Origin of the sequence: Microbacterium telephonicum (assembly GCF_003651225.1) — a bacterium.
Classification (GTDB): Bacteria; Actinomycetota; Actinomycetes; order Actinomycetales; family Microbacteriaceae; genus Microbacterium; species Microbacterium telephonicum.
In genome coordinates this window covers 1-115,343 of the sequence record NZ_RCDB01000002.1, presented here as the reverse complement: position 1 = coordinate 115,343, position 115,343 = coordinate 1, and the positions used below count along the sequence as shown (strand labels likewise).

96 protein-coding genes, 1 tRNA gene, 1 rRNA gene and 1 pseudogene (1 of these 99 running past the window's edge) are annotated in these 115,343 nt (G+C 71.9%); 48 read left to right on the top strand and 51 right to left on the bottom strand.

Annotated features, from left to right (window positions below; genetic code table 11):
- Together pth and C7474_RS05510 are read right to left on the bottom strand one after the other, a co-directional pair.
- Positions 1 to 159: the 5' portion of an aminoacyl-tRNA hydrolase gene (gene pth / locus C7474_RS05515; protein WP_121057998.1), read on the bottom strand. The gene continues 426 nt to the left of window position 1, outside the view; 159 of the gene's 585 nt are visible here — the first part of the coding sequence; the start codon lies at positions 157 to 159; the stop codon falls past the left edge of the window.
- A gap of 81 nt (positions 160 to 240) precedes the next feature.
- The gene (locus C7474_RS05510) at positions 241 to 867 is read right to left on the bottom strand and encodes a 50S ribosomal protein L25/general stress protein Ctc (RefSeq protein ID WP_121057997.1); all 627 of its coding nucleotides are present in this window, start codon (positions 865 to 867) and stop codon (positions 241 to 243) included.
- Between the two features lie 214 nt (positions 868 to 1,081).
- Between C7474_RS05510 and C7474_RS15385 the strand changes: the two genes are divergently transcribed.
- Complete coding sequence (locus tag C7474_RS15385) at positions 1,082 to 1,204, top strand: hypothetical protein (RefSeq protein ID WP_277870589.1); 123 nt, start codon at positions 1,082 to 1,084, stop codon at positions 1,202 to 1,204.
- On the opposite strand, the gene C7474_RS05505 is transcribed toward C7474_RS15385, so the two are convergent.
- Complete coding sequence (locus C7474_RS05505) at positions 1,189 to 1,677, bottom strand: gluconokinase (RefSeq protein WP_241965132.1); 489 nt, start codon at positions 1,675 to 1,677, stop codon at positions 1,189 to 1,191. The two genes, C7474_RS15385 and C7474_RS05505, sit on opposite strands and share 16 nt — an antisense overlap.
- 100 nt (positions 1,678 to 1,777) lie before the next feature.
- Here C7474_RS05505 and gndA point away from each other — a divergent pair, with 100 nt between their 5' ends.
- Positions 1,778 to 3,244 carry an NADP-dependent phosphogluconate dehydrogenase gene (gene gndA / locus C7474_RS05500; RefSeq protein ID WP_277870588.1) on the top strand — a complete coding sequence of 489 codons (1,467 nt, stop codon included), beginning with the start codon at positions 1,778 to 1,780 and terminating at the stop codon, positions 3,242 to 3,244.
- Entirely contained in the window at positions 3,199 to 3,687 is a 489-nt protein-coding gene (locus C7474_RS05495; RefSeq protein ID WP_121057996.1) for a VanZ family protein, read from the top strand. The genes gndA and C7474_RS05495 overlap by 46 nt, the downstream gene beginning before the upstream one ends.
- A gap of 167 nt (positions 3,688 to 3,854) precedes the next feature.
- Here the strand turns inward: C7474_RS05495 and C7474_RS05490 are convergent, their stop codons facing one another.
- On the bottom strand, positions 3,855 to 4,586 hold the full coding sequence (locus C7474_RS05490; RefSeq protein WP_121059245.1) for an ABC transporter ATP-binding protein: 732 nt from the start codon (positions 4,584 to 4,586) through the stop codon (positions 3,855 to 3,857).
- Positions 4,587 to 4,654: 68 nt separating this feature from the next.
- Positions 4,655 to 6,181 (bottom strand): ABC transporter permease, encoded by a 1,527-nt coding sequence (locus C7474_RS05485; RefSeq protein WP_121057995.1) that lies wholly within the window; start codon positions 6,179 to 6,181, stop codon positions 4,655 to 4,657.
- 178 nt (positions 6,182 to 6,359) lie between these two features.
- Between C7474_RS05485 and C7474_RS05480 the strand changes: the two genes are divergently transcribed.
- A complete protein-coding gene (locus C7474_RS05480; RefSeq protein WP_121057994.1) occupies positions 6,360 to 7,088 on the top strand; it encodes a response regulator transcription factor in 729 nt (242 codons plus the stop codon).
- Complete coding sequence (locus C7474_RS05475; RefSeq protein ID WP_241965131.1) at positions 7,088 to 8,647, top strand: sensor histidine kinase; 1,560 nt, start codon at positions 7,088 to 7,090, stop codon at positions 8,645 to 8,647. The genes C7474_RS05480 and C7474_RS05475 overlap by 1 nt, the downstream gene beginning before the upstream one ends.
- A 434-nt stretch (positions 8,648 to 9,081) precedes the next feature.
- On the opposite strand, the gene C7474_RS05470 is transcribed toward C7474_RS05475, so the two are convergent.
- The 9 genes from C7474_RS05470 to C7474_RS15380 all read right to left on the bottom strand — a co-directional run bounded on the left by C7474_RS05470 (position 9,082) and on the right by C7474_RS15380 (position 22,071).
- Positions 9,082 to 10,632, bottom strand: a complete 1,551-nt coding sequence (locus tag C7474_RS05470; RefSeq protein WP_121059241.1) for an FAD-dependent oxidoreductase — start codon at positions 10,630 to 10,632, stop codon at positions 9,082 to 9,084.
- Between the two features lie 13 nt (positions 10,633 to 10,645).
- The gene (locus tag C7474_RS05465; protein WP_121057993.1) at positions 10,646 to 11,560 is read right to left on the bottom strand and encodes an FAD:protein FMN transferase; all 915 of its coding nucleotides are present in this window, start codon (positions 11,558 to 11,560) and stop codon (positions 10,646 to 10,648) included.
- Positions 11,560 to 12,054, bottom strand: a complete 495-nt coding sequence (locus C7474_RS05460; RefSeq protein WP_121057992.1) for a hypothetical protein — start codon at positions 12,052 to 12,054, stop codon at positions 11,560 to 11,562. The genes C7474_RS05465 and C7474_RS05460 overlap by 1 nt, the downstream gene beginning before the upstream one ends.
- Positions 12,055 to 12,146: 92 nt before the next feature.
- On the bottom strand, positions 12,147 to 14,834 hold the full coding sequence (locus tag C7474_RS05455; RefSeq protein ID WP_121057991.1) for an HAD-IC family P-type ATPase: 2,688 nt from the start codon (positions 14,832 to 14,834) through the stop codon (positions 12,147 to 12,149).
- Positions 14,835 to 14,893: 59 nt separating this feature from the next.
- Positions 14,894 to 15,742, bottom strand: a complete 849-nt coding sequence (locus C7474_RS05450; RefSeq protein ID WP_121057990.1) for an aldo/keto reductase — start codon at positions 15,740 to 15,742, stop codon at positions 14,894 to 14,896.
- A 52-nt stretch (positions 15,743 to 15,794) separates the two neighbouring features.
- Positions 15,795 to 16,817 carry a ribose-phosphate diphosphokinase gene (locus C7474_RS05445; RefSeq protein ID WP_121057989.1) on the bottom strand — a complete coding sequence of 341 codons (1,023 nt, stop codon included), beginning with the start codon at positions 16,815 to 16,817 and terminating at the stop codon, positions 15,795 to 15,797.
- Complete coding sequence (glmU, locus tag C7474_RS05440; RefSeq protein ID WP_121057988.1) at positions 16,801 to 18,264, bottom strand: bifunctional UDP-N-acetylglucosamine diphosphorylase/glucosamine-1-phosphate N-acetyltransferase GlmU; 1,464 nt, start codon at positions 18,262 to 18,264, stop codon at positions 16,801 to 16,803. Before glmU ends, C7474_RS05445 begins: the two co-directional genes overlap by 17 nt.
- Before the next feature lies 1 nt (position 18,265).
- Positions 18,266 to 18,337, bottom strand: a tRNA-Gln gene (locus C7474_RS05435).
- A gap of 125 nt (positions 18,338 to 18,462) precedes the next feature.
- Positions 18,463 to 22,071, bottom strand: a complete 3,609-nt coding sequence (locus C7474_RS15380; protein WP_121057987.1) for a glycosyl hydrolase 53 family protein — start codon at positions 22,069 to 22,071, stop codon at positions 18,463 to 18,465.
- A 200-nt stretch (positions 22,072 to 22,271) separates the two neighbouring features.
- Here C7474_RS15380 and C7474_RS05425 point away from each other — a divergent pair, with 200 nt between their 5' ends.
- A complete protein-coding gene (locus C7474_RS05425) occupies positions 22,272 to 22,769 on the top strand; it encodes a MarR family winged helix-turn-helix transcriptional regulator (RefSeq protein WP_121057986.1) in 498 nt (165 codons plus the stop codon).
- 24 nt (positions 22,770 to 22,793) lie between these two features.
- Here the strand turns inward: C7474_RS05425 and C7474_RS05420 are convergent, their stop codons facing one another.
- From C7474_RS05420 to rsmA, 5 genes are all read right to left on the bottom strand, one after another.
- A complete protein-coding gene (locus C7474_RS05420; protein WP_121057985.1) occupies positions 22,794 to 24,593 on the bottom strand; it encodes an ABC-F family ATP-binding cassette domain-containing protein in 1,800 nt (599 codons plus the stop codon).
- Positions 24,594 to 24,826: 233 nt separating this feature from the next.
- Positions 24,827 to 26,155, bottom strand: coding sequence for a GNAT family N-acetyltransferase (locus C7474_RS05415; RefSeq protein ID WP_121057984.1), 1,329 nt, complete (start codon positions 26,153 to 26,155; stop codon positions 24,827 to 24,829).
- A 64-nt stretch (positions 26,156 to 26,219) separates the two neighbouring features.
- Entirely contained in the window at positions 26,220 to 27,155 is a 936-nt protein-coding gene (locus C7474_RS05410; protein ID WP_241965130.1) for a 4-(cytidine 5'-diphospho)-2-C-methyl-D-erythritol kinase, read from the bottom strand.
- Positions 27,152 to 28,219: an aldo/keto reductase gene (locus C7474_RS05405; RefSeq protein ID WP_121057982.1), complete on the bottom strand. Its 1,068-nt coding sequence runs from the start codon at positions 28,217 to 28,219 to the stop codon at positions 27,152 to 27,154. The genes C7474_RS05410 and C7474_RS05405 overlap by 4 nt, the downstream gene beginning before the upstream one ends.
- A gap of 52 nt (positions 28,220 to 28,271) precedes the next feature.
- A complete protein-coding gene (gene rsmA / locus C7474_RS05400) occupies positions 28,272 to 29,126 on the bottom strand; it encodes a 16S rRNA (adenine(1518)-N(6)/adenine(1519)-N(6))-dimethyltransferase RsmA (RefSeq protein WP_121057981.1) in 855 nt (284 codons plus the stop codon).
- Between the two features lie 109 nt (positions 29,127 to 29,235).
- On the opposite strand from rsmA, the gene C7474_RS05395 reads away from it, so the two are divergent.
- The 4 genes from C7474_RS05395 (at position 29,236) to C7474_RS05380 (ending at position 34,407) form a co-directional block, all read left to right on the top strand.
- Positions 29,236 to 29,694: an Hsp20/alpha crystallin family protein gene (locus C7474_RS05395; RefSeq protein ID WP_121057980.1), complete on the top strand. Its 459-nt coding sequence runs from the start codon at positions 29,236 to 29,238 to the stop codon at positions 29,692 to 29,694.
- Between the two features lie 254 nt (positions 29,695 to 29,948).
- Complete coding sequence (locus tag C7474_RS05390; protein WP_241965129.1) at positions 29,949 to 31,670, top strand: glycosyltransferase family 2 protein; 1,722 nt, start codon at positions 29,949 to 29,951, stop codon at positions 31,668 to 31,670.
- Positions 31,667 to 32,386 (top strand): RND family efflux transporter, encoded by a 720-nt coding sequence (locus C7474_RS05385; protein ID WP_121057978.1) that lies wholly within the window; start codon positions 31,667 to 31,669, stop codon positions 32,384 to 32,386. The genes C7474_RS05390 and C7474_RS05385 overlap by 4 nt, the downstream gene beginning before the upstream one ends.
- A complete protein-coding gene (locus tag C7474_RS05380; RefSeq protein WP_121057977.1) occupies positions 32,383 to 34,407 on the top strand; it encodes a glycosyl hydrolase in 2,025 nt (674 codons plus the stop codon). Before C7474_RS05385 ends, C7474_RS05380 begins: the two co-directional genes overlap by 4 nt.
- Positions 34,408 to 34,523: 116 nt before the next feature.
- Here C7474_RS05380 and hemL read toward each other — a convergent pair whose 3' ends face one another.
- From hemL to hemE, 8 genes are read right to left on the bottom strand one after another with little or no spacing between them, the layout of a single operon-like run.
- Positions 34,524 to 35,837 carry a glutamate-1-semialdehyde 2,1-aminomutase gene (gene hemL / locus C7474_RS05375; protein WP_121057976.1) on the bottom strand — a complete coding sequence of 438 codons (1,314 nt, stop codon included), beginning with the start codon at positions 35,835 to 35,837 and terminating at the stop codon, positions 34,524 to 34,526.
- Positions 35,834 to 36,829 carry a porphobilinogen synthase gene (gene hemB / locus C7474_RS05370; RefSeq protein ID WP_121057975.1) on the bottom strand — a complete coding sequence of 332 codons (996 nt, stop codon included), beginning with the start codon at positions 36,827 to 36,829 and terminating at the stop codon, positions 35,834 to 35,836. The genes hemL and hemB overlap by 4 nt, the downstream gene beginning before the upstream one ends.
- Positions 36,826 to 37,650 (bottom strand): uroporphyrinogen-III synthase, encoded by an 825-nt coding sequence (locus tag C7474_RS05365; protein WP_121057974.1) that lies wholly within the window; start codon positions 37,648 to 37,650, stop codon positions 36,826 to 36,828. Before C7474_RS05365 ends, hemB begins: the two co-directional genes overlap by 4 nt.
- On the bottom strand, positions 37,647 to 38,594 hold the full coding sequence (hemC, locus tag C7474_RS05360; RefSeq protein WP_241965128.1) for a hydroxymethylbilane synthase: 948 nt from the start codon (positions 38,592 to 38,594) through the stop codon (positions 37,647 to 37,649). The genes C7474_RS05365 and hemC overlap by 4 nt, the downstream gene beginning before the upstream one ends.
- Positions 38,591 to 39,832 (bottom strand): ferrochelatase, encoded by a 1,242-nt coding sequence (locus tag C7474_RS05355; protein WP_121057972.1) that lies wholly within the window; start codon positions 39,830 to 39,832, stop codon positions 38,591 to 38,593. Before C7474_RS05355 ends, hemC begins: the two co-directional genes overlap by 4 nt.
- Entirely contained in the window at positions 39,832 to 40,563 is a 732-nt protein-coding gene (hemQ, locus tag C7474_RS05350; protein ID WP_121057971.1) for a hydrogen peroxide-dependent heme synthase, read from the bottom strand. Before hemQ ends, C7474_RS05355 begins: the two co-directional genes overlap by 1 nt.
- Positions 40,560 to 41,951 (bottom strand): protoporphyrinogen/coproporphyrinogen oxidase, encoded by a 1,392-nt coding sequence (locus C7474_RS05345; RefSeq protein ID WP_241965127.1) that lies wholly within the window; start codon positions 41,949 to 41,951, stop codon positions 40,560 to 40,562. Before C7474_RS05345 ends, hemQ begins: the two co-directional genes overlap by 4 nt.
- Positions 41,948 to 43,078 carry a uroporphyrinogen decarboxylase gene (hemE, locus tag C7474_RS05340; protein WP_422385787.1) on the bottom strand — a complete coding sequence of 377 codons (1,131 nt, stop codon included), beginning with the start codon at positions 43,076 to 43,078 and terminating at the stop codon, positions 41,948 to 41,950. Before hemE ends, C7474_RS05345 begins: the two co-directional genes overlap by 4 nt.
- A 126-nt stretch (positions 43,079 to 43,204) precedes the next feature.
- On the opposite strand from hemE, the gene C7474_RS05335 reads away from it, so the two are divergent.
- Both C7474_RS05335 and C7474_RS05330 read left to right on the top strand, forming a co-directional pair.
- Positions 43,205 to 44,449: a glutamyl-tRNA reductase gene (locus C7474_RS05335; protein ID WP_121057968.1), complete on the top strand. Its 1,245-nt coding sequence runs from the start codon at positions 43,205 to 43,207 to the stop codon at positions 44,447 to 44,449.
- Complete coding sequence (locus tag C7474_RS05330; RefSeq protein ID WP_121057967.1) at positions 44,446 to 45,414, top strand: LacI family DNA-binding transcriptional regulator; 969 nt, start codon at positions 44,446 to 44,448, stop codon at positions 45,412 to 45,414. The genes C7474_RS05335 and C7474_RS05330 overlap by 4 nt, the downstream gene beginning before the upstream one ends.
- A 46-nt stretch (positions 45,415 to 45,460) precedes the next feature.
- On the opposite strand, the gene C7474_RS05325 is transcribed toward C7474_RS05330, so the two are convergent.
- The 5 genes from C7474_RS05325 to C7474_RS05305 form a co-directional block, all read right to left on the bottom strand.
- The gene (locus C7474_RS05325; protein WP_121057966.1) at positions 45,461 to 45,673 is read right to left on the bottom strand and encodes a PIN domain-containing protein; all 213 of its coding nucleotides are present in this window, start codon (positions 45,671 to 45,673) and stop codon (positions 45,461 to 45,463) included.
- 61 nt (positions 45,674 to 45,734) lie between these two features.
- Positions 45,735 to 45,992 carry a type II toxin-antitoxin system prevent-host-death family antitoxin gene (locus tag C7474_RS05320; RefSeq protein ID WP_121057965.1) on the bottom strand — a complete coding sequence of 86 codons (258 nt, stop codon included), beginning with the start codon at positions 45,990 to 45,992 and terminating at the stop codon, positions 45,735 to 45,737.
- A 62-nt stretch (positions 45,993 to 46,054) separates the two neighbouring features.
- The gene (locus tag C7474_RS05315; protein ID WP_121057964.1) at positions 46,055 to 46,936 is read right to left on the bottom strand and encodes a TatD family hydrolase; all 882 of its coding nucleotides are present in this window, start codon (positions 46,934 to 46,936) and stop codon (positions 46,055 to 46,057) included.
- Between the two features lie 97 nt (positions 46,937 to 47,033).
- On the bottom strand, positions 47,034 to 48,608 hold the full coding sequence (metG, locus tag C7474_RS05310; RefSeq protein ID WP_121057963.1) for a methionine--tRNA ligase: 1,575 nt from the start codon (positions 48,606 to 48,608) through the stop codon (positions 47,034 to 47,036).
- A gap of 48 nt (positions 48,609 to 48,656) precedes the next feature.
- A complete protein-coding gene (locus tag C7474_RS05305) occupies positions 48,657 to 49,670 on the bottom strand; it encodes a LacI family DNA-binding transcriptional regulator (RefSeq protein WP_241965125.1) in 1,014 nt (337 codons plus the stop codon).
- A 184-nt stretch (positions 49,671 to 49,854) separates the two neighbouring features.
- Between C7474_RS05305 and C7474_RS05300 the strand changes: the two genes are divergently transcribed.
- The 4 genes from C7474_RS05300 to C7474_RS05285 all read left to right on the top strand — a co-directional run bounded on the left by C7474_RS05300 (position 49,855) and on the right by C7474_RS05285 (position 55,806).
- The gene (locus C7474_RS05300; RefSeq protein WP_121057962.1) at positions 49,855 to 51,879 is read left to right on the top strand and encodes a beta-galactosidase; all 2,025 of its coding nucleotides are present in this window, start codon (positions 49,855 to 49,857) and stop codon (positions 51,877 to 51,879) included.
- 72 nt (positions 51,880 to 51,951) lie between these two features.
- Positions 51,952 to 53,184, top strand: coding sequence for a sugar ABC transporter substrate-binding protein (locus tag C7474_RS05295; protein ID WP_121057961.1), 1,233 nt, complete (start codon positions 51,952 to 51,954; stop codon positions 53,182 to 53,184).
- Positions 53,185 to 53,260: 76 nt separating this feature from the next.
- Positions 53,261 to 54,883 (top strand): ABC transporter permease subunit, encoded by a 1,623-nt coding sequence (locus tag C7474_RS05290; RefSeq protein WP_121057960.1) that lies wholly within the window; start codon positions 53,261 to 53,263, stop codon positions 54,881 to 54,883.
- Positions 54,883 to 55,806 (top strand): sugar ABC transporter permease, encoded by a 924-nt coding sequence (locus tag C7474_RS05285; protein WP_121057959.1) that lies wholly within the window; start codon positions 54,883 to 54,885, stop codon positions 55,804 to 55,806. The genes C7474_RS05290 and C7474_RS05285 overlap by 1 nt, the downstream gene beginning before the upstream one ends.
- Before the next feature lie 179 nt (positions 55,807 to 55,985).
- Here the strand turns inward: C7474_RS05285 and rsmI are convergent, their stop codons facing one another.
- Positions 55,986 to 56,804 carry a 16S rRNA (cytidine(1402)-2'-O)-methyltransferase gene (gene rsmI, locus C7474_RS05280; RefSeq protein WP_121057958.1) on the bottom strand — a complete coding sequence of 273 codons (819 nt, stop codon included), beginning with the start codon at positions 56,802 to 56,804 and terminating at the stop codon, positions 55,986 to 55,988.
- Positions 56,805 to 56,860: 56 nt separating this feature from the next.
- On the opposite strand from rsmI, the gene C7474_RS05275 reads away from it, so the two are divergent.
- The 18 genes from C7474_RS05275 (at position 56,861) to C7474_RS05195 (ending at position 85,519) form a co-directional block, all read left to right on the top strand.
- On the top strand, positions 56,861 to 58,471 hold the full coding sequence (locus C7474_RS05275; RefSeq protein ID WP_121057957.1) for a dolichyl-phosphate-mannose--protein mannosyltransferase: 1,611 nt from the start codon (positions 56,861 to 56,863) through the stop codon (positions 58,469 to 58,471).
- A 73-nt stretch (positions 58,472 to 58,544) separates the two neighbouring features.
- Positions 58,545 to 58,970, top strand: coding sequence for a hypothetical protein (locus tag C7474_RS05270; protein WP_121057956.1), 426 nt, complete (start codon positions 58,545 to 58,547; stop codon positions 58,968 to 58,970).
- A complete protein-coding gene (locus tag C7474_RS05265; RefSeq protein ID WP_121057955.1) occupies positions 58,970 to 60,583 on the top strand; it encodes an EI24 domain-containing protein in 1,614 nt (537 codons plus the stop codon). The genes C7474_RS05270 and C7474_RS05265 overlap by 1 nt, the downstream gene beginning before the upstream one ends.
- On the top strand, positions 60,583 to 61,056 hold the full coding sequence (locus C7474_RS05260; protein WP_121057954.1) for a hypothetical protein: 474 nt from the start codon (positions 60,583 to 60,585) through the stop codon (positions 61,054 to 61,056). Before C7474_RS05265 ends, C7474_RS05260 begins: the two co-directional genes overlap by 1 nt.
- Positions 61,053 to 61,703 carry a hypothetical protein gene (locus tag C7474_RS05255; protein ID WP_121057953.1) on the top strand — a complete coding sequence of 217 codons (651 nt, stop codon included), beginning with the start codon at positions 61,053 to 61,055 and terminating at the stop codon, positions 61,701 to 61,703. The genes C7474_RS05260 and C7474_RS05255 overlap by 4 nt, the downstream gene beginning before the upstream one ends.
- Before the next feature lie 93 nt (positions 61,704 to 61,796).
- Positions 61,797 to 62,939 (top strand): serine/threonine-protein kinase, encoded by a 1,143-nt coding sequence (locus C7474_RS05250; RefSeq protein ID WP_241965124.1) that lies wholly within the window; start codon positions 61,797 to 61,799, stop codon positions 62,937 to 62,939.
- Positions 62,939 to 68,902 (top strand): Ig-like domain-containing protein, encoded by a 5,964-nt coding sequence (locus C7474_RS15000; RefSeq protein WP_158597304.1) that lies wholly within the window; start codon positions 62,939 to 62,941, stop codon positions 68,900 to 68,902. The genes C7474_RS05250 and C7474_RS15000 overlap by 1 nt, the downstream gene beginning before the upstream one ends.
- Before the next feature lie 61 nt (positions 68,903 to 68,963).
- Positions 68,964 to 69,929, top strand: a complete 966-nt coding sequence (locus C7474_RS05245) for an AAA family ATPase (protein ID WP_121057951.1) — start codon at positions 68,964 to 68,966, stop codon at positions 69,927 to 69,929.
- A gap of 7 nt (positions 69,930 to 69,936) precedes the next feature.
- Positions 69,937 to 71,319: a DUF58 domain-containing protein gene (locus C7474_RS05240; RefSeq protein ID WP_241965123.1), complete on the top strand. Its 1,383-nt coding sequence runs from the start codon at positions 69,937 to 69,939 to the stop codon at positions 71,317 to 71,319.
- Positions 71,316 to 73,832: a transglutaminase domain-containing protein gene (locus C7474_RS15255; RefSeq protein ID WP_121057950.1), complete on the top strand. Its 2,517-nt coding sequence runs from the start codon at positions 71,316 to 71,318 to the stop codon at positions 73,830 to 73,832. Before C7474_RS05240 ends, C7474_RS15255 begins: the two co-directional genes overlap by 4 nt.
- The gene (locus tag C7474_RS15250; protein WP_121057949.1) at positions 73,829 to 74,653 is read left to right on the top strand and encodes a PP2C family protein-serine/threonine phosphatase; all 825 of its coding nucleotides are present in this window, start codon (positions 73,829 to 73,831) and stop codon (positions 74,651 to 74,653) included. Before C7474_RS15255 ends, C7474_RS15250 begins: the two co-directional genes overlap by 4 nt.
- On the top strand, positions 74,653 to 75,303 hold the full coding sequence (locus C7474_RS05225; protein ID WP_121057948.1) for a hypothetical protein: 651 nt from the start codon (positions 74,653 to 74,655) through the stop codon (positions 75,301 to 75,303). The genes C7474_RS15250 and C7474_RS05225 overlap by 1 nt, the downstream gene beginning before the upstream one ends.
- Positions 75,304 to 75,310: 7 nt before the next feature.
- Entirely contained in the window at positions 75,311 to 79,234 is a 3,924-nt protein-coding gene (gene hrpA / locus C7474_RS05220) for an ATP-dependent RNA helicase HrpA (RefSeq protein ID WP_121057947.1), read from the top strand.
- A 21-nt stretch (positions 79,235 to 79,255) separates the two neighbouring features.
- A complete protein-coding gene (locus C7474_RS05215) occupies positions 79,256 to 80,197 on the top strand; it encodes a quinone oxidoreductase family protein (RefSeq protein WP_121057946.1) in 942 nt (313 codons plus the stop codon).
- A 66-nt stretch (positions 80,198 to 80,263) separates the two neighbouring features.
- Positions 80,264 to 81,331: a LacI family DNA-binding transcriptional regulator gene (locus tag C7474_RS05210; protein WP_121057945.1), complete on the top strand. Its 1,068-nt coding sequence runs from the start codon at positions 80,264 to 80,266 to the stop codon at positions 81,329 to 81,331.
- A gap of 157 nt (positions 81,332 to 81,488) precedes the next feature.
- Positions 81,489 to 83,009, top strand: coding sequence for a multiple monosaccharide ABC transporter ATP-binding protein (gene mmsA, locus C7474_RS05205; RefSeq protein ID WP_121057944.1), 1,521 nt, complete (start codon positions 81,489 to 81,491; stop codon positions 83,007 to 83,009).
- Entirely contained in the window at positions 83,006 to 84,346 is a 1,341-nt protein-coding gene (gene mmsB, locus C7474_RS05200; RefSeq protein ID WP_121057943.1) for a multiple monosaccharide ABC transporter permease, read from the top strand. The genes mmsA and mmsB overlap by 4 nt, the downstream gene beginning before the upstream one ends.
- A 51-nt stretch (positions 84,347 to 84,397) precedes the next feature.
- Positions 84,398 to 85,519 carry a substrate-binding domain-containing protein gene (locus C7474_RS05195; protein WP_121057942.1) on the top strand — a complete coding sequence of 374 codons (1,122 nt, stop codon included), beginning with the start codon at positions 84,398 to 84,400 and terminating at the stop codon, positions 85,517 to 85,519.
- 62 nt (positions 85,520 to 85,581) lie between these two features.
- Here C7474_RS05195 and C7474_RS05190 read toward each other — a convergent pair whose 3' ends face one another.
- Positions 85,582 to 86,922 carry a M20/M25/M40 family metallo-hydrolase gene (locus tag C7474_RS05190; RefSeq protein ID WP_121057941.1) on the bottom strand — a complete coding sequence of 447 codons (1,341 nt, stop codon included), beginning with the start codon at positions 86,920 to 86,922 and terminating at the stop codon, positions 85,582 to 85,584.
- A gap of 544 nt (positions 86,923 to 87,466) precedes the next feature.
- Between C7474_RS05190 and C7474_RS05185 the strand changes: the two genes are divergently transcribed.
- Positions 87,467 to 88,447: a Gfo/Idh/MocA family protein gene (locus C7474_RS05185; protein WP_121057940.1), complete on the top strand. Its 981-nt coding sequence runs from the start codon at positions 87,467 to 87,469 to the stop codon at positions 88,445 to 88,447.
- Positions 88,448 to 88,469: 22 nt separating this feature from the next.
- Here the strand turns inward: C7474_RS05185 and C7474_RS05180 are convergent, their stop codons facing one another.
- Together C7474_RS05180 and C7474_RS05175 are read right to left on the bottom strand one after the other, a co-directional pair.
- Positions 88,470 to 88,856, bottom strand: a complete 387-nt coding sequence (locus tag C7474_RS05180) for a DoxX family protein (RefSeq protein WP_121057939.1) — start codon at positions 88,854 to 88,856, stop codon at positions 88,470 to 88,472.
- A 46-nt stretch (positions 88,857 to 88,902) separates the two neighbouring features.
- Positions 88,903 to 90,474, bottom strand: coding sequence for a CitMHS family transporter (locus C7474_RS05175; RefSeq protein ID WP_121057938.1), 1,572 nt, complete (start codon positions 90,472 to 90,474; stop codon positions 88,903 to 88,905).
- Positions 90,475 to 90,645: 171 nt separating this feature from the next.
- On the opposite strand from C7474_RS05175, the gene C7474_RS05170 reads away from it, so the two are divergent.
- Genes C7474_RS05170 through C7474_RS05155 form a run of 4 tightly spaced genes read left to right on the top strand, consistent with a single transcriptional unit; the run spans position 90,646 to position 95,425 of the window.
- Positions 90,646 to 92,307: a sensor histidine kinase gene (locus tag C7474_RS05170; RefSeq protein WP_121057937.1), complete on the top strand. Its 1,662-nt coding sequence runs from the start codon at positions 90,646 to 90,648 to the stop codon at positions 92,305 to 92,307.
- Positions 92,304 to 92,993: a response regulator gene (locus C7474_RS05165; RefSeq protein ID WP_121057936.1), complete on the top strand. Its 690-nt coding sequence runs from the start codon at positions 92,304 to 92,306 to the stop codon at positions 92,991 to 92,993. The genes C7474_RS05170 and C7474_RS05165 overlap by 4 nt, the downstream gene beginning before the upstream one ends.
- A 57-nt stretch (positions 92,994 to 93,050) precedes the next feature.
- The gene (locus C7474_RS05160; protein ID WP_121059235.1) at positions 93,051 to 94,313 is read left to right on the top strand and encodes a DUF4921 family protein; all 1,263 of its coding nucleotides are present in this window, start codon (positions 93,051 to 93,053) and stop codon (positions 94,311 to 94,313) included.
- The gene (locus tag C7474_RS05155; protein ID WP_121057935.1) at positions 94,310 to 95,425 is read left to right on the top strand and encodes a class I SAM-dependent methyltransferase; all 1,116 of its coding nucleotides are present in this window, start codon (positions 94,310 to 94,312) and stop codon (positions 95,423 to 95,425) included. Before C7474_RS05160 ends, C7474_RS05155 begins: the two co-directional genes overlap by 4 nt.
- Here the strand turns inward: C7474_RS05155 and C7474_RS05150 are convergent.
- Genes C7474_RS05150 through C7474_RS05140 form a run of 3 tightly spaced genes read right to left on the bottom strand, consistent with a single transcriptional unit; the run spans position 95,397 to position 96,818 of the window.
- Positions 95,397 to 95,843 carry a DoxX family protein gene (locus C7474_RS05150; protein WP_241965121.1) on the bottom strand — a complete coding sequence of 149 codons (447 nt, stop codon included), beginning with the start codon at positions 95,841 to 95,843 and terminating at the stop codon, positions 95,397 to 95,399. The genes C7474_RS05155 and C7474_RS05150 overlap by 29 nt on opposite strands.
- A 43-nt stretch (positions 95,844 to 95,886) precedes the next feature.
- On the bottom strand, positions 95,887 to 96,351 hold the full coding sequence (locus C7474_RS05145) for a DUF3817 domain-containing protein (protein ID WP_121057934.1): 465 nt from the start codon (positions 96,349 to 96,351) through the stop codon (positions 95,887 to 95,889).
- Positions 96,352 to 96,407: 56 nt separating this feature from the next.
- Positions 96,408 to 96,818, bottom strand: coding sequence for a MarR family winged helix-turn-helix transcriptional regulator (locus C7474_RS05140; RefSeq protein ID WP_121057933.1), 411 nt, complete (start codon positions 96,816 to 96,818; stop codon positions 96,408 to 96,410).
- Between the two features lie 50 nt (positions 96,819 to 96,868).
- Here C7474_RS05140 and C7474_RS05135 point away from each other — a divergent pair.
- Positions 96,869 to 97,090 (top strand): annotated as a pseudogene (locus C7474_RS05135) (VOC family protein); the annotation flags it as partial.
- A gap of 25 nt (positions 97,091 to 97,115) precedes the next feature.
- Here the strand turns inward: C7474_RS05135 and C7474_RS05130 are convergent.
- The 5 genes from C7474_RS05130 to nrdH all read right to left on the bottom strand — a co-directional run bounded on the left by C7474_RS05130 (position 97,116) and on the right by nrdH (position 102,084).
- On the bottom strand, positions 97,116 to 98,168 hold the full coding sequence (locus tag C7474_RS05130) for an NAD(P)-dependent alcohol dehydrogenase (RefSeq protein ID WP_121057932.1): 1,053 nt from the start codon (positions 98,166 to 98,168) through the stop codon (positions 97,116 to 97,118).
- Between the two features lie 28 nt (positions 98,169 to 98,196).
- Positions 98,197 to 99,177, bottom strand: coding sequence for a class 1b ribonucleoside-diphosphate reductase subunit beta (gene nrdF, locus C7474_RS05125; protein WP_121057931.1), 981 nt, complete (start codon positions 99,175 to 99,177; stop codon positions 98,197 to 98,199).
- A gap of 33 nt (positions 99,178 to 99,210) precedes the next feature.
- Complete coding sequence (gene nrdE, locus C7474_RS05120) at positions 99,211 to 101,367, bottom strand: class 1b ribonucleoside-diphosphate reductase subunit alpha (RefSeq protein WP_121057930.1); 2,157 nt, start codon at positions 101,365 to 101,367, stop codon at positions 99,211 to 99,213.
- Positions 101,349 to 101,780, bottom strand: coding sequence for a class Ib ribonucleoside-diphosphate reductase assembly flavoprotein NrdI (nrdI, locus tag C7474_RS05115; RefSeq protein WP_121057929.1), 432 nt, complete (start codon positions 101,778 to 101,780; stop codon positions 101,349 to 101,351). Before nrdI ends, nrdE begins: the two co-directional genes overlap by 19 nt.
- Before the next feature lie 70 nt (positions 101,781 to 101,850).
- Positions 101,851 to 102,084, bottom strand: coding sequence for a glutaredoxin-like protein NrdH (nrdH, locus tag C7474_RS05110; protein ID WP_121057928.1), 234 nt, complete (start codon positions 102,082 to 102,084; stop codon positions 101,851 to 101,853).
- A gap of 418 nt (positions 102,085 to 102,502) precedes the next feature.
- Between nrdH and C7474_RS05105 the strand changes: the two genes are divergently transcribed.
- Positions 102,503 to 103,708 carry an MFS transporter gene (locus C7474_RS05105; RefSeq protein WP_121057927.1) on the top strand — a complete coding sequence of 402 codons (1,206 nt, stop codon included), beginning with the start codon at positions 102,503 to 102,505 and terminating at the stop codon, positions 103,706 to 103,708.
- Between the two features lie 17 nt (positions 103,709 to 103,725).
- Positions 103,726 to 104,481, top strand: a complete 756-nt coding sequence (locus C7474_RS05100; RefSeq protein WP_121057926.1) for an alpha/beta fold hydrolase — start codon at positions 103,726 to 103,728, stop codon at positions 104,479 to 104,481.
- A gap of 6 nt (positions 104,482 to 104,487) precedes the next feature.
- Here the strand turns inward: C7474_RS05100 and C7474_RS05095 are convergent, their stop codons facing one another.
- Positions 104,488 to 104,892, bottom strand: coding sequence for a pilus assembly protein CpaE (locus C7474_RS05095; protein WP_121057925.1), 405 nt, complete (start codon positions 104,890 to 104,892; stop codon positions 104,488 to 104,490).
- A gap of 47 nt (positions 104,893 to 104,939) precedes the next feature.
- Between C7474_RS05095 and C7474_RS05090 the strand changes: the two genes are divergently transcribed.
- A complete protein-coding gene (locus tag C7474_RS05090; RefSeq protein WP_121057924.1) occupies positions 104,940 to 106,097 on the top strand; it encodes an acyl-CoA dehydrogenase family protein in 1,158 nt (385 codons plus the stop codon).
- 23 nt (positions 106,098 to 106,120) lie between these two features.
- Here the strand turns inward: C7474_RS05090 and C7474_RS05085 are convergent, their stop codons facing one another.
- On the bottom strand, positions 106,121 to 106,393 hold the full coding sequence (locus C7474_RS05085; protein ID WP_121057923.1) for a metal-sensitive transcriptional regulator: 273 nt from the start codon (positions 106,391 to 106,393) through the stop codon (positions 106,121 to 106,123).
- Between the two features lie 35 nt (positions 106,394 to 106,428).
- Between C7474_RS05085 and C7474_RS05080 the strand changes: the two genes are divergently transcribed.
- The 4 genes from C7474_RS05080 to C7474_RS05065 are packed head-to-tail and all read left to right on the top strand — an operon-like array spanning position 106,429 to position 109,445.
- Entirely contained in the window at positions 106,429 to 107,700 is a 1,272-nt protein-coding gene (locus C7474_RS05080; protein WP_121057922.1) for a DUF445 domain-containing protein, read from the top strand.
- 28 nt (positions 107,701 to 107,728) lie between these two features.
- Positions 107,729 to 108,073, top strand: a complete 345-nt coding sequence (locus C7474_RS05075) for a gamma-glutamylcyclotransferase family protein (protein WP_121057921.1) — start codon at positions 107,729 to 107,731, stop codon at positions 108,071 to 108,073.
- Positions 108,073 to 108,978, top strand: coding sequence for an arginase family protein (locus C7474_RS05070; protein ID WP_121057920.1), 906 nt, complete (start codon positions 108,073 to 108,075; stop codon positions 108,976 to 108,978). The genes C7474_RS05075 and C7474_RS05070 overlap by 1 nt, the downstream gene beginning before the upstream one ends.
- Positions 108,975 to 109,445 carry a SixA phosphatase family protein gene (locus tag C7474_RS05065; RefSeq protein ID WP_121057919.1) on the top strand — a complete coding sequence of 157 codons (471 nt, stop codon included), beginning with the start codon at positions 108,975 to 108,977 and terminating at the stop codon, positions 109,443 to 109,445. Before C7474_RS05070 ends, C7474_RS05065 begins: the two co-directional genes overlap by 4 nt.
- 16 nt (positions 109,446 to 109,461) lie before the next feature.
- Here C7474_RS05065 and hutI read toward each other — a convergent pair whose 3' ends face one another.
- From hutI to hutH, 3 genes are read right to left on the bottom strand one after another with little or no spacing between them, the layout of a single operon-like run.
- Entirely contained in the window at positions 109,462 to 110,619 is a 1,158-nt protein-coding gene (gene hutI, locus C7474_RS05060; protein ID WP_121057918.1) for an imidazolonepropionase, read from the bottom strand.
- Positions 110,616 to 112,310, bottom strand: coding sequence for a urocanate hydratase (hutU, locus tag C7474_RS05055; protein ID WP_121057917.1), 1,695 nt, complete (start codon positions 112,308 to 112,310; stop codon positions 110,616 to 110,618). Before hutU ends, hutI begins: the two co-directional genes overlap by 4 nt.
- Complete coding sequence (hutH, locus tag C7474_RS05050) at positions 112,307 to 113,860, bottom strand: histidine ammonia-lyase (RefSeq protein WP_121057916.1); 1,554 nt, start codon at positions 113,858 to 113,860, stop codon at positions 112,307 to 112,309. Before hutH ends, hutU begins: the two co-directional genes overlap by 4 nt.
- A gap of 52 nt (positions 113,861 to 113,912) precedes the next feature.
- Here hutH and C7474_RS05045 point away from each other — a divergent pair, with 52 nt between their 5' ends.
- Positions 113,913 to 114,692: an IclR family transcriptional regulator gene (locus C7474_RS05045; protein ID WP_121057915.1), complete on the top strand. Its 780-nt coding sequence runs from the start codon at positions 113,913 to 113,915 to the stop codon at positions 114,690 to 114,692.
- A 4-nt stretch (positions 114,693 to 114,696) separates the two neighbouring features.
- Here the strand turns inward: C7474_RS05045 and C7474_RS05040 are convergent, their stop codons facing one another.
- Positions 114,697 to 115,173, bottom strand: a complete 477-nt coding sequence (locus C7474_RS05040) for a YbaK/EbsC family protein (protein ID WP_121057914.1) — start codon at positions 115,171 to 115,173, stop codon at positions 114,697 to 114,699.
- A gap of 81 nt (positions 115,174 to 115,254) precedes the next feature.
- Positions 115,255 to 115,343, bottom strand: a 5S ribosomal RNA gene (gene rrf / locus C7474_RS05035); the annotation flags it as partial.

Below are 115,343 nucleotides of genomic sequence, written 5' to 3'. Positions count from 1 at the left end.
CCACGTCTCGGCGACCCGCGCGTTCGCCTTGTGCGCGCGCAGGGTCTCGCCGCGTCGCGCCGCGAGCTCGTCGATCACCATCTGCCCGATGTTGTGACGGGTCGCCTCGTAGCGCGGGCCGGGATTGCCGAGCCCCACGATGAGCCAGGTGCCTGCCATGCTGTCCTCTCTCGACGGGCCGGACGGACGGAGCCCGCCACGCCGACGTGCGGCGGTGACGGGCTCCGGAAGGGATGCGCCTTACTCGGCGGCGGCCTCTTCGGACTGCTCCTCGGCGACGGCCTCGTCGGCGGCCTCGATCTCGTCGGCCTCCGCGATGGTCGCGGCCGGGACGGCGATCGCGACGATGAGGGTCTCGCCCTCGGTCACGAGCGCGGCGCCCTTGGGCAGCTTCAGGTCGGCGGCGGTCACGTGCGTGCCGTCCTCCAGGCCCTCGACGTCGACCTCGACGTGCTGCGGGATGTGGGTGGCCTCGACCTCGAGCGACACGGTCGCGTTGTCGAGGTTGGCGATGGTGCCGGCGGCCGGCTCACCGATGACGACGACGGGGACGTCGACCTGGACCTTCTCGCCCTTCTTCACGACGAGCAGGTCGATGTGCTCGATGATCTGGTGCACCGGGTCCTTCTGCACGTCCTTGACGAGCGTGAGCTGCTGCTTGCCGTCGACCTCGAGCTCGAGCACCGCGTTGGCGCGGCGGATGAGCAGCGAGACCTGGTGGCCCGGCAGCGCGACGTGCACCGGGTCGGTGCCGTGGCCGTAGATGACGGCGGGGATCTGGCCGGCGGCGCGCAGGCGACGCGCGAAGCCCTTGCCGAAGTTCTCGCGGGTTTCGGCGATGACCTTGGTGTCGGTCTCGGTCGACATGATGTTCTCCTTCGGGCGGTGCGCCCTTGATGTGGGGTCTGTGGATTCGACTCGAACGCACGCGCGTGAGGAGGCCACGTGGACAAGCCACCGGGCTATCACCGCGTCGATCACGGATCGCGCCGGAGCGCGTCCCTCGCCGAAGTCGTCACCACTCTACCAGCGCCGCCGGTAGCATGAAGACTCCCCATCGACCCGCACCGGAGGAGACCCCATGGACTACGGCTGGATGTCGCACGCGCTGCTCTGGCTGATCGGCCTCATGTCGGTGGGTTCGGCCCTCGCCGCGTTCGGCGCGCTGTTCGCGCTGGGCCGCGAAAACTACCGCAAGGACTGAGTCAACAGTCCCGAGATCCGCGACACGACCGACTCCAGGTCGGCGTCGTTGGCGACACGGATGCCGACCTCGTCGGTCGCGAGCGGCTCGAGCGTCGCCAGCTGCGAGTCGAGCAGGCTCGCCGGCATGAAGTGGTCCCGCCGGCCCATCCGCGTGCGCAGCTGCGCCTCCGGCACGACGAGTTCGACGAACGCGACCCCCCCGACACCCGCGCGGATGCCGTCGCGGTAGACGCGGCGCAGCGCCGAGCAGGCCACGACCATCGACGTCTCCTGCGCGAGCACGGCGGCCACCGCGGCCAGCCACGGCTCGCGATCGGCATCCGTCAGAGGGTGTCCGGCCGCCATCTTGGCGACGTTGGCCCGCGGATGCAGGTCGTCGCCGTCGACGAAGCGCGACCGCATCCGGGCGGCCAGCGCGGCGCCCACGAGCGACTTGCCGGATCCGCTGGGCCCCATGACGACGATGCGCATGACGGCATCCTGTCATGGCCGGTGCGTCACACCCGGTCACGCACGCCGCGGCGAGACTAGGCTGGAGTCGACCCCTCTGCTGATCGTCAAGGAGCTCTCTGTGCCCGAAACCGCACCGGCCCAGCCCACCGCCAACATCGGAGTCGTCGGGTTGGCGGTGATGGGATCGAACCTCGCCCGCAACCTCGCCAGCCGCGAGGGCAACACGGTCGCCGTGTACAACCGGTCGCGCTCCAAGACCGACGAGCTGCTCGCCGAGCACCCCGAGGCCGAGTTCGTTCCGGGCTTCTCGTACGAGGAGTTCGCCGCGAACCTGCAGAAGCCGCGCACCGCGATCATCATGGTCAAGGCGGGCCGCCCCACGGATGCGGTCATCGAGTCGCTCATGGAGGTCTTCGAGCCCGGCGACATCATCATCGACGGCGGCAACAGCCTGTTCACCGACACCATCCGCCGCGAGAAGGCGGTGCGCGAGGCCGGGTTCAACTTCGTCGGCATGGGCGTCTCCGGCGGCGAGGAGGGCGCGCTCAACGGCCCGTCGCTCATGCCGGGCGGTCCCGACGAGGCGTGGGTCACGCTGGGCCCGATCCTCAAGAGCATCGCCGCGGTCGCGGAGGGCGAGCCGTGCGTCACGCACATCGGCCACGACGGCGCCGGGCACTTCGTGAAGATGGTGCACAACGGCATCGAGTACGCCGACATGCAGCTCATCGCCGAGGCCTACGACCTGATCCGCCGCGGCACCGGCAAGAGCCCCGCCGAGATCGCCGACATCTTCGCCGAGTGGAACCGCGGCGAGCTGGAGAGCTACCTCATCGAGATCACCGCCGAGGTGCTGCGTCAGACCGACGCCGCCACCGGCAAGCCGCTCGTGGACGTCATCCTCGACCAGGCCGGCGCCAAGGGCACCGGCGCATGGACGGTGCAGACGGCCCTCGACCTGGGTGTGCCGGTCTCCGGCATCGCCGAGGCCACTTTCGCCCGCTCGCTTTCGAGCCACCCCGAGCAGCGCGCGGTCTCGGGGGGTCTCCCCGGCCCCACCGAGGACGCGTTCACCGTCGAGGACGCCGACGCGTTCGTCGAGCAGGTGCGCCTCGCGCTGTACGCGTCGAAGATCGTCGCGTACTCGCAGGGCTTCGACGAGATCCGTGCCGGCGCCGCCCAGTACGGCTGGACGATCGACCTCGGCGCCGTCTCGAAGATCTGGCGCGGCGGCTGCATCATCCGCGCCCAGTTCCTCAACCGCATCGCCGACGCCTACGACGCCGACGCCACCCTGCCGGTGCTGCTGACCGCGCCGTACTTCGTCGAGGCCCTCGGTCGCGCGCAGGATGCCTGGCGCCACATCGTGCAGGTCTCCGCCGGCGCCGGCATCCCCGCACCCGCGTTCAGCTCGTCGCTGGCGTACTACGACGGCCTGCGCGCCGAGCGACTGCCCGCCGCCCTCATCCAGGGGCAGCGCGATTTCTTCGGCGCCCACACCTACAAGCGCATCGACAAGCCCGGCACCTTCCACACGCTGTGGTCGGGCGACCGCACCGAGATCGAGGCCGAGGACACGCACTGACCTCGCCTTCCGCACCGGCCCGTGGCCGCGTCGGGCGCATCGCGCTCGTCGCGGCCACGGTCGTCTACGCCCTGGTCCTGGCCTCGCAGACCCTCGGACCGCAGCCCGAGACGGCCGGCGGGGTGCTGAGTGCGCTGACCGACTGGTTCGCGCAGTGGCCGGCATCCGCGTGGCTGACGTATCCGGTGCTGGAGTTCACGGCGAACGTCGTACTGTTCCTGCCGGTCGGCATCCTGTGGGTGCTCTGGCGCGGCGGGCGGGGCTGGGCCTGGGCGGCGGCGATCGGCCTCGCCGTGAGCACCGCGATCGAGACGACGCAGGGTCTGCTGCTGCCGGACCGCTTCGCCGACGTGCGCGACCTCGTCTCGAACACGCTCGGCGCGCTGCTGGGCGCCGCCGTGCTCGCCGTGCTGCTGCGCCGTGCGCGCCGACGCGCGGGGTAAGGGCGGCCCGGCCTCGAGGGCGCCGACGGCGAGCGGCACTGACCGCGAGACCGCATCGGCTCGCCGAGACCGCGGGGTGACCCCCAGGTCTCGGCGAGCAGATGAGGTCTCGGCGACAGCGCGGCGCGGCGCGGCGCGGCGTCCCAGCATGGCGCCCCGCGCGGGGCTCAGCGGGTGATGTCGCGGAGCGTGCCCTTGTCCAGGCGCAGGCGGCGGCGCGCGCGGCGGGCGACGGCGGAGTCGTGGGTGACCACGACGAGCGTCAGCCCCTCCGCGTTCAGCTGCTCGAGCACCACGAGGATCTCGTCGCGCATGTGCTCGTCGAGGTTGCCGGTGGGCTCATCGGCCAGCAGCACGCGGGGCCGCTTCGCGATCGCGCGGGCGATCGCGACGCGCTGCTGCTGACCGCCCGACAGCTCCCCCGGCCGGTGGTCGGCGCGGTCGGCGAGTCCCACGCGCTCCAGCGCCTCGCCCACCCGCTGCTCCCGCTCGGCCCGGTCGAGGCCGAGCGGCTCCAGTCCCATGTCGACGTTCTCGGCCGCCGTCAGCGTCGGGATCAGGTTGAAGCCCTGGAAGACGAACCCGATCTCCCGCGCCCGTACCTGCTCGAGCTGCGCGCCGGATGCCGTCGCCAGGTCGGTCTCGCCGATCATGACGTGGCCGGCGGTCGGGGTGTCGAGTGCGCCGAGCAGCTGCAGCAGCGTCGACTTGCCGCCGCCGGTCGGGCCCTGGATCGTGACGAAGTCGCCCTGGGCGATCTCGACGTCGACGCCGGTGAGCGCCTTCACGACGCGAGCCTTCTGCTGGTAGGTCTTCACGACGCCGGCGAGCCGGTAGGCCGGACGGTCCGGCGTCGTCAGCGCGGCGGCATCCGCGGGGCTCGGGTCTGTCAGTGTCATCGCGTTCTCCTCGGTGGTCGTGTCGTACCGCACGGCGGATGCCGGTGCGGCGGGGTGCGGGACCGCGCTCATGCGACGGCCCGCAGGGCTTCGGCGGGACTCAGTCGCGCGGCACGCCAGCCGCCGAAGGCTCCGGCGACGAGGCCCGCGGCGACGGCGAGCACGAGCGCGATCAGCACGATCCACAGCGACAGCGGGGCGTGCAGCACGATGTCGGTGCCGGTCTGCGCGAGGTCGCCGAAGCCGCCTCCGCCCATCCCGCCGGGGCCGCCTTCGCCACCGCCGCGCATGCCCTCGCCCATCGTCGTGGCCGGGGCGGACGAGATCGTCGGCGCGATGAGGTTCACGACCCAGACACCGACGACACCGAGCACGACGCCCAGGGCGCCGCCGATGAGCGCCTGCACGACCGACTCGCCGGCGACCTGACCCACGACGCGCCGGTTGGACCAACCGATCGCCTTCAGGGTGCCCAACTCCCGCGTGCGGCGCGAGATACCGGAGATCGTGAACAGCACGGCGAGGGCGACCGCGACGGCGAGCACGATGATCGACAGCCAGGTGCCGAGGCTCGTGATGAGGGAGCTCGCGCTGGAGAGCGACCCCGACACCGTCGAGGCCAGGTCGGACTGCGAGCTGACGGTGGCGTCCGGCAGCTCCGTCTCGAGCGAGGCCTGCACCGCGGTGATCGCATCCGACGAGCTCGCCTGCACGTAGACGGTGGAGACCACGTCACCGGCGCCCGAGATCTCCTGGGCGACGTCGAGCGGGATGTACACGTTCGCGGCGGTGTCGGCATCCGACGAGGTCGACGACACGATGCCCACGACCTCGACGCTCTGTCCGCCGACGTCGATCGTGTCGCCGACGGCCAGTTCGGCGCTCGCGGCGTACGACGCGTCGAGCACGGCGACGTACGCACCGGCATCGGCCTCGTCGAGCGCGCGGCCGTCGGTCACCTCGACCGACGACATCGGTCCGACGGCGCTCTGCGCGGGATCGATGCCGAGCACGGTGAACGAGTCGACGTCGAACGAGCCGCCGCCGAAGCCGCCGCCCCCGCCCTGCGCCTGTCCGTCGGACGGCGGCATGGCGCCCGCGTCGGAGTCGGTACCGTCGGTGCCGTCGGTGCCGTCGGTCGTGGCGCCGTCGTCGGGGCGCTGCGGCAGCTCCCCCGAGAACGTCGTGTTCGTCAGGCTCAGGGCCCCGGATGCCGCGGCGACCCCGTCGACGGCCGTCACGGTGTCGAGGGTCGAGGCGTCCAGCGTGCCACGCCGGAAGTCGGTCATCAGCCGCGACTGGCTGAGCGAGGTGGTGCCGTCGTCGGAGGTCTGTCCGCCGTCCTGGCCGAACTCGAACTGCGGGCCGCCGCCCTGGCCCCCGGCCTCGCCGGGCTCGGCCTGCGCACCCGTCACGGTGAGGTCGGTGCCGACGCCGTAGACCGAGGAGAGGGCCTCGGACTGCGCGTCGCGCACTCCCGCCGACAACGCGTTGACGACGATGACGAGCGCGATCGCGATCGCCAGTCCGACGGCGACGATCACCGTCTGCTTGGTGCGCCCCGACAGTTCGCGGCGCAGATATGTCCAGTACATGGGTCTGTGGGTCTCCTTCTCGGGCGCAGCGCGCCGCAACAGTGCCGACGGTACGTACGGCCCTCATGCGCCCTCGATGCGGAGGTTGTGAACGGCGTATGAGACGGCATCCGCGGTTCATAGGATTCGGGCGCGCAGGCCATAGGCGACGCATAGGTAAGTGAGCACAATGGAAGACATGAGCGCACCCGCACCCCTCCACCGCCCCGACGGCTCCGCCCTGCGCGTTCTGGTCGTCGACGACGAGCAGATGCTCACCGACCTGCTGTCGATGGCGCTGCGGATGGAGGGCTGGGAGGTGCGCACCGCCGGTTCCGGTTTCGAGGCGCTCAGCGAGACGCGGGAGTTCGACCCCGATGCGCTCGTGCTCGACATCATGATGCCCGACCTCGACGGCATGGCCGTGCTGCAGCGCCTGCGCCAGTCGGGCAACGACGTGCCCGTGCTCTTCCTCACCGCGAAGGATGCCGTCGCCGACCGTGTCGCCGGGCTCACCGCCGGCGGCGACGACTACGTGACCAAGCCGTTCAGCCTCGAAGAGGTCGTGGCGCGCCTGCGCGGTCTCATGCGCCGTGCCGGCACCGCGACCGCCGGCGGCGCCGACCCGATCCTGCGCGTGGGCGACCTGAGCCTCAACGAGGACTCCCACGAGGTCGAGCGCGCCGGCGACGAGATCGAGCTGACGGCGACCGAGTTCGAGCTGCTGCGCTTCCTCATGCGCAACCAGCGTCGCGTCGTCTCGAAGGCGCAGATCCTCGACCGCGTGTGGAACTACGACTTCGGCGGCCGCTCCAGCGTCGTCGAGCTGTACATCTCGTACCTGCGCAAGAAGATCGACGCCGGCCGCGACGAGCCCCTCATCCACACCGTGCGCGGCGTCGGCTACATGATCAAAGCGCCGCAGTGATGACGGCGGCGACCGAGCCGGCATCGGCGACGCCGCAGCCGCGTCGTCCCCGGGTGCGCTGGAGCCTGCAGACCCGGCTGATGACAGCGATCATCGGCATGGTGGCGCTCATCCTGGCGGCGGCGGCGTTCGCCACCAGCGCGATCCTCGGCGGCATCCTGCAGCAGGATCTCGACAACTCGCTGCGCGAGCCCACCACCACGGCGGCCCAGCAGCTGGCCCATCCCTTCCCGCCGACGGCGACCACGCCGACGGCCGTCGAGGTGCTCGACGCGACGCGCACCGAGCCCGGATTCCTCTTCCTCTATCGCGGGCAGGAGGGGCTCGACGGCGCCTACGTCGACCAGCAGAACGAGGTGCACGCGCTCACACCGGCACAGCTGTCCGAGCTGAGCTCCCTGACCACGCGCGACGCGTTCACCACCGTCGACATCGACGGGCTCGGCGCTTACCGGCTCGGCTTCTACAACGCGGGCGGCACGTTCGTCGTCGGCGGACTGCCGCTGACGAAGGTCAGCGCCACGATCACGCAGATCATCTCGACGACGCTGCTCGTGACCCTCGCCGGGCTCATGGCCCTCGCCGGGGCGATCGCGCTCATCATCCGCCGGTCGCTGCGACCGCTGCGCGCCGTCGCCGACACCGCGACGCGGGTCGCCGCGATCCCGCTCGCCGAGGGCGCCGTCTCGATCACCGAGCGCGTGCCGGATGCCGACACCGACGACCACACCGAGATCGGGCGCGTCGGTCTGGCGCTGAACACCCTCCTCGACCACGTGGACACGTCACTGGCCGCCCGTCAGCGCAACGAGGACCGGATGCGGGCGTTCGTCGCCGATGCGAGCCACGAGCTGCGCACGCCGCTCGCCTCGATCCGCGGGTACTCCGAGCTGTCGCTGCGCGGCATCCGGCAGCAGCGCGAGCGCGCGGGCGGTGCGGACGGCGCGGGTGGCGCAGCGCGTGTGGTCGACCCGGTCGCCGAGGTCACCCAGTCGTCGCTGGAGCGCATCCAGGCCCAGTCGCTGCGGATGACGACCCTCGTCGAGGATCTGCTGCTGCTGGCGCGGCTCGACGAGGGCACCGAGCTCGTGTACGGCGCCGTCGACCTCACCCGGCTCTCGATCGACGCGGTCGCCGACGCGCAGGTCGCCGGTCCCGACCACGAGTGGGAGCTCGCCGTGGGCGACGATCCCGTCGTCGTCGCCGGCGATACCGGACGCCTGCAGCAGGTGGCTGTGAACCTGCTCGCCAACGCGCGCGTGCACACGCCCGCCGGAACCCACGTGACCGCGAGCGTCGGCGTGGAGGACGGCGCCGCCGTGCTGCGCGTGCACGACGACGGCCCCGGCATCGATCCCGACGTCGCGGACGTGCTGTTCGAGCGCTTCGCCCGTGCGGACTCGTCGCGCGCCCGCAAGACCGGCGGCACGGGCCTCGGGCTGTCGATCGTGAAGGCGATCGTCGACGCCCACCACGGCACGATCACCGTCGACAGCGAGCCCGGCTCGACCACCTTCACGGTGCGGCTCCCCGCCCGCCCCCACGCCCCGGAGGCGTGAGGCGCTGCGGCGTGTCACACGAGTGGTGGGTGCGGGGGCTTCGGCGGCGCTGTTCGCGTGACACGGTCGGCATCCGTGTCACGCGAGTGGTCGGTGCGGATGCCGGTGGCCGACCGTTCGTGTGACATGCGGGTGGCCGCCATGCGGAGTCCGCGCTCCGGCTGCGCGCTCAGCATCCGTGTCACGCGAACGGCCCGTGCAGAGACGCAGGGACGGCCGCTCGTGTGACATCCGCCGCATCCGTGTCACACGACGGCCGGTAAGGATGCCGGCGGGCAGCGGTTTGTGTGACATGCCCGCGGGAGTCCGCGCTCCGACTGCGCGCTCAGCACGCGTGTCACGCGAACGGCGGGTGCGGATGCCGGGAGCCGGCCGTTCGTGTGACATGCACGGCGGCCGTGTCACACGAACAGTCGACCCAAGACGCGGCCGGCTCAGTACCCCGAGAACGCGTCGGTCGTGAGGGAGCGGGCCTTCTCGAGGGCTGGGGCGAGGTCGGCGATCAGTCCAGGCGGGCCGGAGATGTAGGCGTGGCGCGAGCCGATGTCGGGGACGACCTCGAGCAGGCCGTCGGCGTCGAGGCGCACCCCCTTCGCCCAGTGCCAGCCGCGCGGCAGCGCCGACGGGGCGTTGCGGGTGAACACGATGACGGGGATACCGGCCGCCTCGAGATCGTCGCGGAAGGCGAGCTCCTCGGCGTCGCCGGCGACGTAGACGAAGACGACGTCGCGATCCTGGCCCGCCAGGCGCAGATGGCGCAGCTGCGAGACGAACGGCGTCACGCCGATACCGGCCGCGACCATGAGCACGGGGGCGGTCTTCGAGGCGGGCAGCACGAAGTCGCCCCACACACCGGTCACCGACAGCCGCTCCCCCGGCTCCACGAGTGCGAGCGCCTTCTTGTAGCTGGACTGCGACCCCTCCCGGAGCGCGATCTTCACCGTCGGCAGCTCTTCGGGCGCCGAGACGATCGAGAACTCGCGGCGCGTGCCGCGCGCGTCGGGATGCGGATGCGGCACTTCGAGCTCGAGGTACTGCCCGGCGGTGAACCGGAACCCACGCTCGGCGCGGAACACGAGTTCTCGCACCGTCGGGGTGAGCACGAGGCGGTCCTCGAAGCGCAGCCTCACCGCGGTGCGGATCGTGAAGGCGAAGGCCACGAGGTTGCCGATCAGCAGCGCCCGCTCCTGACCGAGGCTGATCGCGCCGAGGTCGATCGGCCAGCCGGCCAGCACGCCGACGACGGCGGCGACGGTGAACTGCTGCCAGCGGCGGGGCGGCAGCGTGAGCGGCTCGGAGAGCATGAACGCCCCCAGGAACAGGAACGGCGACGACCACAGCAGCTGCCAGAACACCTGACCGGAGTCGAGTTCGAGGCCCGCCGCCTGCGTCTGCACCGAGACGCGCAGGAACGACACGGCCACCGCGATCACGAGGAACACCGCGATCACGCGCACCTTCTCGGTGCGCATCAGCACGATCAGGCCCGTGATGATCACGGGCGCCGCGAGCGCCGGCGCGCCGACCCACCAGGCCGAGTAGCCGAGGTCGGGCAGCCAGATGCCGAGGATCGTGACGGCGGCGGCGCCGACGGCGGCCGGGTTGAAGACATGCCTTCCCTGCCAGGCGAGCAGGTACTTCGATGCGGAGGCGACGATCCCGCCGATCGCGGCGCCGACGAGGCCCCACGGCTCCAGTGTCGGACGCAGCACGAACAGCAGGATCAGCGCCGTGATCAGCGAGGACTCCCAGCGCCACTGCCGCCCCAGCAGCCGGTGCGCGACGACATCCGTCGCGGCGCACGCGGCGCTGAGCACGGCCGCGGTGGCCAGCAGCTCGAGCGGTGTCGGCGCGACGAGGCCCCCGAGCGAGAGCAGCAGCGCGACGACGCCCAAGGCGGCGAGGGCGAACACGACGAGCCGGTACATCGAGAACCGGCCCAGCACGGCGTAGACACGGTTCCAGACGGCCGTGAGAGATGACATCACGTCTCCAACGTTAGGTGCGGATGAACAGGTCGGCGTCGCAGCCCGGCGACCATTCGAGGCGTCCGTCGGTGCTCAACCGCACCCACGAGGCTCCTCGGCGGTGCGCGGCCTCGGCTCCGCCGTCGAAGAAGAGGGCGGTGGCGAGACCGTCGGCGGTGAACGCGTCGTCGGCGCGCACCCAGGTCGCCGCGATCGTGCGCACCGGCTGACCGGTGCGCGCGTCGAGCACGTGGTGCAGTCCGTCGCCCCACGCCCGACGGTCGACGGCCGAGGCGCACAGGGCTCCGGAGGAGACCTCCCACACCCCGATCGCCCGCGAGTGGTCGAACGGATGCTGCAGCGCGACGCGCTCGGGCGGGGCTGCGGCGTCGAGGCGCACGGCGAGGTCGCCGCCGGCATCCACGACGACGTCACCGGGCACGGCAGCGCCGATCACGGCGAGGACGCGGTCGACGAGGCGCCCCTTGCCGAGGGCGCCGACGTCGACGACGGCGGGCGCGGCGAGGCGCAGCGTGGCGCCCTGCCAGGTGAGCACGGCGCGCCAGTCGGCGGGCGCGGGCTCGGCGCCGCGGTCGACGAGCGAGTAGGCCGCGTCGTAGCCGCGTCGGGCGAGCGCGCCGCCGACGAGCGGGTTCACCGCTCCCCCGGTGGCGTGAGACAGTTCGGCGTACCGGTCGAGCATCAGCGCCGCGTCGACGGGGGCCGCGACCTCACCACCCGCGGCCAGTGCGGTCACCGTCGAGTCGGGCCGGAACCGCGACCACGCCCGGTCGAACGCGTCGATCTCGGCGGCCACCGCCGCCCGCACGTCGGCGGGCAGCGGCGCGGCGGTGTCGATGCGCCACACCGTGCCGATCGCGTCGAAGCCCCAGACCGAGCGTCCGTCGGAGGCTCTGGCCGACGCGACGCGATCGCCGGCGGGCATCAGGCGGCCGCTTCGGCCTTGATCTCCTCGAGCGCCGCGTTGAAGCCGCCGCTCGTGAGCGAGGAGCCCGCGACACGCGACACGGACAGGTCGTCGATGTTCTGGCCCACGACCTCGTCGGAGATGCCGCCGATGAACTGCGACTGGTACTGCTCCGACTCCCGCTTCTGCGGGTCGCCGGTCACCTCGACGGCCGTGACGACGTCGCCCTCGAGGGTGATCGTGACGCTGATCGTCTCGACCGACTCGGGCGTCTGGTAGGAGCCCTCGGCCGTGTAGGTGCCGTCGGCGTAGGCGCCGGCGGCATCCGCACCCGCCGAGCCGGTCGACCCCGTCTCCTCGGCGGAAGGGGTCGAGGCGGTGGTCTCCTCGGCGACGGGGGTCTCCGCCGCGGTGCCTCCGGCGGCGCAGCCGGCGAGGGCGGCGATGCCGAGCACGGATGCCACGGCGGCGCCGGCGCGGACGGGACGGGGTACGGCGATGGTGCGGATCATGACGGTCCTCCTGTTGTCGCGCCCACCCGGGCGGGGGCTTCCTCCACGCTAACCCGGCCGCCCTCGGCGCCACCCGGCGGCGACCTATGCGTTCACATTGAATCCGCACGGCCGTCGCGCCGGCGCACCGCCTTGAGCACTTCGACGACGAGGAAGATCGCGATCGACAGGCCGATCGGCAGCAGCCAGTCCTGCGCCGCGAGCGGACGCGAGTCGAAGAGCGTGTTCATGAAGGGGACGTAGGTGTAGATCAGCTGCAGCACGACCAGCGCCGCGATCGACCACCACACGACGCGGTTGCCGCGCAGCACGTCGAGGGTGAGGCTCGACCGGCTCGAGAACCGGCAGTTCAGCAGGAACGCCGTCTGGCCGAGCGCGAGCATCGTTACCGCCTCGGTGCGGGCGTAATCGACGTCGTGCCCGGCGGCGATCACCCCGCCGAAGATGCCGAGCGTCGCCCCACCGATGAGCACGGACACCAGCAGCACGTACCCCAGTTCCCGCAGGGAGATGATCGACCCGCCCGTCCGCCGCGGCGGACGCGTCATGATGCCGGGCTCGGCGGGCTCGTACGCCAGGGCGAGGGAGAGGGTCACGGCGGTGACCATGTTCACCCACAGCACCTGCACCGGCGTCAGGGGCAGGGTCAGGCCGAACACGATCGCGACGAGGATGACGAGCGACTGCGCGCCGTTGGTCGGCAGCAGGAAGACGACCGACTTGCGCAGGTTGTCGTAGATGCGCCGCCCCTCGCGGATGGCGCTGCGGATGGTCGCGAAGTTGTCGTCGGCCAGCACGATCTCGGCGGCCTCCTTCGTCGCCTCGGTGCCCTTGATGCCCATCGCGACGCCGACGTCGGCGCGCGTGAGGGCGGGCGCGTCGTTGACACCGTCGCCGGTCATCGCGACCACCTCGTCGTGCGCCTGCAGGGCGCGCACGATGCGGATCTTGTGCTCGGGACTCGTGCGGGCGTACACATCGACGTCCTGCACGACCGCCTTCAGTTGCTCCTGGCTCATCGCCTCGAGCTCGGCACCGGTGAGCACGGCGGCGCCGTCGCCGACGATGCCCATCTCCCGCGCGATCGCCGTCGCGGTACCGGCGTGGTCTCCCGTGATCATTTTCACGCGGATGCCGGCGGTGTGGCAGTCGGCGATCGCCTCGATCGCCTCGGGCCGCGGCGGGTCGACGATGCCCCACAGCCCCAGGAACTCCAGGTCGACGAGGTCGTCGATCTCGACCTCGTCGGCACGCGTGGGCTTGCGTGCGGCGGCGAGGACCCGCAGCCCCTGGGCGCTGAGCTCGTCGATCGCGGCCTCCCAGAACGCACGGTCGACCGGCTCGGCGCCGGCGCCGCCGCGCTGGGTGAGCGCCCGGTCGAGCAGACGGTCGGGAGCGCCCTTCACGAGGATCACCCTGCTGCCGCCCGGGGCCTCGTCGAGGGTCGCCATGAACTTGTTCGCCGAGTCGAACGGCACGACGCCGATGCGTGCGGCGGGCTGCCCGGCCGCCCCGCCCTTCATCGCGACGACCTTCAGGGCCCCTTCGGTCGGCTCGCCGACGAGGCTCCAGCGGCCGGTGGCCGCATCCGGGACGATGTCGGCATCGTTGCAGAGGTCGGCGACGGCGAGCAGCGCCGCGAGATCGCGGCCGCCCGTCGGGGTGATCGCCCCCTCGGGGTCGTAGCCGAGGCCGTCGACGTCATAGCGGGCGACGGGGGTGACGATGCGCCGCACCGTCATCTCGTTCTTGGTGAGGGTGCCGGTCTTGTCGGAGCAGACCGACGTCACCGAGCCGAGCGTCTCGACGGCCGTGAGCTTGCGGGTGATGGCACGGCGCTTGGCCATCTGCTGCACGCCGATGGCGAGGGTGATCGTCACGAGCGCCGGAAGACCCTCCGGGATCGCGGCGACGGCGAAGCCGATGGTCGCCGAGATGAGCTCGGCGAACGGCATCCCGTGCCCGTACCGTCCGATCAGCAGCATCACGAGCGCCATCCCGAGGATGACGAGGGTGAGCACCTTGCCGAACGCGTCGAGCTGACGCGTCAGCGGTGTCTGCAGCGACCCCGCGTCGCCGACGAGGGTCTGGATGCGGCCGATCTCGGTGTGCGCGCCGGTGCCGGTGACGACGCCCTGTCCCTGGCCCGCCGACACGATGGTGCCGGAGAACGCCATCGACGCGCGATCGCCGACGCCGGCGGCCGCATCGACGGCGGTGGTCTGCTTCGACGCCGGAACCGACTCCCCCGTCAGCGCCGCCTCGTCGATGCGCAGCTGGTGCGCCTGTACCAGCCGCAGGTCGGCCGGCACCTTGTCGCCCGGCATGATGCGCACGAGGTCGCCCGGCACGAGCTCACGCGCGGGGATCGTCGCCCACGCGCCCGCGCGCCGCACGTACGCGTCGGCCGACAGCATCCCGCGGATGCCGGCGAGGGCCTTCTCGGCCCGTCCCTCCTGCACATAGCCGATGACGGCGTTGATGATCGTCACCGAGACGATCACCCAGAAGTCGAGCCAGTCGGCCATGACCGCCTTGATCACGGCGGACGCGAGCAGGATGAAGATCAGCGTGTCGTTGAAGTGCGACAGGAACCGCAGCCAGGCGGGCGTGCGCTTCGGCTCGGGCAGCTCGTTCGGGCCGACCGCGGCCAGTCGGGACGCCGCGTCCTCGGGATCCAGGCCCGCCTCGCCCGACCCCAGACGCGCGCGCACGTCATCCGGATCGAGGGCGTAGGGGGCGTCGAGGGACAGGTCTGTCGGTGCCGTGGACGCGGACATGCCCCGATCGTATCGACCGGGGCATGTGCGCTGAGAGATGACGGAGCGGGTTTATCCGGTCAGTCGACCTCGTCGGGGTGGGCGCTGACGCGGCCCGACCCGTCGCCCGGGTCGAGCGCGTCGATCGCCGACATCTCGGCGTCCGTGAGGGTGACGTCGAACACGTCGAGGTTCTCCTCGAGACGCTCGCGGCGCACCGACTTCGGGAAGACGATGTTGCCGTGCTGCAGGTGCCACGCGAGCACGATCTGCGCGGGCGTCTTGTCGTGCGCGTCGGCGGCCGCGGCGACGGGCTCGGCACCGAACAGGTCGTACTTGCCCTGCCCGAGCGGCCCCCAGGCCTCGATGCGGATCCCGTGTGCGGCGGCGAAGTCGGTGACCTCGCGCTGCTGGTAGGCGGGGTGCAGCTCGATCTGGTCCACGGCGGGGACCACGCCGGTGGCGGAGATGACGCGCTCGAGGTGCGGCACGAGGAAGTTCGACACACCGATCGAGCGGGTGAGGCCGCGCTCGCGGATGCCGATGAGCTTCTCCCAGGCGTGCAGGAAATTGTCGGCCTTCGGGGTGGGCCAGTGCACGAGGTACAGATCGACCTGGTCCAGGCCCAGCTTGCCGAGGCTCTCGGCGATGGCCGCGTCGGGCTCGTCGCCGTCGTGGCGGTCGTTCCAGAGCTTCGTCGTGACGAACAGGTCGCCGCGCGAGATGCCGCTCGCGGCGATCGCGGCGCCGACGCCTTCCTCGTTGCCGTAGATCGCGGCGGTGTCGATGTGGCGGTAGCCGACCTCGAGCGCCTCTTCGACGGCGCGCTGCGTGTCGGCCGGCGGCACCTTGAAGACGCCGTAGCCCAACTGCGGGATCGGGGTGCCGTCGTTCAGGGTGACGGTGGGGATGGTGGGGTTCTCAGCCATCCCTCCAGCCTAGAACTCCGGCGGGAGTGCGGCACCGTCCGGGCGGCGCCCGTCAGGCGGCGCCGTCGAACATGCTCGTGACCGAGCCGTCCTCGAACACCTCGTGGATGGCGCGGGCCAGCAGCGGCGCGATCGGCAGGATCGTCAGCCCCGGGAACTGCTTCTCGGCCGGCAGCGGCAGCGTGTCGGTGACCACGACCTCGTCGATCGCGGCATCCTGCAGCCGCTCGACGGCCGGGTCGCTGAAGACGGCGTGGGTGGCCGCGACGATGACGCGTTCGGCACCGTCGGCCTTGAGCGCCTGCGCGGCCTTCACGATCGTGCCGCCGGTGTCGATCATGTCGTCGACGAGGAGGCAGACGCGCCCCTCGACCTTTCCGACGATCTCGTTGACCGTGACCTGGTTGGCGACGTTCGGGTCGCGGCGCTTGTGGATGATCGCCAGCGGCGCGCCGAGCGAGTCGGACCACTGGTCGGCCACGCGCACGCGACCGGTGTCGGGCGAGACGACCGTCAGCTTCTCGCGGTCCTCGGCCGACAGCGTGTCCTGGAAGTGCTGCAGCAGCACCGGCTTGGCGAAGAGGTGGTCGACGGGGCCGTCGAAGAAACCCTGGATCTGCGCGGCGTGCAGGTCGACGCTCATCACGCGGTCGGCACCGGCGGTCTTGAACAGGTCTGCGACCAGACGTGCACTGATCGGCTCGCGCCCGCGCCCCTTCTTGTCCTGCCGCGAGTAGGGGTAGTACGGGGCGACGACGGTGATGCGCTTGGCGGACGCGCGCTTGGCGGCATCCAGCATGATCAGCAGCTCCATCATCCACTCGTTGACCGGCGGGCCGAAGGACTGGATGAGGAAGATGTCGCCGCCGCGCACCGAGATCTCGAAACGCGTCAGGATCTCGCCGGACGCGAACGTGCGGTGCTCGGTCGGGGCGAGCTCGGTGCCGAGCTCACGGGCGACGGCCGCGGCGAGCTCGGGGTGCGAGCTGCCCGACGCGACGATGAGCCGCTTCTTGGTCTTGACGACCAGCCCGGGGGCGATGCCGTCGTGGTCAGCCTTATTCTTGCGACCCATCGTCCGCTTTCTCTCCGGTGCGGGCCCGTGCGGCGGCCTCTGCCGCGGCGGTGCCCTGTCGGTTGTTCTCGACCCATCCCTCGACGTTGCGCTGAGGGGCGACGCTGAGGGCCAGCGCACCGGCGGGGACGTCCTTGCGGATGACGGCGCCGGCGCCGGTCTTGGCGCCATCTCCGATCCTAACGGGCGCGACGAAGACGTTGTGCGAGCCGGAGTGCACCTCGTCGCCGATCTCGGTGCGATGCTTGGCGACGTCGTCGTAATTCGCCGTGATCGCGCCCGCGCCGAGGTTGACGCCGCGGCCGATCGTCGTGTCGCCGATGTACGACAGGTGCGGCACCTTGCTGCCCTCGCCGATGACGGAGTTCTTGGTCTCGACGAACGTGCCGATCTTGCCGCCGGCGGCGAGCTGCGTGCCGGGGCGGAGGTAGGCGAACGGTCCGACGGTGGCCCCGGCGCCGACGACGGCGAGGGTCGCGTCGGTGCGACGGACGGTCGCACCCTCCCCCACCTCGCAGTCCACGAGCGACGTGTCGGGGCCGATCGTCGACCCCGCGGCGACCACGGTGGCACGCAGGATGTGGGTGTTGGGAAGCACGGTGACGTCGGGGGCGAGTTCGGCGGTGACGTCGATCCACGTCGTCGCGGGGTCCTGGATGCTGGCGCCGGCCAGCTGCCAGCGCCGCACGGTGCGCAGGTTCAGCAGGCGTCCCGCCTCGGCGAGCTGGGCGCGGTCGTTGACGCCGAGGGTGACGGTCACGTCGGCGACGACGGATGCCGCCACGGTGAGCGCGTCGCCGCGCAGCAGCGCGACGACGTCGGTGAGGTACTTCTCGCCCTGGGCGTTGGCGGTGCCGATGCGCACGAGCCGCTCGCGCAGCGGAGCAGCCTGGAACACGTACACGCCAGCGTTGATCTCGGTGACGGCCGCCTCTTCGGCGGTGGCGTCCTTCTGCTCGACGATGCGGGCCACGGTGCCGTCGGCCTCGCGCACGACACGGCCGTAGCCGTTCGGGTCGTCGACGACGGCCGACAGCAGGCTCGCGGCGGCGCCGGCGGCGCGGTGCGAGGCGATGAGCCCGTCCAGGGTGTCGTAGTCGAGCAGGGGGACGTCGCCGCTGAGCACGAGCACGTCGCCCGTGAAGTCGCCGAGGCGCTCCATCGCGACCTCGACGGCGCGGCCGGTGCCGGGGATCTCGTCCTGGTCGACGACGACGACCTCGGGCGAGATGCCGAGGACGGCATCCGCCACCTGGTCGCGCTCGTGGCGCACCACGACGAGCACGTGGGCGGGGGCGAGGTCGCGCGCGGTGTCGAGCACGTGCCCGACCAGCGGCCGCCCGCCGATGCGGTGCAGCACCTTGGGCAGCGCGGACTTCATCCGCGTGCCCTGCCCGGCGGCGAGGATGACGACGGCCAGGGATGTGTCGAGCGCGTTCTCGGTCATGCTCCGCCGCCAGGACTCGAACCTAGACCTCACAGCTCCAAAGGCTGTCGTGCTGCCATTACACCACGGCGGAATGCGCGCGGAGCAGGCGTCCGCACGCGCCCGTCCAGTCTGCCATGGCGACGCCCGCGACTCGGGCCGTGCGGGATGGTGGGCGGGGCGCCGGAGGCTCGGGCCTGCTCCGACGCCCCGCCGGTCTCACTTCGTGACGGTCACGATCAGGGGCGCACTCGTGGTGCTCCCCGCGGCGTTCACGAACTCGACGCGGTAGACGTGGCGACCGGGCGTCGCCGCCGTCACCGGAAGGACGGCACGCTGCGCCTGCGGCGTGCGGGGCGACAGCGTGCCCTCGGCCACGAGCGCGCCGTCCTGGAAGAAGCGGTACGCGGTGGCGTTGGTGCCCCACCACATGTCCGCCGTGACGGTGAACACGCCGTCGCCGTCCCAATTGTCGTGGCTGAGCACCGGGGCGCCGGGGTTCGCCGCCGTCACCGTGACGGTGAGCGGAGCGAGCGTGGTCTCCCCCCGCGTGTTCGCGAGCACCGCGGTGTAGCGATAGGTGCCGTTGCCCTTGCCGCGGATCGGGACCGTGACGACCTGCGCCTTGACGCCGTCGTAGGCGAGCGCCTGGGTCGCGACGAGGCGGCCGTCCTCGTACAGCCGGAACGACGACGCATTCTGACCCCACCACAGGTTCATGCGGATGTTGTAGTCGCCATCCTGCAGGCCGGTGTCCCAGCCGTTGTCGTGGGACAGCGCGCCCGAGGCCGGCGCCGCCGTCGCGCGGTCGGCGTCGGTGCGCACCAGCCCTGCGGTCGCGTCGGCGAGCGCCGTGGTGACCACCTCCACCTGAGCCGCGGTCGGCCACTGCGCCGCGATGACGATGCGTGCCCGCTGCAGGGCCGCGTCGAGGCGCGCGTACGACCACGGCGTGTACGCCGCCTCGTCGAGGGCCGCGGCCGCATCCGCGGCGGCGGCCAGGGCGTCGGTCGACACCCGGTTGCCGGCGCGCACGAGCTGGAACGCGTCGACGGTGCCCCAGGCGCCCGCCGCGAGGTGCGCCGCGACGGCCACCGTGAGGGCGCCGTCGGCGCCGACGGTGAACACCGGCGTGGTGCCCGTGCGCCACGCCTGCCAGCCGTCGAGGGCGATCGGCGCGCTGACGGCGCCCGTCGAGGTCGTCGCGACGACGGCGAGCGTGTCGCCGGCGACCTCGCCGTCGCCCTGCGCGGTCGCCGACAGCGTGTACGTCCCCGGCGCGACGCCGGTCAGGCGCTGCGTCACCTGGAAGGAGTAGGCCGCGTCGGACCAGAAGCTCACCGCCCGGGCGCCGGCCGCGGCATCCGCGGTGGCGCCGATCGACGCACCGGTGCCGGTGACCTGCCACATCGACACGTCGGCGTCCTCGAAGCCGGGGTTCGCGATCCACTGCCGCGCGGTGACGATGACCTGAGCAGAGGCGGCGAGGCCGGCATCCGTCGTGCCCGGCACGGTGTAGGTGCCGGGGCCGGTGATCTCGGACGTCGCGGTCGACCACGAGACCCCCTGCGCCTCGACGACACCGTTCCAGCGGCGCACATCGACCTCGCCGGGCAGCGCGACGGGGTCGCCCTCGGCGATCGTGAGCGCGACCGGCAGCACGACCGGCGCCGGCTCCTGGCCGACGAGCTCGAGCGCGGCGAGGGCGTCGGTGATCCGGGTGGTCGCGCGGGCGACGACGTCGGCCGCCGGCGCCGACGAGGCCAGCACGACGTCGGCGATCTCGAGCGCGGCGTCGAGGGCGACGAGCGACTCCGCGGTGATGACGGTGCGGTCCAGTCCCCGGGCCCGGGCGACGGCATCGCGCAGATCGCCCGTGTCGGCGCCGGCGACGGCCCGGGTGAGCACGAGATCGTCGAGGGTGCCCCACGCGCCGGCGGGAAGGTTCGCGGTGACGGTGAGCGTCGCCGTGCCCGACGGGCCGACCGTGACGGCATCCGTCGTCGGGGTCGACCAGTTGCGCCAACCGGTCAGAGCGAACGGCTGCGATGCGCTCTGCGCACCCGAGGACAGCGCGAGGGTCACGGTGCCGTTCTCGCCTTCCCCGTCGCCCTGCAGGGCTCCGGAGGCGACGTACGCGCCGGGCGTGAGCCCCGTCACCGTCTGGGTGAGCGAGTACGTGAACGCGGCCCCGGAGTAGAAGTGCGCGGAGCGCGTGCCGGTGCGGGGATCGTCGGTCGCCCGCAGCGTGAGGCCCGTGCCGGTCTTCGTCCACATCGAGAGGTCGGCGTCCTCGAAACCGGGATTGCGCAGCAGGTTGACAGCCGTCACGGTGACCGTGACGACGGTCGCGTGCCCGGATGCCGTCGCGCCGGCGATGCGGTATGTGCCGGGCCCGGAGATGAACTCCCCCGCCTCAGACCAGGTGACCGACTCCTCCGCGGTGGAGTCGTCGTTGTAGGTCACCGTCACCGCCTGGGGCAGGACGACGGGGTCCCCGGCGGTCACCGTCACCGTCGGCTGGTCGACCGAGACGACCTCGCGCGGCGCCACCGCGCCGGTGCGGGCGTAGGAGAAGACGTTCAGCGACTCCAGCGGGGTGCCGTCGAACGCGAACAGCGCCTGGTTGTCCCACGCGGAGCCGCCGTACCAGTGGCCGGCGTCCTCGGGGTCGTACTCGGCGGCGAAGCTCGAGGCCCAGCCGGACCCGTCGCGCTCCCACAGCGCCTTGTTCTGCTCGAGCTGCGACGGCGCACCGACGGGCAGCCACGCCGGCTCCCAATAGAAGACGCCGATGCCGCCGGCATCCGCCGTCGCCTGGATGACGTCGCGGACGGCCGTGGCCTGGCCCTGCACGCTCACCGGGTACTGTGTCGCCTCGCTCGGCAGGTCGATCGTGTTGCCGTGACCGTCGCCGTCGTCGAGGGTGTACGCCCAGCTCGTCTCGGCGACCATGACGTCCTTGCCGTATGTGTCGCGCACGTTCTTCAGGACGCTGGTGAGGTTCGCGGTCGTCCCATGCCAGTACGGGTAGTACGACGAGGCGAACACGTCGTAGTCGACGCCGTAGGTCTGCAGGTTCGCGGCGTATCCCGCGTAGCGTCCGGCGCTCTCGGGGTTGGTGAAGTGCACCGCCACACGCGCGTCGGGGAACACGGTGCGCACGGCGGCCGAACCGGCGCTGAAGATCTGCGACATCCCCGCCCACCCCGTGACGCCGGCGACGGCGTTGTTGGTCTCGTTGCCGACCTGCACCATCTCGACGTCGACGCCGGCCGCGGCGAACTGTGCGAGCGCGTCGGCGGTGTACGCCTCGACGGCGGCCGCCTTGGCTGGCACGTCCAGCGCCGCCCACGCCTTCGGCGCCTTCTGCTTGGCGGGGTCGGCCCAGAAGTCGGAGTAGTGGAAGTCGACGAGCACGCCCAGCCCCGCGTCGGTCGCACGCTCGCCGATCTCGACGGCGCGCGCGACGTCGACGTCGCCGCCGCCGTAGCCGTTGCCGGCCGCGTCGTACGGGTCGTTCCACACCCGCACGCGCACGTCGGTGATGCCGTGGTCGGCGAGCACCGCGAACAGGTCGGCGGGGGCGCCCGCGCTGTCGCGGAAGACGACGCCGGACTCCTCCAGCGACAGCACCGACGACACGTCGACTCCGTTGATGAAGTCGGCGGGGAGGTTCTCGACCTTCTTGACGACGATGCCCGCCTCGACGGGTCCGTCGGGGGTGGTCGCCGCGGCGGCGGGGACCGCGAGACCGGTGACGGCCAGTGCGGCGCCGGTCAGCGCGGCGGCCGCGCGGGCGGCGAGTGATCGGGGGACGGATGACATGACGCGTGATCTCCTTCGATCAGTGGAGCGCGGGCCCGATCGCGCGAGGATTCTGTGGAGGCCGAAACTGTGACCGGTCACAGAGCCGATGCGTCGATTGTGACCGGTGACAGGCCGACCTGTCACCGGGGCGGCGAGACCCGTTACCCAACCGTTACCGAGGCGCGGCGGGCAGGGCGCGGGCAGGCCACAATGGTCGGATGAGCGCCGCACACGACGAAGTCGACCGCATCGTCGAAGCCTGGATCACCCAGCGTCCCGACCTCGACTTCTCCCCCCTCGAGGTGCTCTCCCGCGTCGACCGGCTCTCGCGACACCTCGACCGCGCCCGGCGTGAAGCGTTCCGCCGCAGCGACCTCGAACCGTGGGAGTGGGATGTGCTGTCGGCGCTGCGCCGTGCGGGCGAGCCCTATCAGCTCAGCCCCAAGCAGCTCCTCCAGCAGACGCTCGTCTCCAGCGGCACGATGACCAACCGCATCGACCGGCTCGTCGGCCGCCGCCTCGTGCGCCGCGAAGCCGACCCGGCGGACGGACGCAGTGTGCTGGTCACCCTGTCGGCCGACGGCCGCATCCGCGTCGACGCCGCCATCACGCGCCTCGTCGACGCGGAGGCGCTGCTGCTGTCGCGCCTGTCGCGCGCCGACCGCGACCGTCTCGCGGGCCTGCTGCGCAAGCTCAGCCTCGGCTTCGACGTCTGACCGGCGCGGGCCGGATGGCGCCCGCTACGCCTCGAGCTGCTCGCCGAGTTCGAGCCAGCGCAGCTCGAGGGTGTCGCGCTCGGCCTCCAGCTCGCCGATCTCGCGCATCCGCTCCCCCAGCCCCACGTAGTCGGACTGGTCGTGGTCGGCGAGGGCGACCCGGTCGGCGTCGATACGGGCCGTGAGCTTCTCGAGCCGGCGGTCGAGGGCGGTCAGCTCCTTCTCGGCGGCACGACGCTCGGCCCCCGCGAGCACCGGCGTCGTCGCGGCGGCGGATGCGGCGGGCGCAGCATCCACGGTGCGCGCCGGTGCGGCAGCGCGCAGGCGCAGGTACTCGTCGATGCCGCCCGGCAGGTGACGCAGATGTCCGTCGAGCACCGCGTACTGCTGGTCGGTGACCCGCTCCATGAAGTACCGGTCGTGGCTGACGACCAGCAGCGTGCCGGGCCACGAGTCGAGGAGGTCCTCGATGGCGGCGAGCATGTCGGTGTCGAGGTCGTTGGTCGGCTCGTCGAGGATCAGCACGTTCGGCTGGTCGAGCAGGATGAGCAGCAGCTGCAGGCGCCGCTGCTGACCGCCCGACAGGTCCTTCACGGGGGTCGACAGCTGCGCCGACGAGAAGCCCATCCGCTCGAGCAGCTGCCCCGGGGTCAGCTCGGTCGCCTTCGACCCCGCGCCGAACGTGTACGTCGTGCGCAGGCGACCGACCACGACGCGCACCGGCTCGTCGAGGTGCGGGTCGAGCTCGTCCATGCGCTGGGTGAGCGTGGCGACCTTGACGGTCTTGCCGTGCTTGACGCGTCCGCTCGTGGGCGCGACGCTGCCGGCGACGAGGCCGAGGAGCGTCGACTTGCCGGCACCGTTCACGCCCAGGATGCCGGTGCGCTCCCCCGGCGCGATACGCCACTCGACCCCGCGGAGCACCTGCTTCTCGCCGTAGGCGACCCCGGCGTCGAGCAGGTCGACGACGTCCTTGCCCAGTCGCGACACGGCCAGCGACTGCAGCTGCACACGGTCGCGGATCTCGGGGACGTCGGCGATGAGCTCGTTCGCGGCATCGATGCGGAACTTCGGCTTCGACGTACGAGCGGGCGCGCCGCGGCGCAGCCACGCGAGCTCCTTGCGGGCGAGGTTCTGACGCCGCTGCTCGATGACCGCCGCCTGCCGGTCGCGTTCGACGCGCTGCAGGATGTAGGCGGCGTACCCGCCCTCGAACGGCTCGACGATGCGGTCGTGCACCTCCCACGTGGCCGTACAGACCTCGTCGAGGAACCACCGGTCGTGGGTCACCACCAGCAGGGCCCCCGCCGTCGCGGCCCAGCGCTTCTTCAGGTGGCCGGCGAGCCACGCGATCGCCTCGACGTCGAGGTGGTTGGTGGGCTCGTCGAGGGCGAGCACGTCCCAGTCGCCGATGAGCAGCGTCGCCAGCGCGACGCGGCGCCGCTGGCCGCCCGACAGACCTGCGACCGGGCCGTTCCAGTCGAGATCGGCGACGAGACCGGCGATCACTTCGCGCGCCCGTGCATCACCGGCCCACTCGTGCTCGTCCCGGGTGCCGACGACGGCCTGACCGACCGTGAGCGCGTCGTCGAGGGTGTCGGCCTGGTCGAGCACGCCGACGGTCACGCCGCCGCGGAACGTGACGCGGCCGGCATCCGGTTCACGACGCCCCGCGAGCATGGCGAGCAGGCTCGACTTGCCGTCACCGTTGCGTCCGACGATGCCGATGCGGTCGCCCTCGTCGACGCCGAGGGAGACGCGGTCGAAGACGACCTTGGTCGGGTATTCCAGGTGCAGCGCTTCAGCGCCGAGCAGATGAGCCATCGCCCTCCAGGCTAGGCGACCGCGAGGCCCCGAACCCCTCGTCGGCGGCGGGTGCACGGGTTTCGATACGCGCGCTGTGCGCGCTACTCAACCACCGGGGGGTGCGGCCCCTCCCGGTCGTCGAGGGAGGAGCGCAGCGACGAGTCGAAACGCGCCGAACCCCTCGTCGGCGGCGGGTGCACGGGTTCGATACGCCGGCTGCGCCGGCTACTCAACCACCGGAACGGGGAGGGTCAGTACCAGAAGCTCAGGCGCGGGGCGGTGGGGGTCGCGAACAGGCGGGCGAGGCGCGCCGGGTCGTCGGAGACGATGCGCCCGGCACGCGCGAGCGTCACCGGCGACACCCCGCCGAGCAGGATCGCCGACAGCTCCGCCACGCCCAGCCGGCTGAGCGCCAGCCCCGGCGGCGCGTCGTCGACGACGTCGACGACCGCGGCGCCCTCGTCGTCCACGCGCACCACATAGACGCCCGATGCGATCTCCAGCGGGTCGTCGACCTGCAGCACCAGCTCCTCCGCGGCGTCGTAGCGGCGCGCCGCGAGGGCGGCGGGCACGTCGAGCACGCGCAGGTACTGGTGGTCGCGCACCGTGATCGTCGCGGCGCGCTGGTCGGCGATCATCCACCACAGCGGCTCGTCGACAGCCAGCTCCGAAGCGCGGATCGTGCCGATGAGGTCCATCGACAGCAGGAACCGCCACAGGCCGGCATACGCCTCGTCGGTCGCCGCCAGCAGCAGCGCGACGTCGACGGTCGACTCCGAGTAGTCGTCGTGGTTCTCGGTGACCGAATACACGACGAGGCCGTCGACGGCGCCGTCCTGCCCGCGGTACTGCAGCACGCGCAGGTTCTCGGGCTTGTCCGCATCCGGGCGGGTACCGAAGATGCGGTCCCAGTGGCCGCCGGGCATCTCGATCTCGCCGGGCGAGCGTAGCCGGGTACGCGCGTGCAGGTCGGGCGCGAGAGCCCGACCGTCCTCACGCGACAGGAAGTCGATGCGGCCGGGTGCGACGGGCCCGATCCAGCGGGCGCGGCGGACTTTGATCTCCCAGTGCGCGGCCGCGGCGGCCGGCGCGAAGCCGAACCGCCCGTAGATGCTCGATTCGCTCACGGTCAGCACCGCGATCGGGAAGCCGTGACCGAGGGCGGTGCGCAGCTCCCCCGCCATGAGCGAGCGCAGCAGGCCGCGACGGCGGTGGGTCGGCGCGACGGTCACCGAGCTGATCGCGCACGCCGGCATCGCGCCGCCGGGCACGGTCAGCTCGGCCTGCCACGACGCGAAGGTCGCGACCGGGACGGATGCCGACGGCGCCTCGCCGTCGAACACCCCGAGCTTGCGGCGGTACGCGGTGCGCTCGAAGAACGCCTCGCGCTGCACGTCGGAGCGCTCGCCGTCGAGGAAGCCGCGGGCGACGGCGTTCAGCCACGGGTCGGTCTCGTCGCGGGACGCGTCGTCGACCCGCCGCACCTCGAGCCCCTGCCGGGCGACGTCGGCGATCAGCTGCGGGTCGAGGTCTGCGGTGTGGAAGCCGGCGAGCGCGTCGCGGCGGTCGTTCTCGGACATGGTGCCTTCCGGATGACGAGTGGATCGGATGGTCGGATGCGGTGGGAGCAGCGCGCTCGGAAGTTCAGTCGACGGCGACGACCCGTGCGCCCGGGACGGCGCCGTGGACGGCGAGGGCCGCACGGCCGCGGTCGACGAACGCGCGGGCGACGGATGCGGCGGCCGCCGCATCCGCGCACAGGAGCGCGACAGTCGGGCCGGAGCCGGAGACGATCCCTGCCAGGGCGCCGTGTGCGACGCCCTGGGCGATGACGGCCCCCAGGTCGGGCCTGCGGTGGATCGCGGCGACCTGCAGATCGTTGGAGACGACCTCGGCGAGAGCTGCGGCATCCGATCGCCGCAACGCCTGCAGCACGCGCGGGTCGACCGACGGGATGCGGCGCACCGGGCCGATGTCGGCCGCGGCGCGCAGGTCGTCGAGGGTGCCGTACACCTGCGGGGTCGACAGCCCCTCGGCGTCGGGCACGAGCACCCAGTCGAGGCGGCCCCGGGCCAGCGCCGGGGCGAGCTCGTCGCCGCGACCCGTGCCGACGGCCGTGCCGCCGAGGAGCGCGAAGGGAACGTCGGCGCCGAGGGTCGCCGCGAGGGCGTGCAGCGCGGTGCCGGTCAGTCCCGCACCGAGGAGCTCGTTGACGGCCACGAGCGCGGCGGCCGCGTCGGCCGACCCGCCGCCCATACCCCCGGCGACGGGCACGCCCTTGTGCACGTCGAGGTGGATGCCTCCCGGCCATTCCGCGTGCTCGGCGACGAGGCGCGCCGCGCGGACGGCGAGGTTCGTGTCGTCGGTGGGCACCCCCGACACGTCGACGTCGCCGGTGACGGCGACGGTGAACCCGTCAGCGTGCACGGCCGAGACCTCTTCGTACAGCGAGACCGCCTGGTAGACCGAGGCGACCCGGTGGTAGCCGTCGGGTTCGACAGGGCCGACTTCGAAGAAGACGTTGACCTTCCCCGGCGCGCGCACGTGCACGCGCCGTGGGGGCTGTTCGGCCAGCGTCACGCGGTCTCCGGCCCGGCCCAGTGGTCGCCGCCTGCGGCGTCGACGAGCGCGTCGATCTGCTCGATCTCCTCGGTCGTGAGGGCGGGGCCTTCGAGGGCCTTCAGGTTCTCGTCCAGCTGGGCGGGACGGGAGGCCCCGATCAGGGCCGATGCGACCACCCCGTCACGGAGCACCCACTGCAGGGCGAGCTGGGCGAGGGTCTGACCGCGCTCCTTGGCGACGACGTCGAGCCCGCGCAGCATCGCGAGGCCCTTCTCGCTCACCCGACGCGCCGGCACCGACCAGCGCTGCTGCGCGCGCTGCGCGTCGCCGCCGCTGAGGTACTTGTCGGTGAGCAGGCCCTGGGCCAGCGGCACGAACGCGATCGCACCCATGCCCTCCTGGCGGAGCGCCCCGGTGAGGCCGTCCTCGATCCAGCGGTCGACGATCGAGTACGACGGCTGGTGGATGACCAGCGGCGTGCCGAGCGAGCGGGCGATCGCGGCCGCCTCGACGGTGTGCTCGGCGCTGTACGACGAGATGCCGACATAGAGCGCCTTGCCCTGCCGCACGAGGGTGTCCAGCGCCCCGATGGTCTCCTCCAGCGGCGTGACCGGGTCGTAGCGGTGCGAGTAGAAGATGTCGACGTAGTCGAGGCTCATGCGCGTCAACGACTGCTCGGCGCTCGCGAGCAGGTACTTGCGCGACCCCCACTGACCGTAGGGGCCGTCCCACATGTCGTATCCCGCCTTCGACGACAGGATGAGCTCGTCGCGGTACGGGGCGAAGTCCTCCCGCATCATGCGCCCGAAGTTCGTTTCGGCGGCGCCGTAGGGCGGGCCGTAGTTGTTGGCGAGGTCGAAGTGCGTGATCCCGCGGTCGAAGGCGTGGCGCAGCAGCGCGCGCTGGTCGTCGAAGGGGATGTTGTCGCCGAAGTTCCACCACAGGCCGAGCGAGATGGCGGGCAGGAACAGGCCGCTGGAGCCGACCTGCCGGTAGTCGCGTCCGAGGTAGCGGTCGGCGTCGGCGGTGTAGGGGCGGTGGAGATCGCCGCCACGGGAGGGGGCGAAGCGTTCGTCGGTCACCCTCCCACGCTAGCGGGCGGCGCGGACGCGCGGGGGCGGTCGCCCGACCAGGTCAGGGGGCGACGGGGACCTGCGCGGCGATGCGCACGAAGTCGTCGACCGTGAGCTGCTCGGCGCGGGCGGTGGGATCCACGCCCGCGGCCGTGAGCACCTCGGATGCCGCGGCCGCCGACTCGGCGACGGCCCCCGCCAGGGACTGCCGCAGCATCTTCCGGCGCTGGCCGAAGGCGGCGTCCACGATCGAGAAGACGCGTCGCCGTTCGGCGTCGGTGCCGCGCGGCGTCTCGTCGCGTTCGAACCCGACGAGCACGCTGTCGACGTTCGGCACCGGCCAGAACACCTGACGCGACACGGTGCCGGCGAGCCGCCACGGCCCGTACCACGCGGCTTTGACGCTGGGGGCGCCGTAGATCTTCGACCCGGGCGCCGCGGCGAGGCGTTCGCCGACCTCGGCCTGCACCATCACGACGCCGCGCTGCAGACCCGGGAACGTCTCGAGGAAGTGCAGCAGCACCGGGACGCTGACGTTGTACGGCAGGTTGGCGACCAGCACGTTCGGATCGCCGGGAAGCGCGGTCACCCGCAGCGCGTCGGCGTCGACGACCGTGAGGGCGCCGGCGGGAACGCCGTGGGCGCCGGCGGTCGCAGGCAGCCGCTCGGCGAGGCGGTGGTCGATCTCGACGGCCGTGACGGGCGCGCCGGTCTCGAGGATCGCGAGCGTGAGCGACCCGAGCCCGGGCCCGATCTCGACGACGCGGTCGGCATCCGTCACCCGCGCGACGTGCACGATCTTGCGCACCGTGTTCGCGTCGACGACGAAGTTCTGACCGAGCTTCTTGGTCGGCGTCACATCGAGGTCGGCGGCGAGCGCGCGGATCTCGGCGGCGCCGAGCAGGGTCACGGTCATGGATTCCAGACTATCGAGCCTCAAGATCTGGCACTCTCACCCAGAGAGTGCTAATCTGATCGCACGTTGAGTCGATGCGACTCAAGTCTTGATTCGAGAGGAGAACCCGATGACCAGCTATGACCCGTTCCGCGAGTTCGACCGCCTCGCGTCCTCCCTGATGGACACTCGGCGCGGACCGCGGCGAATGCCGATGGACCTCTACCGCGACGGCGACCACTACGTCCTCACGGCCGATCTGCCGGGCGTCGACCCGGGCTCGGTCGACATCGACGTGGACGGCCAGCTGCTGACGATCCGCGCCGAGCGCACTCTGCCCAGCGGCGATGGTGTGAAGTGGATCACCCGCGAGCGAGAGGCGGCGAGCTTCCTCCGCCAGCTCAACCTGGGCCAGGGCGTCGACACCGAGCGCATCTCCGCCCGTTACGACAACGGCGTGCTCAGCGTCACCATCCCGGTCAGCGAGAAGGCCAAGCCGCGCAAGATCGACGTCGTCAGCGACGCGTCGACGGTACAGATCGGGCGCGACGAGCGCGCCGCGCAGGAGCCGCAGCCCATCGAGCAGTGATGCCGTGAGGTGCGCACCGCGCATCGGCACCCAAGGAATGCAGGGCCGCCCCGACTCTCCGTCAGGGCGGCCCTGTCGCGCGCCACGACGTCGGCGTCCGCACCCTGCACCCAGCTGATCGTCACACGCTGTTCACCTCCGCGGAACGCTGCAGACAAGGTGAGGCGGGCACCCTGGAACCAGCGCCGACGTCGCCGCGGAACGAATCGACAGCCATTCCGGGGGGACACATGGCCAGATCGAACGAGTCCGACATGGGGCGGACACGACCGACGCGAGGAGCGGACCGGGGCCCGAGCCCCGTGATGATCCTGCTGGTGCTGATCGCGACGATCGGCATCCTGGCGTACGCGGGATTCCTGCTCGACCCCGGTCACCGCGGCGACTGGCTGCCCTACTCGATGGTGATCGTCGCCGAGTCGATCCTCGTCGCGCAGGCGCTGCTGGCGATGTGGACGATCCTGTCGGCGAGCGCCGATCCCCGCGACTTCGCGTACAACGACGCGGCGGGCCGCCTGATGCCGCACGCCCGCGACGGGGACGACACGATGCATCTGCACGGCGCACCGGTGCTCGTGGACGTGTTCATCACCGTCTACGGCGAGGACATCGAGACGGTGCGCCGCACGGTGCGGGCGGCCGTCGCGATGCGCGGCGCGCACCGCACCTGGATCCTCGACGACGGGAGGTCGGATGCGGTGCGCGAGATGGCCTCCGACGAGGGCGCGTGGTACCTGCGGCGCCTCAGCTCCAACGGCGCGAAGGCCGGCAACATCAACCACGCCCTGTCGATCGCGAAGGGCGAGTACTTCGTGATCCTCGACGCCGACTTCGTCCCGCGCCCCGAACTGCTCGTCGAGATGCTGCCGTTCTTCGTGCGCGACGACCTCGCCTTCGTGCAGTCGCCGCAGGCGTACGGCAACCTGTCCACGGTCGTCGCCCGCGGCGCCGCGTACATGCAGACGGTGTTCTACCGCTTCATCCAGCCCGGTCGCAACCGGTTCAACGCGGCGTTCTGCGTCGGCACGAACGTCATGTTCCGACGCACGGCGATCGACGACATCGGCGGGATGTGCACCGACTCGAAGTCGGAGGACGTGTGGACGTCGCTGCACCTGCACGAACGCGGCTGGCGTTCGGTGTTCCTGCCCGACGTGCTCGCCGTCGGCGAGGCGCCGGAAACGATCGAGGCGTACAGCAAGCAGCAGCTGCGGTGGGCGACGGGCGGGTTCGAGATCCTGCTGCAGCACAACCCGCTCTCCCCGCGGCGGCGGCTCACGACCGACCAGCGCATCCAGTACCTCGTGACGGCGACCTTCTACCTCACCGGCATCTGCCCGCTCCTGCTGCTGCTCGTGCCCCCGCTGGAGATCTACTTCGACCTGCGGCCGATGACGCTCGACGTCACCGTGTTCACGTGGCTGCTGTACTACGCCGGCTTCTATGTCATGCAGATCGTGCTGGCGTGGTTCGCGGTGGGGTCGTTCCGGTGGGAGACGCTGACGCTCGCGACCGTCTCGTTCCCGATCTACTCCAAGGCGCTGTGGAACGTGCTCACCGGCAAGGACGTGGGCTGGCATGTCACCGGGTCGGCGTCGCGACGCTCGCCCTTCGAGTTCATCATCCCGCAGGTGCTGTTCTTCGTCTTCCTCGCGCTGACCACCGCCGTCGCGGTGTGGCGGGACGTCGGCATCGGCGAGCTGACGCTGGCGACGCTGTGGAACGCGACCAACACCGTCATCCTGGGCGCATTCGTGGTCACCGCCGCCCGCGAGGCGCACGCGATCGCACACCCTCGGACCGTCGAGGCGGCACCCGAACCGGTCACCCCGACCACGCCGATCACGATCGTGGCCCGTCCCGAGCGGATGCCGGCGCCCACCGACACGGAGGTCCCGGTCGCGGCGTCGGTCGCCGCCCCTCCCCTGACGCGCCGGCGACGCGCGCAGCTCGCCGAGGCGGGGGCGCGGTCATGACGTGGCGGTCACGGCTCAAGCTGCTGGGCGGACTTCTCGCGACCCTCGTCGTCGTGGGGGCGTGCACGCTGCTGTTCACACAGCGGCAGAACTCGGTCGGCAGCGACAGCGCGACCCTCGTCGCCCAGGAGTATCCGGTCGGCACCGACTACGGCGGCATCGTGACCGCGCAGTTCGCGCACGAGGGCGACGAGGTGACGGCGGGACAGGCGCTGTTCGAGGTGCACAGCCCGCAGCTGCAACGCGACGTCGCCCTCGGGGTCGTCTCGGGCGACGCGGAGGCGGCGGCGGGGACGACGACGGTCACGGCGAGCGTCGACGGGATCCTCGCCGACATCCGCGTTCCGCAGGGCGGGTTCGCGCAGGCCGGCAGCGAACTTGCCACGATCGCCCGCACCGCCTCCCTCGGCATCGAGGGCGAGTTCGTGCTCTCGCCGCGCGACTACGCGCGGATCACGGCGGGCACGACGGCCGAGATCGTGCTCCCCAACCGCGCCTCCTTCACCGCCGAGGTGACCACGATCGACGTCGCGACGGTCGACGGACAGGCCGCGGCGACCGTGACGCTGCACAGCGACGACCTGGACGGGGAGACCGCCGACGGGCTGTTCCAGCCGGGGACGCCGGTCGCGGTGACGCTGCGCCTGCACGACGACGGCCCGTTCGCGGGGGTGCACGACGCGCTGGCCGATCTGGTCGGGAAGATCGGCCTATGACCCGGCGGACGGTCGGACCGGCGGTCGAGGCGACGGTCGCGCCGGCGCTCGCGGTGACGGTCGCGGTGGCGCTCGCGCTCACCGGGTGCACGGCGACGGCGGCCGGTGACGCCGGCCCGACGTCCGCGCCGACCGTGAGCCCGGCGGCATCCGTCGATCTGCCCGTCGAGCGTCTCGCCACACCGCCCTCGCTCCGCGTCGCGGCGGACGTGATCCCGCCGACGAACCGCTGGTACTCGAGCCTGGCCTTCGCCGCCGAGGACGTGCCGGTCTACCCCTTCCCCCTGGCGGTGGCGCCGACGCCCGAGGGGTTCACCGTCGGGGTGCCGCCGGTGCGGGCGGGGGCCAGCACGATCGGCGCCGCGTTCGCGGGCGGCCTGGGTGTCGCCCTCGCGGGTGCGGACGGTGGGGACGCGGCACTGGAGCGCATCATCGTGCGCGCCGACGAGGTGTCGGTGACCCTCGAGTATGCCGACACGGCGGGGCCGCTCGCACGCGTGACGCTCGCCGAGGGCTCGCCCGTCGTGGGCGTCGTCGCCTCCCGGAAGATCACGATCACGCTTTCGCAGCCCGTGACGCAGGAGGACGGCGGCGCCGTCGGGCGCACGGCCGACGGCGCGTTCCTGATCGCGGGCGCCGCGGTCGACGACGAGACGGTCACCCTCGACGAGGGCGACGCGCTGCAGGTCGCGGGGCTGCCGGCGGATGCCGATCCCTCGGCGTGGGCCGCGGCGCTCGGCGCGCCCGTCGGCGGGGTGACGGTGTCGGCGTCCGGCGGCGACGGATCGGCGACGACGACGCTGCGCTACGACGGCACCGACCGCACCGTGGTCGTCCCGTTCGACGGTGCGGAGGCCGATGGCGCGTGCGACCTCGGCACCTACGACACGCCCTACGGGGATGTGCCGGCGTGCGCCGCGACGACCCTCGTCCGCACCGTGCCGACGATCTCCCCCGCGTCCCGCTACGACCTCGAGGGTCTCTCTGCCACCGATCGCGACGCGCTGACGGCCCAGATCGCCGCCGACCTCGACGGCACCGCGCCGGCGCCGGCCGACACGTACTTCGGAGGCAAAGCGCTCGCGCGACTCGCGGCGTTGCACGAGGTGGCCGAGGCCCTGGGCGACGACGGCCTCGCGGACCGGGTCGCCGACCGGCTCGCGACGGAGCTCGACCCGTGGCTCGATCCCGACGGATGCCGCGACCGCGACGCGCGGTGCTTCGTCTACGACGACCGGCTGCGACTCGTGGTCGGCAAGAGCGTGTCGTTCGGCTCGGAGGAGGGCAACGACCACCACTTCCACTACGGGTACTTCCTCTTCGCCGCCGGAGTGCTCGGCGCCGCCCGCCCCGACCTGGTCGCCGAGATGACACCCGTGATGACCGCGCTCGCCGCCGACATCGTCACGGGGGCGGCGGACGGCGCGTTGCCGGCGCTGCGCACCTTCGACCCCTACCGCGGCCACTCGTGGGCGTCCGGTTTCTCACCCTTCGCCGACGGGAACAACCAGGAATCCAGCTCCGAGGCCGTCGCGGCATGGAACGGCGTGGCCCTGTGGGGGGCGGCATCCGGGGACGAGGCGCTGCGCGCCCGCGCGGTGTGGCTGCTGTCGACGGAGGCGGATGCCGCGCGCCGGCTCTGGCTGGAGCCCGCCGCGCTCGCCCCCGCGTACGAGCATCCGATCGTGTCGCTCACGTGGAGCGCCAAGCGCGACTACGCCACCTGGTTCTCGCCGGAGCCGTCGGCGATCCTCGGCATCCAACTGCTGCCGCTCGGACCGGTCGCGCTGGAGTATCTCGGCGAGGACCCCGCGCGCGTCGCGGTGAACCTCGAGGACGCCGGCGACGCCGCATATGACGGCCCGCTCGGCGACTACGTCACCGGCTACGCCTCGCTGGCCGGTGCCGACGCGCTCGCCGCCGCACGAACGCGCATCGCGCAGCGGAGCGAGTTCGACGACGGCTGGTCGAAGGCGCTCGCCGAGGCGTGGATCGCCGCGGTGGAACTGCGCAGCGGGTGACCCGCGCGCGCCGCCTTCCGGTCGTCGAGCGAGGAGCACCGCGACGAGTCGAAACGCCCCGGACCCTGCGTTGTCGGAGGGTGCACGGGTTTCGTTACGCCGGCTCCGCCGGCTACTCAACCACCGGGGGTGGCGGCGGCGCGGGCGGCGGCGGGGAGGGCCGCGGTGATCTCGGCGAGCACGGCCTCGTCGTGCGCCGCGGTGACGAACCACGCCTCGTACGCCGACGGCGGCAGCGAGACCCCGGCGCCCAGCATCGCGTGGAAGAAGCGGCGGTAGGCGGCCGCATCCTGGCGCTGCGCCGTGGCGTAGTCGGGCACGCCGCCGGCGACATCCGCCCCGAAGAACACGCTGAACAGCGTGCCCGCCCGCTGGATCACGTGCGGCACCCCGGCATCGGTGAGCGCGGACCCGACGGCCTCCGACAGAGCGGCCGATGCCGCGGCGAGCCGCGTGTAGACGGCGTCGTCGGCGAGCCGCAGGGTCGCCAGTCCCGCCGCGACGGCGACGGGGTTCCCGCTGAGGGTGCCGGCCTGGTAGACCGGGCCGGTCGGCGCGAGCAGGTCCATGACGTCGGCGCGGCCACCGACCGCGGCCACCGGCATCCCGCCGCCGATGACCTTGCCGAACGTGACGAGATCGGGGACGACCTGCTCCCCCGCCTCGCGCAGCACCTGGGCATAGCCGCCCGCGGCGGCGCGGAACCCGGTGAGCACCTCGTCGCTGATCAGCAGCGCCCCGTCGCGGCGGCAGAGGTCGGCCAGGAACGTCGTGAACCCGGATGCCGGCGGCACGACACCCATGTTCGCGGCGGCGGCCTCGGTGATGACGGCGGCGATGCGGCCGGGGTGCGCGGCGAACGCCGCCTCCAGCGCCTCACGGTCGTTGTAGGGGACGACGAGGGTCTGCGCGGCGACCGCGTCGGGCACGCCGGCCGATCCGGGCAGCGCGAAGGTCGCGAGCCCCGACCCGGCGGCGGCGAGCAGCCCGTCGGAGTGGCCGTGGTAGTGGCCGGCGAACTTGACGAGCAGGTCGCGGCCGGTCGCCCCGCGCGCGAGGCGGATGGCGGTCATGGTCGCCTCGGTGCCGGTGGAGACGAGGCGCAGCTTCTCGACGCCGGGCACGCGCGCGGCGATCTCCTCCGCCAACTCCGCCTCGGCCGGGGTCGGGGCGCCGAAGGAGAGCCCGCGGCGGGCGGCGGCCACGACGGCCTCCACGACTTCGGGGTGCGCGTGGCCGAGGAGCGCGGGCCCCCAGCTGGCGACGAGGTCGACATACCGGCGACCGTCGGCATCGGTCACGTACGCGCCCTCGGCCGACACGAGGAAGCGGGGCGTGCCGCCGACGGAGCCGTAGGCGCGCACCGGCGAATCCACGCCGCCGGGGATGACCCGCTGGGCGCGGGCGAACAGGTCGTCGTTGGCGCTCATGCCAGGCTCCGTCCGTCGCGGATCCACCCGGCGACCTCGATCGCCCAGTAGGTGAGGATCGTCTCGGCGCCGGCACGGCGGATGCCGAGCAGGCTCTCGCCGATGGCACGCTCCCGGTCGATGAGTCCGGCGGCGGCGGCGAGCTCGATGAGCGCGTACTCCCCCGACACCTGGTAGGCCCACACCGGCACCGACGCGACGTCGGCGACGCGGGCGAGCACGTCGAGGTAGGGACCGGCCGGCTTGACCATGACGACGTCGGCGCCCTCATCGATGTCGGCGAGGGCCTCTTCGACCCCCTCACGGCCGTTGGCGGGGTCGAGCTGGTAGGTGCGGCGGTCGCCCTGCAGCGTGGACTCGACGGCATCCCGGAACGGACCGTAGAACGCCGACGCGTACTTCGCGGAGTATGCCAGCAGCACGACGCCCGTGTGGCCGGCCTCGTCGAGGGCGGCCCGGCAGGCGGCGACCTGGCCGTCCATCATGCCCGACAGCCCCAGCACGTCGGCGCCGGCATCGGCCTGCGCGAGCGCCATCCGCGCGTACACCTCGACCGTGGCGTCGTTGTCGACCGATCCGTCGGCGGCGAGGACGCCGCAGTGGCCGTGGTCGGTGAACTCGTCGAGGCAGAGGTCCGCCTGCACGGTGAGGCGCCCGGCGGCCGCCTGCACGGCGACGGCGATCGCGCGGTTGAGGATGCCCTCGGGGTCGACCGCACCGGATCCGACGGCATCCCGCACCGCGGGCACGCCGAACAACATCACACCGCCGAGTCCCGCCGCGGCGGCCTGGTCGACGACGGCGGCGAGGCCCTCGATCGGATGCTGGGACACGCCGGGCATGCTCGCGATGGGCTGCGCGGCGTCGATCCCCTCCTTCACGAACACCGGCAGTACGAGCTCGCTCGCGTGCAGGTGGTGCTCGGCGGCGAGGCGCCGTAGCGCGGGCGTCGCCCGCAGGCGGCGCAGGCGACGCGTCGGGAACAGGCTCATCGGGGGTCCTCCTGATCGGGGGCGGATGCGGCGGCGGGGGCGGATGCGGGAGCGGTGCGCGCGCGGGCGTCGAGTTCGGCGACGAGGGCGTCGATGGCCTGCGTCTGCGCGGTGTATCCGACACGGTAGCCGAGGGCGACGGCGTCGGCGGTGGTGCCGGGGCCGATGGAGGCGACGAGCGTCGCAGCGGGCAGCTCGGGCACCTGGCGGCGCAGTTCCCGGCCGACGCTGAGCGAGGTCAGCAGCACGACGTCGATGCGTCCCGCGGCGAGGTCGCCGCGCACGGCGGGGGCGAGGTCGACGCCGACGGTGCGGTATCCGATGCAGACGTCGACGGCGAAGCCGCGCATCTCGAGTTCGTCGCTGATGAGCGCGGTCGCCAGGTCGCTGCGCAGCACGAGGCACCGGCCGGTCGTGGCGGGACTGCGGCCGGTGCGCCACTGTGCGACGAGGGCGGCGGCCGACGAGGTGCCCACCGGCACGAACGAGACCTCGGCGCCCGCGTCGGCGACGGCCCGGGCGGTCGCGCGGCCGACGGCGGCGACATGCGTCCCGGCGGGGATGCGGACCCCGGCGGCGACGAGCTGCTCGACGGCGGCGGCGCTCGTGACGAACAGCCACGCGTACTCCCCCGCCGCGAGGGCCGCGAACGCCCGGTCGCGCGCGGCGACGTCGCGCGGCGGCACCGAGGCGATGAGGGGCGCGATGACGCCCTCGGCCCCGCGACGGTCGAGATCGGCGGCCACCCGCTGCCCCCACGGGCCGCCGCGCGGGATCAGCACCCGCGACCCGCGCAGCGCGTTCGCGGCGACGGAGCTCATACCTGCGTCCCGGCGAGGTCGGCCAGCTCGCCCGCCCCGCGCTCCAGCAGCTCGGCGACCACGGCGGCCGCGAGCGCACCGCGACCGGCATCCGCACCGTCCCGCTGAACGCGGCGCTCGACGCGTACCGCGGAGGCCCCGTCGAGGGCGTACACCTCGGCGATGACGCGCACGTCGTCGCCGACGAGGTCGGCGGCGATTCCCACGGGGGCGGCGCAGCCCGCTTCGAGCAGCCGCAAGATCTCGCGTTCGAGCAGGCTCGTGGTCTCGGCATCCGCGTCGGTGATCCGCGCGACGAGTGCGCGGGTGGGTGCGTCATCGGTGCGGGTTTCGACGGCGAGCGCCCCCTGCCCGGCGGATGTGGGCCACTGCGCGCCGTCGAAGACGTCGGTGATCGCCGTGACGCGGTCGATGCGCACGAGCCCGGCCTCGGCGAGCACGATCGCGTCGTACTCGCCGTCCTGCACCTTGCGCAGGCGCGTGTCGACGTTGCCGCGGATGCCCCGCACGTCGAGGTCGGGCCGGCGCGAGAGCAGCTGCGCGACGCGGCGGGGCGACCCGGAGCCGACGACGGCGCCGTGCGGCAGGGCATCGAGGCCGAGGCCGTCGCGTGCGCACAGCACGTCGCGCTGCGGCGCGCGCGGCGGTACGGCGGCGATGACGAGGCCGTCGACGGGAGCCGTCGGGAGGTCCTTCATGGAGTGCACGACGAGGTCGCACTCCCCGCGCAGCAGCGCATCGCGCAGGGCCGCGACGAACACCCCGGTGCCGCCGAGCTGCGCGAGCGGACCGGTGAGCACGTCGCCGTCGGTCGTGATCGGCACGAGCTCCACGTCGCGTCCGGTCGCGGCGCGGAGCGCCTCGGCGACGTGTCCGGACTGCGTCGTGGCGAGCAGGCTCGCCCGCGTGCCCAGGCGCAGCGGCGCGGTGGCGGGTGCGGTCACGGGGCGATCCCCGCGAGGGCGGGCTGGAAGCCCAGCCGCTTGTTCTCGCAGCATCCGGGACGGCACACGTCGTACCAGGGGCCGAGGTCGGTCAGGTGCGGCCGGTCATTCGGGGCGGTGCCGCGCAGGCGCTCCTCGACGAGGTCGACGAGCCCCGCGACGTAAGCGGGGTGGATGCCGGGGGTCGCCGTGCGCACGGCGGCGAGGCCGAGGTCGGCGGCGGTCTCGAGCGCCTCGGTGTCGAGGTCCCAGAGCACCTCCATGTGGTCGCTGACGAACCCGAGCGGCACGATCAGCACGGCCTTGCGACCCCGGCCCGGCAGCTCCTGCATGGCGTCGTTGATGTCGGGTTCGAGCCACGGCACCTGCGGCGGGCCGGACCGGCTCTGGAACACGAGCTGCCACGGCAGGTCGCGGCCGAGCTGCGCGACGATCTGCGCCGCCACGGCCGTGTGCTGGGCGACGTAGGCGCCGCCAGGACCGAACCCGCGCTCGGCGGGACCGGAGCGGTCGGCATCCGAGTTGGGGATGGAGTGGGTGGAGAAGAGCACCTCGACCTCGTTCTCGAGGTCGGTGATCCCCTGCGCCGCCAGCTGCGCGATGCCGTCCCGGAGGCCGTCGACGAACGGGGTGACGAATCCGGGGTGGTCGAAGAACTGGCGCACCTTGTCGATCTCGACGAGGCCTCCCAGCTGCGTAGCCTCGACGGCGTCGGCGAGGTCTTCGCGGTACTGCCGGCACGACGAGTACGAGCTGTACGCGCTCGTCGCGATCGCCAGCAGCCGGTCGCGGCCGTCGTCGTGGGCGCTCTGCAGGGCGTCGGCGACGTAGGGCATCCAGTTGCGGTTGCCCCAGTAGACCGGCAGGTCGAGCCCGCGCGCGGCGAGCTCGGCGTCGAGGGCGGCCTTCAGCTCGCGGTTGTGGTCGTTGATGGGCGACACGCCGCCGAAGTGACGGTAATGGTGGGCGACTTCCTCGAGTCGCTCGTCGGGGATGCCGCGGCCCGCGGTGACGTTGCGCAGGAACGGGATGACGTCGTCCTGCCCCTCCGGACCGCCGAAGCCGAGCAGCAGGATGCCGTCGTAGGCGACGGGCACGGTCGCGTGCGCGTCACCGTCGCACGTGGCGGCGGTCGCCGCCGGCACCCGGCAGCCGTCTCCGCACAGCGGGGCGGCCGTGGCGCGCGGCGGCTTGGGACGGAACCCGGTCGGGGCCGACGGGGTGATGTTCTCGGCCATCAGGCGAGCACCTCCTCGAGCTCGGCGACGTCGACGCGGCGGCCCGTGTAGAACGGCACCTCCTCGCGCACGTGGCGGCGCGCATCGGTGGCGCGCAGGTCCCGCATCATGTCGACGAGGTGGATGGGGTCGTCGCTCTCGAGCGGCAGCAGCCATTCGTAGTCGCTCAGGCCGAACGTCGACACGGTGTTGGCGACGACGTCGGTGAACCGCGCCCCCTTGCGGCCGTGCTCGGCGAGCATCGCGGAGCGTTCGTCGGCGGGGAGCAGGTACCACTCGTAGCTGCGCACGAACGGATACAGGCACAGCCAGCCGCGCGCGTGCTCGCCTCGGAGGTAGCCGGGCACGTGGCGCTTGTTGAATTCGGCCTCGCGGTGCACGCCCATCGCGCTCCACTCGCACGCGAACGCGGCCAGGGCGGCGGTGCGGCGCAGGGAGCGCAGCGCCTTCTGCAGGCTCTCCGGCCCCTGCGCGGCGTCGGGCGCCGACGTGGTCCCCGGGGCGCAGTGCAGCCACACCATGAGGTCGGCGTCGCCGCGCATCCCCGTCACGTCGTACAGGCCGCGGAGGGTGACGCCCTGGCCCGGCAGGGCGTCGACCGCGCTCTGCAGTTCGCCCAGCGCGGACGCGGACGGCGCGGTGCGCGGCCGAGGACCGGTGAGGATCGCGAACAGCGTGTACCCGACGGGGTTCTCGGCGGTTTCGGGGGTGGCGGATTCGGCGGTGGTCATACGGGACTCCCGGTGGTGGCGACGGTGGACGACAGGTGTGCGGCGAGACCGCGGGCGTGCGGGACGACGGAGGCCAGTCCCGTCCCGGCGACGCTCGCGCCGGTGAGGTGGATGCCGGCGGCGGCGAGCTGCTGCGCCCGCGTCGCGTCGACGGGGGGTGCGGCGACGGCGTCGTCCCAGCGGGCCGTGGCGACGGCGACGACATCGGCGGCGGTGACGGCGGCGCCGGTGAGCAGTGCGATCTCCCGGGCGAGTTCGGCCGGGGTGTCCAGGCCGGGGGCGCCGGCGTCGCGGGCCGACAGCCGCACGAGGTGGCCGCCGGGCCGCTGCGCCCACGCCCATTTGGCGCTGACGTGGGTGAGGGCCTTCGCCGCAGAGGGCACGTCGGGGGCGACGATGACGCCCGAGCCGACGGGGTGCGTGTCGAGCGTCTCGGAGCGCACCAGCGCGGCCACGACACGGACGGGTGCGGATGCGGGCGGCACCGCGTCGGAGGTCCCCCCGATGTCGGCCAGCAGGGTCGCGGCGGCGCGTGACCCGGTCGCGACGACGACGGCGCGGGCGGTGACCGTCTCGGCGTCGAGGACGACCCGCACCGCCCCGGTGGCGGCATCCGGCTCGAGTCGTCGCGCGGCGACCTCGGTGCGCACCTCGGCGCCGTGGCGTTCTACTGCGGCGCGCAGGGCGACCGGCAGCCGCCACATCCCGCCCTCGATGCCCGCGACGGCCGAGCCGGTGCGACTCGTCGAGGCGAGCGCATCCGCAGCCTCGAGCAGCGACCCGCGCGCGAGGAACTCGGCCCAGAACGTCGGATGCAGCCGCGAGAGGCGCACCCGGTCGGCGGGCTGCGAGTAGACGCTGCGGCACAGCGGATCGACGAGGCGCGCGACGAGGTCGGGCCCGCAGCGCTCGGCGACGAGGGCGGCGAGCGACGGTTCGTCGCCGTCGGGCCGGTGGGGCGGGAGTGTGCGCTCGGCGGCGACACGCGCGCACGCGTCGGCACCCAGCAGTCGCTCGATGTCGGGGGCGTGCGGGTCTGCGGGGATCCCGAGCACCGTCCGGCGCGGCAGCGGGGCACGGACGATCCCGTCCGGTGTCATCGCGACGAGGTGCGCGCCGGCGGGCGCGGGCGCCACGACCTGCAGGTCGAGGCCGGCGTCGGCGATGAGGTCGGCGACACCGGTGGTGCGGGTCGCGAACGACTCCGCGCCGAGATCGACGGTCGCTTCCCCGTCGCCGGCGTCGAGAACGCCCCGCCGCAGCAGTCCCCCGACGTCGTCGGAGCCCTCCAGCACCGTGACACGCAGCCCGGTGCGGGCGAGGTCGTGCGCGACGACGAGGCCGGCGACCCCGGCCCCGACGATCACGACGTCGACCGTCGTGATCACGCGGGCCGCCAGTCGTGCACCGTGCGCACGACGGCGCCGATCGCGTCGGGGTCGGCATCCATCGGCACCCCGTGGCCGAGGTTGAAGATGTGGGCGCGCGCGGCGGTGCCGGCCTGCAGCAGGGCCTCCACCGCGGCGGTGCGCGTCGCCTCGGGCGCGAACAGGTACGCGGGGTCGAGGTTGCCCTGCAGCGTCACGTCACGGCCGATGCGCCGCACCGCGTCGTCGAGGCGCACGCGGTGGTCGACGCCGACGCCGTCGACGTCGGTGTCGGCCATGTCGGCGAGCAGCTCACCGGTGCCGACGCCGAAGTGGATGAAGCCGAAGCGGTCGACGCCGTCGGGGACGGCCGCGCGGCGGGCGGTGGCGAGCGCGGCGCGCGACGCAGGCAGCACCTGCGCGCGGTAGACGTCGGGGGCCAGGGCGCCCACCCACGAGTCGAAGAGCTGGCCGACGCTCGCGCCCGCCTCGAGCTGCAGCGCGAGGAACGTGCCCGTCACCTCGGCGAGCCACGCCGTGAGGTCGGCCCATGCGGCGGGGTCCTGCAGCATGAGGCGACGCGCCGCCAGGTGATCCTTGGAGGGGCCGCCCTCCACGAGGTAGGCGGCGAGCGTGAACGGCGCGCCCGCGAAGCCGATCAGCGGCAGCGGCTCACCGCGGCGCTCCCCCTCCTCGGCGAGCATGACGGTCGTGCGGGCGACGGCATCCGCGACGGCCGCACCGCGCTCGCGCACGAGTGCCGGGTCGAGGCGCACGGCGGCGGCGATGTCGGCAGCCGTGCGCAGCGGGTTGGCGAAGACGGGACCGCGGCCGGGCGCGATCTCGACCTCGATGCCCATGAGGTGCAGCGGGATGATGATGTCGCTGAAGAACACGGCGGCGTCCACGCCGTGCCGCCGCACCGGCTGCATCGTGATCTCCGACGCCATGGCGGGGTCCAGGCACGCGTCGACCATCGAACCGGACTGTCGCAGCGCACGATACTCCGGCAGCGACCTGCCGGCCTGGCGCATGAACCACACCGGGGTGATCTCGGGACGGTCGCCGCGCAGCGCGCGCACGAGGCGCGACGAGGCGGTGTCGTGGCGGACGAGAGGGTGGGCGGATGCCGCGGATGCCGAGATGATGCGCTCCAGAAGGGGACGGGCCGTGGCACGGAACCGGATCGGCCGGGGAGTTAATCGTTATACTAGCCGTTAGTCACGGCCCGGTTCACCGCCGCGCGCCGCCCCGCCCCCACCGAAAGCCGTCCCGTGCTCGTCTGCCTCACCGCGCACCAGCGCACGACTCCGCTCGAATCGCTCGAGCGGCTCTCGATGCTCGGCGACGACGTCGCCCCGCAGCTGAAAGCCGCGCACGACGCGATCCGCGGGGCCGTCGTCGTCTCGACGTGCAACCGGTTCGAGGCGTACTTCGACCTCGTCGACGGCTCCCCCGTCCCCGCCATGGACGCGGCCATGCAGCAGGTCGCCGACCTCACCGGGCTCCCGTTCCGCACGGTGCGCGACACCGTCGACTTCGCGCAGGGCAACCGCGTGGCCCGACACCTGTTCGCCGTGGCCTCCGGGCTCGACTCCGTCGCCGTCGGCGAGGACGAGATCGCCGGCCAGGTGCGCCGCGCCCTCGAGACGGCCCGAAAGGACGGGCTCACCACCGCCCCCCTCGAGCACCTGTTCCAGCGCGCGACCGAGACCTCGCGCGCCGTGAAGAACGCGACACAGCTCGGCGAGTCCGGCCGCTCGCTCGTGCGCCTCGCCGTCGAGCTCGCCGGTTCGCGCGTCGAGGACTGGGCGACCGCGCGGGTGCTCATGGTCGGCTCGGGCCGCTACGCCGCGGCCTCCCTCGCCGCCCTCCGCGCGGTCGGGGCGGTCGACATCCGCGTGCACTCCCGCTCGGGGCGGCGCCGCTTCGCCGACCGCGAGCACCTCATCGCCGTCTCGGCGGAGGACTACGCCGTCGAGGCCGCGTACGCCGACGTCGTCGTGACGTGCACCTCGACGACGACCGAGTACGCGCTGACCGCCGACGCGCACGGCGAGGCGCGGGCGGGGCTGAACACCCCCCAGGTCGTCATCGACCTCGGCATGCCGCGCAACGTCGACCCCGGCGTGCGGGGCCTCCCCGGCATCGAACTTCTCGACCTCGAGACCATCCGCATCCACGCCCCCATCGACGAGTTCGCGACCCTCGGCCACGCCCACGAGATCGTCGGCGCCGCCGCGCAGCGTCACGCCGTCGCCCGCCGCGTGCACGAGGTCGCCCCCGCGGTCGTCGACCTCCGCGCCCACGTCGTCGCCCTGCTCGCCGAGGAGGTCGCCCACCACGACTCCCCCGAGGCCGAAGCCGCCCTGCGCCACTTCGCCGGGCGCCTCCTGCACGGCTTCATCGCGAAGGGCCACACGCTCGCGGCCGCCGGCGACGGGGCGGAATGGCTCGACGCCGTGCGCACGGTGCTGCCCGCATCCGTCACACCTGCCTCGGACGAGGACGCGCGATGACCCGCGTGACGCTCCGGGAGGTCGCCGAGCGCGCCGGAGTGTCCACCGCCGCCACGAGCCAGGCGCTCAACGACCGCGGCAACCTCCGCCCCGAGACGCGCGAGCGGATCAAGGCCGTCGCGGCCGAGCTCGGTTACACCCCGAACAAGCACGCCACCGCGCTGCGCAGCGGGCGCACGATGTCGGTCGGCTTCGTGATGTCCGACGCGTCGATGGGCGACGCCCGCCGCGCGCTGCAGCGCACGCGGCAGCTGACCACCCTCGTGCAGGCCTCGGCCGAGCACGGGTTCACCGTCACGGTGATGCCCGACACCCGGCCCGACCTGCTCGCCGCCGCACAGCTGGACGTGCTGTTCTTCCCCGACCCCGCCGACGACCGCGCCGTGCTGCGCGAGGCCGCCGCCCGCGGCATCCCGGTCGTCGCCAACGACCTCTACATCGCCGGCGCGGCCGGGCTGAGCGTGCGCACCGGGTACGACGCCGCGGTGCGCGCCGGTCTCGCCCACCTCGAGGCGACGGGCGCGCAGCGCATCGGCTTCCTCGTCGACGAGAGCGCCGTCCCCCGCGACCAGATCGGCGAGTCGGCGTACCTCGCGTGGACGACGGTGCGGGGGCGCACCCCGCTCGTCGCGCGGGTCGACGCCGGCCGGCGACGCCTGGCCCGCGAGGTGCGCGACCTGCTCGACCGCGGCGCCGACGCGATTTTCGCGTTCTGCGAAGAAGGCCCCGAGATCTACCTGCAGCTCGAGGTCACCGCACACGTCATCCCCCGCGACCTGCAGTTCGTCGCCCTGTGCACCAACGACTGCGCCCTCAACGCGCGCCTGGGGATCACGCACGTGTGCGTCCACCCGGAGCGGGCCGCCACGACGATGTTCGAGGCGCTCGGCGAGATCGTCTCCGGCGACGGTCCCCGGGTCATCGACCTGCCGTGGGAGCTCGTCGCCGGCTCCACCACCCGCTGACGCCGGGCGCGGGCGTCACGGGGGCCGGCGCCGGAGTCGGTGCCGCTCAGCGGCCACCGCCGGAGGAGTCGACGGTGATGAACCCCTCCTCGCCGACCGCTCGAAGCAGGGCGCGGTCTCCCGACACGAAGGCCACGTCCGAGCCGCGCAGCAGTGCGGCACTGGCGAGGTGGACGGCGTCGTATCCCCGCAGTCCTCGATCGACGGCGACGGTCGCGGCGCTGTCCACGACGCGCGCCGACACGTCCAGCAACGTCATCTGCCGAGCCAGGCGCGCGCCGTCCTGCTGCAGCTGCGCGTGATCGTGTCGAAGTATGCGATCACTCGCGCTGCTGACCGACCAGATCGCTCACCGTTCCTCGCGTCCGGCGCGGCCGCGGCACGTCGCGACGGGCGTGCGACGGGGGCATCGCCAGCCCCTCGTCGAGAAGCCGACTCAACGCGGACTCGCCGTCGGCCGACACCAGCTGCGCGACCACGACGCCGCGGTCGGTGACCACGACGCGTTCGCCGTTACGGGCAGCGTCGACATAGGCGCTCAGATGCGCCTTGAGCTCACGGATCCCGACTCGCTCCACGTTCCACCCCCGTGGTCACAAACCTACGTCGATGTGACCACAACTGCGAGAGGTACTCGCACTCAGTCCTCGAAGGCGCCGTAGACCTCGAGGGTGTTCGCGGCGACCTGCGCGGCGAGCTCGTCGACGTCGACACCGAGCTCGGCGGCCATGAAGCGCAGGGTCACCGGGATGAGGTACGGCGCGTTGGGCCGGCCGCGGTGCGGCGTCGGCGTGAGGAAGGGCGCATCGGTCTCGACGAGGATCCGCTCGCGCGGGGTCACCGCGAGCGCGTCGCGCAGGTTCTGCGCGTTCTTGAACGTCACGTTCCCCGCGAAGCTCAGCCAGTAGCCGCGCTCGGCCGCGACGTGCGCCATGGCCTCGTCGCCCGAGAAGCAGTGGAACACGGTGCGCTCCGGCGCGCCCACCCGCAGCAGCGTCTCCAGTACGGCGTCGTGGGCGTCGCGGTCGTGGATCTGCATCGCGACGCCGTGCTTCTTCGCGAGGGCGATGTGGGCCTCGAAGCTCTCGAACTGGGCCGGGAGGCCGTCCTCCTCGGTGCGGAAGAAGTCGAGCCCGGTCTCCCCGATCGCCCGCACGCGCGGCTGGGCGGCGAGCTCGTCGATGACGGCGATCGCCTCGTCGAGCCGACCGGCCGCGGCGTAGGCGGGGGCTTCGTTGGGGTGGATCGCGACGGCCGCGAGCACTCGCGGGTGCGCCGTGGCCGCCCACGCCGACCAGCGGCTGGACTCGATGTCACCGCCGGCCTGCACGACCCCGACGACGCCGACGGATGCCGCCCGCTCCAGCTGCTCGTCCAGCGACAGGCCGACGCCGTCCTCGATCTCGAGGTGCGCGTGGTTGTCGTAGACGGGCACCGCGAGCGGCTCGGGCGCGGCCGGATAGGTCACATCCCGCGTGCCCTTCTCGCGGGTGCGGACGTACTGGGACGGGTCGGTCGTCATGGCGTTTGGACTCCTCGCTGCGTTCGTCGCTCGACGACCGGGGGTTGCGACGCCTCTGCACCCGGTCGTTGAGCGAGCGCAGCGAGTCGAAACGCCATCACTGCTCGACGCGCGGGAACAGCGGGGACAGGCCGTTGACCGGCGTGCCCGGCTTGAGCACGCCCCACTCGCCCGCCTCCCGCAGCGGCTGGTCCTGCAGCCGGCCGAGCGTCTCGGCCGCGCCCAGCGCGATCCACAGCTTCTCGGTGGCGACCGGCATCACGGGCGACAGCAGCACGGCCAGGGCGCGCAGGCCCTCCGCGGCGGTGTAGAGCACGGTGCCGAGGCGCTCGCGCCGGGCGTCGTCCTTGGCGAGCGCCCACGGCTCGTTGAGCGTGATGTAGCCGTTGAGCTCGTCGACGATGCGCCAGATCGCGGCGATCGCGCCGTCGATGCGGAACCGCTCGATCTCGGCGTCGGCGTCGGCCGCCGCCGAGCGCACGACCTCCTTCACGGCGCGGTCGGCATCCGTCAGCTCGTGACCGGCCGGCGGGACGATCCCCTCGAAGTAGCGCTCGATCATCGCGATCGTGCGCGAAGCGAGGTTGCCGAAGCCGTTGGCGAGCTCGGCCTGGTAGCGGGCCGACAGGTCCTCCCACGAGAACGAGCCGTCCTGGCCGAACGCGATCGCCGACAGGAAGTAGAACCGGTACGCATCGGAGCCGAACACGTCGGTGATCTCGGTGGGCGCGATGCCGGTGAGCTTCGACTTCGACATCTTCTCGCCGCCGACGAGCAGCCAGCCGTGCGCGAAGACGCCGCGGGGCACATCGAGACCGGCCGCCATCAGCATGGCGGGCCAGATGACGGCGTGGAAGCGCAGGATGTCCTTGCCGACGACGTGGTAGGCGGGCCAGCGGCGCGCGAACTGGTCGGGGTCGGTGCCGTAGCCGACGGCAGTGGCGTAGTTGAGCAGCGCGTCGACCCACACGTAGATGACGTGCGCGTCGTCCCACGGCACGCGGATGCCCCAGTCGAAGGCCGACCGCGAGATCGAGAGGTCCTTCAGGCCCGACTTCACGAACGAGACCACCTCGTTGCGCGCCGAATCGGGGCGCACGAAGTCGGGCTCGGTCTTGTAGAGCTCGAGCAGGCGGTCCTGGAACTCGCTCAGCTTGAAGAAGTAGTTCTTCTCCTGCAGCAGCTCGAGCGGCTTGGAGTGGATCGCACAGACCTTGAGACCTTCGAACGGGCCGGTGCCGTCGACGATCTCGGCCTCGGGCTTGAACTCCTCGCAGCCGACGCAGTACAGCGCCTCGTACTCACCGGCGTAGATGTAGCCGCGGTCGTAGAGGGCCTGCACGAACTGCTGCACGCGCTCCTCGTGACGGGCCTGCGTCGTGCGGATGAAGTCGTCGTTGGCCACGCCGAGCGTCTCCAGCAGCGGGAACCACGACTGCGTGACGAGACGGTCGACCCACTCCTGCGGAGTCACCCCGTTCGCGGCGGCGGCCCGCAGCATCTTCTGACCGTGCTCGTCGGTGCCGGTGAGCATCCAGGTGTCGTCGCCGGACTGGCGGTGCCACCGCGCGAGCGTGTCCACGGCGACCGACGTGTACCCGTGCCCGATGTGGGGCAGATCGCTCGGGTAGTAGATCGGTGTCGTGATGTAGAAGGAACGGCCGTTGCTCACCCGACGATTCTAGGTGCGGGCGCGGTACCAGCCCGGCGTGTGACGGGATCAGGCCGTCTCGCGCACGACGAGGCTCGTGGGCAGCACGACGGGCTCAGGGGAGCGGCCGTTGATGACGTCGAGCAGCATGTCGACCATCTCGTGGCTGATCTGCGACCACGGCTGGCGCACCGTCGTGAGCGGCGGATCGTGGGTGGCTGCCAGTCCCGAATCGTCGAATCCGGCGACCGCCACGTCGCCGGGCACCGACTTGCCGGCCTTGCGCAGGGCCGCGATCGCGCCGACCGCGATGACATCGGATGCCGCGAAGACCGCGTCGATGTCGGCCGCCCGCTCGAGCAGGCGCGTCATGGCGGCCTCACCCTCGACGGCCTCGTACCGCACCTGCTCGACGAGGTCGGGGTCGAACAGGTCGCCCATCTCGTCGCGGAAGCCGACGAGGCGGAAGCGGCCGCCCGGAGTGTCGTCGGGGCCCGTGATCACGCCGATGCGCCGGTGGCCCTGATCGAGCAGGTACCGCGTCATCATGCGCGCCGACTCGGCCTCGTCGACCGAGACGTTGGGCACGCTCGATCCGCGGCCGAGCGGGATGCCGGTGCACACGGTCGGCACGCCGGCGGCGACGAGGGAGGCCAGCAGCGAGTCGGACTCGTGCGAGGACACCAGCAGCACGCCGTCGACGTGGCCGGCGCGCACGTAGCGCTCGATCTCATGCTGTTCCTTCGCGCCGTCGGCGATGAGCAGCACGAGCGTCATCGAGCGCGACGCGAGGGCCTCGGTGGCGCCGCGCAGCAGGAGCGCGAAGGTCGGGTCGGAGAAGAGGAGGTGCTGGGGCTCGGTGAGCAGGAATGCGAGCGAGTTCGACCGACCCGTCGCAAGGCTGCGGGCCGCGTGGTTGGCGGTGTATCCCGTCGAGCGGATGGCGTCCTCCACCGCGGTGCGGGCCTCAGGCGAGACCCAGTGCCCGCCGTTGATGACCCTCGAGACCGTGCCGTACGACACGCCGGCGACGGCCGCGACGTCGCGGATCGTCGGTTTGCGTGTGCTGTCGATGGAACCCACGCGCCGAGCCTACCGCCGCAGACGAGGCCGCCGCGAGGTCAGGCCACAGACCCTGTGAACGGTCACAGTTGCGTAACACCACTCCGCATCCGCGTGACAGGCCGCCGAGGCGCGGGTTACGCTGGATGGGCCACTGTGACCGGTTACAGCCGACCGGTCCCCACCGACGACGAAGACGAGCACGATGACCACGCACCACTGGCCCTCCCTCCCCGGAATCGCCTACGGCGGTGACTACACCCCGGAGCAGTGGACGCGCGAGACGTGGCGTGAGGATGTCGCCCTCATGCGCGAGGCCGGCGTGAACCTGGTGAGCATCGGCATCTTCGCGTGGGGCCTGGTCGAGGTGCGCGAGGGCGAGTTCGACTTCTCGTGGCTCGACGAGGTCGTCGAGTTGCTGCACGCGAACGGCATCGCCGTCGACATGGGCACCCCCACCGCCTCCCCGCCCGCATGGTTCTTCGCGAACCACCCCGACGCCCGCGCCGTCACCCGCGACGGCGTGCCGCTCGGCTTCGGCGCCCGCGGCATGGCCTCCCACTCCGCCCCCGCCTACCGCGAGGCGGCGGTGCGCATCGCCACCGAGCTCGCCCGGCGCTACGGCGACCACCCCGCCGTCGTGCTGTGGCACGTGCACAACGAGTACGGCGTGCCCGTCGGCGAGGACTACTCCCCCCACTCCGTGCGCGCCTGGCGCGGCTGGCTGCAGGAGAAGTACGGCACGCTCGACGCGCTCAACGCGGCCTGGGGCACGGCGTTCTGGGGCCAGCACTACGGCGAATGGGACCACATCGGCGCCCCCGCGACCGCGCCCAGTGTGATCAACCCGTCGCAGCGCCTCGACTTCGCGCGGTTCACCGACCACCAGCTGCGCGCGTGCTTCATCGCCGAGCGCGACGCGATCCGCGCCCACAGCGACCGGCCGATCACGACCAACTTCATGGCCAACCAGCACGGCGGATGCGACCTGTGGGCGTGGGCGGATGTCGTCGACGTCGTCTCCGACGACCACTACCTCTGGGCCGCCGACGAGGAGGGCGAGATCGGCCTGGCGATCGCCGCCGACCTCAGCCGCTCCGTCGGCCGCGGCGCTCCCTGGATCCTCATGGAGCACTCCACGTCCGCCGTCAACTGGCAGCCGCGCAACGTCGCCAAGCGCGCCGGCGAGATGGCCCGCAACTCGCTGTCGCACCTCGGGCGCGGCGCCGACGGCATCCTCTTCTTCCAGTGGCGCGCGTCGCGCTCGGGCGCGGAGAAGTTCCACTCCGCGATGCTCCCCCACGCCGGCACCGAGTCCCGCGTGTTCCGCGAAGTCGTCGACCTCGGTGCGAAGCTCGGCGCCCTCGAGGAGGTGCGCGGCTCCCGCGTGCACGCCGACGTCGCCATCCTGTGGGACTTCGAATCGTTCTGGGCGCAGGACCTCGAATGGCGCCCCTCCGAGGACGTCAGCCACGACGAGCGCATCCGCGCGTTCTACGAGAAGCTGTGGCGCGACGGCATCACGGTGGACTTCGCCCTCCCCGGCCACGACCTGTCCGGCTACAAGCTCGTGCTCGCCCCCGCGCAGTACGCGCTGAGCGCCGCCGACGCCGCGAACCTCGTCCGCTATGTCGAGAACGGCGGCACCCTTGTCGTCTCGTTCTTCTCCGGCGTGGTCGACGAGAACGACGCCGTGCACCCGGCCGGCTTCGCCGCTCCGCTGCAGCCGGCCCTGGGCCTGCGCGTCGAGGAGCACCTGCCGCTGCGCGCGGGCGACCGCCACGACATCTCCTTCGACGGCGTGCGCCTGAGCACCGACGTCTGGCAGGAGGACCTCGTGCTCGCCGGGGCGGACGTGCGCGGCACATACCTCGGCGGTCCCGCAGAGGGACGCGCGGCCGTCACCCGCCACGCGCACGGCGCCGGCGCGGGCTGGTACATCAGCACCCGCCCGGACGCCGCGGGCTTGGCCGCGATCCTCGACCAGGCGTATGCGGATGCCGGCATCCGACCCGCCGGTCACCCCACCGGGCTCGAGGTCATCACCCGTCGCGGCGACGCGGCGGACTACACGGTCGCGATCAACCACACGGACGAGACCGTTTCGTTGCAAATTTCGGGGACGAACCTGCTGACACAGGCCGTCGCCGAGGGCACGCTGGAGGTGGCGGCAGGCGACGTGGTCGTCGTCCGCTCGCCGCACGCAGCCCAGGGAGCCGATCAGCCCTGATCGGTTCCGCACCACGTGGCCAGGAATGGTCCTGACCACACCGCACTGAGATCCACCAAGGAAGGAAAATCCATGCGCAAGATGGGCATCGGCGTCGCCGCACTGGCGGCGACCACACTTCTGCTCGCGGGCTGCTCCGGCAGCTCCGCCCCGGCCGAGAGCGGCGACGCTCCCGACGCGAGCGGCGTCACCCTCACGGTCTGGACCGACGAGAACCGCAAGCCGGCCATCGAGGCCGCCGCGAAGGCGTTCGAGGACGAGACCGGCGGCAAGATCGAACTCGTCCAGAAGAACTTCGAGGACATCCGCAACGACTTCACCAACCAGGTGCCGACCGGTGAGGGCCCCGACATCACGATCGGCGCGCACGACTGGCTCGGCAGCCTCGTGCAGGCCGGTGTCGTCTCGACGATCGACCTCACCGACGTCGCCGACAGCTTCTCGCAGGTCTCGCGCGACGCGTTCACCTACGACGGCCAGCTCTACGCGCTGCCGTACTCGCAGGAGACGATCGCGCTCATCCAGAACAGCGACCTCGTCGGCGAGGACGCCCCCGCCACGTGGGACGACATGATCGCCAAGGGTCAGGCCGCCGGTGTCGAGCGCCCGATCGTCATCAACACGGCCGGCCAGACCGGTGACGCATACACGATGTACGGCTTCCAGACCTCGTTCGGCGCCCCGGTGTTCGTGCAGGACAGCTCGGGCGGCTACACCTCCGAGGTCGGCATGGGCGGCGACGCGGGCAACGCGTTCGCGCAGTGGCTCGGCGCCAACGGCGAGACCGGCACCGGCAACATCTCCACCACGATCGACTACGACACCAACAACGAGCTGTTCGCGTCCGGCAAGGCCGCCTACACCGTGCAGGGTCCGTGGGCGGTCGAGGCGCTGACCGCGCAGGGCGTCAACATCAAGGTCAACCCGATCCCGTCCGCTGGCGGCGAGACGGCGTCGCCGTTCGTCGGCGTGCAGGGCTTCTACGTCAGCTCGCAGAGCAAGAACGCGCTCGTCGCGCAGGAGTTCCTCACGAAGTACCTCGCCACCTACGACGCGCAGAAGGCTCTGTACGAGGCCGACCCGCGCATCCCGGCGTGGACCGAGCTCGCCGACGAGGTCTCCTCCGACCCGGTCATCGCCGGTTTCGTCGCCTCCTCGGAGAACGGCGTCCCGATGCCGAACATCCCCGAGATGGGCTCGGTCTGGGACCTGTGGAACGCCGCTCAGGTGCAGATCATCAAGGGCGCCGACCCCGTCGGCACCTGGGAGAAGATGGTCAGCGACCTGCAGGCCACAGTCGGTTGATCCCGTCCCGAGGGCGGGGGACGCGCTCCCCCGCCCTCGGGAACCCCTCTGAAGAACTCTGACGAAGGAGATCCCTATGTCGGTCCCGCAGGGCACCGTCTCGGACGTCGCGCCACCGCCGGCGCCGTCCCGTCGCGGCAGTGAGCCGCACGGCCGCCGCTGGAGCGGCCTGGGCTGGGGCTTCCTCGTGAAGCTCGCCATCATGGCGGTCATCAACGCCTTCGGCCTCATGGGCATCGTCGCCGCGGTGCAGGCCGAATCCTGGATCATCGCGTCGGTCGCGATCATCCTCCTCGTCGCCGCCGACATCGTCTACTTCACCAAGCGCGCGCTGCCGCTGAAGTACCTGCTTCCCGGCCTCGCGTTCCTCCTGATCTTCCAGGTGTTCGTCTTCGGCTACACCGCCTACATCGCCTTCACCAACTACGGCGCCGGCCACGTCGGCTCGCAGGAGCAGGCCGTTCAGGCTGCGCTCTCACAGGGCGAGCGCCGGGTCGAGGGCGCCGCCACCTACCCGCTCGCGATCGTCGAACGCGGCGGCGAGCTCGGATTCGCCATCAACGACGACGGCGACGTGAAGGCCGGCTCCCCCGACCAACCGCTGGAGACGGTCGCCGACGGCGCGGCATCCGGCGCCCCGGCGGACGTCCCCGGCTGGACGATCGTCTCCCGCAACCAGCTGCTGAGCGACCAGGCCCTGCAGGCCGAGGTGGTCGAGCTGCGCGTCCCCGTCTCCGACGACCCGAACGACGGCTCCATCCGCACCCGCGACGGCTCGACCGGCTCGGTGTACCTCTCGACCCTCGAATGGGACGAGGGCGCCCAGACCGTCACCGACACCGCGACCGGCACCGTCTACCACGCCACCGAGAGCGGCAACTTCGTCGCCGACGACGGCACGGCGCTGCCGACCGGGTGGGTCGTCAACGTCGGGTTCGACAACTTCCTGCGGCTGTTCACCGACCCCGCGATGTTCCAGGTACTCGCCTCGGTGACGCTGTGGACGTTCGTGTGGGCGATCCTGTCGGTGCTCATCCCGTTCGCGATGGGCCTGCTGTTCGCCCTCATCTTCAACGACGACCGCATCAAGGGGCGCAAGATCCTGCGGACGTTGTTCATCCTCCCGTACGCATTCCCGGCGTTCATGTCGGCGCTGCTGTTCCGCGGCATGTTCAATGCGGAGTTCGGCGTCATCAACGACCTGTTCTTCGGCGGGGCGAACATCGACTGGCTCGGAGACCCGTGGCTGGCCCGCATCGCGGTGCTGTTCGTGAACGTGTGGCTGACCTACCCGTACTACTTCCTCGTGTGCACCGGCGCCCTGCAGGCGCTGCCGGCCGACACGCTGGAGGCGGCATCCATCGACGGCGCCGGCAAGACCCGCCAGCTGCGCTCGATCGTCCTGCCGCTCGTGCTGGTGGCGACGGCCCCGCTGCTGATCTCGTCGTTCGCGTTCAGCTTCAACAACTTCACCGTCATCTACCTGTTCAACAACGGCGGCCCGGCCATCCCCGGCGCCCCGTACGCGCTCGGCTCCACCGACATCCTGATCTCCGCGATCTGGGACATCTCCGGTGTCGCCGGCGGCGCGGCCGACTACGGCCTGGCCAGCGCCCTGTCGATCCTCGTGTTCATCGTGGTCGGCGTCATCTCCGCCCTGGCGTTCCGCCAGACCAAGAAGCTCGAGGAGTACCAGTGATGTCCGCTCCCGCACAGACGGCGCCCGCGAAGGGCGGCGCCCCGAAGATCACGCTCGACGCCTCGCGCCGCGGCGCCGTCCGCAAGCGCTGGGCGCTGGAGGTGGGCTGGAAGTACCTGCTGGCCCTCGTCATCCTCTTCTACGCGGTGTTCCCGCTCGTCTACATCGTGTCGGCCTCGTTCAACCCGAACGGATCGCTCGCCGCATCCAACGCCCTGTTCTCGGCGTTCGACCTGTCGAACTACGCCCAGCTCGGCACGACGCGGTACTGGACCTGGTACGCCAACACCCTCATCGTCGGCATCTCGGCCGCGGTCGGCGCGGTGCTCATGGGCGCCGCAGCCGCGTACGCCTTCTCGCGGTTCCGCTTCCGCGGACGCCGCATGGGCCTGACGAGCCTGCTCATCATCCAGATGTTCCCGCAGGCGCTCGCCTTCGTCGCCATCTTCCTGATGCTGCTCGCCCTCGGCGAGGTGTTCCCGATGCTGGGGCTCAACTCCAAGGTCGCCCTGATCTGCATCTACCTCGGCGGCGCGCTGGGTGTGAACACGTTCCTCATGTACGGGTTCTTCAACACGATCCCGCAGGAGCTCGACGAGTCGGCGAAGATCGACGGCGCCACGCATGCGCAGATCTTCTGGCGCATCATCATGCCGCTGGTGACCCCGATCCTCGCGGTCGTGGGACTGCTCGCCTTCATCGCGTCGTTCGGCGACTACATCATCTCGAAGATCGTGCTCGTCTCCGAGGACAACTGGACCCTCGCCGTCGGCATGTACCAGTGGGTGTCCAACCAGCTCTCCAGCAACTGGGGCCTGTTCGCCGCCGGCGCGATCCTCGCCTCGATCCCGGTGCTCGTGCTGTTCCTCACATTGCAGCGGTACATCATCGGCGGGCTGACGGCCGGCTCCGTGAAGGGCTGACGCGTTTCGACTCCTCGCTGCGCTCGTCGCTCAACGACCGGGAGGCGCACCCCCCGACGCTGCGCGGGGGCACCGCCCCCGGTCGTTGAGCGAGGCCGCAGGCCGAGTCGAAACGCCCCGATGACACGCCCCCGGTCGTTGAGCGAGGCCGCAGGCCGAGTCGAAACGCCCCGCGCCGGTCAGCGACGCGTCGCGAGCACCGCCTGATACAGGTCGCGGGCGGAGAGGCCGGTCTGCTGCGCGACCTCGGCGGCGGCCTCCTTCAGACGGATGCCGGAGGCCACGAGCGCCTGCACCTGGGCGAGCGCGTCGTCGGCAGAGACCGCCCGCGCCGGAGCCCCGGCGACGACGACGACGATCTCGCCGCGCACGCCGCCCGCCGCCCACGCGACGAGCTCGTCGAGCGGGCCGCGCCGCACCTCCTCGTGCAGCTTCGTGAGCTCGCGGCACACGGCCGCGTGCCGGTCGCCGCCGAACGCCTGCGCCATCGCGGCCAGGCCGCTCTCCAGCCGAGACGGGGCCTCGAAGAACACCATCGTGCGCGGCTCGGCCGACAGCGCCCGCAGCATCGATGCGCGCTCCCCCGGCTTGCGCGGCAGGAACCCCTCGAATGTGAAGCGGTCTGTGGGCAGGCCCGCGACGGCGAGCGCGGTGACCACGGCGCTCGGGCCGGGAAGGGCGGTGACGACCACACCGGCGGCGACGGCGGCCGCGACCAGGCCGTAGCCGGGGTCGCTGACGGTCGGCATCCCGGCGTCGCTGAGCACGAGCAGGTCGTCGTCGCGGGCGAGCTCGACGAGCTCGGCGGCGCGCTGCTTCTCATTGTGGTCGTGCAGCGCGATCAAGCGCGGCCGATTCGCGACCCCGAGGGCCTGCAGCAGCCGCTGCGTGGTGCGCGTGTCTTCGGCGGCGATCACGGTCGCCTCCTCGAGCGCCCGCACGAGTCGCGCCGACGCGTCGCCGAGGTTTCCGATCGGTGTCGCCGCGAGGATGATCACCGGCCCAGCTTAGGCGCGGGGCGGCCCGCGCCGCCGCGGACCCTAAGCTTGTCGGCGTGACGACGACCGCCGAGCCGCTGCTGCCAACCGTACGGCCGTCGCGGTTCGACCGCTGGTGGACACGTGTCACCGCCGACCCGGCGCGACTGCGCCTGTGGAGCTGGCTGGCGCCGACGCTCATCACTCTCCTCGCCGCCGCGCTGCGGCTGTGGAACCTCGGGCACCCGCACAGCCTCGTGTTCGACGAGACGTACTACGTCAAGGACGCGTGGAGCCAGTGGCTGCTCGGCTACGCCGCGACCTGGCCCGAGAGCGCCGACGCGCAGTTCGCCGCCGGTGACACCGACATCTTCACCACCGACGGCAGCTTCGTCGTGCACCCTCCGCTGGGCAAGTACCTCATCGGCCTCGGCATGGCCCTCTTCGGCGCCGACTCGTCGTTCGGCTGGCGCATCGCGGCGGCCTTGTTCGGTACGGCCACCGTGCTGCTGCTGTACTTCGTGGCGCGCAGCCTCACCGGCTCGATCGTGTTCGCCTCGGTCGCGTCGGGCCTCATGGCCGTCGACGGCCTCGCGATCGTGATGAGCCGCGTCTCGCTGCTCGACATCTTCCTCACCTTCTTCACCCTGCTCGCGTGCTGGTTCGTCGTGCTCGACCGGCGCCGTCACCTCGACCGACTCGCCGCGCTGGTCGCGCTGCGGCGGGGGGCGGATGCCGATCCCGACACGCGTGTGCCGTGGGGGCCGGTGCTCTGGAACCGCCCCTGGCTTCTCGCGGCCGGCGCCGCGGCCGGCGCCGCGACGGCCGTGAAGTGGTCGGGGGTGTGGGTGCTCGCGGCGCTCGGGCTCTACGTCGTCGTCACCGACGCCCTGGCCCGTCGGCGTGCCGGTGTCTGGTACTGGCCGATGGATGCCGTCCGCCAGGGTCTCGTGGCGTTCGTGCTGCTCGTGCCGATCGCCGCGGTCGTCTACCTCGGCTCCTGGATCGGCTGGCTCACCACCGACGGCGGCTACGGCCGTCACGCGCTCGACGGTCGGGCCGGCTCGGGCTCGTTCTCGTGGCTGCCGCTCGCGTTGCAGAACCTCGTGAAGTATCACGAGACGATCTACGGCTCGATGGCGGGCATGAAGACGCCGCACAGCTACGCCAGCCCCGCCTGGCAGTGGCCGTTCCTCGTGCGCCCCACCTCGATGTACGCGAACGTCACGACCGACGGTCAGGCGGGCTGCACCGGCGGCGCGAACGGCTGCCTCGAGGTGCTGTACAGCATGCCGAACCCGCTGCTGTGGTACGCCTCCGTCATCGCGGCGGTCTACCTGATCTACCGCTTCATCGTCGCCCGCGACTGGCGTCCCGCGCTCGTGCTCGTCGGTATCGCGGCCACCTGGCTGCCGTGGCTGCTGTACCCGGAGCGGACGATCTTCCAGTTCTACACGATCGTCATCTGGCCGTTCCTGCTGCTGGCGCTCACCTTCGCGCTGCGTGATCTCGCCCGCGGCGGCACCGGTGCACCCGATCCCGTCCGGCGCCTGGCCGGTCAGCGCGTCGTGCTCGTGTTCCTCGCCGTGACCCTGCTGCTGTCTGCGTTCTGGTATCCGCTGTGGTCGGGCATGCAGGTGCCCTACGACTTCTACCGCCTCCATAACTGGATGCAGGGCTGGGTCTGAGGCGGATGGGCAGTGCGCCCCATCGCCGATCGCGGTGTGCGTCCTCTAGCGTGGTGGCAGAAGAGGAGGCGGCATGGCGGATCTGAAGATCGACGTGACCGAGGTGCTCTCCAGCGCGTCGCGCGCGGAGCGCATCGCGGGCGACCTCGCCGGCGCGGAGCGGATCGCGGACGAGACCGCGACCTACACGGGTCACGACGGGCTCGCCGGAAAGGTGCGCGACTTCGGGGAGAAGTGGGACATCGCCCGCGGCGAACTCGAGGAGAACCTCACCTTCATCGCCGAGTACCTGCGCGCGGTGATCGACACCTTCGACGACCTCGACACGGACCTCGCCGCATCGCTGCAGGATTCCGCCGTCGGAGACGGCACGTTGACGCGCGAGATCGACGACGCCATCGCCGAGGCGCAGACGACGCCGGCAGCCGCCCCCTCCCCGAGTCCGACCCCGTCCCCGTCCCCCGGCCCGGCTCCGACCCCACCGGCGGGTGACGGCTGATGGCTCTGCCCGGAAACCCCGACGCGCTCGCCGACCGCGCCGCGACCTACGTCTCATCCGCGAGCCGCATCGACCGCGCCGCGGACGATCTGCGCGCCCTCGCCTACGCGAGCACCGCGAAGAGCCTGGATGCCATCCGCGAGCGCAGCGGGCAGGTCGCGCGCGACCTGGACGATGCGCACGGTCGCTACCGAGGCACCGCCGACGCGCTCGTCGAGTACGCCGCGGCCCTGCGTGCGGCACACCGCCGCGCCGACGCCGCCGACGCCGCGGAAGCCACGGCGGAGCGCTACGGCGCACAGGCGGAAACGCAGGTCACGACGCTCACCCGGCATCTGCGCAGCCTCGAGGATGCGGACGCTCCCGCCGGCACGATCGAGGCCGCCGAGCGCCGTCTGGACGACGCGCGCCGCTCCGCCGATCGGTACGACTCCGCCAGGACGACCGCACGGGAGGAGCACGAGTCCGCCCGCCGCGACATGGAGGCCGCGGCGCAGCGGGCCATGAGCCTGATCGACAGCGCGCTCGACGCCACCAACGAGGGCTGGCTCGATCGCGTCGGACACTTCTTCGCCGAGATCGGCGGCTTCCTCGACGATCTGGGCCGCTGGATCGGCGATTTCCTCGAAGACCTGTGGGACGAGCTGCAACGTCTCGTGGCGACGGTGCTGGCCATCCTCGGCACGGTCCTGATCCTGGTGCTCGTGTACGCGCTGCTGTCGCTGATCCCGGTCATCGGGCCGATGATCGCGGCACTCGTCGTCGGGATCCTCGCGGGGTTCCTGCTCGGCAGCATCCTGTCGGACGTCACGAAGAAGGACCCGGCGGTGGACGAGTACGACCGCACGAGCGACGAGGAGCTCACCGACCGCGGCGAGCCGAGCGATCTCGCGCACGTCCTCAAGGATGCGGGCTACGTCGACTCGCTCGGCCACCTCACGAACGACAGCGCCGACGAAACCGTCATCAAGGTCACGAAAGTCGTCGACGCCGACGGCGTCGTGCGTTGGCGCGTGGCGCTCCCGAGCACGCAGGAGTGGCTGTCCCGCTTCAACGGTGACCAGGGCGCCGTGAACGACCTCGACAGCAATCTCGCGCTGATGCTCACGCCCTCGCTGCGGTCGCAGTACGAACGCGCCGTGCTCGCCGCCATGCAGCAGGCAGGCGTGGGCGCCGATGACCCCGTGATGCTCGTCGGGTTCAGCCAAGGCGGGATCATGGCCGGTCACCTCGCGGCCTACAACTCGGACTACACCTGGGATGCCGTCGTGGTCGCCGGCGCGCCGATCGACAGCATGCCGATCCCGTCCACCACGAAAGTGGTCTCCGTGCAGCACGACTGGGATCCGGTTCCGCGACTGGACAGCACCATCGCCGTGGGCACCGGCGGGTATGCGCAGCAGACGCCGAACTGGACGACGATCCAGCAGGCGTCGCCGCTCGCGGCGGCCGGGGTGTCGGGGATCCATAATGCGGCCGCCTACAACCAGACGCTCCAGGACGGCATCTCCCAGGTACCGACCTCTACCCAGGACGCCCTCTCCGGATACTTCATCGGCGACGAGTCGGCCTACGGTTATGACTCGACTTACTATTCGTGGAAGGAGGACTGATGCCGCACCCGCCTCGACGCGCCCCGCGCGCCGTGCTCCTCGGCCTCATCCTCGTGTGCGCACCCCTCGTGGCGTGCGCACCCGCCGGCCCCGTCGAGCCGACACCCGTCACCACAGAAGGGCAGCAGACCGTGACGTTCCCCGAGATGCGGGCCGCGGTCATGGCCGCCGAACCGCGCGTGCAGGACACCGGCATCGTCGAGAACCAGTCCGGTGCGGCGCGCGTTCTCACGGTCGCCGTCGTCGTCTCGGGCGACGACCCGGTCACCACCGAGTCGCTCACGGCGATGCTGACGGCCGTGCGCGACACGCTCCCCGACGATGTGGACCAGGTGACCTTCCTCGCCCGCGACGACACCGAGGCGAGCCACATCCTCGACATCTCGGTGGCCGTGGACGGGCTGCCGGACGCTCTCACGCCGCTGTACGATGGCGCCCTCACCCTCATGCGCGGCGACCTCGACGCGCTGTGACCGATCCGCGCACGCAGCCGCCCGCCGACGCCGAGCTCGTCTTCCGCCTCATCGGCACGTGGTGGCGAGTCGATCTGGAATCGGATGACGCCGCACGCGCGTCGGCGACCGCAGTCGCGCGGGGCACTCTCGGGGCCGCCGACCAGCACGCGACGGCGCGGCGACGCATGCGCGACGATCTGGTCGAGGCCGCCCGCGCCGCGCGCGCGGCGCAGGGCCGCCTGCTGCTGTTGCAGACCGAGCTCGGCCCCGGCGATCCCATGTCGGCGACGCTCACCCTCTACGACGACGATCGGGTCCGGATGAGCCCCGCGATCGGCACGGCGCCGGATCGCGTGCTCGCGGTGCTCGAGGCGAGCCTGCCGACGATCGCCCCCGAGCTCGCGCCGACCGCCGTCCGCCGCCCGTTCGGCGGCGGGGAGGTCGTGCGCGTGCACCGCGTCGAGGTGCAGGTCGAGAGCGAGGCCGGTCAGGAGTTCACCCGTCGACGGCTCGTCGTGCAGTACTGGTACCCGCGGCCCGATTCGAAGCGCCTCGTGCTGGCGGTGCTGTCGACGCCGTTGGGCGACATCCCGAACGCCCTGCTGTCGTACTTCGACGCGATCGTCGAGGTGTCCCGCTTCGCCGTCGACGGCGCAGCCTCCTGATCGAGGCGCAGACCTGCCGGTTCCGGGCCCCCGCGCGCTCTAGGCTGAGGGGGTGTTCAGCGGCCGTGGATATCCCGAGACGGACGGCTGACCGTGGCCGGTCGTCTGCCTTCCGCGCCACCGGTCCTGGCCGGGTTCACGTATGTCCGTCCGCTGGGCACCGGCGGCTTCGCCGACGTGTTCCTGTTCGAGCAGAACCTCCCCCGCCGCCCCGTCGCCGTCAAGGTGCTGCTGCGCGACATCGTCGATGAGGGCCTGCTGCGCATGTTCAACGCCGAGGCCGACATCATGGCCCGGCTGAGCTCGCACCCCAGCATCCTCACGATCTACGAGGCGGGCATCTCGGCCGACGGCCGGCCCTACCTCGTGATGGAGTTCTGCCCCACCTCGCTCACCACCCGCTACCGGCGAGAGGTGATCCCGGTCGCCGAGGTGTTGCAGATCGGGATCAAGGTCTCCTCGGCCCTGGAGACCGCCCACCGTTCGGGTCTGCTGCACCGAGACATCAAGCCGTCCAACATCCTCGTGACGACCTTCGGCGCGCCCGTGCTGAGCGACTTCGGCATCGCGGCCGCGGTGGGCGGACGCGAGGGAGCCGACGAGGTGTTCGCGATGTCGGTGCCGTGGTCGGCGCCCGAGATCATCGACGAGAAGATCTCGGGCTCGATCGCCGCCGAGGTGTGGGGGCTCGGTGCGACGGTGTATTCGCTCCTGGCCGGCCACAGCCCGTTCGAGCGTCCCGGCAGCGGCCAGAACACCCGGGAGGCGTTGAAGACCCGCATCCGCCGCGCCACCTACACCCCCACCGGGCGCGGCGACGTGCCGGCCGACCTCGAGGCCGTGCTCGCGCGGGCGATGCACAAGGACCCCGGCGCCCGCCACGCGACCGCTGTCGAGTTCGCCCAGGACCTGCAATCCGCCCAACTCGCCCTCGGTCTGCCCGCGACCCCCCTCGAGGTCGCCCACGACGAGTGGGCCGCCGCCGGCGGCGCCATCGACTTCGCCGACGACCGTCCCCGGGGTCCGTCCCGCCCGACCGTCGAGTACGTCTCCCCGCGCCCGCGCCGCGCCCCCGCGGCCCCGACCCGCCGCGCCCCCGACGACGGGACGGTGCTGGCCGGCTCCGAGCCCGCGCGCCGCTCCCGCCTGCCGCTCGTGCTCTCCCTGTCGGGCGCCGCGATCCTGCTCCTCGGCGGCGCCGCGGCGCTCGTCGCGATGCTGTGGGGAGGCGGCTGATGGCCGGGAGCGCGCAGCCGCGCCCGCGGCCGCGGATCGGCACGCTCGTCGGGGCTGGCGCGGTCGCCATCGTCGCGGCCCTCGTCGTGACGCTCGCGGTCGTCTGGCCCGGTTTCGAGGCTCGACAGACGCCGTTGGACGACGGGACGGTCTGGGCCGTGCAGACGGGCGCGGCCGACGGGTATGCGCGCGTCAACCTCGAGCTCGGCGAACTCGACACCGTCAGGACCGCCGAGAACGCGAGCGCGCTGGCGCAGACCTCCGACCGCGTGTTCGTCTTCAGCGACGGCGACACGCAGTTCGCCGATGTCGACCTGGCCGCCCCGATCGACCTCACGGCGACGACGGAGGACGCGTACACCCGCACCCCCGCCGGCACCGACACCGTCAGCGCGGCGGGCGACTTCCTCGCCTTCCGCACCGACCTCGGCGCCGTCTCCGTCGCCACCCTCTCCGGCGGCGGAGAGGCCCTCGCCGTCGACCCGTACTCCGACGTCGAGGTCGAGCCCGGCGCCGAGCGTCCCCGCTTCTCCGCCGACGCTATCGCCGCGACCCCGTCGGGTATCGTGTACGCCTACTCCGCCGCCGAGGGACGCATCATCCGCGCCGACATCCGCACCGGCCGCGTCCTCGGCGACGATCCGGTGCCGGGAGCGCCCGCCTCCGTGCAGTTGAGCGCAGCCGGCGACCGCTGGCTGCTGTTGGACGAGACCACCGGCGACATCCGGGTGCAGGGGCGCGACGAGCCCATCGGCACCGACGCCCAGGTCGGCGCACGGCTGCAGCGCGCCGGCGACGCCGCCGGCACCGCGTACATTGCGGATGCCGCGGGGCTCATCCTCGTCGACACGGATGCCGGGACGACGCGGCGTGTGGTCGACGAGAGCACCGGCACGCCCGCGGCTCCCGTCACCTTCGACGGTGTCGTCTACGCCGCCTGGCTGCGCGACGGCTCCGGCGACGGCCTGCTCTGGTCCAGCGGCGACGAGGTGCTCCGCGACCTCGACTACGGATCCGGTGCGCTCGGCGAGCAGATCGTGCCCGAGTTCATCGCGAACGCCACGCGCATCGCCCTGAACGAGCAGTCGTCGGGGTGGGTGTGGCGCGTGCCCGACGGCGAGCTGATCCCCTCTTCGCAGCAGTGGGATCTGCAGGCCGAGGCGACGAATTCCCCGGAGCAGGACACCGTCTCGGAGCGGGTCATCGACCCCAAGCCCCCCGTCGCCGTCGACGACGCGTTCGGCGTCCGTGCCGGTTCGTCGGCGATCCTGCCGGTGCTGCTGAACGACCACGACCCGAACGAGGACGTCCTCAGCATCGACCCCTCCTCCGTCACGGGGCTGGATCCCGCCTTCGGCACGGTCGGGTTCGCAGGCGCCGAGCAGCAGCTCGCGGTGGCTGTCGCCGATGGAGCGAGCGGCTCGGCGAGCTTCAGCTACCGCGTGACCGACGGCACGAGCGCCGACGGCCTGTACTCCGGTACCGCGACTGTCACCCTGACGGTGCGCGACGAGGGCGAGAACAGCCCGCCGGTGTGGTGCGGCGTCGACGGGTGCCTCGCGACCGCCCCACAGCCGAGCGTCGTGCCGGGCGGGACCGTCACCGTCGACGCCCTCCGCGGCTGGGTCGACCCCGACGGCGACCCGCTCTACCTCGTCGATGCGGTCGGTGCGGGTCAGGGCACCGTCGCCGCGCAGCCCGACGGCACCGTCTCCTATCAGCACGACGACCCGAACGCCGAGGCCGAGTTCGAGGCGCCCATCACCGTGACCGTCGCGGATGCCCGCGGCGCGACCGCCCAGTCGACGTTCACCGTCACGGTCACCGGCTCACCGCAGCTCACCGCCGGTAGCTTCGCCGTCGTGGGTGTCGCCGGCTCCCCCGTCGAGATCGACGTGACCTCGCACGTCACCGGCGCCGCCGGCCCGCCGCAGCTGACGAAGACGGCGGTGCTCGACGAGGCCGGCGCCGCGGTGACCGCCAACGCGACGGGTCTGACGATGGAGTTCAGCGCTCCTGCGGCGGGCTCCTACCTCGTGCAGTACACCGTGCGCGATTCGCGGGGCGAGGTCGCCGGGATCGTGCGTGTGACGCTGCGCGACCCCGCCGCCGCCGTCATCTCGACGCCGCCGCTCACGGCTTTCGTCCGCCCCAGTGAGGACACCGCGGTCGACGTGTTCGGCCCGGTCGTCAATCCGTCCGGCCTCGTGCTGCTCGTCAGCGACCTGCGTCCCGAAGGCGATCCGCTCGCCTCGCTGTCGGTCGACCTCGTCGGCCAGAGCATCATCCGGGTCAGCGGCTCGACCGATTCGGGTCAGCCGGGACGCCTCGGCGTCGTGCGCTACACGCTCTCCGACGGCTCCGGCAGCGCCGCGGCCACCGCCGAGGGCGAGCTCACCGTCATCCTGCTGCCGCCGCCGACCGCGTCGCGCCCGATCGCCGTCGACGACGCCGTCACGGTGCGTGCCGGGGCGCAGATCGACATCCCCGCCCTCCGCAACGACTCCGCACCGGCCGGTGCGCTCATCTCCCTCGACCCGTCGCAGATCGTCAACGAGTCGGGTGCCGGCCTCGCCTTCGCCTCCGGGCGCACGGTGCGCTATCTCGCCCCCGACACCCCCGGCACCTATGCCATCGGTTATCGCATCTTCCGGCTCGGCTTCCCCGAGGCCGTCGACGACGCCCGCATCATCGTGACGGTCGTCGGCGACGAGTCGAACCGTCCGCCGCTGCCCGGCATCCTCGAGGGACGTGTCCTCAGCGGCGAGTCGGTGCGCATCCCCTTCGACGCGTTCGCCGCCGACCCCGACGGCGACGCCGTCACCCTCGACCGCATCGCGACGCAGCCGGCGGCGGGCACCGCCGCGATCTCGGCGGAGGGCGACGCGATCGTCTACACGAGCCGGGAGGGCTTCAGCGGGCAGGACGCGTTCAGCTACCAGGTGCGCGATGCCGAGGGGGCGACGGGGACCGCGCAGGTGCGCGTCGGGGTGCTCGCGGCGGAATCCGACCCGAGCCCCGTGACCTTCAGCGACTACCTGCAGCTGCAGGCCGGCAGCGCGAGCCAGGCCGTGCTGCGCCCCGCCGACAACGACATCGACCCCGCCGGCGGTGCGCTCTCGCTCGTCGAGGTCGCCCCCAATGCGGTACCCGGCACCGACGAGTACGCGCAGCTGGCCGGGATGATCGGCGACATCGACGGCGACGCCGTGACGCTGCGGGCCGGTGAGGTGACCGGCACATTCTCGTTCTCGTACACGGTCGTCAACGAGGCGCGCGACACGTCGATCGGCATGATCGTCGTCAAGGTGGTGCGCGACCCGGTCGCCGATTACCCCACGGTCGCCGACACGACCCTCACGATCGAGACCCGCGACGCGTTCGCCGACGGGATCGACGTGCTCCAGGGCAAGGTCTCGTGGAACACCGGCGACGTCTCCGGTCTCAGCCTGTCGCTGTGGGGCACGCACCCGGGCATCCGCGTGTCGGGCTGGGAGATCTCCGGCGAGGTGCCCGAGGAGTCGCTGCTGATCCCGTTCGAGGTGACCGGTACCTCCTTCGACGGTCGCCCCGTCACCTCGTACGGGTTCCTGCGCGTACCGGGCGATCGCGACATCCGCCTGGGCCTGCGCGCGGATGCCGGGCGCATCGACGTGCTCGAGAACCAGTCCGCCGACCTCGACATGGCCGCCGCCGTCGCCGTCCCCGACGGCGCGAGCCTCGTCGTCGACGGCGACGGCGTGCGCGCCGGAGGTGCTCGCCCTGCCGCGCAGTGCGCGGTCGCGTCGGGCACCACGATCCGGTACACGGCCGGTTCCGGCTCCCCGTGGACCGACACGTGCGTCGTGCCGGTGCGGCTGGACATCCAGGACGACTGGACGTTCCTGACCGTGCGGGTCGACATCGAGGCCGAACAGCCCGAGCCGATCCTCCGCAGCGCGTCGATCACGGTGAGTCCCGGTTCGACCGGCACCTACGACCTGCAGGACATGGTCGGCTGGGCGGGCAAGGAGGACTACCCGAGCCTGCAGTACGACCTGTCGTACCGCGGCGACCAGTTCACCGTCGTGCGCGACGGCCGACAGGTCACGATCACGGCGGCCGACACCGCACGCCCCGGTCGGGAGGAGGCGGCGGCGGTCACGCTGCCCAGTCATCCCAACGCCCGCCCGGCCGCCCTGAACCTCGTCGTGGGACCGGCCCCCTCGCTGCTGCCGAAGGGCGGCTCGACCGCGCAGACGTGTTCGCAGGCGTCGGGCAACACGTCGTGCACGATCACGGTGATCGGTGCGGGCGGCGAGGTCAATCCGCTCCCGGGCACGCCGTTGGCCCTCGTCTCGGTGACCGACCCGGTCGCCTGCCCCGGAGTGACTTTCCGCACCGCCGGCACCGGCGTGATCCGCGCGTCGTGGGGAGCCGACACCCCCGGCGCCGCCGACTGCACCGCGTCGTTCACCGTCGCCGACGCGCAGGGCCGCCAGTCCAGCGGCGACCGCGACGGCCGCGTGACCCTCGACCTGCAGGGCCTGCCTTCCGCGCCGACACGCGTGGACTGGACCGGCTACACCGGCACCGGCGTCACCCTGCGCGTCATCGGCGGCTCGCCGTCGTACCCGTCGGTCGACGGGTACCGGATCACCCTCGACGGCGCCGTGGTCGCCACCTGCGACGCCGGCGGGGTCTGCCCGCCGATCAGCGCGCCCGCCGGCCAGCAGCTGACCTACCAGGCGCGCGCGTTCAACGCCGTGGGCGAGTCGCGCGGGGTGGTGCAGGTGACCGCGTGGTCGTACGCGTCGCCGGCGGCGCCGACCAGCGCGGGCTTCGAGCCGACCCCCAACGCGCCCGCCGGGGGTCTGGCCACGATCACCGTCGGCGGACTGGACGCCTCGACCGGGTTCGTCCGCCTCGCCGGTGGCGCCGGCGGCGAGGTCACCCAGCCGGTACGCGGTGACACCGTGGTCTTCCGCGATTACAACGTCGGCGCGAACACCCCGACGACCCTCACCGCGACCCCGCTCACCCGCTTCGACCTGCCGACCGTCCCGGGCGGCTCGCAGTCCGGATCCGCCCTGTCGTTCCGCGCCAACGGCATCGGGGCGCCCGCGCTCACTCTCGACGTCACGGCGTCGGGGTCGGGCGGCAGCGGCTCGGTGACCGCGACGGCGACGGTGACGGCGAACGGCGTCGGCGACCGCATCCTCGTCGGCTTCACCGACGGCGCCGTCTGCCGCCCGACCGAGAACGTCGCCGCCGCGGGCGGCACCGCGACGCGCACGTTCTCCGCGCCGCTGTGGCAGCAGAAGTCGGTCTCGGCGTGCGCCGTGACCGAGTACCGCGGCAGCACGGCGTTCGGCACCACCCAGCAGAGCGGCAGCGCCACGCCGACCGGCACGATCGCACCGCCGCGCGGCGACGCGACCTACACGATCGACGAGCGTCCCACCCGCAGCCCCGACCGCCCCATGTACACGTGGGAGCGCATCAGCGGGCCGTCGCTGCGTGCCGACGCGCCGTTCACCGTGCGCTACCGGGCCGGGAGCGCGGACACGACCGACTTCGCCTCGCTGTTCTCCCTCGGTGCGAACCCGGGGACGATCACGGCCGTTGCCTGCGAGGCGACGTTCGGATGCAGCGAGCCGGTCGTCGTCGCACCCACCGGAGCCGCCTACACGGCGCGGGTGAGCTTCCCGGCCGAATGCCGTAGCGAGGACGCCGAGCCGCCGCAGCCGGTGTTCGCGGCCAACAGCGCGGACCGGAGCCTGACGACCTCCTCGACGACCGACGCCGACGGCGTCGTCACGTGGACCTACGAGCTGCGCTGGCAGGGCGCGCTCACCGGACTCGACGGTCTCGTCGGCCGCGACGCCTACGTGCTCGAGTGCGCCGCGCCGCCCGCGCCGCCCGACCCGCCCGATCCACCCGCTCCCCCGGCGCCGCCGGTTCCTGAACCGCCCGCGCCGTGACCGGCCGCCTCGCGGCCGTCACCGCTCCCCTTTCTTCGCCGCCTTCCCCGAGAGGACCCCGATGACCGTCACCTCCGAGCAGACCGCCTGGTTCCAGGAGACCTTCGCCAAGCTCGTCGACAACGTCGAACAGGTCGTGCTCGGCAAACGGCACGTCATCGAGCTGGCGTTCACCGCGATGCTCTCCGAGGGCCACCTGCTGCTGGAGGACGTGCCGGGAACCGGCAAGACCTCCCTCGCCCGCGCGATGGGCCAGTCCGTGCAGGGCACGAGCACCCGCATCCAGTTCACCCCCGACCTGCTGCCCGGCGATGTGACGGGGATCACCGTCTACGACCAGCGGGGCGGCACGTTCGAGTTCCACCAGGGACCGATCTTCGCGAACATCGTGCTGGCCGACGAGATCAACCGCGCCTCACCCAAGACCCAGTCCTCGCTGCTGGAGGTCATGGAGGAGGGGCAGGTCACCGTCGACGGCGTCACGCGCCGCGTCGGTGTGCCGTTCCTGGTCGTCGCGACCCAGAACCCGGTCGAGCAGGCCGGCACCTACCGGCTGCCGGAAGCGCAGCTCGACCGGTTCCTCATGAAGACGACCCTCGGCTACCCCGACCACGCCGCCACCGTCCGCATCCTCGAAGGCACCGCGACCGCCCGCCGCGACGTCTCGCCGGTCATCACCCCGCAGGGGGTCGTCGGCATGGCCGACATCGCCCGCGACGTCTACCTGAATCCCCTGGTGCTCGACTACATCGCGCGCATCGTCGAAGCCACCCGGCTGGCGACGCAGGTGCGGCTCGGTGTGAGCGTCCGCGGCGCACTCGCCCTCACGAAGGCCGCCAAGACCTGGGCGGTCGCGCACGGCCGCGGCTACGTCACCCCCGATGACGTGAAGGCACTCGCCGAGCCCGTGCTCGCGCACCGCCTCATCCTCGACCCCGAGGCGGAGTTCGACGGGGTCACCGCCGGCGCCGTCATCGGCCAGGTCATGCTCGACACCGTGCCGCCCAGCCAGCGAGAGGGCGACTGACCACCGGATGACGCCCGACCGCACGCTGCACACAGCGACCGACCTGAGACTGACCCGCACCGCCGGCCACACCGGCGTCGCGGGCGTCACACGCACGCGCACGCGCTACGCCACCTCGAGCACCTCGACGGCGCTGACGATGCGCGGCGTGCGCTGGTGGCGGGCGACGCGCGCGGCACTGGTCGCGGCATGGTCGGCGGTGCGCCACACCCTGACGGTCGCCGGATGGCTGCTGGTCGCCGCCGTCACCGTCGGTCTCGGGTGCGGTCTCGTCTACGGCTGGCTCGAGTTCGTCGCGGCCGGGATCATCGCCGCCGTCCTGCTGGTGCTGTCGGTGCCGTTCCTGTTCAGCGCGCGCTCGTACGACGTCGACCTCACCCTCGGGCACGACCGGGTCGTGGCCGGCACCCAGGTGGCCGGCATCCTGAGCGTCGTCAACCGCGGCCGCGGCATCGCGCTGCCCGGACGCATCGACATCCCGGTCGGCGAGGGACTCGTCGACGTCTACGTGCCGATCCTGCGCCACGGCCACCGCCACGAGGAGCAGGTCGTCGTCCCCACGCACCGGCGCGGCGTCATCCAGGTCGGCCCCGCGCGCACCGTCCGCGGCGATCCGCTCGGGATCCTGCGCCGCGAGGCGACGTGGGAGGACGTGCACACCCTGTACGTGCACCCCGTCACGACCGCCCTGCGTTCGACGAGCGCCGGCTTCATCCGCGACCTCGAGGGCAGCGCGTCGCGCACCGTCGTCGACGCCGACATCTCGTTCCACGCGATCCGCGAGTACGTGCCCGGCGACGCCCAGCGGCAGGTGCATTGGAAGTCCACCGCGAAGACCGGCACCCTCATGGTGCGCCAGTACGAGGAGACGCGCCGCTCCCGCATGGTCGTCGCGCTGGCCACGGCCGAGCACGAGTACGCGAGCGAGGAGGAGTTCGAGCTCGCGGTCAGCACCGCCGCCTCGATCGGTGTGCGCGGCATCCGCGACGGGCGCGACGTCGACGTCGTGATCGGCGCCCCGATCCCCGAGTTCGCGCGCGCGGCCGTGCGCACCTCCCGGGAGCTGACCACCATCAGCGCGCGCACCCTGCTCGACGACCTGTCCGGCGTGGAGGTCGGACCGCGCGTGAGTCCGCTCGGCGACGTCACCTCGCTTGCGGCCGAGACGCACCCCGACGCCTCGATCGCCTTCCTCGTGTGCGGTTCGACACAGACCGCCCGGGCGATCCAGGCCGCCGCCCTCGCCTTCCCGTCGGATGTCGCCGTGTGCGCGATCGTGTGCAACCCCGAGTCCGAGCCGGGCATGCGCCGACTCGGCTCGGTGGCCGTGCTGTCGGTCGGGCTGCTCGACGACGTGCGTCAGCTCCTCTCCCGCGGGGCGCAGGCATGACCGGGTCGCTGCCGGTGCGTCGCCGCGGGCGACGGGATGCCGGGCCCTCGGTGCGGTTCCTGCTGGTGAGCGCGCTGTTCCTCGACGGACTCTTCGTGCTCGGCGCCCTCGCGATCTGGCCGCTCTACCGCGACCCCGCGTTGTGGATCGTCGCCGGGGTCGCGTTCGTGCTCGCCCACGCGCTCGCCGTGGCGGGCCTGCGCTGGCGGTGGAACGGGTGGTGGCTGACGCTCGCGACGTTCGGCGTGTACGTCGTCGCCGGCGTGCCGCTCGCGGCGCCCACGATGCTGGGCAGCGTCCCGCAGCTGCTGACCGCCCTGCGCGGCGTCGTCACGGCGCCCGTGACGGGGTGGAAGGACCTGCTCACCCTCGATCTGCCGCTCGGGGTGTACCAGACCACGCTCGCGCCGAGCTTCCTCCTGCTGCTCGCCGTCCCCGTCGCCGCGCTGTCGCTCGCCTGGCGCGCCCGGCGCCTGTGGGTGCTCGCGCCGCTGCTGGCCCTGCTTCTTCCCGCCTACGGCGTGCTGTTCGGCGCCGGCGCGCTGCGCACCGCGCTGCGGATCCCGCTAGGCGACGGCGGCGAGGCCGCGCTGCCGGGACTCGCGGAGCTCCTCATCGGCGCCGGCTCCATCCTGCTCGCCCTCGGCTACGTCGTCTGGCACAGCCTCGACGACCGCCGCCGCGCCATCCGCGCCGCGGAGGCGGCCACCGGCATCCGCACGACCGGTCGCAGCGCATCCGCCCTCGCCGCCCGCGCCGCGATCGCCACCGGCATGATCGTCGCCGCCGTCGCGGTGGCCGGTGTCGCGGCACCGTGGGCGCTCGCCGATCAGCCCCGCGAGGTGCTGCGCACCGCCGTCGACCCCCGCCTGCAGCTGCAGCAGGAGCTCAGCCCGCTGTCGCAGTACCGCTCGTACTTCGACGACGACCGGTACGACAGCGTCCTGTTCCGGGTGACCGCCGACGCGGCGGTCGAGCGCGTGCGCGTGGCGACGATGTCGTTCTACGACGGTCAGGTGGCGCGGGTGACCGACCCCGCCGCGGATGCCGCCGACCAGACGACCGCCTTCGTGCGCGTTCCGTCGCGCCTGGCGGCACCCCGCGACACGACGGCGGTCGAGGCCCGCATCGAAATCGAGGGGTACCGCGGCGTCTGGGTGCCCACCGTCGGGTCGCTCACGCGCATCGACTTCGCCGGCGGCGCGGCGCCGACCCTCGCCGACGGCTTCTTCTACAACGCCGCCGCACGTTCGGGGGTGGAGCTCTCCGGCGCCGGGTTGACCGGCGGCGACGCGTACGTGCAGGAAGGGGCGGTCGAATCGAGCCTCCCCGCCGTCGGCGCACTCACCCCGGGGCGCGAGCGTCCGCAACTGCCCGACGCGCTGGTTCCGGCGAGCCTCGTGGAGTGGATGGACGCGCAGGACGTGCCCACGGGCGGGGCGGGCCTGGCCGAGCTCATCGAGCGGCTGCGCGCCCGCGGGTACCTGAGTCACTCCCTGAGCGAGACGGGTGCGGCGTCGTGGCGCGCCGACGTCGGCGCCGCCGTGTTCGAACCGAGCCGCGCCGGCCACTCGACCGGGCGCATCGACGACCTGTTCACGGCGCTGCTGCAGCGCCAGAACGACGTGGGCGGCGACGACGACGCGCAGCTGGTGGCGGCCGTCGGCGACGACGAGCAGTTCGCCGCCGCCGCGGCGATGATCGCCGACCGGCTGGGCTTCGACGCCCGCATCGTGATGGGCGCCCGCCTCGTCGAGGGCGACGACGCCGCGGTGCCGGCCTGCCGCGCCGGCGAATGCCGCGGGGGAAACATGACGGCGTGGATCGAGGTGCAGGACGCGACCGGACTGTGGGTCCCGGTCGACGTCACCCCGCAGCACGAGAACACGATCGCCCCCGAGGACACCCGGCATCGCGACCCCGAAGTGCCCACCGTCGTCGACCCCGACCGCGTCGACACCGTGCTCCCCGGACAGGCCAATCCCGCCGACGCGGGCGAGCGCGGACCCTCCGAGTCGGCGGACGGGCTCGATCTGACGGCGCTGTGGACGGTGCTGCGTGTCGGCGGCATCACGGCGCTGGCCCTGCTGATCCTCATCGGCCCGCTCCTGCTCATCGTGCTGCTGAAGGCCCTGCGCCGCCGCGGCCGTCGCGGCGCCGACGACGTCACGCTGCGGATGACCGGCGGGTGGGACGAGTTCGTCGACGCCGCAGTCGACCACGGCCGCACCCCGCCGACGTCCCAGACCCGGCAGGAGCTCGCGGCTCTCTACGGCGACGGCGCGAACGCGACGACCCTCGCGACCCTGGCCGACCGCTCCGTGTTCGACGTCGCCCCGCCCGCGGATGCCGACGGCGACCGGTTCTGGCAGATCGTCGACGCCGAGCGCGCCCGGTTCGCCGCCGAGCGCGGCCGGTGGGGCCGGCTGCGGGCGCGCCTGTCCGTGCGTTCGCTGCGTCCGCGCGGCCCCCGCCGCGGGTCGACGCGCCGTCCCGACGGGGGTGCGGCGTGAGGGCGAACGTGCAGGTCGCGGTCGGCGTGCACACCGATGTGGGCCGGCGCCGCGCGGTCAACGAAGACGCCGTGCTCGCCCGGCACCCGGTGTTCCTGGTCGCCGACGGCATGGGCGGCCATGACGCCGGAGACCGCGCCAGCGCCGCGGTCGTCACCGCCTTCGCACCGCTCGTGGGACGGGAGGTCACCGCGCACGAGGTCGCGCAGACCGTGCAGTCCGCGCACACCGCGGTCACCGACATCGCCGCGACCACCGCGCGCGGGGCGGGCTCCACACTGAGCGGCGTCGTCGCCGTCGAGCACGACGGGCAGCTGCGCTGGCTCGTCGTCAACATCGGCGACTCCCGGGTGTACCGGCTGCTGCATGCCCGCCTCGAGCAACTGACGGTCGACCACTCCGTCGTGCAGGAGATGGTGGATGCCGGCACCCTCGCCCGCGAGGACATGTCGACGTATCCGGGACGCAATGTGATCACGCGCGCGGTCGGCGAGGAGCGCAGTCCCGCCGACTACTGGCTGCTGCCGGTGATCACGGGCGAGCGGCTGCTGGTGTGCTCCGACGGGTTGAGCTCCGAACTCGGCGACGAGGCGCTGCGCGCCGGACTCACCCTCGGCGGCACCGCCGCGCAGACGGCCCGCACCCTCGTCGAGCAGGCCGTGGCCGCGGGAGGTCGCGACAACGTCACCGCCGTGGTCGTCGACGTCGTCGCCGGCGGCGTGCACGCGGGCCTCGACGAGGTGCCGGGTGGCCTGTCGGCGGCGGAGTCGACGACGATGGAGGTCGCGACGGTGCGTTCGGCGCGGCGAGGAGGTCGATGATGTCGCAGCGACGGGGTGCGGACGAGCCCGGGTCCGGAGCCGATTCGGCCGACGAGGAGACCGTCCTCGGGCGCCGGCGCGGCGGCGGGCCCGATGAGGGGGCGGCCGAGGTCGACGAGACCGTCCTCCGGCGCCGGCAATCGCCTGTCGAGCACGATACGGTCATCCGTCCGAAGCCGCCCGGCGGCGCGGCTGCGGAGTACTCCGAACCGGATCCGACGACCGCCGACACCGTGCTGCGCCCGCGCGCGGGGACGGTCGAGCCCGCGTCCCCCGCGCCGTCCGCGTCGTCCGCGTCCCCCGCGCCGGCGCCGGAGCCGCCTGCCGCGCCGCCGCGCACCCAGCCGATGCAGGTCGTCGCGGCGCGGCCGCCGCTGCCGACGGCGGCGACCCCGCCCCCGCTCGCCGAGTCGTGGACGCGCGGCGCCTACCGGCCGGGAGCCGACGGCATCGACAGCGTCGTCTACCGACCGCGCACCACCGTCGACGGTCCCGAGATCCCGCGCCGCCCCGTCACCGACACCGCGTCGCCGGCGCCCGCGCCCCGACGCCGTCGTCGGCACCGCACCGGCGCCGTGATCGCCATCGTCGCGACGGCCGCCGTGATGATCGCGGCGGCGGCCCTGATCGTCGTGCTCGTGACAGGATAGAGACCCTATGGACGGGCGCGAGATCGGCATCACCCCGGTCATCGCCTATCCGCCGGAACTGCCGGTCAGCGCGGCGCGCGACGAGATCGCCCGCGCGGTCGCCTCCCACCAGGTCGTGATCGTGGCCGGTGCCACCGGGTCGGGCAAGACGACGCAGCTGCCGAAGATCTGCCTCGAACTCGGCCGCACCTCGATCGCCCACACCCAGCCGCGCCGGATCGCCGCGCGCACCATATCCGAGCGCATCGCGCAGGAGATGCGGGTGCCCCTCGGCGGGGCCGTCGGCTACAAGGTGCGCTTCACCGACCAGGTGTCGCAGGACACCCGGGTCACGCTGCTGACCGACGGCATCCTGCTCAACGAGATCCACCGCGACCGGCTCCTGCGCCGGTACGACACGATCATCGTCGACGAGGCGCACGAGCGGTCGCTCAACATCGACTTCCTGCTCGGCTACCTCACCCGCATCCTCCCGCAGCGCCCCGACCTGAAGGTGATCATCACCTCGGCCACGATCGACCCCGAGAGCTTCGCGAAGCACTTCGCCGACCGTGACGGCGTGCCGGCGCCGATCATCGAGGTCTCCGGACGCACGTACCCGGTCGAGGTGCGCTACCGGCCGGGCGCCGCGGCCGCCGACGCCGAGAGCGCCGACGACATCGACGCGCTCCTCGCGGCCCTGCGCGAACTCGACCGCGAGGCCGACGGCGACGTTCTCGTGTTCCTGCCGGGCGAGGCCGAGATCCGGGACGCGATGGATGCCGTCCGCGGCATGTACCGCTCCGCGGCGCGTCCGACCGAGGTGCTGCCCCTCTACGGCCGGCTCTCCGCCGCCGAGCAGCACCGCGTCTTCGAGCCCTCGCAGGTCGCCGGCGTGCGTCGCCGCGTCATCCTCGCCACGAACGTGGCCGAGACGAGTCTCACCGTCCCCGGCATCCGCTACGTCGTCGACGCCGGCACCGCCCGCATCTCGCGCTACAGCGCGCGCTCGAAGATCCAGCGGCTGCCGATCGAGCCGATCTCGCAGGCGTCGGCGCAGCAGCGCTCGGGCCGAGCCGGGCGCACCTCCCCCGGCATCGCGATCCGTCTCTATGCCGAAGAGGACTTCGCGGGCCGGCCGGAGTACACCGAGCCGGAGATCCTGCGCACCTCCCTCGCGTCGGTGATCCTGCAGATGCTCGCCCTCGGCTTCGGCGACATCACCGAGTTCCCCTTCCTCACCGGGCCGGACTCGCGCGGGGTCAAGGCCGCGTTCGACCTCCTCGTCGAGCTGCGTGCCGTCGATCGCCCCACCGGGTCGCCGCGCCTCACGAAGCTCGGACGCGAGATCGCGCGCCTGCCCATCGACCCGCGGTTCGCCCGGATGCTGCTCGCGGCGCGCGAGCGCGGCGTGTCGCGCGACGTTCTCGCGATCGTCGCGGGGCTGTCGATCCAGGACGTGCGGGAGCGTCCCGAGGAGCGCCGCGAGGAGGCCGACCGGCTGCACGCGCGCTTCACCGACCCGACGAGCGATTTCCTGAGCCTGCTGAACCTGTGGAACCACCTGCAGGAGAAGCAGCGCGAGCTCGGCTCGAGCGCCTTCCGGCGCCTGTGCCGCACCGAGCACCTCAACTATGTGCGCGTGCGGGAATGGTTCGACGTGCACCGGCAGCTGCGACAGCTCACGCGTGGCGCCGACGATCGGGTCCCCGCCCCGGACGGCGCCGCCGACCCCGACGCGGTGCACCGCGCGATCCTGTCGGGCCTGCTCTCCCACATCGGCGTGCTCGACACGCGCAGCCTCTCCGCCAAGGGGTCCTCCGGCAAGGCGGAGCAGAAGCGCAAGCCCCCGCCCGTCTACCGCGGGGCCCGCGGCGCCTCGTTCGCGGTGTTCCCCGGCTCAGCGCTGCGCAAGGCCACCCCCGACGCCGTCATGGCCGCCGAGCTGGTCGAGACGTCGCGGCTGTTCGCCCGCACCGTCGCCGTCATCGATCCCGCCTGGGCCGAAGATCTCGCGGGCGACCTCGCCCACCGGTCGCTGTCCGACCCGCACTGGTCGAAGGATGCCGGCGCCGCCGTGGCGGCCGAGAAGGTGACGCTGTTCGGCGTCGAGATCGTGCCGCGCCGGCGCGTGCAGCTCGCGCGGATCGACCAGCCGCTCGCGCGGGAGCTGTTCGTGCGCCACGCGCTCGTGGACGGCGAGTGGAACGTGCACCATCTCGACAAGCGACTCACGGCGTTCGAGCGACGCAACCTCGACCTGCGACGCCGGCTGGAGCGGGTCGAAGAGCGTGAGCGCCGCCGCGACATCCTCGTCGGCGATCAGGCCGTGTTCGACTTCTACGACGCCCGCCTGCCCCGCGACGTGTTCGACGTGCGCTCGTTCGAGGCGTGGTGGCGCGGCGCGTCGCAACGCACCCCGAAGCTGCTGGACATGACCGAGGCCGACCTCGTCGACGCGTCGTCGCGCTCCGACGAACGGGACTTCCCGGCGCGCTGGCAGCAGGGCGATCAAGTGCTCTCCCTCGCCTACCGGTTCGAGCCGGGCGCCGACGACGACGGCGTGAGCGTCGTCGTCCCGCTCGTGCTGCTCGCCCAGCTGCGACCCGACGGCTTCGACTGGCAGGTGCCGGGGATGCGCGACGAGCTCATCGCCGCGCTGCTGCGCGCCCTGCCCAAGGCGATCCGCCGCCACGTCGTGCCGGCGGCCGACTGGGCCGCGAAGCTCGGTGCGGAGTTGGCCGGTCACGGCCCCGAGTCCACCGACGGGCTGCCCGCCCAGTCGCTGCGCGCGGCGCTGGCCGCCCGCATCCAACGCGTCGCGAACCAGCCGGTGCGGGAGGCCGACTTCGACCTCGAACGCGTGCCCGGCCACCTCACCGTGTCGTTCCGCGCCGTAGACCAGCGCGGGAGGGTGCTCGGCGCGTCCCGTGACCTCGCCGACCTGCAGTCCCGCCTCGCCGGTCGTGCCCGCGACAGCGTCGCCCGTTCGCTGCAGGCGCCCTCGCCGGCCGCCCGCGTCCACCGGGCCGGCGCGGCGGAGCCGGCCGCCGCAGCATCGACACAGCCGGCATCCGCCGCGGTCGTCGAGCGCACGGGGCTCACCACGTGGGACCTCGGCACGCTGCCGGAGGTCGTCGACACGAAGGTCGCCGGCGGCGTCGTGCGCGGCTACCCCGCACTCGTCGACGACGGAACGAGCGTCGCGCTGCGCATCGAGTCCACCCCCGAAGGTGCGGCGCGACTCACCCACGCCGGGGTGCGCAGACTCGTGCTGCTGTCGAGCCCGACGCCCGCCGCGTACGTGCTCGACCATCTCACCGCCCCCGAGAAGCTCGCCCTCGCCGCATCGCCGTATCCGTCGGCGAAGGCGCTCATCGAAGACGCCCGCGTCGCCGTGGCCGATGCCGTGATCGCCCGCACCGAGCCCGCCGTGCGCACCGCCGAGCAGTTCGCCCGGGTGCAGGCCGCCTTCGCCGCGGCCGTGGTCGACGACCTGTTCCAGGCGGTGTCGCTGACCTCCCGCATCCTCACGCTGCACCGCGACGTCGAGAAGGCGGTGCGCGCGCAGAACTCGATGACACTGCTGTCGGCCCTGGGCGACGTCAAGGCTCAGCTGGCCGGGCTCGTCACCCCCGGATTCGTCTCGCGCACCGGCCTCGCCCGCCTCGCCCACCTGCCCCGCTACCTGCAGGGCGCCCTCGAGCGCGTGCAGGGGCTCGCCGACAACCCCGGGCGCGACCGGCAGCGCCAGACCGAGTACGAACGCGCCGCGACGCTGTTCACCGAGGCCGGCGGCACGATCCCGCTGGGCCAGGATGCCGTCCCGGCGCTCGTCCACGCGCGGTGGCTGCTGGAGGAGTACCGCGTGAGCCTGTTCGCCCAGCGCCTCGGCACAGCCGAACCGGTGTCGCTGCAGCGCATCGTCAAGGCGCTGTCCGCCGCATCCTGACCACCCACGGAGGGAACCCCCATGACCGTCGCGATCACCCACACCGCCCTCGGGGACCCCGACGTCCTCACCCTGACCGAGGTCGACCTGCCGCCGCTCGGCCCTCTCGACGTCGCGGTGCGCATCGAGGCGGCCGGCGTGAACCCGGTCGACGGCAAGCTGCGCTCGGGCGCCCGCGTCTCCCCGCCGATCACGGCGCCGCGACACGTCGGCAACGACGGCGCGGGCGTGGTCACGGCCGTCGGCACCGGTGTCACCGGCTTCCGTCCGGGCGACGCCGTCGTCATCACCGGTGCGCAGGGGACGTACGCGTCCGCGGTCGTCGTGGCGCAGTCCGCGCTGTTCCCGCGCCCGCCGCAGGTCTCCGCAGCCCAGGGCGCCGCCCTCGGCATCCCCATCGGCACCGCGTATCAGACGCTGCGCTCGCTCGCCGTCGGCCCCGACGACACCGTGCTCGTGCACGCCGGCTCGGGCGCCGTGGGCCAGGCGGTGGTGCAGTTCGCCGTCCTCGCCGGGGCGACGGTCATCGCCACGACGAGCCGGGCGCGCGCGGACCGCGTGCGCCAGCTCGGCGGGGCCCCGATCGACTACGCGCCCGGCATCGCCGACCGGGTGCGCGAGGCCGCGCCGCAGGGGGTCACCGTGGCCATCGACCTCGCCGGCACCGACGAGGCGCTGCAGAGCTCGCTCGACCTGGTCGCCGACCGGTCGCGCATCGCGACGCTCGTGCGGGGTGCCGATGCGGCGGCCCTCGGCATCCAGGCCTTCCGCGGCGGCAGCCCCGCACCGCTCACCGAGCGCGAGGAGGCGTGGCGTCTCGAGTCCATCCCGGTGGCGCTGGCGCTCATGGCCGCCGGCGCGTTCTCCGTCGAGCTCGGCCCCGAGCTGCCCCTGGCCGACGCCGCCGAGGCCCACCGCCTGCTCGAGTCCGGCACGCACGGCAAGATCGTCCTGATCCCCTGACCCCGCGCCTCCGACCCGCCCCTCGCCGGTGGCCCGATTGTCACCTTCCGGTGATTCCACGACATAATGACAGCGTCCGACGATGTGACCGTGAACATTCGGAGAGGTGTGGCAGTGTCGCCCGAGGTACCCCGCAGTCGCGCGCCCAGCATCCGCGATGTGGCGCGCCTGGCCGGAGTGAGCCATCAGACGGTGTCGCGCGTGCTGAACGAGCACCCCAGCATCCGCGACGAGACGCGCGACCGGGTCCTCCGGGCGATGGACACGCTCAACTACGTCCCCAACCGTGCCGCGCGCGCCCTCGTCACGAGCCGCTCGCGCACGATCGGGGTCCTCGCCCGCACCGTCGGTGAGTACGGCCCCACCTCCTCCATCACCGCAGCGCAGAACGAGGCACGGGACCGGGGCTTCCTGGTGACGACCACCAACATCGCCTCGTCCGACCCGGACGCGATCGTCGGCGGTATCCGGCATCTGCTCGATCAGCACGTGGAGGGGATCATCGTCACCGCCTCGCAGGTGCGGGTCTTCGACGTTCTGGCGGGAATGGGCATCGGGGTGCCGTACGTGGGCCTGCAGTCGGCGGAGAGTGACCCGAGGGCCGTGGATCCCGCCCAGTTCGAGGGCGGTCGCGCGGCGACCCAGCACCTCATCGACCTCGGACACACCGAGATCCTGCATCTCGCGGGACCCCACGACTGGATCGAAGCGGACGCGCGCATGCGCGGATACCTCAGTGCGATCGTGGATGCCGACCTGCGCACGCATCCGCCGATCCTCGGCGACTGGACCGCCGACTTCGGCTTCCGAGCGGGGCGTGAACTGCTGCGGATGCGCGACTTCACGGCGGTGTTCGCCGCCAACGACCACATGGCCATCGGCCTGATCCACGCCTGCCGCGACGCCGGCGTCGACGTTCCGCGCGACATCAGCGTCGTCGGTTTCGACGACATTCCGCTCGCGGCACATGTGTGGCCGCCGCTGACGACGATCCACCAGGACTTCGAGGCGATCGGACGACGCGCCGTCTCCCTCCTGCTCGACGGCGGTGCTGCTGAGCCCTCCGCGCTCACCGTCGACACCCACCTCGTCGCGCGGTCCTCGAGTGGCCCCGTCGATCCGCGATTCCGCTGACCCGACACGCGGCCGGATCGTTATTTGACTTCGGCCCGCAACAGGTGCACGATGTTCCACGATGTGAACGGTCACACGGCCGCGAAGCAGCGATCCGAACCCGACGACAACGGAGTCCCACGTGAGTGATCCCTCAGATGCGCCGACCATCCTCGAGATGCGGTCGATCACCAAGGAGTTCCCCGGCGTGCGCGCGCTCTCGGAGGTCACCCTCACCGTGCATGTGGGCGAGGTCCACGCGATCTGCGGCGAGAACGGCGCCGGCAAGTCGACCCTCATGAAGGTGCTCTCCGGCGTGTACCCCTTCGGCACCTACACCGGCGACATCGTGTACCAGGGCGAGGTGATGCAGTTCAAGGACATCCGCGAGAGCGAGCGCGCCGGAATCGCGATCATCCACCAGGAGCTGGCGCTGATCCCGGAACTGTCGATCACCGAGAACATCTTCCTCGGCAACGAGCCCGCCCGCGCCGGGGTCATCGACTGGACCGAGGCGAGCCGCCGTGCCGTGGATCTGCTCGCGCGGGTCGGCCTCACCGACGACCCCCAGACCCAGATCAAGCACCTCGGCGTCGGCAAGCAGCAGCTCGTCGAGATCGCCAAGGCCCTGGCGAAGGACGTGAAGCTCCTCATCCTGGACGAGCCGACCGCGGCCCTGAACGAGGACGACTCCCAGCACCTGCTCGATCTGATCCTCGGCCTCAAGGGCAAGGGGATCACCTCGATCATCATCAGCCACAAGCTCAACGAGATCGAGCAGATCGCCGACTCCATCACGATCATCCGCGACGGCCGCACGATCGAGACGCTCGATGTCCGTGCCGGCGATGTGAACGAAGACCGCATCATCCGCGGCATGGTGGGCCGATCGCTCGAGAGCCGGTACCCCGATCACACGCCGACCATCGGCGAGGTCTTCTTCGAGGTGCGCGATTGGACCATCCAGCACCCTCAGATCGCGGAGCGTCTCGTCGCGAAGCGTTCGAACCTCGTCGTGCGGCGCGGCGAGATCGTCGGCCTCGCCGGACTCATGGGCGCCGGACGCACCGAGCTGGCGATGAGCATCTTCGGCCGCTCCTACGGCAAGTACGTGTCCGGAACGATCATCAAGGACGGCGAAGAGGTAGTCCTCAAGGACGTGCAGACCGCCATCGCACACGGCCTCGCCTATGTGAGCGAGGACCGCAAGGTGCTCGGGCTCAACCTGCTCGACTCCATCAAGCGTTCGATCGTCTCCGCGAAGCTCCGCAAGATCGTGCGGCGCGGCGTGATCGATCGCGACGAGGAGCGCACCGTCGCGGAGTCCTACCGTCAGCGACTGCGGATCAAGACCCCCGACGTCGAAGTCGGTGTGTCGAAGCTCTCCGGCGGCAACCAGCAGAAGGTCGTCCTCGCGAAGTGGATGTTCACCGACCCCGATCTGCTGATCCTCGACGAACCCACCCGAGGCATCGACGTGGGGGCGAAATACGAGATCTACGGCATCATCCAGGCCCTCGCCGCACAGGGCAAGGGCGTCATCCTGATCTCCAGCGAGCTGCCCGAGCTCCTCGGCATCGCCGACCGCATCTACACGGTGTTCGAGGGCCAGATCACCGACGACTTCCCCGTATCCGAAGCCACGCCCGAGAACCTCATGCGCAGCATGACCTCGGCTCGACCGAAAGCCAGAGCATGACCGACACAACCCGCACCAAGCGCAAGGGCGGCCTGTCCGATATCCGCAAGGTGTTCGGCGCCGGCCAGTCCAGCGCCCGTCAGTTCGGCATCCTCGGATCGCTGATCGTCATCATCGCGCTGTTCCAAGTACTGACCGGCGGATTGACGCTGTCGTCGACGAACCTCATCAACGTCGTCAACCAGTACTCGTACATCCTCATCCTGGCCATCGGCATGGTGATGGTCATCATCATGGGGCACATCGACCTGTCGGTCGGATCGGTGGCCGCGTTCGTCGGAATCATGGTCGCCAAGGCGATGGCCGATTGGGACCTCCCCTGGTGGCTCGCGATCGTCTACGGCCTCATCGTCGGCGCCGTCATCGGCGCCTGGCAGGGCTTCTGGGTCGCGTACGTCGGTGTCCCGGCCTTCATCGTCACACTCGCCGGGATGCTGATCTTCCGTGGTGCCAACCAGTGGGTGGGGCAGTCCACGACCACGCCCGTACCCGCGGACTTCAGCATCATCGGCGCCGGGTACCTGCCCGAGGTCTCCCTGCCCCTCCCCTTCAACGTCCTCACGATGGTGCTGGGCCTGATCGGCGTGCTCTGGATCATCTGGAACGAGCTCTCGCTGCGTCGCCGGCAGAAGCGCACGGGCGCCGAGTCGGCCCCGCTGTGGGTGTCCATCGTGAAGATCGTCGTCCTCGCCGCCGTGATCATCTGGGCGGCCTGGCTGTTCGCCACCGGTCGACCGGGCACCAGCTTCCCGATCTCGGGCATCATCCTGGTCGTGCTCGTGCTGATCTACTCGTTCGTCACCACCCGCACGGTGTTCGGCCGCCACATCTACGCGGTCGGCGGCAACCGACTCGCCGCCGCGCTGTCGGGCGTGAAGGATCGCCGTATCGACTTCCTCGTGATGATGAACATGTCGGTGCTGGCCGCCCTCGCCGGAATGATCTTCGTCGCCCGTTCGACCGCATCCGGTCCCCAGGACGGCAACGGCTGGGAGCTGGACGCCATCGCGGCCGTGTTCATCGGCGGCGCCGCCGTCTCGGGCGGCATCGGAACGGTCCTCGGCTCGATCATCGGTGGTCTGGTCATGGCGTTCCTCAACAACGGCCTGCAGCTGCTCGGCACGGGAGCCGACCTGGTGTCGATCATCAAGGGCCTCGTCCTCCTGCTCGCCGTCGGTGTCGATGTGATCAGCAAGCGCGGCGGGGGCCCGTCCATCCTCGGGATCTGGTCGCGTCGCCGCGGCCGTCCCGACCAGATCACCACAGATGTCCCGACGGTCGTCCCGACCGCCGGAGCAAACGAGACGAGCCAGCCGGCGGATCTTCCGCGCAGCTGACGGAGTCGGCAAGACGTCTCACTCCCAATCCCAAGAGAAAGTGAAGAATCCATGAAGAGATTCGCTCTGGCGGCAACCGCAATGGCTGCGATCGCCGTCCTCACGCTGACCGGCTGCTCCGGCGGCGACCGCGCGGGAACCGCCGCATCCGGCGACGCGGCCGCGGCGGGCTTCGCCGCAGACGCCAAGATCGGCGTCGCGCTCCCCGACAAGACGTCCGAGAACTGGGTGCTCGCGGGTGGCCTGTTCGAAGACGGTCTGAAGGAAGCCGGCTTCTCGGCGGATGTGCAGTACGCGCCGGCGACCAACACCGTCGCCGAGCAGCAGAACCAGATTTCGAGCATGATCACCAACGGCGCGAAGGTCATCGTCATCGGCGCGAAGGACGGCAAGCAGCTCGGCACGCAGCTGCAGCAGGCCGCCGACGCCGGCGTCAAGATCATCGCGTACGACCGTCTGATCGAGAACACGCCGAACGTGGACTACTACGTCGCCTTCGACAACTTCAAGGTCGGTGAGCTGCAGGGCCAGGCCCTCCTCGACGGTCTCGAGGCCCGCTCCGGGCACGGCGCACCGTGGAACATCGAGCTGTTCTCGGGCTCGCCCGACGACGCCAACTCGGCGGTCTTCTTCGACGGTGCGATGAACGTGCTGCAGCCGAAGATCGACGACGGCACCCTCAAGGTCGTCTCCGGTCAGACCGACATCCAGCAGACCGCGACGCAGGGCTGGGAGGCCGAGAACGCGCAGAGCCGTATGGACTCGCTGCTCGCGGCGAACTACACGTCCGAGACGATCGACGGCGCGCTTTCGCCGAACGATACCCTCGCCCGCGCCATCATCACCTCGGTGAAGCAGGCCGGTAAGGACATCTCCAAGTTCACCGTCACCGGTCAGGACTCGGAGGCCGAGTCGGTCAAGTCGATCATGGCCGGCGAGCAGTACTCGACGATCAACAAGGACACCTCGCTGCTCGTGGCGCAGACCATCACGATGATCAAGTCGCTGCAGGCCGGCGAAGAGCCTGAGGTCAACGACACCGAGCAGTACGACAACGGCGTGAAGGTCGTCCCCGCCTACCTGCTGCCTCCCGTGATCGTCACCAAGGAGAACGCTGCCGAGGCGTACAAGAACAACCCGAACCTCCTCGACATCGTCAACGCCGCCGGCTGACACCGCGCGACCGACACGACGGGCCCCTCCTCGGAGGGGCCCGTCTTCGTTTCTTCGCCCGGTCAGCTCGCGCTGAGCAGGTCGCGGTAGAAGCCGATCCCGCGCAGCCACACGTCGACGCGGATGCGCTCGTTGTGTGAGTGGAGCGCGTCGCGTTCGGCGCGGGTCAGGTGGAAGGGCGTGAAGCGGTACACGTGGTCGCTGATCGCCGTGAACCAGCGGCTGTCGCTGGCCCCCAGCTGGATGTACGGCGCGGTCACGATCTCGTCGCCCAGCGCGGTCGTCACCGCCGCGGCGATGCGGCGCCACGGTTCGCCGCGCCACGGCGAGACCGGAGACGGGTCGGACCCGTGGCGCACCTCGACCTCGACGGCGGGGTCGGCGACGACCCGGCGGATGCGGGCGGTGGCCGACTCGACGGTGTCGCCGGTGAGCAGCCGGATGTTGACCGACGCCTTCGCGGTCGTGGCGAGCACGTTCTCCCCCGGCGCTCCGGCGAGTTCGGTGACGACGGCCGTGGTGCGCACGAGGGCGTTCATCTCGGCGCCCAGGTGCGGGAACACCCGCGCCAGCAGCGGACCGGTGAGGGCGAGGTTGCCGAACACCGAGCGGTACGGCTCGGCCGCGTGCGGCGCCACCGTCGCGAACAGCGCCCGCACCGGGGCGGCGATGCGGACGGGGAACGGATGCCGGTGGATGCGCGAGATCGCCCGCGCCAGCCGCGCGGTCGCGGGGAACGCGGGGGGCGTGGACGCGTGTCCGCCGGCCTCGCGCACCGTCAGGAGCGCCGTCATCACGCCGCGCTCGGCGACGCCGACCATGGCCGTCGGCACCGGCACCCCGGGGACGGCCCCCTCGACCACGGCGCCGCCCTCGTCGAGCACGAGCCCCGGCCGGATCCCGCGTTCGGTCAGCAGCGCGACGATCGCGCGGGCGCCGCCGCCGGCGGTCTCCTCGTTGTGGCCGAACGACAGGTAGACGTCGCGCGCCGGCGTCCAACCGGCGGCCACGAGCTGTTCGACGGCCTCGAGGATCGCGACGAGCGCCCCCTTGTCGTCGATCGCTCCCCGCGCGTGGATCGTGGCATCCGCGCCCTCGCCGACGAGCTCGGCGGCGAACGGCGGATGCTCCCACTCCTCTTCTTTGACGGGGACCACGTCGAGGTGCGCCATGAGCACGAGCGGTGCGGATGCCGACTTCCCCGCCCAGCGGTACAGCAGCGAATGCCCGTCGACGACCTCGCGGGTGAGCGCCGCGTGGGTGCGGGGATACAACCGCGTGAGCGCGTCCCGGAACGCGCCGAACGGCGCCCAGTCGATCAGGTCCTCGTCGGTGTGCGACACCGTCGGAATCCGCAACAGCTCCTGGAACCGCGCCACCGCGGCCGCCCGCTCTTCGCTCATCGCTCGAGCCTATGCCCGCCGCCGCCCGCCCACCTCGTCCATGTCGGAGATCCGCACCGTCGTCGGAGCCTGCCGCCGCCGACATCCGACATCCGCGCGATCCTCCGACATGGATGCCGGCCCCGACACCTGAGGAGACGCCCCGCCCGAGGCCCCCGCCACTCGGCGGCGTGCACGAGGGCGTCGGTCACCGTTCGATCGTCGGCGCGTCGGCGCGTGCGTTTCTCAGGATGGATGCGACACCGCGCCGCGTCCGCCCGCGCATTGCCGGTGCCGTGGGCGACGGCGGGGCCGATCCGTCCTGAGAAGTGCGCAGCACGCGGCCCGCTCGGCGCCCGCGGGTCAGGGCCGGACGCCCACTCGCACGTGACGTCCGGTCTGAGCGAGGGCCACCGCGCGGCAGGTCGGCCAATGTCGGACGTCTGCACCGTCGTCGGAGCCTGCCGCCGCCGACATCCGACATCGGCGTGATCCTCCGACATGGATGCCGGCACGAACCCCGTGGGGACACCCCGGGGCCGGCGCCGCACCCTAGGCTCGAGTCATGACCGGACTTCGCTGGGGCATCCTCGCCACGGGCGGCATCGCCCACGCCTTCACCTCCGACCTGCGCACGGCGGGCCTGACCGTCGCGGCCGTCGGCTCGCGCCGCGCCGAGGCGGCCGCCGACTTCGCCCGCGAGTACGACATCCCGCACGCGCACGGATCGTACGAGGATCTCGTCGCCGATCCGGATGTCGACATCGTCTACATCGCGACGCCGCATCCGTCGCACGCCGAGAACGCGATCCTGGCGCTCGAGGCGGGCAAGCACGTGCTCGTCGAGAAGCCGTTCACCCTCACCGGCGACGAGGCGCAGCGCGTCGCCGATGTCGCACGCGCGAACGGCCTGCTCGCCATGGAGGCGATGTGGACGCGCTACCTGCCCCACATGGTGCGCATCCGGGAGATCCTCGCGGCGGGCACCATCGGCGAGGTGCGCGCCGTGTTCGCCGACCACACCCAGAAGATCTCCACCGACCCGACGCACCGCCTCAACGCGCTCGAGCTCGGCGGCGGCGCCCTGCTCGACCTCGGCATCTATCCGATCTCGTTCGCCTGGGACATCCTCGGCGCGCCGGTCGCCGTGAGCGCACGCGGTCGCTTGGCCGACACCGGGGCGGATGCGGAGGTGGCGACCATCGCGACGCACGCGGGCGGCGCCCTCTCGACGTCGATCTCGTCCTCCCGCGCGGCGGGCCCGAACGTCGCCACCGTGCTCGGCACGGACGGCCGTATCGAGATCGACCGCACCTGGTACTGCCCGACGACGTTCCAGGTGATCGCGCACGGCGGTACGGTCATCGAGCAGTACACGTCGGAGGTCGACGGGCGCGGCATGCAGTATCAGGCGCTCTACGCCGAGCAGCTGGTCGCGGAGGGCCGCACCGATTCCGCGCTCCTGCCGCTGGCGGAGAGCGTGGCGATCATGCGCTCGCTCGACGAGATCCGCGCGCAGCTCGGCGTGGTCTACCCCGGCGAGTGACCCGGGGCGCAGTCGGCAGGGCTCAGGCGCGATCCCGCGTCGACCACAGCGCCCAGGCGACGAGCACCGGCTGGAACAGCAGCCGCACGTAGCGCGCGCGATCGTCATCCAGTCCGAAGCCCATGCGCTTGCCGGTCGCTTGGGCGATGTTGCCGGGGAAGATCGCGACGAAGAACGCCGCCAGGATCGCCCCGACGCGCCGCCGCTCCTTCGGCAGCACCACCAGGGCAGCGCCGAGCATGATCTCCACCGCCCCCGACGCGACGACGACGCCGTCCTTGTCGATCGGGACGACCTCGGTGACGAGGTCGGGCACCTGCGCCTGGAACTCCTTGCGGGCCCAGAACAGGTGGCTGAGGCCGGCGAACACCATGCCGGCGGCGAGGAGCCATCGCGCGAACGTCTTCATCGTCCGAGTATGGAGCGCCTCGCCGCCGGTGCGGGACCCCTTGACGTCAGGCCGCGAAGGGGATCGACCCGACGAGCACGCCGACGGCGAGCATCGCGAGCGAGACGACCGTCGCACGCCACAGCACCTTCTTGTGGTGGTCGCCGAGGTTGACGTTCGCGAGCGAGACCAGCAGCAGGATGGCGGGTACGAGGGGGCTCTGCAGGTGCACCGGCTGCCCGGTGATCGAGGCGCGCGCCATCTCGACGGGGGCGATGCCGAAGTGCGACGCGCTCTCGGCGAGCACCGGCAGGATGCCGAAGTAGAACGCGTCGTTCGACATGAAGAACGTGAACGGGATCGACAGGATGCCGGTGATCACGGCCAGGAACGGCCCGAGCGAGGCGGGGATCACCGACGTGATCCATGCGGCCATCGCGTCGACCATGCCCGTGCCGCCGAGCACGCCGACGAGCACACCGGCGGCGAGCACCATCGACACGACACCGACGATCGACGGGGCGTGGGCGACGATCTCGTCGCTCTGCTGCTTGAGCTTCGGGAAGTTCACGAGCAGCGCGATCGCCGCGCCCACCATGAACACGTACGCCAGCGGGAACAGGTCGAGCACGAGAAGCACCATGACCGCGGCCGTGAGCGCGAGGTTGAACCAGATGAGCTTGGGGCGCAGGGTCGCACGGTTCGGGTCGAGCATCGTGTCGGCCATCGCGGTGTCGGCCGGGTCGATCGCGGCGGCGGGCGCCAGACGGGTGCGTCCGCCGCGCACGGTGACGAGGTTGCCGGTGCGCAGGCTCGCCGCCGCTCCCGGCTTCGTCTCCGCGCCGCGGAACAGGCTCGGCGCGTCGAGCCGTCCGGATGCCGCTCCCCCGGCACGGCCCGTTCCACCGGCATCCGCGGCCCGCTCGATGCGCGACAGGTCGACGACACCGGCCAGGCGACGCCGCTCGGAGAGCCCCAGGAACCACGCGAAGGCCAGGGCGATGACGATGCCCGTCGCCAGCGACGGCAGCATCGGCACGAACACCTCGGTCGGCTGCAGCCCCAGGGCCGTCGCCGCGCGCACGGTCGGACCGCCCCAGGGGACGATGTTGAGCGTGCCGTTCATGAGACCCGCGACGCACGTGAGCACGACGGGGCTCATCCCGAGGCGCAGATAGATGGGCAGCATCGCGGAGGTCGTGATGATGAACGTCGTCGACCCGTCGCCGTCGAGCGAGACGGCTCCGGCGAGGATCGCGGTGCCGAGCACGACCTTCGCGGGGTCGTCGCCGAGCAGCCGCGTGATGGCCCGGATGAGCGGGTCGAACAGGCCGACGTCGATCATGATGCCGAAGTACATGATCGCGAACATCAGCAGCGCGGCCGTCGGCGCCATGTTGCCGATCGCGTCGAGGATCATGTCGCCGAGCCCGAACCCCGCCCCGGCGAACAGGCCGAAGACGGTCGGCACGACGATGAGGGCGACCATCGGGGTCAGGCGCCGGGTCATGATGAGCGCCATGAAGGTGAGCACCATCGTGAAGCCGAGGGCCACGAGCACCCCGTCGGCGGGCGTGTAGGCGAGGGCGTACCCCTCGTCGGCGGCGGCCGCGGCGAGCGCGGCGGGGATCGGTGACATCTCGACTCCTTCGTCTGTGTCCACGTGCGCCGTGGAAGGGATCCCCCGACGGTAGGCGTCGAGGCCGACGGCCGCGCGCTTGGTCGCATTCCCGCACGTTCTGCGCGTACCGTGGGTTGCGCGCATTCTGCTCACGGACGATCGCCCGACGGATGCCGGAAGGAGACGACCATGCGGTTCACCACGCGCGTGCTCCTGCTCCAGCTGGCCACGGTCGCCGCGGTCGTGGCGCTGTGCACCGTCGTGTTCGTGCTGCTCGGGCTGCAGCAGCTGCGTGCCGAGGCCGAGGCGTCCGCGCTCAACATCGCCCGCACGATCGCCGCCGATCCGCAGGTGCGCGCCGATGTCGCCGCCGCGAGCGCCGATCCCGGCACCCCGGCCGCCGAGGCGCTGCGGGGCGGCCCCCTGCAGGCGTATGCGGGTGCGGTGACCGCGCGCACCGGGACCCTGTTCGTCGTCATCGCCGACGACCACGGCATCCGCCTCGCCCACCCCGATGCGAGCCTGCTCGGGCAGCGGGTGAGCACCGATTACCTCGAGGTGCTCGCCGGCAACGAGGTCGTCAGCTGGGAGCGGGGCACGCTGGGGGTCTCTGCCCGTGCGAAGGTGCCGGTGCTGCCGCCCGAGGGCGGCGACCCCGTCGGCGAGGTCAGCGTGGGGTTCGAGCCGGCGAGCGTGTTCGACGACCTGCCCGCGCTGCTGATCGGTGTCGCGGCGGCCGCAACCGGGGCGCTGGCCCTCGGCGCTCTGGCCGCGGTGCTGCTGCGGCGCCGCTTCGAGCGCCTCACGCTCGGGCTGCAGCCTGAGGAGCTCGTCGCCCTCGTCCAGAACCAGGCCGCCGTCCTCGACGGGGTCGGCGACGGTGTCGTCGCGCTCGATCCGGACGGCATCGTGCAGGTGTGCAACGACGACGCGGCGCGCCTGCTCGGCATCCCGGATGCCGTCGGCCGCCGCTTCGACGACCTCGGGCTGCCCGTCGCCGTCACGGCCGCCGTCGCCGACGGCACCGCCGGAGACGGGGTCGTCGTCGGCGACCGGGTCCTTTTCGTCGACGCCCAGCCCGTGCACCGCGCCGGGCGGCACCTGGGATCGGTGCTCATCGTCCGCGACCGCACCGACATGCTCGCACTCAGCGAGCGGCTCGAGTCGGTGCGAGCCCTCACCGGCGCCTTGCGTGTGCAGCGCCACGAGTTCGCGAACCGGTTGCACGCGGCGACGGGACTGATCGACGCGGGGCGCATCGCCGACGCGCGCGCCTTCCTCGCCGCTCAGCAGGAGCGCGGCCCCGTCGACTTCGCCGTGCCGGGGATCGACCTCGTCGGCGACCCGGTGCTGCAGTCGCTCGTCGGCGCGAAGGCGCTCGAGGCCGCCGAGCGCGGCGTGCTGCTGCGCGTGGGCGACGACACGCTGCTCGTGCGCACCGTCGTCGACGTGGAAGACGTCGCCGCGGTCCTCGGGAACCTCGTCGACAACGCCGTGACGGCCGCCGTCGCGGCGCCCGAACCGCGCTGGGTGGAGCTGACGCTGCTGGGCGACGAGACCGACCTCGTGATCACGGTCGCCGACTCCGGCGCGGGCCTCGCCCCCGACGCCACGCCCTTCGCGCGCCGCGGCGCCGACGACCGCGACCGCTTGCACGGGCTCGGCGTGGGTCTTCCCCTCTCCCGCGACCTCGCACGCCGTCGCGGCGGCGAGGTCTGGATCGTCGACCCCGGCGGCGGAGGCAGCGGAGCCGTCGTCGCCGCCACCCTGCCCGGCGTGCTCGACGGAGCGGACACGCGACCGCCGCCGCCGACCACTCCACCACCGCCACCCGAGAGGCCCTCGTCATGACCGAGCCGATCCGCGTCCTCGTCGTCGACGACGACTTCCGCGTCGCCGGCCTGCACCGGGACGTCGTCGACGCGCATCCCGGATTCGTCGCGCTCACTCCGGCGCGGACCCTCCACGACGCTGCCGCGACGATCCGTGCCGAGAAGCCGCAGCTGCTCCTCATCGACGTGCACCTTCCCGACGGCGACGGGATCGCCTTCCTCGCCGATCACGACGTGGACGGGTTCGTCCTGTCCGCCGAGACCTCCTCGGCCGCCGTCCGCCGTGCACTGCGCGCCGGCGCCCTCGGCTACCTCGTGAAACCGTTCGATCGGCGCGCCCTCGTCGACAGGCTCGACCGCTACCTGCGTCACCGCAACCTGGTCGCGCCCGCGAGCCTGTCGCAGGGCGACATCGACCGCGCGCTGGCCGCGCTCCACGGCGGCGTCGACGGCGGGTCGCTCTCCCGCGGCGCGACCGAGCAGCTGATCCTCGACGCGCTCGGCGCCGACGAGGCGTCGGCCACCGAGATCGCCGAGCGCACCGGCATCTCCCGCGCCACCGCCCAGCGGCATCTGTCCGCGCTCGCCCAGCGGGGCGGCATCCGCGTGCGGCTGCAGTACGGCACGACCGGACGCCCCGAGCACCGGTACGCGGCGACGGCCACCCCGCCCGGCGCAGCGGGGCGCGACCGCGCCGATCGTTAGGCTGGAAGGGTGAGCAGCGCGGCATCCCGCACACCCGACTCCCCGTGGATCCACCGGATGCCGGACGGCACGGTGAAGCAGGTCGGACCGCTCACCGGAACCGCCGTCTGGACCGTGCCGGGGCGCGCGAACCGTCCCCTCGCGGCGCCCCGCAGCGAGCCGCGAGCACTCGAGCCGGGCGAGGCGACGCGGCTGTGCGCGTTCTGCAGCGACCGCTACCTCGAGACGACCCCCGAGAAGGCGCGGCTGGTCGGCCCGGCATTCGAGGAGAAGCGCCGGGTCCCCGCGTCCGCCCTCGGCGACGAGGTGGCCGAGTTCCGCCGGTTCGCGAACCTGTTCGAGATCGTCTCGGCCGAGTACTGGCGCGAGAACCACGGATTCCGTCAGCCGGCCGCCGTGTTCGAGTGGGCGCAGCAGTACCTCGCCGATCCGGTCGGCCGCGAGCACATCGCGGCACTGGCGGGTATCCGGGCCGCCTCGTCGGGTTCGGAGGTGTCGATCGAGGAGGCCGCCCTCGACCTGCTCGGCGGCTCCCATGACGTCGTCGTCGCGCGTCGTCACGTCGTCGACGGCGCCACGACCGACGACGAGCTCGTCTCCTCCGGTGAGCTCACCCCCGACGAGCACGCCGCCTACATGGACTTCACGGTCCGCGCGCTCGCCGAGATCGAGGCGGCCCAGCCCCACGCCGCGTACGTCGCGGTGTTCCAGAACTGGCTGCGCCCGGCGGGCGCCTCCTTCGAGCATCTGCACAAGCAGCTCGTCGCGATCGACGAGCACGGGCCGCAGGTCGACCGCGAGCTGCGGATGCTGGCATCCGATCACCTGCTGTACCAGCACCGCATCGCCGACGTCGCGGCCGCGCAGGGCCTGATCGTCGCCGCCGTCGACGGCGCCGTGGCCTTCGCGGGCGTGGGGCACCGCTATCCGTCGTTCGAGATCTACTCGACCGCGGCGCAGAATCTGCCGCACGAACATTCGCCGGACGGGATCCGCGCCGTCTCCGACCTCGTCCACGCCCTGCACGCCGCCACCGGCGTGCACGTGCCCACCAACGAGGAGTGGCACTACCGCCCCCCGCAGGCCTCGTGGCCGATGCCGTGGCGGGTCGTGCTCAAATGGCGCGTCTCGACGCCGGCCGGGTTCGAGGGCGGCACCAAGGTGTACGTGAACACGATCGACCCGTGGGAGCTGCGCCGTCGCGCCGTCGCCGAACTCGAACGACTGCGCGATGCGGGTCGCCTCGCGCCCGGCGTCCGCGTCGGCGACGAGTGCACACCGGACGACGCGCGGCTGCACTACGCGGACGGGGTCGCGTGAGCTTCCCGTTCGAGCGCCTGCGCCGCTTCCCCGACATCGAGGCCGACGACCTGGTCGCCGCCGACGCCGCCGACCGGCTCATCCTCGACGAATCCGCCCCGCAGCGGGAGGGTCTGGGCCCCGGCGAGCTGGTCGTCATCGGTGACGGTTATGGCGCACTGACCCTCGCCTCGCTCGCCGACGGCGCCCCCGACGTGCGCGTGCATCAAGATACCGTGACCGGCGAGCGCGCCCTCGCCGCCAACGCCGCGGCGCTCGGCCTCGCCGGATACACCTCGCTCCCGCTGGATGCGCGGCTCCTCCGCGGCGCACGGGTGGTGCTGCTGCGTCTGCCGCGCGCGCTCGACGCCCTCGCCGACATCGCGGGGCTCATCGCCGCCCATGCGCGCGAGGACGTCGTCGTGGTCGCCGGCGGACGCCTCAAGCACATGACGCCGACGATGAACAACGTGCTGCGCACGGTCTTCGGCCGAGTCGACGTCAGCCATGCGCGTCAGAAATCGCGGGTGCTGATCGCCCGCTCCCCCCACGACGGTCACGACCCGGTGCCGCGCGTCGAGCGTGTCGACGGGATCGAGGTGCACGCGTTCGGCGGGGCGTTCGCCGGCCCCCGCATCGACATCGGCACGCGGCTGTTGCTGCGCTCCCTCCCCGACACGCCCCCGGGCGGCACGGCAGAGGACCCCCTCATCGACTTCGCGTGCGGCACCGGCGTCGTCGCCACGACCCTGGCGCTGCGGCATCCGGGTGCGGCCGTCTACGCGTCGGACACGTCGGCCGTCGCGGTGGCGTCCGCACGTGCGTCGGTGGCCGCGAACGGAGTCGCCGCGCAGGTGCGCGTCGCGCAGGACGACCTGCTGAGCGCCCGGGCGGATGGCAGCGCGTCGTTCATCGCCCTGAACCCGCCGTTCCACAGCGGCGCGGCCGTGACCGACCGTCTCGCGCCGCGGCTGTTCGCCGACGCGGGCCGAGTGCTGCGCCCGTGGGGCGAGCTGTGGTGTGTGTGGAACACGCCGCTCGGCTATCGGCCGATGCTGGAGCGTCTCGTGGGTCCGACCCGCCAGGTGAGCCGCAACCCGAAGTTCACCGTGACGGTGTCGCTGCGCCGCTGAGACGCCCGGCACCACTGACTCCCCCGGCACCACTGGCGCCGCGGCCGGCCCACAGGGCCCAGGCCACCAGCACCGGCTGCAGGAACAGCCGCGCGAAGCGGCGGGCGTCGGTGTCCAGACCCGGCGCGGAGACGCCGGTGCGCCACTGGTGCACGTTGCCGGGGAACACGGCGACGAAGAACGCGGCGATCGCCGCGCCCACCCGGGTGCGTTCGCGCGGCAGCGCCACGAGCGCCGCCCCCAGGCCCACCTCGACGACGCCGGAGACCACGACGATCGTGTCCTCGTCGGTGCGCAGCATCCGCGTCGCCCAGTCCGGCACCGCGATGCGGAACCCGCGGCGCAGGGTCGTCAGGTGCAGCACCCCCGCGGTCACGAGGAGGACGGCGAGCAGCCAACGTGCGACGGTGCGGAGCATCCCCTGACCCTAAGCCGTGGCGGCGTGGCTGTGTCATGTGGGGTCAGTGCGAACCGCCGGGAGGGCCGACCAGCAGCAGCACCGCGAAGACGGCGGCGATGAGCACCGCGAGGCCGACGAAGAGCACCCACGGCCGGCGCAGGAACCACGCGAGGATCCCGTCGTACCAGCGTGCGTCGGGTGCCTCCGCCGACGGGGCGGTGCGCCAGGTTCCGGCGAGCAGACCGCGGCGGTGCAGCACGATCTCGGCGGGGATCGTCGCGTAGGGGACGACGGCCGACACGAGCGCGGCGAGCGTCGGCCCGAGACGCCAGCGGCTGTTGAGTGCGACGAGGATCACGGTCGCGCCGTAGGAGAGGAACACGAACCCGTGGATGCCGCCGCCGATGGTCACGGCGATGTTCCAGCCGAGGGTGGCCCGCAGGATGAGCCCGGCGATCAGCAGCGTCCACGAGACCACCTCCGCGAAGGCGAGGGTGCGGAAGAGCGTCTGAGGAGTCCGGAACATTCCTTCAGCCTAACTGAAGCCTGTCGATGGCCCGGACGCCCGCGGACCGGAGGAGTTCAGACGATGCCGGCGCGGATCCCGTCCAACGACGCCGCGACCTTCGGCAGTCGCTGGGTGAGGGCGCCGTCCAGCTGCGCGAGCCGGTCGCGCGCCTCGGTGAGCACGCGCGCCCCCTTGACCGTCACGTGGAGGTCGGAGGCCGCTCCCGCGTGCGCGGTGGCGTCCTGCACGAGACCTTCGTCGACCAGGGTCTTCACCGCGGTGTGTGCGGACTGCACGGTGATGTGGGAGCGGCGGGCGAGCTCCGAGAACGAGATGCCGGGCTCGGCGTAGATGTGTCCGAGCAGTCCGAACTTGCGGGTCGTGATGCCGAGGTCCCTGAGCACGGCGGCCAGCTGGGTCTCCCACATCGCCGACACCGCGAGCAGCGCGATGACGGGACTGAAACGCGGGCTCTCCTGGCTCATGCGATCATGCTAGCGAGACCCCCGGATGTCGGCGGTCCGGCGTACCGTGAAATCACGACAGCGAGCCCCACCTCGGGCTGCGTTTCGTGCAGCTCACCCCACCCGGCTCGGCCTGCTCGATCGTGGCCGACGCGGATGCCGCGCTCGCCGCGCTGCGCGAGGTCGACGTCGAGGCCGACGGCGTCGACGAGCAGGACTGGGGCCGATTCGTGTCGTTCGCCGACCCCGACGGCAACCGGTGGACGCTGCAGCAGCTTCCGGCGCGCGACTGAGCCGCGCACGACTCAGCGTCGCGTGTCAGCCCGCCGGGACGAGCGTGGCGGTGTCGATCACGAACCGGTAGCGCACGTCCGACGACAGCACGCGCTCGTATGCCTCGTTGATGCGGTCTGCGGAGATGACCTCGACGGCGGGCGCGATGTCGTGCGCTGCGCAGAAGTCGAGCATCTCCTGCGTCTCGGTGATCGAGCCGATGCTCGACCCCGCGAACGTGCGGCGGTTGCCGAACAACGTGAACACGTGCAGCGGCAGCGCCTCGGGCGGAGCGCCGACGTTGACCATCGTGCCGTCCAGACGCAGCAGACGCAGGTACGCGTCGAGGTCGAGCGGCGCGCTCACGGTGTTGATGATGAGGTCGAACGAGTTGCGCAACCCACGCAGCACCGACGGGTCCTTCGTCGCGAGGTGCCGAGCGGCGCCGAACGCGAGACTGTCGGCCTCCTTCGCGGTGGTCTGCGAGAGCACGGTGACCTCCGCGCCGAGCGCGGCGGCGATCTTCACGGCCATGTGGCCGAGCCCGCCCATCCCGACGACGGCGACCTTCTTGCCGGGGCCCGCCTGCCAGTGCGCGAGCGGCGAGTATGTCGTGATGCCGGCGCACAGCAGCGGTGCTGCGGCGTCGTACGGGATGGACTCGGGCACCCGCAGCACGAAGTCCTCATCGACGACGATGTGCGTCGAGTAGCCGCCCTGCGTGATGGTGCCGTCCCGGTCGACGGCGGCGTAGGTGCCGGTGTTGCCCTTCAGGCAGTAGTTCTCCATCCCGGCACGGCAGTTCTCGCACTCCCGGCACGAGTTCACCATGCAGCCGACGCCCACGCGATCGCCGACGGAGTGCTTCGTGACGGCCGAGCCGACCTCGAGCACTTCGCCGACGATCTCGTGTCCGACCACCTGCGGGTAGGCGATGTCGCCCCAGTCGCCGCGGACGGTGTGGATGTCGGAGTGGCAGATCCCGGCGTAGCGGATGGCGATGAGCACGTCCCGCTCCCCCACGTCGCGACGCTCGATCGTGGTGGCCACGAGCGGCTCGGTCGCCGAGGGGGCGGCGTAGGCGTGGACGGTGCGCATCGTTCTCCTCATTCCCGGGACGACGAGATCAGAAGTCCCAGTCGTCGTCCTCGGTGGCCTCCGCCTTGCCGATGACGTAGCTCGAGCCCGACCCGCTGAAGAAGTCGTGGTTCTCGTCGGCGTTCGGCGAGAGCGCAGACAGGATCGCCGGGTTCACGTTGGTCACCGTCGACGGGAACATGGCCTCGTAGCCGAGGTTCATGAGCGCCTTGTTCGCGTTGTAGTGCAGGAACTTCTTGACGTCCTCGGTGAGACCGACGGCGTCGTAGAGGTCCTGGGTGTACTGCACCTCGTTGTCGTAGAGCTCGTACAGCAGCGAGAACGTGTAGTCCTTGATCTCGTCGCGCTCGGCCTGCGAGACGCGCTCGAGGCCCTTCTGGAACTTGTACCCGATGTAGTACCCGTGCACGGCCTCGTCGCGGATGATGAGGCGGATGATGTCGGCCGTGTTGGTGAGCTTGGCCTTCGCCGACCAGTGCAACGGGAGGTAGAACCCGGAGTAGAAGAGGAAGGACTCGAGCAGCGTCGAGGCGACCTTCCGCTTGAGGGGCTCGTCACCGCGGTAGTAGTCCATGACGATCTGCGCCTTCTTCTGCAGATTCGGGTTCTCCACCGACCAGCGGAACGCGTCGTCGATCTCGGGCGTCGAGCACAGCGTCGAGAAGATCGACGAGTAGCTCTTCGCGTGCACCGACTCCATGAACGCGATGTTCGTGTAGACGGCCTCCTCGTGCGGGGTGATCGCGTCGGGGATGAGCGAGACGGCGCCGACCGTGCCCTGGATGGTGTCCAGCAGGGTGAGGCCGGTGAACACGCGCATCGTGAGCGTCTGCTCTTCGGGCGTCAGCGTGTTCCACGACTGGATGTCGTTGGACAGCGGCACCTTCTCGGGCAGCCAGAAGTTGTTCACGAGACGGTTCCAGACCTCGAGGTCCTTGTCGTCCTGGATGCGGTTCCAGTTGATCGCCTGCACGTGGTCGACGAGCTTCAGCGGTTCGTGGGGGGTCATCTTCCTGTTTCCTTCGTCACATTCCGGTCCGCGTCAGAGCATGCAGCTGACACACTCGGCCATGTCGGTGCCTTCGAGGGCCATCTGACGCAGGCGGATGTAGTAGATCGTCTTGATCCCCTTCTTCCACGCGTAGATCTGCGCCTTGTTGATGTCGCGGGTGGTGGCGGTGTCCTTGAAGAACAGCGTCAGCGACAGGCCCTGGTCGACGTGCTGCGTCGCGGCGGCGTACGTGTCGATGACCTTCTCGTAGCCGATCTCGTACGCGTCCTCGTAGTACTCGAGGTTGTCGTTCGTCATGAACGGCGCCGGGTAGTAGACGCGGCCGAGCTTGCCTTCCTTGCGGATCTCGATCTTCGAGGCGATCGGGTGGATCGAGCTCGTGGAGTTGTTGATGTACGAGATCGAGCCGGTCGGCGGCACCGCCTGCAGGTTCTGGTTGTAGATGCCGTGCGCCTGGATGGAGGCCTTGAGCTCGCGCCAGTCGTCCTGCGTCGGGATGTGGATGCCGGCGAACAGCTCCTCGACCTTGGCGGTCTGCGGCTGCCAGGGCTGGTCGATGTACTTGTCGAAGAACTCCCCCGACGCGTACGTCGAGTCCGCGAAGCCCTCGAACGCGCTGCCGCGCTCGATGGCGATCGTGTTGGAGGCCCGCAGCGCGTGGAAGAGCACCGTGTAGAAATAGATGTTCGTGAAGTCCAGGCCCTCTTCGGAGCCGTAGTGCACGTGCTCGCGGGCGAGGTAGCCGTGCAGGTTCATCTGGCCGAGGCCGATGGCGTGCGAGCGGTCGTTGCCGTCTTCGATCGAACGCACCGACGCGATGTGGCTCTGGTCGCTGACCGCGGTGAGACCGCGGATGGCGGCCTCGACGGTGCCGGAGAGGTTCTTGCCGTCCATCGCGAGCGCGATGTTCATCGACCCGAGGTTGCAGGAGATGTCCTTGCCGATCTGGGCGTACGAGAGGTCCTCGTTGTACGTCGTCGGCGTGTTCACCTGCAGGATCTCGGAGCACAGGTTCGACATGTTGATCCGGCCCTTGATCGGGTTGGCCTTGTTCACCGTGTCCTCGAACATGATGTACGGGTAGCCCGACTCGAACTGGATCTCGGCGAGGGTCTGGAAGAACTCGCGCGCGTTGACCTTCGTCTTCTTGATGCGCGCGTCGTCGACCATCTCGCGGTACTTCTCGGTGACCGAGATGTCGCCGAACGGCACGCCGTAGACCTTCTCGACGTCGTAGGGCGAGAAGAGGTACATGTCCTCGCCGTTGCGGGCGAGTTCGAAGGTGATGTCGGGGATCACGACACCGAGCGAGAGCGTCTTGATGCGGATCTTCTCGTCGGCGTTCTCGCGCTTGGTGTCGAGGAACTTCATGATGTCGGGGTGGTGCGCCGAGAGGTACACGGCCCCGGCGCCCTGACGCGCGCCCAGCTGGTTGGCGTAGCTGAAGCTGTCTTCGAGCAGCTTCATGACGGGGATGATGCCGCTGGACTGGTTCTCGATCTGCTTGATCGGGGCGCCCGCCTCGCGGATGTTCGACAGGAGCAGCGCGACGCCGCCGCCGCGCTTGGACAGCTGTAGGGCGGAGTTGATGCCGCGCGCGATCGACTCCATGTTGTCCTCGATGCGCAGCAGGAAGCACGAGACGAGCTCGCCGCGCTGGGCCTTGCCGGTGTTGAGGAACGTGGGGGTGGCCGGCTGGAACCGGCCCGAGATGATCTCGTCGACGAGCTGCTCGGCGAGCTTCTGGTCGCCGTCGGCGAGGCCGAGGGCGGTCATGACGACGCGGTCCTCGAAGCGCTCGAGGTAGCGCTTGCCGTCGAAGGTCTTCAGCGTGTAGCTCGTGTAGTACTTGAACGCGCCGAGGAACGTCTCGAAGCGGAACTTGGCGCCGTAGGCGCGGTCGTTGAGGGCCTGGATGAACTCGAACGGGTACTTCTCGAGCACGGCGCCCTCGTAGTACTCCTTCTCGACGAGGTAGTCGAGACGCTCCTTGAGCGAGTGGAAGAAGACGGTGTTCTGGTTGACGTGCTGCAGGAAGTACTCCCGCGCCGCGCGCCGGTCGGCGTCGAACTGGATCTTGCCGTCCGCACCGTAGAGGTTGAGCATCGCGTTGAGGGCGTGGTAGTCCAGCCCCTCGAAACGCTCGTCGGTCTTGAAGGCCGTGTCGGTCACTGCAGTTTCCACCATCGTTCCAATCCGTCGGTCACCCGATCGACGTCGTCCTGCGTGCCGAACAGTTCCAGCTTGTACAGGTGCGGCACGAGGCACTTGCGGCTGATGATGTCTCCGGCAGCGCAGTAGGACGCGCCGAAGTTGGTGTTGCCGGCGGAGACGACTCCGCGGATCAGGTTCCGGTTGGCCTCGTCGTTGAGGAACCGGATGACCTGCTTGGGGACGGCGCCCTTCTCCTCGCCGCGCCCCTGACCCCCGCCGTAGGTCGGCGTCACGAGCACGTACGGCTCGTCGACGACGAGGGGAGGTTCAGAAGGATGCAGCGGGATGCGGACGGCCGGCAGCCCCAGTTTCTCGATGAAACGCGCCGTGTTGCCCGACACGCTGGAGAAGTAGACGAGCAGCGGAGCGGATGTCGCAGTGATCATGCCGCACCCCTACCGGTCGTTGAGCGAGCGAAGCGAGTCGAAACGCAGAGTCGAACCGCGCCGTCGAAGGTCAGACGAGGCGCGAAGCGAGCTCGTCGATCTTGTCGGGACGGAAGCCCGACCAGTGGTCCTCGTCGGTGACGACGACGGGCGCCTGCAGGTAGCCGAGCGCCTTGACGTGCTCGAGCGCCGCCGGGTCCTCGGAGAGGTCGAGCACCTCGTACTCGATGCCCTTCGAATCCAGTGCGCGGTACGTCGCGTTGCACTGCACGCACGACGGCTTGGTGTAGACCGTGATCGCCATTTCGACCTGTTTCTCCCCTCGATGTTCCCTCGTGATCCGGCAGGAGCCCCGCCGGGAGTCCAATACTACATATAGGTGCCGACATTGGGGGCAACCACAAGGGGTAGTAGTTACATCCGTGTAGTTTTCCACTGCTCTCCCCATATACAACACAGGTTGTCCACCGTTTCATCCACATCCGGCGAACTGTTCCGGAGCCCGGAGAATGCCGGGATTCCGCGCCGATCGACCGGGTCGCGGGCGTGTCCTCCACAGGCGGGACGTTACGAGGGGCCTCCGACACTGGGGATGACTGTGGACGGCGCCGTCGGCGTGTCGCGCCGCCCGCCCCGGCGTGTCGAGGACGCCCTCCCCCGCCTCGCCGACGCACGCCCGGCCGGCCGCCGGTCGAGGTGACCTGGACCGGTAACGTAGGAGGGTGGCGGGATATCGTGAGCTCCTGCGCGCTCCAGGGGTCGCGCGCATCATCGCGGCACAGCTGACGGCCCGGTTCCCCAACGGCATGACGAGCCTCGCGCTACTGCTGCACGTGGAGCAGACCACGGGCTCCTACGGCGCGGCGGGCGTCGTGCTGGCGGCGACCTCGATCGGCCAGGCGATCGCCGGTCCGGTGACGAGCCGCTGGATGGGCGTCTGGGGCATCCGACGGGTGCTGACGGTGACCACGGCGGTGTGCGCGAGCGCCATCCTCGTCATGGCGCTCGTCCCGATGGCGCTCGTCGGGTACATGGCCCTCGGATTCATCGCCGGCATGTCGACGCCGCCCGTGCAGTCGGCGGTGCGCACGATCTACCCCAAGCTCGTGAACTCCCGGCAGCTGACACCGCTGTTCTCGCTCGATGCGAGTCTGCAGGAGATCATCTGGATCCTCGCGCCCGTCGTCATCACGATCGTCGCGACGCAGGCCGGCACCGTCGCGGGGCTGCTCCTCATCGTCGCGATCCTCGTCGGCGGCGGGGCGTGGTTCATCCTGTCCCCCGAGGTCGGTCGGGTGCGCATCCCGCGCAGCCGCCGGGCGCTGGGCAGGGTCCTCGCCAAACCTCCGGTCCTGCTCGCGACCGTCATCGGGTTCCTCCTCATCGGCGCCTGCTCGGCCGTCGAGGCGGCCGTCGTCGCGACCTTCGGCCACGGCGGCCTCGAGGCGGGCCTCGTGCTCGCGATCTTCTCGGTCGGCTCGCTCGCCGGCGGCCTCACGTTCGGTCACATCCCGATGGGCCCCTGGGCGATGGCGCGCCGCTTCGCCGTGGTCGCCGTCGGCCTGTCGCTGACGGTCGTCTCGCTGAACTTCTGGTGGCTCGGCGGGTCTCTGCTGGTGGCCGGCATCGGCATCGCGCCGGCCCTGGCCGTGATGTTCGCCATGACCTCGGCGTCGGTGAAGTTCAGCGAGACCGCCGAGGCGTACGGCTGGATCGGCACCGGTCAGCTCATCGGCGCGGCCGCCGGCTCTGCCGTGGCCGGGTTCCTCATCGACGGCATCGGGCCGGTCGGGGCGTTCTACGCGGGCGCGGGGTTCGCGATCGTCGGCACGCTCGTCGCCGCCGTGTTCGTCCGCGGCTTCCCCGACCTGCGCCATCGCGACCCGAGCCCGCTGCCCGACACCGAGCCGGTCCCCGTCATCACCTGAGCCCGTACGCTGGAGCGGTGAACGCACCCGTCACCCTGCCGCGTCTGTCCTGGGGCTCCCCGCATGCGCCCCGCCGTGCCCTCCTCGTGCACGGACTCGGCTCCAGCGGCGCCCTGATGTGGCGCTTCGGCACCGCCCTCGCGGATGCCGGCTGGCTCGCCGTCGCCGTCGACCTGCGCGGCCACGGGCGCGCCCCGCGCGCCCTGGACTACTCGATCGCGGCGTACGCCGCCGACCTCGTCCACACCGGTACCGACGACGACGCCCCGTGGGACCTCGTCGTCGGGCACTCGCTGGGCGGTGCCGCGGCGACGGTCGCCGCCGCCGGAACCCCCGCCTGGAGCCGCCGGCTCGTGCTCGTCGATCCCGCCATCCACCTGTCGAACCGGGACCGCACGATCGTCGCGAACAGCCAGAAGCGCGCGTTCGCCGACACCTCGGCGGCCGCCGTGCGCGCGGAGCACCCGAGCTGGCACGAGCACGACATCGAGCTGAAGGCCCTCGCCGCTCAGCAGGCGAGCCCGTGGGCGGTCGCCCAGACGAGCGAGCAGAACACGCCGTGGGACGTTCGGGATGCCGCCTCCCGGCTCGGTGTGCCCACCCACATCATCGGCAGCGACCCCGCCGTCTACTCGATCTTCACCGGAGACCTCGCCGCCGAGGTGGTGCGGCATCCGCTGGTCACGATGTCGGTCGTCGCCGGCGCCGGCCACTCCCCGCACCGCGACCGGCCCGACGAGACGGTGCGCCAGCTCCTGCAGGCGGTCGGCTGACCGCGCTCACGCGATCCGGCGCAGCACCGTCAGCAGTGCGAGGGCGTAGGCATCTTCCGGCTGAGGATGCTCGACGGTGACCTGCTCCCCCGCGAAGGAGATCTCGACGCGGTGGGTGTCGGACAGTCGCGTGAGCGAGCGGAACGCGCCGCGCAGCAGCTCGCGCAGCTGATCCTCCCGCGGCAGCCACAGCGCGTCCTCGAGCGCGACCGAATCGAGCGCCCATTCCGTCGTGCCGTTGAAGGCGAGGATCGTGCCGGTCGGGTAGGAGCGCGCCTCGATCGTCATCTCGCTCACCGTGAACACGTCGGCGTCGAATTCGGGCTCGTCGAGCTGGAAGCGGTCGCCCGAGGCGGGGTGCCAGACGAGACCGGCCGCCCGCAGCTCTCGCGCCAGGTCGGTGGAGATCATCCCTCCATCTTGGCGCCCCCACCGCCGTCGGGCGCGAGAATGGACGGGTGAGCGTCTTCGATCCCGCCGACATCCTTCCCGACGAGCTGCTGGAGACCTTCCGGTCCCGTGCCGCGATCGTCGATGCCGAGAACCGCTTCCCCGACGAGGACCTCGCCGATCTGCGCGAGGTCGGGTATCTGCGGCTGCTCGTCCCCGAAGACCGCGGCGGACTCGGCCTGTCCCTGGCCGACGCCGCCCGCCTCCAGCAGCGCCTGGCGACGGCGGCGCCCGCGACCGCGCTGGCGATCAACATGCACCTCGTCTGGACGGGGGTCGCGAAGGTCCTGCAGGACCGTGGCATCGACACGCTGCGGTTCGTGCAGGAGGATGCCGCCGCCGGTGAGGTCTTCGCGTTCGGCATCAGCGAGGCCGGCAACGACCTCGTGCTGTTCGGCAGCGACACGGTCGCGGCGCCGCATCCGGACGGCTCGTACGCGTTCACGGGCACGAAGATCTTCACCTCGCTCGGCCCGGTCTGGACGCGGCTCGGCCTCCACGGCCTCGACGCGACGAGCCCCGACGGTCCCCACCTCGTCTACGCCTTCGTCGATCGGACGGATGCCGTGCTCACCCGTGACGACTGGGACACGCTCGGCATGCGCGGCACGCAGAGCCGCACGACCGAGCTGCACGGTGCCGTCGCTCCCGCTGACCGCGTCGTGCGCCGCGTCGCCCCCGGACCGAACCCCGACCCCATCGTCTTCGGCATCTTCAGCGTGTTCGAGCTGCTGCTGGCTTCGGTGTACACCGGCATCGCCCGCCGCGCGCTCGACGTCGCCGTCGAGACCGCGCGCAGCCGCACGTCGAAGAAGTCGGGCACGACCTACAGCCAGGACCCCGACATCCGCTGGCGCATCGCCGACATGGCCCTCGCCTACGACGCCCTGCCGCCGCAGATCGACGCGCTCAGCCGCGACGTCGACGCCCGCGCCGACCACGGCGCGCTGTGGTTCGCGAAGCTCAGCGGCGTCAAGCACCGTGCCGTGGAGATGGCCAAGCGGGTCGTCGACGATGCGATGCTCGTGGCGGGCGGGTCGTCGTACTTCACCCGCAGCGAGTTGAGCCGCCTGTACCGTGATGTGCTGGCGGGGCAGTTCCACCCCTCCGACCCGGAGTCGGCGCACAGCACGGTGGCCGCGGCGTGGCTGGGACCGCTGGGCTGACGGGACCGAGGAGCGACGCGGGGTCAGCGCCCTTCGAGGTCGTACGCCTTCAGCAGCTCGGCGACGGCCTGCTCGCGCTGGTCGCCGCCCTCGGCGAACATGTGCGCGACGTGCGTGCGCAGATGGTTCTCGATGAGCAGCTTGTCCAGCGACGCGAGCGCCTTCTGGATCGCCCGGGACTGGGCGATGATGTCCATGCAGTAGTCCTCGTTCTCGATCATCCGTGCCAGGCCCCGCACCTGCCCTTCGAGGATGGCGGTGCGGTGCAGGGCGCGCTTGCGGATGTCGTCGATCACGCCGCAAGACTACGCCGCGTGGAAGGATGGCCCGCATGGCGCGCACTCCCACCGAGCTGCTGAGCCCCGCCGACCGCGAGCGTCGCCGGGCGCTGCGGGTGATGAAAGGCGTCGCCCTCGCAGCCCTCCTGATCATGGCGGCGCTGTTCGCCGTCGCCTTCACCTTGCAGGGGCAGCACCCCGGCTGGGCGTATGTGCGGGCGGCGGCGGAGGGCGGCATGGTCGGCGCCCTGGCGGACTGGTTCGCCGTGACGGCGCTGTTCCGGCATCCGCTGGGCATCCCCATCCCCCACACCGCGATCATCCCCCGCCGCAAGGACGAGATCGGCCGCACCCTCGGGGAGTTCGTGGAGACCAACTTCCTCGACGCCGACGTCGTGCGCGGCAAGCTCGACTCCGCCGCGATCGCGAAGACCGCGGGGGCGTGGCTGCGCGACCCCGCGCACGCCGAGACCGTCGCGCGGGAGGCCGCGACGATCGGCGCGGGTGTGCTGCGGGCGCTGAGCGACGACGAGGTGCAGGACCTCATCGGCGACCTCGCGCGCGAGCACCTGCTCGACCCGCCGTGGGCGCAGGCGATCGGGGGCTGGCTCGAGCGCATCGTCGCCGCCGACGCCCACCGCGGCGCGGTCGACCTCGCCGTGGACTCGCTCGCGACCTGGCTGCACGGCAACCGGGAGTCCTTCGCCGGGCTCGTCTCGCGCCGGCTGCCGTCGTGGGTGCCGTCGGTCGCGATGCGGCTCGTCGATGACACGGTTTACCACGAGGCGGTGAAGTTCATCGCGGCGGTGCAGTCCGATCCCGCCCACCCCGCGCGTGCCGCGGTCGACGCCTACCTCGCCCGCCTCGCCGGCAACCTGCAGCACGACGAGGCGACGATCGCCCGTCTCGAAGACGCCAAGAGCTCGGTGTTCGACAGCCCGCGCGTGCGGGAGCTCGCCGCGCAAGCGTGGCACACCGCGAAGGCGGGTCTTCTGGGCGCGCTCGAAGACCCGCAGTCCCCGCTGCGCCGGCGCCTGCTGTCGGCGCTGGTCGAGGTGGGCGAGCGCCTGACGACGGATGCCGCACTGCAGCGGCGGGTCGATGACCGCGTCACCGACGCCGTCGTCTTCTTCGTCACGCGCTACCGGCACGAGGCCGCGTCGCTCATCTCCGACACCGTCGCCAAGTGGGACCCCGACGAGACGACGGAGAAGATCGAGCTGATGGTCGGCCGCGACCTGCAGTACATCCGCCTGAACGGCACGATCGTCGGCGCGTTGGCGGGAGTGGTGATCTTCACGATCGCCCACGCGATCCTCGGGTGAGACGCCCGCCGTCGGCTACCCTGAACGGGTGACGGAGGACGCGGGAGAGCTGCTGTTCACCTACGGCACCCTGCAGTTCGCCGAGGTGCAGCTCGACACGTTCGGACGCGTCGTGGCCGGCGAGTCCGACAGCCTCCCCGGTTTCACGATCGACTACGTCGAGATCGAGGACCAACGCGTCGCCGACCTGTCCGGCCTGTCTGTGCATCCGATGCTCCGCTCCACCGGCAACGCGGTCGACCGCGTCGTCGGCAAGGTGCTGCACATCACCGCCGACGAGCTCGATGCCGCCGACGAATACGAGGTCGCCCTCTACCGCCGCATCGCCGTGACCCTCGCCAGCGACCGCACGGCGTGGGTGTACGTCGGCTGATGGCGCTCTCGCACGATCCGCTGTGGCCTCGGGCCGGCGACTGGCCGCCGTTCGACGGCCCTGCGGATGCCGTCCTGCTGGGGCTTCCGGCATGGCGCACGTCCCTGTCGCCGACCGGTGCGCACGCGACGCCCGGCGCGGTCCGTGACGCGCTGCGCCGCTTCAGCCCGACCCTGCCGGGGCCACCCCCGGTGGACCTGGCCGAGGTGCTGCGCCTCGCCGATGCCGGCGACCTCGACGAGCCCGACGGGGCCGACGGCGAGGAGCGCACCCGCCGCCGCGTTGCGCAGCTGACCGCCGCCGCACGCCTGATCATCGCCCTCGGCGGCGACAACTCGGTCACCTACGCGGTGGCGCAGGGGGCCCGCGCCGACGGGCTCATCACCCTCGACGCGCACTTCGACCTGCGCGACGGGATCTCCAACGGCTCCCCCGTGCGCCGCCTCGTCGAGGACGGGCTGGATCCGCGCCGCATCGTGCAACTGGGGATCGCCGACTTCGCCAACTCCGCCGCCTACGCGCAGCGGGCCGCCGGCCTCGGCATCACGGTCATCGGCCTCGACGCGCTGCGCCGCGACGGTATCGCACGCGCCATGACGCGAGCCCTCGAGATCGCCGGCGCGGACGGCGGCCGCATCCACCTCGACGTCGACGTCGACGTCTGCGACCGGTCGGTCGCCCCCGGCTGCCCCGCCTCGGTGCCCGGCGGACTCGCGGCGTGGGAGCTGCGCGCCCTCGTGCGCGCGGCGGCGACCGACCCGCGCGTGGTCAGCGCCGACATCGTCGAAGTCGACGCGACCGCCGACGCCCCCGACGGGCGCACCGTGCGCCTGGCCGCGCTGTGCGTGCTGGAACTGCTCGCGGGTCTGTCGTCCCGCACCCCCTCGCCCCGGGAGAACGCATGAGAACCCTCGTCCTGATCCGTCATGCCAAGAGCGACTGGGGTGACCCCGGGCTCGCCGACCACGACCGTCCCCTCAACGAGCGCGGCACGCGTGATGCGCCGGCGATGGCGCGGCGGCTCGCCGAGTCCGGCATCCGCCCCGACGTGCTGCTGAGCTCGACGGCAGTGCGGGCCCGCACGACGGCGGCGGCGTTCGGCGACGCCCTGGGACTGTCGCCGCAGCTGCGCGAAGACCTCTACGGCGCACCCGCGCGCGCGCTGCTGGACGCCGCCGCCGAGACGGGCGCCGAGACGGTCGTCGTCGTCGCGCACGACCCCGGGATGACGGTGCTCGCCGAGCAGCTCTCGGGCGGCGGCATCGGCCACATGCCGACCGGCGCCGTCGCCGTCTTCCGCTGGGACGCCGCCGACTGGGACGTCGCGACGGCGACCGACCCCGCTTCGTGGGACTTCGACGCGCCGCGGTGACCTCGGGGCTCACGGCTCAGCCCGCGCGCACGACCTCGTGCACGAGCGGCACGCCGGGCCGGTAGGCCAGGTGCGTGCGCGAGGGCGCGTCGAGCACGACGAGATCCGCACGCGCGCCGACACCGAGATGACCGACGTCACTCCGCCGCAGCGCCCGCGCCCCGCCGGCCGTCGCCGCCCACACCGCCTCGGACACGGTCATCCCCATCTCCCGCACCGCGAGGGCGATCATCAGCGGCATCGAGCTCGTGAAGCTCGACCCCGGATTGCAGTCGCTCGCGAGCGCGACGGTGACACCGGCATCCAGCAGACGTCGCGCCGATGGATACCGCTGGCGTGTGGAGAACTCCACGCCCGGCAGCAGGGTCGCGACGGTGTCGGACTGCGCGAGCGCCGCGATGTCCTCGTCGTCGAGATACGTGCAGTGGTCGACGGATGCCGCCCCGAGCGCGACGGCCAGGCGCACGCCGTCGCCGATTCCGAGCTGGTTCCCGTGCACCCGCATGCCGAGGCCGGCAGCGGCGCCCGCACGAAGGATGCGCTCCCCTTCGGCGGCGGTGAACGCACCGCGTTCGCAGAACACGTCGACCCATCGCGCGTACGGGGCGACGGCGGACAGCATCGGCCCGCACACGAGGTCGACGTAGCCGTCGCGGTCGTCCTGATACTCCGCCGGCACGACGTGGGCGCCGAGGAAGGTCACCTCCGGCGTCACCTCGGCCGCCAGCCGGGCGAGGCGTTCCTCGCCGTCGACGGTGAGGGCGTAGCCCGTCTTGATCTCGAAGGTCGTCGTCCCCTGCGCGTGCAGCTCGGCGACGAGCCCCTGCACCCGTGCACGCAGCGCGTCGTCCGAGGCCTCCCGCGTCGCGGCGACGGTCGTGCGGATGCCGCCGGCCGCATACGGCGTGCCCGCCATCCGGGCGGCGAACTCGTCGGCCCGGTCGCCGGCGAACACGAGGTGCGTGTGGCTGTCGACGAATCCGGGGACGACGGACCGCCCGTCGAGGTCGACGACGGCGTCGGCCCCATCCGGGGCATCGGATGCCGCGCCCACCCACGACACGCGTCCGTCGTCGACGAGCACGGCGACGCCGGTGATCGTGCCGCACGGGTCGCCGGTGCGCGCGACGTTCGTCGTCAGCTCGCCGATGCCGGTGTAGAGGGTCGTGGTCACGGCATCGGCACTTTCAGTCCCCGCTCGCGGGCGACCTCGCGGGCGCGGTCGTAGCCGGCATCCACGTGGCGCATCACCCCGGTGCCCGGGTCGTTGACGAGCACGCGCGCGAGCTTCTCGGCCGCGAGCGCGGAGCCGTCGGCGACGGTGACCTGGCCGGCGTGGATCGACCGGCCGATGCCGACGCCCCCGCCGTGGTGCAGCGACACCCACGACGCCCCCGAGGCGGTGTTCAGCAGCGCGTTCAGCAGCGGCCAGTCGGCGATCGCGTCGGAGCCGTCGGCCATCGCCTCGGTCTCGCGGTACGGCGAGGCGACGGAGCCGGCGTCGAGATGGTCGCGGCCGATGACGATCGGACCGGCGAGCTCGCCGGAGGCGACCATCTCGTTGAACCGGAGTCCCGCCAGGTGACGCTCCTGGTAGCCGAGCCAGCAGATGCGCGCCGGCAGACCCTCGAAGTGCACCTTCGCGCCGGCCTTGTCGAGCCAGCGGTGCAGGGCGGCGTCGTGCGGGAACAGCTCCTTCACGGCCCGGTCGGTCGCCGCGATGTCGGCCGGGTCGCCGGAGAGGGCGACCCAACGGAACGGGCCCTTGCCCTCTGCGAACAGCGGCCGGATGTAGGCGGGCACGAAGCCGGGGAAGGCGAACGCGCGCGCGCACCCGCCGAGTTCGGCCTCGCGACGCAGGGAATTGCCGTAGTCGAAGACGGCCGCCCCGGCATCCTGGAACCCGACCATCGCCGCGACGTGCTGCGCCATCGATGCCCGGGCGCGTTCGGTGAAGGCGTCGGGGTCGGCCTCGGCGAGCGTGCGCCACTCGTCGGGGCTCACGCCGACCGGAAGGTAGGCGAGCGGGTCGTGGGCGCTCGTCTGGTCGGTGACGACGTCGACGGGGACGCCCCGGGCGAGCAGCTCCGGAAAGAGCTCGGCGGCGTTGCCGACGAGTCCGACCGACAGCGCGATCCCCTGCTCCTTCGCCGACAGGACGCGCGCGAGGGCGGCGTCGAGGTCGTCGGTGAACTCGTCGAGGTAGCCGTGGGCGACGCGGCGCTCGAGGCGCGAGGCGTCGACGTCGACGATGAGCACGACGCCCTCGTTCATGGTGACCGCGAGTGGCTGCGCGCCGCCCATGCCGCCGCAGCCGGCCGTGAGCGTGAGCGTTCCCGCGAGCGACTCCCGGGACTCGCCTCCCGGTGTGCGCAGGGTGCGGGCGACGGCGGCGAAGGTCTCATACGTGCCCTGCAGGATTCCCTGCGTGCCGATGTAGATCCACGAGCCGGCGGTCATCTGGCCGTACATCGTGAGGCCGAGCTGCTCGAGCCGGCGGAATTCGGGCCACGTCGCCCAGTCGCCGACGAGGTTCGAGTTGGCGATGAGCACGCGCGGCGCCCACTCGTGGGTGCGGAAGACGCCGACGGGCTTTCCGGACTGCACGAGCAGCGTCTCGTCGGGCTCGAGCTCGTCGAGGGTGCGCACGATCGCGTCGAACGCCTCCCACGATCGGGCGGCGCGTCCCGTGCCCCCGTAGACGACGAGATCCTCGGGATGCTCGGCGACGTCCGGGTCGAGGTTGTTCATGAGCATGCGCTTGGCGGCCTCGGCGCCCCAGCTCCTCGCGGTCCTCTCGCCGCCGCGCTGTGCTCGGACGGTGCGCGGTTCTTCGGAGATCCGCGGTTCTTCGGACGTGGTCATCGGTTCTCCTCCGAAATCGTGCGGATGTCCGCGGAAACGAGGGCGGCGAACGCGCCGGCGAGCACGAGCGCGGTGACCGCCTCGATGTCGGGGCTCAAGAACCGGTCCGGTCCGGGCCCGGCGACGACCGACCGCACGAGCGCATGACCGGCTCCGGTCCCCGGCGCGGGCGCGAGCGGCGCGCGCAGGTCGAGGGCACGGGCGGAGGTGACCAGCTCGACGGCGAGCACCCGCGCGAGGCCGTCGACGGCGCGGCGGAGCTTGCGCGCCGCGGCCCAGCCCATCGACACGTGGTCCTCCTGCATCGCGGAGGACGGGATCGAGTCGACGGATGCCGGCACGGCGAGGCGCTTGAGTTCGGAGACGATCCCGGCCGCCGCGTACTGGGCGATCATGAGACCGGAATCCACGCCGACCTCGTCGGCCAGGAAGGGCGGCAGTCCGTGACTGCGGGCACGGTCGAGCGCGCGGTCGGTGCGCCGCTCAGAGATGGAGGCGACGTCGGCGACCGCGATCGCGAGGAAGTCGAGCACGTAGGCGACGGGGGCGCCGTGGAAGTTGCCGTTGGATTCGACGCGCCCGTCGCCCGTGAGCACCGGGTTGTCGACGACCGCCGCCAGCTCGCACGAGGCGATCGTCGCGGCGTGGGCGAGGGTGTCGCGCGCGGCGCCGTGCACTTGCGGCGAACAGCGCAGCGAGTAGGCGTCCTGCACGCGGGTGCACACCGCGGCGTCGCGGTGACTCGCCATGATGTCGGAGCCCTCGAGCAGGGCGCGCAGGTTCGCGGCCGACTCCGCCTGCCCCACCTGCGGGCGCAGCGCCATGAGGTCGGCCGCGAAGACGGCGTCGGTGCCGAGTTGCGACTCGACCGACATCGCCGCGGCGAGGTCGGCGGTGCTCAGCAGCGCCTCGAGGTCGTGCAGCGCGAGGCAGAGCATCCCCAGCATCCCGTCGGTGCCGTTGATGAGCGCGAGGCCCTCCTTCTCCTCCAAGACGAGCGGCGCGATGCCGACAGCGGCCAGCGCCGCCGCCGCGTCGACGAGTTCCCCCGTCGCGTCCCGCACCTCGCCTTCCCCGAGGGTCGCGAGGGCGACGTGGGACAGCGGGGCGAGATCGCCCGAGCAGCCGAGTGAGCCGTACTCGCGCACGACCGGGACGATCCCCGCGTTCAGCACCGCCGCATACGTCTCGACGACGACGGGTCGCACCCCGGTGTGCCCGGAGGCGAGGGTCTGCAACCGCAGCAGCATGAGAGCACGGACGACCTCCGGTTCGACCTCGGGACCGGTGCCCGCGGCGTGGGAGCGGATGAGGCTCGCCTGCAGCTGCCGCCGTCGGTCCGTCGCGATGAACGTCGTCGCGAGGGCGCCGAATCCGGTGGAGATCCCGTAGTGGGGTTCGGGGTCGTCGGCCAGGTGCTCGATGCGTGCGCGACCGCGCGCGACGCGCTCGAGTGCCCCTTCCGATACGACGATGGACGCGCCGGCACGGGCGACGGCGACGACCTCGGCCACGGAGAGGGGCCGCTCCCCCACGGTGATCTGCTGCATACCTCGATTCCACCGTGCAGGAGAGGCGCGCGCGAGGGCTCCGTGGCATCCTATGTCTGTGATCTCAGACAACGTTCCGGATGCGGCCCCGCAGGTGCCGGCGGCCGACCACACGCTGCGGATCCTCACCTTCCTGGCACGCCAGCGCGGTCCGGTCCCGGCCCGCACCATCGCGGATCAGCTCGCGATCCCCCGGTCGAGCGTCTACCACCTGTTGGGCGTGATGGCCGCGCATGGTTTCGTCGTACACCTGACCGGAGACCGGCGCTGGGGCCTGGGCAACGCCGCCTTCGAACTGGCCGGCGGCTTCGCACGCCAGCAGCCCCTCGCCCGGTTGGGCCGCCCTCTCGTGGCGGCGCTGGCCGACCGCACCGGCGAGAGCGCCCATTTGGCGGTCATGTCGGGTCGGGATGTGCTGTACCTCGTCGAGGAGCGGGCGCCGCGACGCCCCGCGCTCATCACCGACGTCGGCGTGCGCCTGCCCGCGCACCTGACGGCCACGGGGCGTGCGATGCTCGCGGCGCTCCCCCGCGAACAGGTCCGCGCCCTCTACCCCGACCGTTCGACGTTCACGCAGCGCACCGGCTCCGGTCCCAGCCGCCCGGGCGAATTGCGCGAGCTGCTGCGCCGCACCCGCGCCGACGGGTACGCGCGGGAGGACGGCGAGGTCACGGCCGGCTTCGCCTCGGTGGGTGTCGCCGTCACCGATCACGCCGGCTGGCCCGCCGCGGCACTCGCGGTGACGTGGGAGACGGCTCGCGGACCGGATGCCGCGCAGATCGCCGACGCCATACGAGACTCGGCCACCGAGCTTGGACGTCGCATCCGCTGAGCGCTCAGTCGACCTTCGCGACGGTTCCGTTCGTGAGTGCGAGGAGCTCCCCGAAGGTCAGCGGGAACACCGTGTGGGGTGTGCCGCCGGCAGCCCAGATCTCGGGAAACTGCGCCAGGTCTTCGTCGACGATCGTCGTCAGCGGCGCGGGGTGTCCGGTCGGTGCGACGCCGCCGATCACCTGCCCCGTCGCCTCCCGCACCTGCTCGGGTGTCGCGCGCCGAATGGGACCGCGCCCCAGGCGCTGTGCGAGGGCCGCGGTGTCGACGCGATGGGCGCCGCTGGTCATCACGAGCAGCGCCTCGTCGTCCGACCAGAACACGAGGCTGTTGGCGATCGCGCCCACAGGCACCCCCACGGCTTCCGCGGCGAGCACCGCGGTCGCGGCGGAGTCGGGCAGGACGACGATGTCGCCCGGAATTCCGGCCGCGCGGAGCGCGTCGTGGACGAGCCGGGAACGGGAAGGCAGCGCGGTGCTCATCCCGACAGCCTAAAGGTGGCGATCGGCGCGTTAACGCAGAGAGGGCCACCCGACAATGGGTGGCCCTCTCGCTTAAAAGAAGTCCGGCGGTGTCCTACTCTCCCACAGGGTCGCCCCTGCAGTACCATCGGCGCTGAGAGGCTTAGCTTCCGGGTTCGGAATGGGACCGG

Bases quoted from the DNA above. Each gene is read 5' to 3' on its own strand.
- C7474_RS05510 (WP_121057997.1), bottom strand. From the start codon at position 867: ATGTCGACCGAGACCGACACCAAGGTCATCGCCGAAACCCGCGAGAAC.
- C7474_RS15385 (WP_277870589.1), top strand. From the start codon at position 1,082: ATGGACTACGGCTGGATGTCGCACGCGCTGCTCTGGCTGATCGGCCTC.
- C7474_RS05505 (WP_241965132.1), bottom strand. From the start codon at position 1,677: ATGCGCATCGTCGTCATGGGGCCCAGCGGATCCGGCAAGTCGCTCGTG.
- C7474_RS05490 (WP_121059245.1), bottom strand. From the start codon at position 4,586: ATGACACTGACAGACCCGAGCCCCGCGGATGCCGCCGCGCTGACGACG.
- C7474_RS05485 (WP_121057995.1), bottom strand. From the start codon at position 6,181: ATGTACTGGACATATCTGCGCCGCGAACTGTCGGGGCGCACCAAGCAG.
- C7474_RS05480 (WP_121057994.1), top strand. From the start codon at position 6,360: ATGAGCGCACCCGCACCCCTCCACCGCCCCGACGGCTCCGCCCTGCGC.
- C7474_RS05475 (WP_241965131.1), top strand. From the start codon at position 7,088: ATGACGGCGGCGACCGAGCCGGCATCGGCGACGCCGCAGCCGCGTCGT.
- C7474_RS05470 (WP_121059241.1), bottom strand. From the start codon at position 10,632: ATGTCATCTCTCACGGCCGTCTGGAACCGTGTCTACGCCGTGCTGGGC.
- C7474_RS05465 (WP_121057993.1), bottom strand. From the start codon at position 11,560: ATGCCCGCCGGCGATCGCGTCGCGTCGGCCAGAGCCTCCGACGGACGC.
- C7474_RS05460 (WP_121057992.1), bottom strand. From the start codon at position 12,054: ATGATCCGCACCATCGCCGTACCCCGTCCCGTCCGCGCCGGCGCCGCC.
- C7474_RS05455 (WP_121057991.1), bottom strand. From the start codon at position 14,834: ATGTCCGCGTCCACGGCACCGACAGACCTGTCCCTCGACGCCCCCTAC.
- C7474_RS05450 (WP_121057990.1), bottom strand. From the start codon at position 15,742: ATGGCTGAGAACCCCACCATCCCCACCGTCACCCTGAACGACGGCACC.
- C7474_RS05445 (WP_121057989.1), bottom strand. From the start codon at position 16,817: ATGGGTCGCAAGAATAAGGCTGACCACGACGGCATCGCCCCCGGGCTG.
- glmU (WP_121057988.1), bottom strand. From the start codon at position 18,264: ATGACCGAGAACGCGCTCGACACATCCCTGGCCGTCGTCATCCTCGCC.
- C7474_RS15380 (WP_121057987.1), bottom strand. From the start codon at position 22,071: ATGTCATCCGTCCCCCGATCACTCGCCGCCCGCGCGGCCGCCGCGCTG.
- C7474_RS05425 (WP_121057986.1), top strand. From the start codon at position 22,272: ATGAGCGCCGCACACGACGAAGTCGACCGCATCGTCGAAGCCTGGATC.
- C7474_RS05420 (WP_121057985.1), bottom strand. From the start codon at position 24,593: ATGGCTCATCTGCTCGGCGCTGAAGCGCTGCACCTGGAATACCCGACC.
- C7474_RS05415 (WP_121057984.1), bottom strand. From the start codon at position 26,155: ATGTCCGAGAACGACCGCCGCGACGCGCTCGCCGGCTTCCACACCGCA.
- rsmA (WP_121057981.1), bottom strand. From the start codon at position 29,126: ATGACCGTGACCCTGCTCGGCGCCGCCGAGATCCGCGCGCTCGCCGCC.
- C7474_RS05395 (WP_121057980.1), top strand. From the start codon at position 29,236: ATGACCAGCTATGACCCGTTCCGCGAGTTCGACCGCCTCGCGTCCTCC.
- C7474_RS05390 (WP_241965129.1), top strand. From the start codon at position 29,949: ATGGGGCGGACACGACCGACGCGAGGAGCGGACCGGGGCCCGAGCCCC.
- C7474_RS05385 (WP_121057978.1), top strand. From the start codon at position 31,667: ATGACGTGGCGGTCACGGCTCAAGCTGCTGGGCGGACTTCTCGCGACC.
- C7474_RS05380 (WP_121057977.1), top strand. From the start codon at position 32,383: ATGACCCGGCGGACGGTCGGACCGGCGGTCGAGGCGACGGTCGCGCCG.
- hemL (WP_121057976.1), bottom strand. From the start codon at position 35,837: ATGAGCGCCAACGACGACCTGTTCGCCCGCGCCCAGCGGGTCATCCCC.
- hemB (WP_121057975.1), bottom strand. From the start codon at position 36,829: ATGAGCCTGTTCCCGACGCGTCGCCTGCGCCGCCTGCGGGCGACGCCC.
- C7474_RS05365 (WP_121057974.1), bottom strand. From the start codon at position 37,650: ATGAGCTCCGTCGCCGCGAACGCGCTGCGCGGGTCGCGGGTGCTGATC.
- C7474_RS05355 (WP_121057972.1), bottom strand. From the start codon at position 39,832: ATGGCCGAGAACATCACCCCGTCGGCCCCGACCGGGTTCCGTCCCAAG.
- hemQ (WP_121057971.1), bottom strand. From the start codon at position 40,563: ATGACCACCGCCGAATCCGCCACCCCCGAAACCGCCGAGAACCCCGTC.
- C7474_RS05330 (WP_121057967.1), top strand. From the start codon at position 44,446: ATGACCCGCGTGACGCTCCGGGAGGTCGCCGAGCGCGCCGGAGTGTCC.
- C7474_RS05325 (WP_121057966.1), bottom strand. From the start codon at position 45,673: ATGACGTTGCTGGACGTGTCGGCGCGCGTCGTGGACAGCGCCGCGACC.
- C7474_RS05315 (WP_121057964.1), bottom strand. From the start codon at position 46,936: ATGACGACCGACCCGTCCCAGTACGTCCGCACCCGCGAGAAGGGCACG.
- C7474_RS05300 (WP_121057962.1), top strand. From the start codon at position 49,855: ATGACCACGCACCACTGGCCCTCCCTCCCCGGAATCGCCTACGGCGGT.
- C7474_RS05295 (WP_121057961.1), top strand. From the start codon at position 51,952: ATGCGCAAGATGGGCATCGGCGTCGCCGCACTGGCGGCGACCACACTT.
- C7474_RS05290 (WP_121057960.1), top strand. From the start codon at position 53,261: ATGTCGGTCCCGCAGGGCACCGTCTCGGACGTCGCGCCACCGCCGGCG.
- C7474_RS05285 (WP_121057959.1), top strand. From the start codon at position 54,883: ATGTCCGCTCCCGCACAGACGGCGCCCGCGAAGGGCGGCGCCCCGAAG.
- C7474_RS05270 (WP_121057956.1), top strand. From the start codon at position 58,545: ATGGCGGATCTGAAGATCGACGTGACCGAGGTGCTCTCCAGCGCGTCG.
- C7474_RS05265 (WP_121057955.1), top strand. From the start codon at position 58,970: ATGGCTCTGCCCGGAAACCCCGACGCGCTCGCCGACCGCGCCGCGACC.
- C7474_RS05260 (WP_121057954.1), top strand. From the start codon at position 60,583: ATGCCGCACCCGCCTCGACGCGCCCCGCGCGCCGTGCTCCTCGGCCTC.
- C7474_RS15000 (WP_158597304.1), top strand. From the start codon at position 62,939: ATGGCCGGGAGCGCGCAGCCGCGCCCGCGGCCGCGGATCGGCACGCTC.
- C7474_RS05245 (WP_121057951.1), top strand. From the start codon at position 68,964: ATGACCGTCACCTCCGAGCAGACCGCCTGGTTCCAGGAGACCTTCGCC.
- C7474_RS05240 (WP_241965123.1), top strand. From the start codon at position 69,937: ATGACGCCCGACCGCACGCTGCACACAGCGACCGACCTGAGACTGACC.
- C7474_RS15255 (WP_121057950.1), top strand. From the start codon at position 71,316: ATGACCGGGTCGCTGCCGGTGCGTCGCCGCGGGCGACGGGATGCCGGG.
- C7474_RS05225 (WP_121057948.1), top strand. From the start codon at position 74,653: ATGTCGCAGCGACGGGGTGCGGACGAGCCCGGGTCCGGAGCCGATTCG.
- hrpA (WP_121057947.1), top strand. From the start codon at position 75,311: ATGGACGGGCGCGAGATCGGCATCACCCCGGTCATCGCCTATCCGCCG.
- C7474_RS05215 (WP_121057946.1), top strand. From the start codon at position 79,256: ATGACCGTCGCGATCACCCACACCGCCCTCGGGGACCCCGACGTCCTC.
- C7474_RS05210 (WP_121057945.1), top strand. From the start codon at position 80,264: ATGACAGCGTCCGACGATGTGACCGTGAACATTCGGAGAGGTGTGGCA.
- mmsA (WP_121057944.1), top strand. From the start codon at position 81,489: ATGCGGTCGATCACCAAGGAGTTCCCCGGCGTGCGCGCGCTCTCGGAG.
- mmsB (WP_121057943.1), top strand. From the start codon at position 83,006: ATGACCGACACAACCCGCACCAAGCGCAAGGGCGGCCTGTCCGATATC.
- C7474_RS05195 (WP_121057942.1), top strand. From the start codon at position 84,398: ATGAAGAGATTCGCTCTGGCGGCAACCGCAATGGCTGCGATCGCCGTC.
- C7474_RS05190 (WP_121057941.1), bottom strand. From the start codon at position 86,922: ATGAGCGAAGAGCGGGCGGCCGCGGTGGCGCGGTTCCAGGAGCTGTTG.
- C7474_RS05185 (WP_121057940.1), top strand. From the start codon at position 87,467: ATGACCGGACTTCGCTGGGGCATCCTCGCCACGGGCGGCATCGCCCAC.
- C7474_RS05180 (WP_121057939.1), bottom strand. From the start codon at position 88,856: ATGAAGACGTTCGCGCGATGGCTCCTCGCCGCCGGCATGGTGTTCGCC.
- C7474_RS05175 (WP_121057938.1), bottom strand. From the start codon at position 90,474: ATGTCACCGATCCCCGCCGCGCTCGCCGCGGCCGCCGCCGACGAGGGG.
- C7474_RS05170 (WP_121057937.1), top strand. From the start codon at position 90,646: ATGCGGTTCACCACGCGCGTGCTCCTGCTCCAGCTGGCCACGGTCGCC.
- C7474_RS05165 (WP_121057936.1), top strand. From the start codon at position 92,304: ATGACCGAGCCGATCCGCGTCCTCGTCGTCGACGACGACTTCCGCGTC.
- C7474_RS05160 (WP_121059235.1), top strand. From the start codon at position 93,051: ATGCCGGACGGCACGGTGAAGCAGGTCGGACCGCTCACCGGAACCGCC.
- C7474_RS05150 (WP_241965121.1), bottom strand. From the start codon at position 95,843: ATGCTCCGCACCGTCGCACGTTGGCTGCTCGCCGTCCTCCTCGTGACC.
- C7474_RS05145 (WP_121057934.1), bottom strand. From the start codon at position 96,351: ATGTTCCGGACTCCTCAGACGCTCTTCCGCACCCTCGCCTTCGCGGAG.
- C7474_RS05140 (WP_121057933.1), bottom strand. From the start codon at position 96,818: ATGAGCCAGGAGAGCCCGCGTTTCAGTCCCGTCATCGCGCTGCTCGCG.
- C7474_RS05130 (WP_121057932.1), bottom strand. From the start codon at position 98,168: ATGCGCACCGTCCACGCCTACGCCGCCCCCTCGGCGACCGAGCCGCTC.
- nrdF (WP_121057931.1), bottom strand. From the start codon at position 99,177: ATGACCCCCCACGAACCGCTGAAGCTCGTCGACCACGTGCAGGCGATC.
- nrdE (WP_121057930.1), bottom strand. From the start codon at position 101,367: ATGGTGGAAACTGCAGTGACCGACACGGCCTTCAAGACCGACGAGCGT.
- nrdI (WP_121057929.1), bottom strand. From the start codon at position 101,780: ATGATCACTGCGACATCCGCTCCGCTGCTCGTCTACTTCTCCAGCGTG.
- nrdH (WP_121057928.1), bottom strand. From the start codon at position 102,084: ATGGCGATCACGGTCTACACCAAGCCGTCGTGCGTGCAGTGCAACGCG.
- C7474_RS05095 (WP_121057925.1), bottom strand. From the start codon at position 104,892: ATGATCTCCACCGACCTGGCGCGAGAGCTGCGGGCGGCCGGTCTCGTC.
- C7474_RS05080 (WP_121057922.1), top strand. From the start codon at position 106,429: ATGGCGCGCACTCCCACCGAGCTGCTGAGCCCCGCCGACCGCGAGCGT.
- C7474_RS05070 (WP_121057920.1), top strand. From the start codon at position 108,073: ATGGCGCTCTCGCACGATCCGCTGTGGCCTCGGGCCGGCGACTGGCCG.
- C7474_RS05065 (WP_121057919.1), top strand. From the start codon at position 108,975: ATGAGAACCCTCGTCCTGATCCGTCATGCCAAGAGCGACTGGGGTGAC.
- hutU (WP_121057917.1), bottom strand. From the start codon at position 112,310: ATGACCACGTCCGAAGAACCGCGGATCTCCGAAGAACCGCGCACCGTC.
- hutH (WP_121057916.1), bottom strand. From the start codon at position 113,860: ATGCAGCAGATCACCGTGGGGGAGCGGCCCCTCTCCGTGGCCGAGGTC.
- C7474_RS05045 (WP_121057915.1), top strand. From the start codon at position 113,913: ATGTCTGTGATCTCAGACAACGTTCCGGATGCGGCCCCGCAGGTGCCG.
- C7474_RS05040 (WP_121057914.1), bottom strand. From the start codon at position 115,173: ATGAGCACCGCGCTGCCTTCCCGTTCCCGGCTCGTCCACGACGCGCTC.